Raw genomic sequence first — 114,151 nt, 5'->3', positions numbered from 1 at the left:
GTGAAGCTGGGGGAGAACCGGCACAGCGCGGTGCAGACCGACGCCTCGATCAATCCCGGCAACTCGGGTGGCCCGCTGGTCAACGCCCGGGGCGAGGTGGTCGGGGTGAACACCGCGATCGCCACCATCGACGGCAACGGCTCGATCGGGATCGGCTTCGCCATCCCGATCGAGCAGGTGCAGCAGACCGCGGACACCATCATCGGCAAGGGCGGCTGAGCCGTACGGTTGACGACATGGCACCCCTGACCATCCGACCGGGCATCGTCATCCCGGAGGCGGAACTGAACTGGCGGTTCTCCCGGTCCAGCGGCCCGGGCGGGCAGGGCGTGAACACCACCGACTCCCGGGCCGAACTCTCCTTCGACGTGGCGAACACGACGGCGCTGCCGGAGCGGCTCAAGACCCGGGCGCTGGACCGGCTGGCCGGCCGACTCTCGGACGGCGTACTGACGGTGACCGCCTCGGAGCACCGCGCCCAGCTCCGCAACCGGGAGGCGGCGCAGGCCCGGCTCGCCGCGCTGCTGGCCGACGCGATCGCGCCGCCGCCACCGCCGAGACGACCCACCAAGCCGAGTCGCGGGGCCAAGGAGCGCCGGCTCGCCGAGAAGAAGCGCCGCGGCCAGCTCAAGCAGATGCGCCGACCCGACGTGGAGTGACGCCCCCGGTGCATCCGCGGGCTGACGCATCCGCCCGACCGGTCGGTGGAGAGGTCGAGGGTTCGGGACGGTCAGGAGGTCAGGGCGGTCAGGGCCAGCTCGACGTCCTGCTCGGTGGAGTAGAGGTGGAACGAGGCGCGTACCCGACCGGCCCGGACCGCCGCCCGGACGCCGGCCGCCGCCAGCTTCTCCGCCGCGCCCGGTATGTCGACGGTGACGATCGCGCTGTCCCGGGGCGGCTGCCCGAGGCCGGCCAGGAACCGGTTGGCCAGCCCGACGTTGTGCTCCCGGACCGCCGGCAGTCCCACCTCGACGAGGAGTTCCATGGCCGGGGCGGCGCCGACGAAGCAGAACCAGGCCGGGGAGAGGTCGAACCGGCGGGCGCCCTCGGCCAGCCGCAGCGGCGGGCCGTAGTAGGAGGCGTGCGGGTCGGAGCCGGCGTACCAGTTCGCGGCCAGCGGGGTGAGCCGGTCCCGGATCCGGGGAGCGAGGTAGCCGAAGGCGGCCCCGCGGGGTGCCATCAGCCACTTGTACGCCCCGACGACGACCACGTCCGCCCGGCTCGCGTCGAACGGCAGCCAGCCGCAGCCCTGGGTGGCGTCGACCACCACCAGCGCGTCGTGCGCCTCGGCGGCGGCCACGATCTCGTCGTACCGGGCGACGCTGCCGTCGGCCGACTGGACCAGGCTGAACGCGACGAGGTCGGTGTCGGCGTCGACCGCCTCGGCGAGCCGGTCCGTCGGCACGGTGCGGACCCGCACCCCGCGCTCGGTGTGCACCAGCCAGGGAAAGAGGTTGGAGGTGAACTCCACCTCCGGCACCAGCACGGTGGCTCCGGCGGGCAGCGCGGCCCCGACCGGGGCGAGAAGTTGGGAGACGGTCGCCCCGACGGTCACGTCCGGGACGGGTACCCCGACCAGCCGGGCGAAGGCGGTCCGGGCCCGGCCGGTGGCGGTGTCCCAGCCCTCCCACGACGTACGCCCGGTCCGCCAGTCGGCGAGGGCGGCCTGCAGCGCATCCCAGGCCGGATCCGGCGGAAGCCCGTAGCTGGCGGTGTTCAGCCAGCCCGGCTCCGGTTTCCACAGTTCCCGCACCTTAGCTAGATCCACTCCACCAGCGTAGTACCCCGGGCCAGGGCGTCCGTAACGACGGTTACCTGATACGGGTAGCGACGCTAAGGGAGGGGTGTTATCGTCGTTTACGTGGACGTGAGAACGCGGATACTGCACGCCGCGGCGGACCTCCTGGCCCGCTCGCCGGAAGCCGACGTGCTGACCCGGGCGGTCTGCGAGGCCGCCGGAGTGGGCGCCCCGGTCCTCTACCGGCAGTTCGGTGACAAGGAAGGATTGCTCGCGGCCGTGGTCGACTTCGGCTTCGAGCAGTACCTGGCCGGCAAGCGGAGCGCCGTCCCCTCCGACGACCCGGTCCGGGACCTCCGCGACGGCTGGGACAACCACGTCGCGTTCGCGCTGGAGAAGCCGAACTTCTACCGGCTGATGTACTCGTCCGGGCTCTCCACCCCGCCCGCCGCCGCGACCGAGGCGCACCAACTGCTGCTCGGCGTGCTCGAACGCTGCGCGCGGGTGGGCCGGCTCCGGACCAGTCCACAGCTCGCCGCCCAGATGGTGATGCCGGCGGCGGTCGGGGTCGCGCTGCTGCTGATCAACCGCCCGACGGTCTACACCGAGGCCGCCCAGGTGTCGTCCCGGGTACGCGAGGCGATCGTCACCGCCGTCGTCACCCCCGGCACCTCCACCGCACCGGAGCGGGGCGCCGGACCGGAGGCGGAGGTCGCGGTGGCCGCCGCGAAGCTCGGCGCGCTGCTGCCGGCGCTGCCGGACAGTCCACTCTCACCGGCCGAGTCCGGCCTGCTGCGGGAGTGGTTGACCCGACTGGCCGACCGGCCCGCCACCGGCTGACCCGGGCCGACCGGACGACGCCGACCCGCACGCAACCAGAAACCGTGAGCAGAGCAAGGAGAACGCCGTGTCCCTCCCGTCCGTACCCACCAGTACCCCGAACGCGCGTACCGCCGTGGTCACCGGCGGCTCGCGCGGCATCGGCCGCCGGGTCGTCGCCCGGCTCGCCGCAGACGGCTTCGCCGTCGTGGTCGGCTACCTCGGCAACCGGGCCGAGGCGGAGGCCGCGGTCAAGGAGGTCGAGGCGGCCGACGGCCGGGCGGTCGCCGTACGGGCCGACGTCGCCGACGAGCACGAGGTCGCCGAGCTCTTCGACGTCGCCGAGCGGACCTTCGGCGGCATCGACGTGGTCGTGAACGCGGCCGGCCGGATGCCGTTGGCGCCGCTCGCCGAACTCGACCTGGCCGACCTGGACGACCTGCACCGGACCAACATCCGGGGCACCTTCGTCGTCGACCAGCAGGCGGTACGCCGGCTCCGCCCCGGCGGTGCGCTGGTCAACCTCTCCTCCTCGGTCGTCGGTCTCGCCTTCCCGAACTACAGCGCCTACGCCGCGAGCAAGGGCGCGATCGAGGCGATGACCATGGTGCTGGCCCGGGAGATGCGCGGCCGGGACGTGACCGTCAACGCCGTCGCACCCGGACCGACCGCCACCGACCTGTTCCTGCAAGCCAACAGCGAGGAGCGGGTCGCCCACCTGGCGGCGCAGCCGCCGCTGGAGCGGCTCGGCACCCCCGACGACATCGCCGAGGTGGTCGCCTTCCTGGCCAGCCCGGCCGGGCACTGGATCAACGGGCAGGTGCTGCGGGCCAACGGCGGGATCATCTGATCTCGACCAGCGCCCGGCACCCCCGACCGCCGCCGGCCTCGCGGTGACCGCCGTGGGGCCGGCCGGCGACGCCGCTGGTCGCGGTCAGCCGGGCCCGGCGGTCGCCAGCGCGGTGAGCAGCCGTGCCCGGAGCGGGGCGGCCCGCTCGGCGAACCGGCGCTGCGCCGCGGCATACTCCGCCCGGCCCTCCGGGGTCTCCACCCGGACCGGTGGGTAGCCCAGCGCCGCCAGGTCGTACGGACTGGCCCGCATGTCCAGGGCACGGATCTCCCGGGCCAGCGCGAACGCGTCGGCGACCAGCTCGCTCGGCACCAGCGGGGAGAGCTTGTACGCCCACTTGTAAAGATCCATATTGGCGTGCAGGCAGCCGGGCTGCTCGTTGTCGTGCTGCGTCTGACGGGTCGGGGCGAGCAGGTTCAGCGGTCGGGCCGGCGCGGTGAAGAACCGGTACGCGTCGAAGTGGCTGCACCGGATCCGGTTGTCCTCCACCACCCGGGCGGTCTGCTCGGGCGACAGCCGCAGCGGCCAGGCGTTGTGCCGTACCTCCGCCTGGGTCTGCCGGTAGACCATCGCCCACTCGTGCATCCCGAAGCAGCCGAACTGACCGGGCCGGCCCGCGGTACGGGTCAGCAGGGTGCGGATCCACCCGACCGAGTCACCCCGGCGCCCGCGTACCGCCTCGGTGTCGAGGGCGAGGCCGCCGTCCCCGGCGCGGTAGTCCCGGCCGAACTCGGTGGGGTCGGCGTCCCGGAGCAACATCCCGGCGCCCGGATGCCAGCGGCGCAACTGCGCCGGCCGGTGCGAGTAGTAGGTGAAGAGGAAGTCCTCCACCGGATGCCGGATCCCACTGCCGCGCCGGGCGAGGTGCGGCACCAGCCACTCGTCCACCCGCCGCTCGTGGGCCGCCCGCCGGGCGCGCCAGTCCGCCGCGTCGAGCACGGTCGTACGGGCGAGGGCGGCGGTCACCGCTCCAGGGTACGGCGCCGGCCGGCCGCCCTACCCGGGTCCGGCACCGGGTCGGTCGACCCCACCGACGCGGCGCGGCTCTCCCGGCGCGGCCTTCTGGCGTGGCGGGCTCTCCTAGCGCGGTACGTCGATGCTGACCCCGGCGGAGAAGACGGCGCTGCGCAGCTCGATCCGGGTCGGTTCGACCCCGCCGGTCGGAGCGAACACCAGCGGCGTGATCATGCGTTGTCCGGCCGGCACCGGCTCCGCGAACGGGTCCTTCCCGGCGTTGGCGATCTGCGTCGCCGGCACGTCCGCGCCCACCCAGTCCCCGTTCGGCAGGTACGCCCGTTGCAGGGTGCCGTGCCACTGCTGGCTCTTGTCGGTCAGGTTGCGAACCCCGAGGATCGCCTGGCAGCCGCCCGCAGCCGGCGGGCAGGTCAGCCGGTAGACGGTGAACTCGAAGGCGCTCTCCCGCAGGCTCGTACCGACCGAGCCGGCCACGGTCCGGCCCACCCATGCCCCGCTGGACGGCTGCCGGTTGGCGCTGAGCGCGCTCACCTGGCTCGACCCGGTCCACGCGGTGAGCGCGGCCAGGGCGGCCGCCAGCAGGGCTGCGGAGCTGACCGCGGCCCACGCCGGCGGCCTGGGTCGGCGTCGGCGTGGCCGGTAGGTGGCGGCCGGGTGCGCTGCGGGACGGGCCCGGCCGACCGCCGGGCGGAGTTCCTCGTCGGTCGGCTCCGCCGGCTCCGGTACGGGCTCCTCGGTCGGCTCGTCGTTCTCGGTCGGCGCTGCCGCCCGCGGCGGTACCGGTGCCTGGCCGACGTACCGGGCCCCACCGGCGATGCCGACCAGGCCGGGCTGCTCGTCGCTCCCCGGTTGGTCGGCCGCCACCAGCCCGCCGTCCCGGAGCAGCCCGCCGTCGTCGAGTACCGCGTCATCGTCGGCCGGTCGTCGCTGCTCCAGCGCGGCGCCGCCGATCCTGGGGTGGCCGGTGGCCCGCCGTACGCTCTCCGGCACCGGGATCTTGTGCTCCCCGCGTACCCGGGCTCGGGCCCGGGCGATCGGGTTGCCGGACCGGCGGACCGGCCGGGCCGACGCCGCTGCCCGCCGCTCGGCGGCGCGTCGCTGCGCCGCCGCCCGCTTGGCGGCACGTCTGGCCGCCCGCCGGTCCCTGCCCGCCACAGGCGTGGTGTTGGCCTGGTCGGCGGCGCGCCGCCGACGCAGTCGCCGCCACCACAGTGCACCGCCGGCCGCCACGAGCAGCACCAGCACGGCGAGCGCGGTACCCAGCAGGGCGCCCCGGCGCCACCAGGGTGGGGAGGCGACCGCCTCTGCCTGGGTCCGCGCCGGGTCGTCCGGGCCGGCGGCGGCCCGTGCCCGGTTCCAGGTCGCGGTCGCGCAGTCGTACGGCGTGTTGCCGCCCGCGACGAAGGCGCACGCCGGTGCGGTCACGTCGGACCCGCCGGCCGGCGGCGCCAGCGTGGTGCTGAGCACCGCGGTGGCGCGGGCGCCGATCTGGACCTGCCAGACCACCTCGGTACCGGACCTCCCCGGCACGGTGCCGACCCCGCCGCCCTGGCTGATCGTTGCGGGGGTGGCGCCGGGCGGCAACTCCTGCCGGACCGTCGTCCTCACCATGCCGTCGGTGGCGTTCTGCACCCGGATGTCGTACCTGGGCGCCGGATCGCCGGACGTGGTCATCGCGACGGTGATCAGCGGGTCGGTCGGCCGGACGGGCGCGCCGGCGGTCTGGCTCGGGGCGCGGGGCGGGATGGCGGCCTGGCTCGGGGCGCCGGGCGCGGCGACGGCCAGCAGGCAACCCGCGATCACCGCTCCCACCGCACGTAGTCGGATCGATGCAGGCATCACGAAGTCTCCTCCCGCCCAGACGCTAAGCCGGACGGGTGGCCGGCCGGCGGGGAAGGATCGAACCCCCGCCGCTGGTCGTGCCGCTGCGGTAGGGTGCCGCCACCCCGACCACCCCACCCGCACGCGGCGCCGGCCCGGTCTCAGCGTCGGGATAGATTGGCGGCGTGCGCATCGCTCGTTTCGCTCATGCAAAGGGAATGTCGTTCGGCGTGGTCGAGGGTGACCCGGAGGGCGGCCCCCAGGGGCTGACGGTGGCCGAGATCGAGGGCCACCCGTTCGGCGAGATCCGGTTCACCACCGCCCGCTGGGCGCTGGCGGACGTCCGGCTGCTCTCGCCCATTCTGCCGAGCAAGGTGGTGTGTGTCGGGCGCAACTACGTCGAGCACGCCGCCGAACTCGGCAACGAGGTACCGGCCGAGCCGCTGCTCTTCCTCAAGCCGTCGACCTCGGTGGTCGGCCCCCGGGACGCGATCCGGTTGCCGGCCCAGTCCAAGCAGGTCGAGCACGAGGCCGAGCTCGCGGTGGTGATCGGGCCACCCGGTGCCCGCCGGGCCGACCGGGCGGCCGCCGCCCGGGCCGTCTTCGGCTACACCTGCGCCAACGACGTGACCGCGCGGGACCTGCAGCGCGCGGACGGCCAGTGGACCAGGGCCAAGGGCTTCGACTCGTTCTGCCCGCTCGGCCCGTGGATTTCGACCGGCATCGACGTCGGCGACGTCGAGCTGCGCTGCGAGGTGGGCCGGGGCGTGGACGAGATGGAGGTACGCCAGCTCGGCCGGACCAGGGACATGGTCTTCGACGTTCCGACCCTGGTGTCCTACATCTCCCACGTGATGACCCTGCTCCCGGGCGACGTGGTGCTGACCGGCACTCCGGCGGGGGTTAGTCCGATCGTCGACGGGGATACCGTCACGGTCCGCATCGGCGGAATCGGCGAACTGTCGAACCCGGTGGTGGCCCTCGACTGAGGGTGGGTCGGCGGCGGCGTGCCGCGTCGCCGGGTACCGACCCGATTTGGTCTCGACCACCGGGTCCGGTAAAGTTCGCTTTCGGTGCGACGAGCACCGATGGGGTATGGGGTAATTGGCAGCCCGACTGATTCTGGTTCAGTTAGTCTAGGTTCGAGTCCTGGTACCCCAGCCACCGAAACCCGAAAGGGTGCCGGTAGCTGGTCTCTGGTAGAGTTCAGCAGCGGTTGACCGCAAGGTCAACAATGGAAAGTCCTGGCCCCGTCGTCTAGCGGCCTAGGACGCCGCCCTCTCAAGGCGGTAGCGCCGGTTCGAATCCGGTCGGGGCTACGGTCGACGGCCCGCATCACTTCGCTGGTGCGGGCCGTTCCTGTTCGTACGCCTCGGGACGCGCCCATCCCCGAGCTGGCGTCCCTGCGTCCGAGCCGGCGCCCCGCGTTCGGGCGGGTGGTCGGACCGGTCCCGGTGTCGAGCATCGCACACCACGCGGGCCCTGGTAACCGAAACGAACCAGTCGACCCTCATTCCGAGCGGGTGTCGGCGAGGCGCCGTGTGGGACAAGCTCAGCCTCCCCGGGGCTGGCGCCTACGCCGGGCCGGGGAGGGGCCGGTCACAGGCCGCTCAGCCGTTGGCCGGCCCGGACCACGGCCATCGCGTGCCGGTCGCCGGGGCGCCGGCCGAGCCGTTCGATCGGCCCCGAGATGCTGATCGCGGCGATCACCCGACCGGTCCGGTCCCGGATCGGTGACGAGACGCTCGCCACCCCGGCCTCGCGCTCGGCGACGCTCTGCGCCCAGCCCCGGCGGCGTACCTCGGCCAGGGTGCGGCCGGTGAACTTGCACCGGGGAAGCAGTGGCATGACCGCCTCGGGCGGCTCCCAGGCCAGCAGGATCTGCGCGGCCGAACCGGCGGTCATCGGTAGTACCGAACCGACCGGCACCGTGTCACGCAGCCCGCTGGCCCGCTCGGCGGCGGCCACGCAGATCCGCTCGTCGGCGCGGCGCAGGTAGAGTTGGGCGCTCTCGCCGGTCGCGTCCCGGAGCGCCGACAGCAGCGGCTCGGCCGCGGTCAGCAGCACGTCGGGGGCGGCGTTCGCCAACTCACCGAGGCGCGGCCCGGGGCGCCAGCGTCCGTGGGTGTCCCGGACCAGCATCCGGTGGATCTCCAGGGCCTGGGCCAGGCGATGGGCCGTGGCCCGGGGCAGCTTGGTGCGATCGACGAGTTCGGCCAGGCTGGCGCCGTCTACGCAGGCGGCCAGGATGACCACCGCCTTGTCGAGAACGCCGACACCGCTCATACTGTGTCCCACAAGCCGAAACCTACCTCCCAGAATTTAGGATGTCCAGATGGTGGGAGTCACTCCAGAGCCGTCCTCGCCCAGGACCTTGGCCGAGAAGGTCTGGGATGCTCACGTGGTGCGATCCGCTGACGGTGAGCCGGATCTGCTCTATATCGACCTACACCTGCTCCATGAGGTGACCAGCCCGCAGGCCTTCGACGGGCTGCGGATGGCGAACCGCAAGGTCCGTCGGCCCGATCTCACGCTCGCGACCGAGGACCACAACACCCCGACCGGCTACGACGACCCGTCGTTCCGGTCCCGGCGAGGTGACCTGCTCACCATCGCCGACCCGACCTCGCGGACCCAGATCGAGACGCTGCGCCGCAACTGCGCGGAGTTCGGCGTCAAGCTGCACCCGCTCGGCGACGAGAACCAGGGCATCGTGCACGTGATCGGGCCGCAGCTCGGGCTGACCCAGCCGGGGCTGACCATCGTCTGCGGCGACTCGCACACGGCCACCCACGGCGCGTTCGGTGCGCTGGCCTTCGGAATCGGGACCAGTGAGGTCGAACACGTCCTGGCGACCCAGACCCTGCCGCAGATCCGCCCGAAGACCATGGCGGTGACCGTGACCGGCGAGCTGGCCCCCGGGGTCACCGCCAAGGATCTGGTGCTGGCGCTGATCGCCCAGGTCGGCACCGGTGGCGGTCGTGGCCACATCGTGGAGTACCGGGGCGAGGCGATCAGCCGACTCTCCATGGAGGGCCGGATGACCATCGCCAACATGTCCATCGAGTGGGGCGCCAAGGCCGGGATGATCGCGCCGGACGAGACCACCTTCGCCTACCTCAAGGGGCGGCCGAACGCCCCGCAGGGGGCGGACTGGGACGCCGCCGTCGAACACTGGCGGAGCCTGCCGACCGACCCGGGCGCGAGCTTCGACAGCGAGGTCGTGCTGGACGCCAGCCGGATCAGTCCGTTCGTCACCTGGGGCACCAATCCCGGGCAGGGCACCGCGCTCGACGCTGCCGTGCCGGACCCGGAGGACTTCGTCACCGACGCCGAGCAGACGGCCGCCCGGCGGGCCCTGGAGTACATGGACCTCAAGCCCGGCACCCGGCTCCGGGACGTACCGGTGGACGTGGTCTTCGTCGGCTCCTGCACCAACGGCCGCTTGGAGGACCTCCGGGCCGCCGCCGACGTGCTGCGCGGGCACCGGGTGGCCGACGGGGTACGGATGCTCGTCGTGCCCGGGTCGGCGGCGGTCCGCGAGGCGGCCGAGCGGGAGGGGCTGGACCAGGTCTTCACCTCTGCCGGCGCCGAGTGGCGGTTCGCCGGCTGCTCGATGTGCCTCGGCATGAACCCGGACACCCTCAAGCCGGGCCAGCGCTCGGCCTCGACCTCCAACCGCAACTTCGAGGGCCGGCAGGGCCGGGGTGGGCGTACCCACCTGGTCTCGCCACCGGTCGCCGCCGCCACCGCCGTGGTCGGCCGACTGGCCGCGCCGGCCGACCTGTGAAGGGCTGACCCGAGATGGAAAAGTTCACCGTGCACACCGGTACGGCGGTCCCGCTGCGCCGGTCCAACGTGGATACCGATCAGATCATCCCCGCGGTGTACCTCAAGCGGGTGACCCGGACGGGCTTCGCCGACGGCCTCTTCAGCGCCTGGCGGGAGGACCCGGCATTCGTACTCAACGATTCTTCATATTCCGAGGCGTCGATTCTGGTGGCCGGCCCCGAGTTCGGCACGGGCTCCTCCCGGGAGCACGCCGTGTGGGCGCTGCGCGACTGGGGGTTCCGGTCCGTCATCGCCCCCCGGTTCGGGGACATCTTCCGGGGGAACGCGCTCAAGGAAGGTCTCCTGCCGGTCGAGCTTGAATTGAAGGCCGTCGAGGCTTTGTGGGAGTTGGCGGAGTCCGACCCGACCGCCCCGATCACGGTCGACCTGACCGCCCGAGAGGTCCGGGCCGGGGACGACACCTGGTCCTTCCCGATGGACGACTTCAGCCGCTGGCGGCTGATGGAGGGCTTGGACGACATTGGACTGACCCTCCGGCACGAGGCGGACATCACCGAGTACGAGGGCCGGAGATCACCCTTCCGGCCCGTGGTCGCATAGGTCGAACCGCCGACCGCACAGTCGATTTCGCCCCCGCCGGTTCGTCCGGCGGGGGCGAATCCGTTGCGACACAATGGGTTTTTTCGAGCAGATGTTTGTGTCCCGGTGGCACAGGGCATACCGTGCGCGCAGAATGGCTCGCGTTGAGTCCAGTTGCACATTGGGAGGGAAGTCGTGAACAAGGCCGAGCTCATCGAGGCTCTCGCCGCTCGTCTGGGAGACCGGAAGACGGCGACGTCGGCGCTCGACGCGGTCCTCGCCGAGGTCCAGGCGGCGGTCACCAAGGGCGATCGGGTGGCCATCACCGGGTTCGGGGTGTTCGAAAAGCGCGTGCGCGGTGCTCGAACAGCCCGCAACCCCCGTACCGGTGAATCGGTGAAGGTGAAGAAGACATCGGTTCCGGCCTTCCGGCCGGGCGCCGGGTTCAAGGAGATGGTGGCGAGCGGCAAGGCCCCGAAGAACACCGTGGCGGCGAAGAAGGCCACCACGGGTACGACGGCCAAGTCGACCACCGCGAAGAAGACGACGACCAAGAAGGCGGCACCCGCCAAGGCGACCGCCACCAAGGCGGCGGCGAAGAAGACGGCACCGGCGAAGAAGGCCACCGGCGTCAAGAAGGCCACCACGGCCAAGAAGACGACGACGGCGAAGAAGACGGCGGCAGCCAAGAGCACGTCCACCCGCGCCACGGCGAGCAAGAAGGCCACCACGGCCAAGAAGGCTCCGGCCAAGAAGGCTCCGGCCAAGAAGGCCGCCAAGCGCTGATCCGGGTACGGTCAGGGCGCCTCCGGCTCGTCCGGGGGCGCCCTTCACGTTGCCCCGGACGGGAATCCCGACAGGTCCCCGAACGGAAGCCCCCCGAACGGGGCGTTAACCCCGCTCAGCGGCCCCTGGACGGCCTGAAGGCCCGGCTCGGACCCGACGGGGGCCCCGGGGCGGTCGTCCCGGCAGAATCCAGCGGAGCGGGAGACGGTCCCGGCGCGAGTCACGCGGTCAGGGTCCGGTTCACGCGGTCAGGGTCTGGGTCACGCGGTCACGACCCGGGTCACGCGGTCAGGTCCGGGTCACGCGGTCAGGGTCCGGGTCGGGGGCCACGTTCTCCCGACCGCTGACGGGTCGCCTCAGGGTGCGACGGCGGGCAACCGGTCCGCGCCGTCGAGCCGGCTCGCGGCGACCGGCCGGTCGCCGCTGAAGGCGAGCAGCCAGCCGGTGCCCTTCCCGGTCCGGAAATCCCGCGCCGACGCGGGAAGGACGACCGCCGGTCCGTTCGCATCGCTCCGGGCGGACGATGCGGCGGCCAGCCGGGTCAGCGCCTGCGGGATCACCTTGCCCTGGCTACAGACCACCGCCGGTTCCCCGGCCCGGGCCAGTTCGAACAGGGCTCCGGCGGCGGCCAGCGCGTTCTCCTCGGCGTCCTGCCCCGGCCTCGGCTCGTCATACGCGGAATCCACCTCGACCGGCAGGTCCAGCAGCTCGGCGAGGGGTTGCAGCGTCTGCACGCAGCGCCGGGGCGCCGCCGAACGCAGGCGTACCGGGCGGATCAGCGCGAGCAGTCCGGCCAACTCCCGGGCCTGGGCCAGACCCGAGTCGTCCAGCGGGCGGGCGGTGTCCGGACCGGACCAGGTGCCCCGGCTGCCCGCCGGTGCGTGCCGGACCAGTCCGAGCACCACGCTCACCGGGGGCAGGGCGGCGAACTCCGCCAGCACCCCGACGTCGTGCGGATAGCTGACCAGTCGGGCGGCCTCGGGCGGTGGCAGCCAGCGGACGTCGTCGACCTCGGTGTCCGGCTGGAAACCGCCGCTGCCGACCGCCCGCATGGACCAGAACTCGACCGTCTTCGGCGTACCGTCGCGCATCCGGTAGTGCACCGGCGAGAGCCGTACCTGAGGCACGGCGCGTACGTCCGCCTCCTCGGCCACCTCCCGCACCGCGGCGGTCAGCGGATGTTCCCCCGGATCCAGCTTGCCCTTTGGCAGCGACCAGTCGTCGTAGCGGGGACGGTGCACCACGCACACCCGGACGCCGTCCTCGCCGTGGCGCCAGACCACGCCACCGGCCGCCCGGACCGGCGTCACCCCAGCCATGCCGTCCGCCGTCTTCCACTCGCCCGGCGCCACGCGTCCGGGAAGGCAGCCCGGGCGGCGCGGACGGCGGCCCGTTCCCGTTCCACCAACCGGCCGGCGGTGACCGCGACGGCGTGGTCGCCCTTCGTCTGTTCCGCGATCGAGAGCCAGGTCTGCGCGGCGACCACCGCGTCCTGGTGCTCGCCGAGCAGGTCCTGCACCTTCGCCAGCGCCTTGGCCAGTTTCGCCGCGTCGCCGCCGAGCACCCCGGCGACGGCGTCGACGGCGTACCAGGCCCGCTTGCCGTTGACGCGTACCGCGTGCCACCGCTCGTCCGGGAGGTCGGGGTCGAGGTCGGCTGCGCCGTCGGTCTCGTCGTCGCCGTCGGTCAGCCGGTGCCAGGGTCGGGCGACCAGCCGGGGCAGCACCTCGGCGGCGGGTCGGTCGGCCCGGGCGGTCAGCTGCGGCGCCCGGGCGGCGTCGACCAGCGCCTCGACCAGGGCGTGGTAGCGCGCCGAGCCCAGCGCCTCGTCGACGGCGGTGAGCGCCGCGGCGTGCCGGTCGGCGAGTACCGTGTCGATCCGTCGCACCGCCGCCGGGTCGAGCGGACTGAGCGGGTCGGCCCCCGCCGTCCGGGACAGCCGGGCGGACAGCACTTCCGCGTCGCGGGCCTGCCCCAGCACCCCCGCCAGCCACTTCAGCTCGTCCCGCAGCGGCCTGGCCCACGCCGTGCGGACCAGCGGCCGGAAGGTCCGCAGGTCGCTGCGGAGTCGTCGGCAGCCGACCCGCATCTGGTGTACGGCAGTGTCGTCGTCGCCCACCGGCGCCCGCAACCGGACCAGCGGATCGTGCGCGAGCAGCCGGTTGACGTTCCGGCGGACCGCCACGGCCACCACGTCACCGGCGCTGGGCCGCTCCGGCAGCTCACCCGGCGGCACCAGGTCGGGCGGGGCCTCGGCCGTCGCACCGAGGGCCCGGACGTGCTTCGGGGTGAAGTCACCGGCCCGGGCGCCGGCCCCGGTCAGCGCCGACTCCACCGCGTCGAGCAGTTCCCGTCCGCCGTCCCTGCGCTCCACCTCGATCTCGCGGAACGTCGACCGGACCCGCTTGCCGTCGCGTACCTGCACCGAGTCGTCGGCGAGTTCCGCCAGTACCCGGTCGGCACGGTCGCGCAGCTCGTACGCCCGCCGGACGGTGCGGACCACCGTGGCCGGTCGGAGTTCCACGCCCCGGGTGTACACGGTGACCAGCGCCACCAGGTCGGCCGGAACGCTCTTCGGCCGGCCCGCCCGGGAGATCTCGTGCCGCAGGCCGGGACCGCCGGCCGGGAGCTTGACCGTCCAGGGCAGCTCGTCGCCCCTGCGGTGCCGCAACGACACCCCGGACCGGGCCAGCCGCAGGTCGTTGGTGTCGAGGTAGGTCGCGGTGAGCGTCACCGGAGGCAGTTCGACCACCCGTACGCCGTCCGGCACGACTCCGGTGAGGTCGGGCAGGGCGAACTCCGGGTCGACGTCGTACTTCCGCTCCTCCTCCAGCATCGGCCAAGCCTAGTCCGGAATGTCGGCTCGGCCGACGGCCCGCCGCCGACGGCGGGTCACCGGGCGGGTCACTTGGCGCCGGTGACCCGGCGCAGCAGCGACTCCTGGAGGTTCACCAGCCGTGCGCCCGGAGTGCCCGCGTGCCTGGTCCAGCAGCCGTCCCCGGCCAGCTCGAACGCCGAGACCTCCGGGCTCATCGCGGTGGTCAGCAACGCGTCCAGGTCGGCCCGGGCGGCCGGGTCGGTCACCTGGACCAGCGCCTCCACCCGGCGGTCCAGGTTGCGGTGCATCAGGTCGGCCGACCCGATCCAGAACTCGACGCCGCCGTCCGATCCGGCGGCTGAGCCGCCATCGGGTCCGGCGGCCGAGCCGCCGTCTGCGGTGACCCCGCTGCCGAACCGGAACACCCGGGAGTGTTCCAGGAAGCGGCCGAGGATCGAGCGCACCCGGATGTGCTCCGACAGCCCCGGCACACCCGGTCGCAGCGTGCACATTCCCCGGATCAGCAGGTCGACACGCACCCCGGCCCGGGACGCCCGGTAGAGCGCGTCCACGATCGCCTCGTCGACCAGCGCGTTCACCTTGAACTGGACCAGGGCCGGCAGGCCCGCCCGGGCCCGGTCGATCTCGCCCTCGATCCGCTCGATCAGGCCGCGCCGGATGCCCTGCGGCGCCACCAGCAGCCGCCGGTACGACGTCTGCCGGCTGTACCCGGTCAGCACGTTGAACAGGTCGGTGAGGTCGGCCCCGATCTCCGGGTCGGCGGTGAGCATGCCGAAGTCCTCGTAGAGCCGGGCGGTCTTCGGGTGGTAGTTGCCGGTGCCGATGTGGCAGTACCGCCGGATCCGGTTGCCCTCCTGCCGGACCACCAGCGCGGTCTTGCAGTGCGTCTTGAGCCCGACCAGGCCGTAGACCACGTGGCAGCCGGCCCGTTCCAGCACCCGGGCCCAGCCGATGTTGGCCACCTCGTCGAACCGGGCCTTGATCTCCACCAGCACCACCACCTGTTTGCCGGCGGCGGCGGCGTCGATCAGCGCGTCGACGATCGGGGAGTCCCCGCTGGTGCGGTAGAGGGTCTGCTTGATGGCCAGCACGTTCGGGTCGGCGGCGGCCTGCTCGATGAACCGCTGCACGCTGGTCGAGAAGGAGTGGTACGGATGGTGCACCAGGATGTCGCCGTCGCGCAGTGTGGCGAAGACGCTGCGCGGCACCTCACCCTCAGCGAGCCGGGGATGGGTGGCCGGCACGAACGGCGGATCCTTCAGCTCGGGCCGGTTGGACTCGTTGTAGACCTGCCAGAGCGCGGTCAGGTCGAGCAGCCCCGGCACCAGCAGCACGTCCTGGCTGTCCATGTCCAGTTCCCTGACCAGCAGGTCGAGGACGCGGTCGGAGACGGAGGCGGCCACCTCCAGGCGTACCGGCGGGCCGAAGCGGCGCCGGGCGAGTTCCCGCTCCAGGGCCTGCAGCAGGTCCTCGTCCCGGTCCTCGTCGACCTCCACCTCGGCGTTGCGGGTGACCCGGAACAGGTGGCACTCCACCACCTGCATGCCGGAGAAGAGCTGGTCGAGGTGGGCCGCGATCAGGTCCTCCAACGGCAGGAACCGCTGACCTGGCACGTCCCGCTCGACCCGGACGAACCTGGGTACGTTGTTCGGCACCTTCACCCGGGCGAAGAGTTCCGAGCCGCCGTCGGAGTCACGCACCACCACCGCCAGGTTGAGCGACCGGCTGGAGATGTACGGAAACGGGTGCGCCGGGTCGACGGCGAGCGGGGTGAGCACCGGAAAAATCTGCTCCCGGAAATACCTGCGCAGCCGCTGCCGCTCCGGTGTGGGCAGGTCGTCCCAGTGCAGCAGCGCGATGTTCTCGGTGGCCAGCTTCGGCATCACCTCCTCGACGAAGCACGCCGACTGCCGGGCGACCAGTTCGGCGGCGCGTTCGGAGACCAGTTCGAGCTGGGTGCTCAGCGGCATCTGGTCGCCGCCCCGGACCGGCAGCCCGGCCTGTAGCCGCCGCTTCAGCCCGGCGACCCGGACCATGTAGAACTCGTCCAGGTTGTTGGCGAAGATGGCGAGGAACTTGGCCCGCTCCAGCAGCGGGGTGTCCGGGTCCTCGGCCAGGGCCAGCACCCGGGCGTTGAAATCCAGCCAGGACAGCTCCCGGTTGAGGAACCGGTCCGGCGGCAGCGGCGCGTCCGGTTCCCCCGCCGGCTCGCGCGCGGCGCGCCCCGGCGGTCCGGACCGGCTCGGCTGTCGGGATTCGCCCGTGCCGTCCGTTGTCGCCGTCGACCGTGCGTCTGCGGGTGTCGACCGTGCGTCTGCCGGCGTCGACCGTGCGTCAGGGCCGGATGGGGGCTGGTGTGCGGGGCGGGTGCGTGGGGACGGCGGCGGGCTCACCACCCCATCATTCCCCGGCGGCGGTGAACCGAAAATGAACTTTGACCGAGCGGATCAGGGGAAGGTCGGCAGTGTGATCCGGACCAGCCGCCCGGCGTCGTCGTGCTCCAGCCGGACCCGCTGGCCCAGCCGGAGCAGCCGCAGGCCGGAGGCGTCGAACGCGGTCGCCGGAAACGTGACCCGGGAGCCGTCGTCCAGCAGCAGCGTGCCGGTCCGGGTCTCCGGGTCGTAGTCGGCCACCGTGCCCTGCATGCCCAGCACCGTACACCGGACGGCGGGGCGGTGGGGCGGGCCGAGGGCGACGGCACGGTACCGCCACGCAGGTCGTGGCTGTGCGCTCGGCAGTGCCCGTGACCCGGTCCCTGTCCGCCGGCGCCGACCGTCGGCTCACCGCGGCCGCGTGCTCGGCAGGCCGGCGCCGACCGTCGGGTCACCGTGGCCGCGTGCTCGGCAGGCCGGCGCCGACCGTCGGGTCACCGCCGCGGTGTGCCGGCCGAGTCCGAGCGCGACCGCGGCACGCAGGTCGGCCGGGGTGTCGACGTCGCGGCGCAGCGTCGGCCAGGCGCCGGTCAGCGGGCGGGCACCGGAGGCCGTGTGCGCCGCCGCCGAGCCCGGGCCGAACCGGGGATCCAGGTCGGCCCCCGGTGCGGCGGTGAGCAGCACCGTTCCGGTGCCGGGGGCGTCCGCGACGAACCGGCGTACGTCGGGCGGCCCGGCCGCGGCCCGCAGCGCCTCGGCCAGCTCGGCCGGGCGCAGTGCCGGCAGGTCGGCGGTGAGCGCCGCCACCGGGCCACCGGAGGCCGCTGCCGCGCCCCGGGTGAACGCGGGGTTCAGCCCGGCGGCCGGCGGCTCCGCCACGATCCGGGCGCCGAGCCGGCCCAGGGCCCGGGTGGCCTCCGGGTCGTTGGTCACCACCAGCAGTTCCCGGACGGCCGGGCAGCCGAGTACGGCCTCGGCGGTGTCCTCGGCCAGGGCGAGGGCGAGCAGCTCGTGCGGTACGCCGTCGAGCGCACCGCGCAGCCGGCTCTTCGCCGACCCGAGGCGCTTGACCGGCACCACCACGGTCCAGTTCCGCTCCGCCACGTGGCAATCCTGCCAGTTGGCCGTCGTCGACCCTGCGAGTGGCATACCCGCCATCGGGATACCCCTGGCTGGCCGTAGCCAGGACGAGCAGGCATGATTTCGGCTGCGGGCGGCGGCACCCCCGGGCCCGGGTCGGTGACGGGCCGGACGGGGTGGGCACCGGCGGTGTCACCTCGCCACCCGAGCCAGGACGCCCACACGGCGCCCCGGCCGGGCCGCGCCAGGGTCGGACGACGAGGAGGCACAGTGACACGGCGCAGGCTGGGATTCTGGCGACGGTTCGCCGTCTCGGTGGTCAAGCCGGTGCTGACCGTCTGGACACGGCGCGACTGGCGCGGCATGGCGCACATCCCGTCGTCCGGTGGCGTGATCATCGTGCCGAACCACCTCTCCCACTTCGACCCGCTCGTCTCGGCGCACTTCATCTACGACTCCGGCCGCTGGCCCAGCTACCTGGGCAAGGCGAGCGTCTTCAAGGTGCCGGTGCTCGGCAGGATCCTGCTGAAGTGCCACCAGATCCCGGTGGAGCGCGGCACCGTCGACGCGGCCAGGTCGCTGGAGGCCCTGGACCGGGCGATCCGCTCCGGCGCCGCTGTGGTGATCTATCCCGAGGGCACCACCACCCGCGAGCCCGAGCTGTGGCCGATGCGTGGCAAGACCGGCGCCGCCCGGCTCGCCCTGGCCACCGGCGCCCCGGTGGTGCCGGTGGTGATGTGGGGACCACAGCGGATCTTCGACCCGCGGACGAAGAAGGTCAGCCTCCGGCCGCGTACCCCGGTGACGGTGGTCGCCGGTCCGCCGGTGGACCTGAGCCGTTGGGCCGACGCGGCGCCGAGCAAGGCCGTACTGGACGAGATGACCGACGCCATCATGCTGCGGCTGCGTGACATGCTGGCCGAGATCCGGGGCGGGACGCCACCACCGCTCTGGTCGGCGCAGCCGAACCGGCGTACCGAGGAATCGGCATGAGAAGCCACGTGGCGGTGCTCGGCGCCGGCTCCTGGGGTACGGCCTTCGCCAAGGTGCTCGCCGACGCGGGCCGGAACGTGGTGGTCTGGGCCCGCCGACCGGCGGTGGCCGAGGCGATCCGGAACACCCGGACCAACCCCGACTACCTGCCTCGGCTGCGGCTGCCGGCGGCGGTACGCCCCACCGTCGACGCCGCCGAGGCGATCACCGGCGCCGACCTGGTGGTGCTGGCGGTGCCCTCGCAGACGCTGCGCGGCAACCTGGCCGAGTGGGCCCGGCACCTGGAACCCGACTCGTCGTTGGTCTCGCTGATGAAGGGGATCGAGCTCGGCACCACCAAGCGGATGAGCGAGGTGATCGTGGAGGCCGCCGGGGTGGCGGCGGACCGGGTCGTGGTGGTCTCCGGCCCCAACCTGGCCGCCGAGATCGCCGCCGAGCAGCCCGCCGCGACCGTGGTCGCCTGCACCGACACCGACCGGGCGACCCTGGTGCAGGCGTCGGTCAACACGCCGTACCTGCGGCCGTACACCAACGACGACGTGATCGGCTGCGAGCTGGGCGGCGCGGTCAAGAACGTGATCGCGTTGGCGTACGGCATCACCACCGCGATGGGGCTGGGTGACAACACCCGGGCCACCCTGATCACCCGGGGGTTGGCCGAGACCGCCCGGCTCGGGGTGGCGCTCGGCGCCGACCCGCTCACCTTCGCCGGGCTGGCCGGCCTCGGCGACCTGGTAGCCACCTGCTCATCGCCGCTGTCCCGCAACCGCACCTTCGGCGAGCGCCTGGGCCGGGGCGAAACCCTGGAGCAGGCACAGGCGGCGACCCGGCAGACCGCCGAAGGGGTGAAGAGCTGCCTGGCGATCCGGGACCTGTCCCGGGCACGCGGGGTGGAGATGCCGATCACCGAGCAGGTCGAGCGGGTCTGTCACGAGCGTGCCGACCCGCACGCCGCGATGGCCGCCCTGATGAGCCGCAAGCCGAAACCGGAGTGACCCGCAAGCCGAGACCGGAGTGACCCGAACCGAGCCGCGGAAGGACACGATGCCCGACCAGTCGAACTACGGCGACGGCACCCGCAGCGTGCACGCCGGCCTACCGGAGCCGACGCCGGGGGAGCCGTTCCTGCCCGGGCCGGTCTTCGCCGGCCCCTACCATCTCGACCCGGCGATCGGCCCGGAGGCGACCCCGAACGGGTACGGCCGGCCGGACAACCCGACCCGGCGCGGGCTGGAGGCGGCCATCGGTGAGCTGGAAGGCGGTGACTGTCTCGCCTTCGCCAGCGGGCAGGCCGCGATCACCGCCGTACTCCTTGCGGTGCTCCGGCCCGGCGATACCGTACTGCTGCCGGCCGACGGGTACTTCACGGTGCGGGCGTTCGCCGCCGAGACGCTGCGCGGGATCGGCGTACGCGTCGAGTTCGTGCCGACCGCCGGCCCGTACCCGGCGTTCGACGGCGTACGTCTGGTGCTGGTCGAGACGCCGGCCAACCCGGGCCTGGACGTCTGCGACATCGCCGAGCTGGCGGCCGGGGCGCGAGCCGCCGGTGCGCTGCTGGCGGTCGACAACACCACCGCGACACCGCTCGGCCAGCGACCGCTGGAACTCGGCGCCGACCTCGTGGTCGCGTCCGGCACCAAGGCGCTGACCGGGCACTCCGACCTGCTGCTCGGGTACGTCGCCAGCCGGAACGCCGAGCTGCTGGAGACGATCCGGGGCTGGCGGACCAGCACCGGCTCGATTCCCGGTGCCTTCGACGCGTGGCTGGCACACCGGTCGCTGGCCACGCTGGACCTGCGGTTGGCCCGGCAGAGCGCGAACGCGGCGGCGGTGGCGGCGGCGCTGCGGGCCCGCTCCGACGTCTCCGGCGTACGTTGGCCAGGGCTCGCCGACGACCCGGCGTACCCGATCGCCAGCCGGCAGTTGCGGCGGGTGCCGGGGATCGTCGCCGTCGACCTCGGCGACGCCGACCGGGTGACCCGGTTCCTGACCGCCAGTCGGCTGGTCTTCGCGGCGACCTCCTTCGGCGGCCTGCACACCAGCGCCGACCGGCGGGCTCAGTGGGGCGACGACGTCTCCGCCGGATTCGTGCGACTCTCCTGCGGGGTCGAGGACGCCGCCGACCTGGTCGCCGACCTGACCGCTGCGCTCGACGCGGCCGGTTGACCGCTGGGTCCGGCGTGGCCGGTTGACCGCTGCGCTCGACGTGGCCGGTTGACCGCTGCGCTCGACGCGGCCGGTTGACCGCTGGCTCGATGCGGTCGGCTGCACGTGGCGCTCGCCTCGCCGGCCGCGCCGGCGCGAGCCGGAACCGGGGTACGCTGCGGCGACTCGTTCCGGTATGCGGACAATGCTGCGGATCATGCCGGGCCTGGTCACGACCGGCCTGCTGGCAGCCGGATGCACCGGGCCGGGGCCGGCCATCGCGACCGCGACGCCTACGCCGACCGCGACGCCCACCGCCGGGTCGCCGGGGACGGTACCGGTGTCGGGCGGTGCCCGGACGGTCCTCTCCTGTGCGCACGTGGTCGATCGGGTCGACGCGCCACCGGACGGCTGGCCGGCGCTGGCCGGCGCGGTGGCGATGACGCCGCACCGGCTGGAGCCGTCCCCGACCGGCGACGCCGGGCCGGCCCGGCTCTTCGCCAAGACCGGCCTGGCGGTCCGGGCGGACTCCCGCGTCGACCTGGCGGTGCGGGCGAACCAGGTCGGCCGGCTCTGGATCGGCTGGGGGAGTCCGGCGCGGCCCGACCGGGCGCTGCACTTCCCGGGTTGCCCCGGCGAGTCCGGCTGGCTGGTCTTTGCCGGTGGCGTCTGGCTCGACGTGCCCGCCTGTGTGCCGGTGACCGTCCGGTCGGCCGGACGCGAGGAGCGGGTCCGGATGCGGGTCGGCGCAGACTGTCCGGAGTGACCGTGGCGGACCGCCGCCCGGGCCGGAATCGGCGATTATCCTCGGGATGGCAGGTGGCTGTGCAGCGTCCACCCGCACCGGGAGGCACACCATGGCGACTTCGGAAGTACCGGTCGTGGTCGGGCTCGACAACGGCGGTAACAGCAACAACGCCACCGTGCTGGACGTTACCGGGCGGTTCCTGGTCGACGAGCTGGTCGAGATCCCGTGCCGGGTGCTGGAGGGCCCGGAGGCGGCGGTCGAGGCGCTGGCGGCGTCGATGGCGCAGGTGCTGGCGCTCACCGGCATCCGGCCCGAGCGGGTCCGGGCCGTCGGGCTGGACACCCCGGGGCCGGCCAGCGCCACCGGGGTCATCTCGTCGCGGGGCTCGACGAACTTCTCCCAGCCGGCCTGGCGCGGCTACGACATCCGTGGTGCCCTTGAACGCAGGCTCGGCCTGCCGGTCGCCTACCACAACGACGGCAACGCGGCCGCGCTCTACGCTCACCACTCCTACTTCGGCACCGACGCGCCCCAGCGGTCGTCGGTCTCCGCCATCGTCGGCACCGGTCTCGGCGGTGGTGTGGTCGTCCGGGGGCAGGTGGTCACCGGCACGGCCGGGATGGCCGGCGAACTCGGGCACGTACACATCCCGATGTTCGGCCTGCTCGCCGAGGGGCAGCCGACGCCGGTCTGCAACTGCGGGTTCGTCGGGGACGTGGAGAGCGTCGCCTCGCTGACCGGCATCCGGCGCAACCTGCTGCCGTACTGGCTGGGCCGGTACGCCGGGCACCCGCTCGCCGAGCTCGACCCGGTGAGCGCCGCCAGGCAGGTCCGGTCGTACGGGGTGGACGGCGACCCGATGGCGCTGCGGATCTTCGAGCAGCAGGCGATGGCCCTGGGTCGGCTCTTCACCATCGTCGCCAACTTCACCGACCCGGACGGGTACTTCGTCGGCGGTGGCGTGGTGGAGGCGACTCCGGAGTTTCGGGACTGGTTCCTGGCCACCGTCCGGGAGCACACCACGCTCCGGGCCGAGCAGGCGGAGCGGGCCCGGTTCGCGTTGGTGCCGGATCTCGACATGGCCGGGGCCCGTGGTGCCGCCATCGCCGCGCTCAAACTGCTGGACGGGCCGGCCAGCCCGGTCGTCCGCGGCGATGAGAACGCACGGCCGGACCCCGCGTCCTAGGGTTCGGCTCGGGGCTGGGCGGGTGGAGCAGGCCGGGCCGGCCGTGTCGATGGTGCCGGCGGTACGGCCGGCGGTAGGGATGGCCCGACCCTGACCGACTCAGGGTCGCGGAACCCCGGGACCGGTCCGGGATCTTGCCGGATACGCGGTGGCGGCGGGGCGACGACGCTGGTCACATGATGTCCAGACCCCTACCTCAGCCGTGGACCGCCCGACCGTTGACCCTGGTCGCGGCGCTCGGCCTGTGCCTGACGGCGGCCCTGGGCGTCGCGGCGCACCTCGCCCCCGACCCCGGGATGAGTCCGCTCTCGCTCACCATCAGCGACTACGCGGTGTCGAACAACGGTTGGCCGATGAACCTGGCGATCCTGGTCCTCGGCGTCACCTCGCTGGCGGTACCACTGGCGTTGCGGGCCGCCCGGGTCGGAGTGGGACGTCTCGCCGAGGCGCTGCTGCTGGTCTGGTGCCTGGGGTTGATCGCCTCGGCGCTGGTACCGACCGACCCGATCGGGCAGGTCGAGCTGAGTACCCAGGGCTACGTGCACCGGTACGTCTCGGTCGCCGCCTTCGTCGCACTGCCGGTCGCGACGCTGCTGGCGATCCGCCGGCTCGCCGCCGACGTGCGCTGGCGGGACGCCGTACGCAGGTTGCGGGCGCTGGCGTTGACCAGCGTGCTCGGGCTGCTGGCGCTCTACTACGTCGCGTTCCCCGGCGGTCGGGTGATGATGGGCCTGGTCGAACGGATCCTGGTGCTGGTCGAGTTGGCGCTGCTCGCCGTCCTGGTGACCCGGCTGCACCGGGTGGCCGGCAGCCGGTCCCCCGGCGGTGCCGGCCCGGGAGGAGCCCCGCTCCGGCGTCCCGATCGGCTCGAGGTCGGCTTCGCGTCGGTAGCGATGGTCCCCGACCAGCGATGCGCCCTGACCCGCCACGCCCCCTGCCCGCCGACCCGGACCGGCGGAACAGGGGGCGTGGGGCACCGGAGCTGGGCGGGCCGAGCATTGCCGGGGGACGCAGCTCGGTGACCGCCGACCTCCACCCTGGTCAGGGGAGAACGGGGGAGGTGGGCAGCGCGGTGGTGAATGCGGTCCAGGCGGCCGGTGCGAAGATCAGTACCGGGCCGGTGGCGTCCTTGGAGTCGCGTACGGCCACGACGTCGTCGGCGGCCCCGGCGAGCAGGGCGAACTCGACGCAGGCGCCCTGGTCGCCGCTGCGGCTGCTCTTGCGCCAGGGGGCCCGGCCGAGCAGATGGTCGGTCGTCTCCGGTGACATGTCACAGTCCTTTCAGGAGGCGGTTGATGGTGTCGCGGCTTTCCGCGGGACTCAACGCGACGGCCCGCAGGTGTTCCATGATCTTCGCGCAGGTGCGCAGGTCGTGCGGCCGGTCCAGGATCAGCTGACCGGCGACGGTCTCCACCGAGGCGAGCGTCGGGTCCTCCGGGTCGGCGAACTCGAGGATGTGCAGCGAACCACGGGTGCCTCGGTGGTAGCCCGCCTTGAGCGGGATGACCTGGATGGTCACGTTCGGCAGCTCGGACATCTTGAGCAGGCTCTTCAACTGTGCCGCCATCACGGCCTCGCCGCCGACCGGCCGGAGCAGGGCGCCCTCGTCGACGATGGCGTCGAAGATCGGCGGGTCGGCCTCCTTCAGCCGTTCCTGCCGGCCGATCCGGATCTGCACCCGCTGCTCCACCTCCTCGTCTCCGAGGGTGTGCGGGCCGCCGCGCATGATCGCCCGGATGTACTCCGTGGTCTGGAGCAGACCCGGCACGACCGACGGCTCGAAGTTCGCGATCGCCGTGGCCTCGGCCTCGACCGCGATGAAGTCGATGGTGCGGCGGTCCAGGATGTACGAGTAGGAGACCCACCAGCCCGGCTTCCGGGCCTCCTTGGCGAGTTGCACCATGTCCTCGAGTTCGCTCTCCGGCCGCTTGTAGAGGGTGAGCAGGGCGCGTACCGAGGCCGGGCTGACCATCGTCTGCGCGTTCTCGTAGCGGGAGAGCGTGCTACGGGTGCTGTTGATCTCGTCGGCGGCCTGTTCGAGGGTGAGCCCGGCCGCCTCGCGGGCATGGCGTAGGGCTATGCCGAGGCGGCGGGCGCGGAACGACTTCGGAGCCATGCATCGATCCTGTCACATGGAACCGGGAATGCGTGCATGAGAGAAGGTACGTGAGAGTTGCATTCACGCGTTCACAACTGGCAATCTGTCATCACGTCCTCACCGCCGGTGGTCGTGTCGACGGTGGCTGTGGGTGACCGAAGGGGAATGAGGCGCACGGCGATCGGACCTTCCCGTACCCGATCGCCGTGTTCCTCCCGCCAACAAGCGGGACCTGGAGGTGACAGTTAGCGCTTCCCATGGCTGTCAGCCGGGGATTCCTGGCTCGGACCGCACGAGACCGCCGTCCTGGGAGGAGGAGGTGATCGCGTGTCTTACGTCGTCGGCGCCAGCACGCTCACGTGCTGCCGTGGCGAGGATCGTCCTCGCGGCGTTCGGGTCGCGGCAGCTCGCGGCGTTCGGGTCGCGGCAGGCGGTGTGTCCGCAGGCGTGGCAGCGGAAGACCATCGCGATCGCGGCCTCGGCGGTCTTGCGGCCCAGCCGGTGGGTGTACCGCACCGTCTCGTCCCCGCCTCGCGGCGTCTCAGCCGCATCCGACAGTTTTGCCCGCGGTGGAGCCGACGCCATGGCGAACACCGGAGGCGGCTCGCCGTGGCATCTGACCGGCACGGACCTCGGAGTGGTCGCGGGCGGCGAAGCCACCCGGGATGGCGGCCGGGACGGTCAAGGTGACCCGGTACCTCGTGGTGCTCACCGACGTGCGGCCATTGACCAAGGAGGGCCGGGACGAGCGGATCGAGCCGGAGCGGCGCCGCCAGGTCGTCGGCGCCACCAGCCGGGAGGCCGCCGACCGGATCGCCACCGCCTTCGCGGCGCTCGGCATGGTGCGGGCGGGACGACAGCGGGTCAAGGTACTCGCGGTCGGCCGCCGACGATCCCCCGGCGGCTGAGCCGCCACCGAGCCGCGGGTCAGCCGTCCGGAGCCACGGGTCAGCCGTCCGAGGTGCCGGTCAGCCGTCCGAGCCACGGGTCAGCCGTCCGAGGCGCCGGTCACCGCCCGAGCCACGGGTCAGCCGTCCGAGGTGAGGCGGCGGAGCCGGAACCAACAGCGCCGGACCAGCAGCGCGACCTCGACGGCCGCCCGGCTGCGCCACCGGACGATCAGGGTAAGCAGCGGTACGACCACCGCCGCCGTGCCGACGACCACGACCGGGACCGGCGGGTGGGGGCCGAGCGTGAAGAGCAGCATGCCCAGCAGCAGCGCGACGAGCCGCAGCGGCGCGGTGACGAAGGAGAACCGGTAGCGGTTGGCCAGGATCAGCGCGCGGATTGGGGCCGTCAGCCGGTTGAACCGCCAGCGCAGCAGCGCGAGGACGGCAGCCGCGCCGGCCAGTGCCACCAGCACCCCGCCGGCCGCAGCGAGCGGTCGGGACCCGATCGCCTCCTGCGACGTCCCGACCAGGAAGGCGACGACCAGGAGCAGGGCGCAGCCGAGATCGGTCAGCAGCCAGAGCGCCCGCCGGGCATTGTCGGTGGCGGCCCGGATCGCGACCGGATCGGTGGGTACCGTCCGGAGCATCCCGGCCATGGCTGGCGAGGCGCGTACCGCCCGTCCCCGATCACTGTCCAGGGTGGCCAGTCCGTGCAACGCCTGCGGGTCGTCGGGGGCGAGCCGCAGCGCCTCCAGGTACGCCGCCCGCGCCCGACCGAACTCGGCCATCCGGCGCTGCACCTTCCCCTCGGCGACGTGCGCCGAGACACTCTCGGGGTCGAGTTCCCTGGCCCGCCGGGTCGCGCCCAGCGCGGCGAGGACCGTCCGGGTACCGCGACCGCGTAGCAGCGCCTCGGCCCGGGCGAGTTCGTTGCGGGCGTCGTCCGGATCGAGGGTACGGGCCAGCTCGGCGGCGGCGAGTGCCTCGGGAATCCGGCCCAGCTGGCGCAGCGCCAGGGAGCGGTTGCGCTGCACCCATGGACTGTCCGGGGTGGCCTGGGCCGCCAGGTCGAGCACGGTCAGCATGTCCGTCCAGCGGCGTTCCTGCTGGTAGCAGTAGCCGAGTACCTGCAGGGCCTGGCTGTCGTTCGGGTCGGCCCGCAGCGCCTCGGCGATCAGCGGATAGGCGGCCCTGACCCGGCCGACCTGGGCGAGTTGCAACGCCCGCACCAGAGGCGAGTTGCCGGCCGCCACACCCCGGTCGGCTCCGGCGGCGGCCATCAGAGCATCTTTCGCCGCTTCAGATAGCCGACCAGGTCGTCGTACACGCCGCCCTCGTTGGCGAACATCGCCACGTTGCGGGCGGTGGCGAACCACGGCTTGGTGGATGGGCGCACGTCCTTCAGCGCCCGGTCGAAGTCGCGCTGCTCGATCATCCGTACCTCGCCGCGCCGGATCGAGTCGGCCATCGCGTACTCGGCGGCCGACTCGCACAGGTGCGCCAGGTCGGCGCCGGAGAAGTCGTCGGTGGCGGCGACGATCCGGCGTACGTCGATGTTGGCGATCGGGCGGTCCCGCAGGTGGTACTCCAGGATCGAGGTACGGGCCGGCGCGTCCGGCGGGAGTACCAGGACCACCCGGTCGAGGCGGCCGGGCCGGCGTAGCGCGGGGTCCACGTCCCAGGGCGTGTTGGTGGCGGCCAGTACGAAGACGCCCTCGTTGTTGCCCTCCACCCCGTCGAGTTCGGCGAGCAGCTGGTTGCCGATCGTCCGCATCCCGCTGGAGGTCACCTTGGAGCGCTTGTGCCCGAGCGCGTCGACCTCGTCGAGGAAGAGGACGCAGGGCGCGCTGCGTCGGGCCGTCTGGAACAGCTCGTGCAGGTTGCGCTCGGAGTTGCCGATCCACATGTCCAGCACGTCCACGATGGAGAGCGAGATGAACTTGGCCCCCATCTCGCCGGCGATCGCCTTGGCCAGGAACGTCTTGCCGCAACCGGGCGGGCCGTAGAGCATCAGGCCGCCGCGCAGGCTCTTGCCGTACAGCTTGCGTAGTTCCGGGTTGCGCAGTGGGCCGAGGAACGCCAGCTCCAGCCGCTCCTTGACCTCGGTCATCCCGCCGACGTCGCCGAGCCGGATGGTGGAGACCTCGACGTCGAACATCCGGTCGGCGTCCCCGGTCACCGGCTCGGGCTGGTCACCGGCGGGTGAGAAGCGCGGCGGCACCACGTCGGCGAGTTCCCGCTCGTAGGCCGCGAGCGGATCGTCACCCTGCTGGCTCGGCCCGTCCGGCTGGCCCGGCCCGCCCGGTTGCGGTGGCCCGCCCGGTTGCGGTGGCTCCGGTGTGGCTCCGGTGCCGCCTGCCGGGACGGCGGCGGCCTTCGGGCCGGTCGCCGGGGCTGACGCCGACGTATCGGGCGCGGGTGCACCGGTGGCGGTCGAGGATGCGCCGACGCCCAGGGCTCGCTGCATCAGGGCCTGTGCCTGCGGGTCGGCCGGATTGCGGGCGAGTGCCTGCCCGACGTGCGCGATCGCCTCGGCGGGGCGTCCGGCGTCGAGGAGCAGCCCGGCGAGGTGCAGTCGCAGCGGCACGTCCGCCGGGTTCGCGTTCAGCGCCGCGGTCAGGCTGTCGATGATCGAATCGGAACTCACAAGACGAGCAGCCTAGACGGCGCGGCACGCTGACGACACCCGCAACTCCGGTCCCGGCGACCCCTCTGGTTTCGGTACGCCACCGGTTACCCCTTGTGCTCGGCGTGCTCACTCCGGTAGAGGTTTCCCGGGCCTGAAAAGGGGTGTGGACCCGGGAGGTGGCCACGCAGAGTAGGGTCACCCGGTGAGCGCACGAGGAGCGACGGCAGCGCGCCACTGGGCCTCCCGCTGGGCGGGCGCCGTGGACCAGGATGAAATGCTGGCACGGTTCCGACCGGGGCCCGGCACTGATCCCGTTAGGTCCGACCGTCGGCGACGCCGGTCCGGGTGCGGTGGCTCGCCGACCCGGCCTGCATCACCGACCGGATCGGCTGGACCGGCCGGATCGGCTGGACCGGCCGCGGCGACCCCGAACGCCCCGGAGTGGGTGCCGACCGGCGACGGCGTCGACCGGCGGTGACGCAACAAGCAGCGGCGACACTACGAGCAGCAGCGACACTACGAGCAGCGGCGACACAACGAGCAGCAGCGACACAACGAGCAGCAGCGACGAGAACGACCAGCGGTGACGCTAACGAGCAGCGGTGACGCGAACGAAAGGTGACCGGAGTGACCACCCCAGGCAAGACCCGCGTGGCCGTCGTCTTCGGCGGGCGGAGTACGGAACACGCGATCTCCTGCGTCAGCGCCGGCAGCATCCTCGGCGCGCTCGACCCGGACGAGTACGACGTGATCCCGGTGGGCATCACCAGGGCCGGTCAGTGGGTGCTGACCGACGGTGACCCGGCCCAGTTCGCCATCACCGAGCGGCGGCTGCCGGAGATCACCGCCGCCGCAGGATCCACCGTGGTGTTGCCGGCCGACCCGACCGGCGATGGTCTGATGGTGCTGGATCCGGCACAGGGGCCGCAGGCGCTCGCCGGAGTCGACGTCGTCTTCCCGGCGCTGCACGGCGCGTACGGTGAGGACGGCACCATCCAGGGGCTGCTGGAGATGGCCGGCGTCCCGTACGTCGGTGCCAACGTCTTCGCCTCGGCGGCGGCGATGGACAAGGAGTTCACCAAGAAGCTGGCGGTCGCCGAGGGCATCCCGGTGGGGCCGTACGCGGTGCTGCGCAGCGGGGTCAGCCTGACCGAGGAGGACAGGGATCGGCTCGGGCTGCCGGTCTTCGTCAAGCCCTCCCGGGCGGGTTCGTCGGTCGGGATCAGCAAGGTCTCCGACTGGGCGGATCTCGACGACGCCGTCGCGCTGGCCCGGCAGGTCGACCCGAAGGTGCTGGTCGAGGCCGCGATCGTCGGCCGGGAAATCGAGTGCGGGGTGCTGGAGGCCGAAGCGGGTGGCGGCCCGGAGGCGTCACTGCTGGCCGAGATCCGGGTGGTCGAGCACGACTTCTACGACTTCGAGGCGAAGTACCTCGACGCCAGCGACTACGACATCCCGGCCGACCTGCCGGACCGGGTCACCCGGCAGGTGCAGGAGTACGCCTGCCGCACGTTCACCGCGCTGGACTGCGCCGGACTGGCCCGGGTCGACTTCTTCGTCACCCCTGAACTGGACGTCTATCTCAACGAGATCAACACGATGCCGGGGTTCACACCCACCTCGATGTTCCCGCAGATGTGGGCGGCGACCGGCTTGGAGTATCCCAAGCTGGTGAGCCGGCTGATCCGGACCGCGCTGCGTCGAGGCACCGGCCTGCATTGACAGACGTTCGTTCGCTGGCCGTCCGGGGGCGGTCGGCCCGCTCGGAATCTGCGCGGCGCCGGTGGGATGGTGGTCAGTTCTCGCAGCCGGTCGGCACGTTCGGCACCGACGGCACGGAGGCGACCAGGGAGTCCGACACCGGTGCCGCCCACTGCACCGTCTGCTCCTGCCCGGCCGGCACGCTGAGCCGGACCGGTACCTCGCGGTCCACGGTGGTCAGTACCAGGTCGCCGTCGCGGTGTTCGGTGAGCCAGCAGACGTTGTTGACCATCCACAGGTCGGGCACGTCCGGGATGGGCGGCTCGGCCACGCCGCAGGCCAGGGTGACGGCCGGGTCGCCGAATGCGGCGTTCTGCTCCGGGCCGGCGGTGACCGGCCGCTGGCCGGCACCGCGCAGGGTGGCGGGCAACCGGGACAGCAGCGCCCGGCAGACCGTGGCCGGCCGTTCGGCCAGGACCGGGGCGGCCATCTGCACCGGCGTGGTCACCTGCGGCGCGGCGGCGGTCGGCGTCGAGGCGGGCCGCTCTACCGAGCCCGGCCGGAGCTGGCCGAAGATCAGCACCGCGACGAGGGCGGTCAGCGGCAGGGCGACCACCGTCGCCCAGATCGCCGCCTGCCGGGTGGTCCGGTCCGCCCGGGGCTTGGCCGGCCGGTCCGCCGGATCGATCGCCGCCTCCGGTTTCCTCTGCTGCCCGTCCGGCCGGTCGGGCGTCGTGCTCCGTGCCATCTACAACCGGACCACGGAACAGGTCAGCGTGCGGGTGATCCCGGGCACCAACTGCACCTTACTGACGATCATCTTGCCCAGCTCGTCGACGGTGTGCGCCTCGGTGAGCACGACGACGTCGTACGGCCCGGTGACGGCGTCGACCCGGACCACTCCGGGAATATCCGAGATGTGCGCGGCCACGTCACGTGCCCTTCCGACCTCAGTCTGGATGAGGATGTACGCCTGGACCACGACCCGCCTCCCGTCCGCCGCAGTGCGGCTCGACCGTGAAAATACCGTACGGAGCAGGTCGGATCCCGATCGGTGGTCGGAGGAGGCACGATGAGCGATCGAATCGGTCGGTCCGGTGCGGGTGCGGTGCCGGGTCCGGAGGCATCCGGGGACAGGTGGCCGGCGCCGACGACCGACCCGGCCGGGCCGGCTGTCGAGCGTGCCGGGAGGTCGGTGTGAGCGTCGCACGGGCCGGTGAGTTCGGCCTGATCGCCCGGGTCACCGCCCGGCTGGGCGCCGGGCACGCCACGCTGCTCGGACCGGGCGACGACGCGGCGGTGGTGCACGCCCCCGACGGCCGGGTGGTCGCCTCCACGGACGTACTGGTCGAGGGGCGGCACTTCCGCCGAGACTGGGCGACCGCGGTGGACATCGGGCATCGGGCCGCCGCGGCGAACCTGGCCGACGTGGCCGCGATGGGCGCGGTGCCGACCGCGCTGCTCGTCGCGCTCTGCATGCCGCCCGACCTGGAGGCGCGGTGGGCGGAGGAGTTGGCCGACGGTCTGGCGGCGGAGGCGGCCCGGGTCGGGGCGAGTGTGGTCGGCGGGGACATGTCGGCCAGTCCCACCCTGACCATCGCGGTGACCGCCCTCGGCGACCTGGGCGGGCAGCCCCCGGTGGTACGCAGCGGGGCGCGGGCCGGCGACGTCGTCGCGCTCGCCGGTCGGCTCGGCTACGCCGCCGCCGGCTACACCGTGCTGTCGCGGGGGTTCCGCACCCCGAAGGTACTGGTCGAGGCGTACCGGCGGCCGGAGGTGCCGTACGGGGCAGGGCCGTCGGCGGCCCGGTTCGGCGCCACGGCCATGATCGACGTCTCGGACGGGTTGCTGGCCGATCTGGGGCACGTGGCGACGGCCAGCCGGGTCGGCATCGACCTGCTCGGCGGCGCCTTCGAGGTGCCGGAGCAGATGCGGGACGCCGCGCACGCGCTCGGGGTGGATCCGCTGGCCTGGGTACTCGGCGGTGGTGACGACCACGCGCTGGTGGCGACGTTCCCGGAGGACCTGCCGCTGCCGGGCGGCTTCCGGCTGATCGGTCACGTGGTGCACGGTGCCGGGGTGACCGTCGACGGGCGGGCCTACAAGGGGTCGAGTGGTTGGGACCACTTCCGCTGACCAGGGACATCAGGAGGGTCTTCGTGCCCGGGGCCGATCCGTACGGTGCGGGCCGGGGTCGTACCCTTCACCGGGTGAGTGAGCTTGACATCCGCGTCGTCCCCTACGACTCCCCCGTCGCGCAGCGGTTGGTCGTCTCCGCGATGGCGGATCTGGTCCAGCGGTACGGCGGTGACGAGGGCGACGAGACCCCGGTGGCGGCGAGCGAGTTCGAGCCGCCGGTCGGGGCGTTCCTGGTGGCGTACCTGGACGGAGTCCCGGTCGGCTGCGCCGGGTGGCGTACCCACGGCGGCACCGTCGATGTCGCCGAACTCAAGCGGCTGTACGTCTCTCCGGCGGTTCGCGGTCGCGGCGTGGCCCGGCGGGTGCTCTGGGCGATCGAGGGCTCGGCCCGGGAGTACGGGCGCCGCCGGCTGATCCTGGAGTGCGGCGACCGGCAGCCCGAGGCGATCGCCCTCTACCAGGGCAGCGGCTACGAGCGGATCCCGGACTTCGGCTACTACCGGGACGAGCCGGGGGTGCTCTCGTTCGGCCGCTCGCTCTGACCCGGCCCGTCCGGTCGGCACCCGTCAGCGGGCGGTGTGGCGGGTGCGATTGCGGGTGCGGACAGCGATAGCCGCCGGAGGGATCCTCCGACGGCTATCCGTGCTTGCGGTTGCCCGGGCTCAGGGCTCTCGGTTGCCCGGGCTCAGGCGCGGGCGACCTTGCCGGCCTTGATGCACGAGGTGCAGACCTTGAGCTTGCGGGTCGTGCCGCCACCCGCCGGGGTACGCACCGACTGGATGTTCGGGTTCCAGCGACGGTTGGTCCGCCGGTGCGAGTGGGACACGTTGTGGCCGAAGCCCGGCCCCTTGCCACAGATGTCGCACACGCTAGCCACGGGATACTCCTGGGATTGATCGTCGTCAGGTTGCCGGCAGGGTGCTGGCCGGGCAACCTGGCCAGGGTACCCGATGGCCGGCCCCCCGGGCGAATCGGCTCCGCCGGTCCTGACCGGTCGGATGCCACTCCCGCGCTGCCGGATGCCACGTCGCCGGCCGCCACACTGCCGGCCGCCACGCCGACGCGCTGCCGGATGCCGGGTCGCCGCGCCGACCGCCGGCGGTGACCGTCGGCGGTGCCAGCGGGGCGTCAGAGTACGCCAGTAGGCTTCTTGCCGTGCCGGAGACCCTCGACGCCGCTGCCCTGCACCGGTGGTGTGCCGGCGGATTGGCCGCGCTCAAGCGGCACCAAGACGAGATCAACCAGCTCAACGTCTATCCGGTCCCCGACGGCGACACCGGCACCAACCTGGTGCTCACGATGACCTCCGCCGAGCAGGCGCTCCGGCTGGACCGGGACGACCCGGGCGCACCGGGACGGCCGGCGCACGCCCGGGTGCTCCGGCTGCTGGCCCGGGGCGCACTGCTGGGTGCCCGGGGCAACTCGGGAGTGATCGTCTCGCAGATCCTGCGCGGCCTGGCCGACGCGCTCGGCGACATCCCGGCGGTCCGGGGTCGGGCGTTCGCCGTGGCACTGCGGGCGGCCGGCGAGGCGGCGTACTCCGCGGTGGCCGAGCCGGTGGAGGGGACGATGCTCAGCGTCGTCACCGCTGCGGCGACCGCGGCCGTACGGGCCGACACCGACGATCTCGCGGCGGTGACCGGGGCCGCCGCGACCGCCGCCGACGAGGCGCTGGCGCGTACCCCGGAGCAGTTGCCGGCGCTGGCCCGGGCCGGCGTCGTCGACGCGGGCGGACGTGGGCTCTGCGTCCTGCTGGACGCGCTGGTCGAGGTGGTCACCGGCGTAGCACCGGACCGGCCGGAGTCCGCGCCGGCACCGCCGCGCCGGCCGCTGGTGGCCGCCCGGGAGACCGGCTCGACCGAGTACGCCTACGAGGTGCAGTTCCTGCTCGACACCGACCCCCCGGCGGTACGCCGGCTCCGGGCCGAACTCGCCCGGCTGGGCGACTCGCTGGTGGTGGTCGGGGACGGCGCGGACCCCATCGGCGTGTCGACCTGGAACGTGCACGTACACGTCAACGACGTCGGGGCGGCGATCGAGGCCGGCGTGCTGGCGGGCCGGCCGTACCAGATCTCGGTCACCCGCTTCGAGGACCAGTTCCCGGCCGCGGCCGCCCCGGCCGAACCGGTCCGGTCGGACGCACCGGAGCGGGCGGTGGTGGTGGCGGCGTCCGGTCCCGGCCTGGCCGCGATCTTCCTGGCCGAGCGGGCAACCGTGCTGGACGGCAACCCGTCGGCCGGAGAGCTGCTCGCGGCGGTCCGGTCGACCGGCGCGTCCCGGGTGGTGGTGCTGCCGAACGATCCGAACACCCTGGGTGTGGCCCGGGTGGCGGCCGACGAGGCGCAGGCGTTCGGGATATCGGTGAGCGTGGTGCCGACCCGCTCCCCGGTGCAGGCGCTGGCCGCGCTCGCGGTCCGGGATCCGGCCCGCCGGTTCGCCGACGACGTGATCGCGATGGCGGAGGCGGCCGGCGCCTGCCGGTACGCCGAGGTCTGCCACGCCTCCCGGGAGGCACTGACGGTCGCCGGCCGCTGCCGTCCGGGTGACGTGCTCGGGCTGGTGGACGGCGAGGTGCACCTGATCGGCGAAGACCTGGTGCACACCTGCGTGGCGCTGCTCGACCGGATGCTCGGCGGCGGCGGCGAACTGGTCACCCTGCTGCTGGGCGCCGACGCCCCGGAGGAGCTGACCGAGGTCCTCCGAACCCACCTGGCCCGGCGCTGGCCCTTCGTGGAGGTGCAGCACTACTCCGGCGGCCAGCCGTTCTATCCGTTGCTGGTGGGAGTCGAATGAGGCTGTCCGGGAAGCCGGCCGAGGGTGCGGGAAAACGTCGGAGGTGGGTGCTGGTGGAGAGCCGGATGACAGCGCTCGTGGGGGATCGATGACGCCGAACCGACCGACCTCGACCGGGCCGGAGCCGACCCTGACCGACATGCGGACGCCGCTGCGCAAGCTGGTCGGCGAGAAGGCGGCGAAGGCCCTTGGCAGCCACCTCGACCTGCACACCGCCGGCGACCTGCTCTACCACTTCCCCCGCCGCTACGACGAGCGGGGCGAGCACACCGACATCCGCTCGCTGGAGGTGGGAGAGCAGGTCACCGTGCTCGGCCAGGTGCAGCGTACGGCGGTCCGGCCGATGCGCCAGCGCCGGGGAAACCTCCTGGAGGTGACCGTCGGGGACGGCTCCGGCGGCGTACTGACGCTCACCTTCTTCGGCAACCAGGTGTGGCGGGAGCGGGACCTGAAACCCGGCCGATGGGGCATGTTCGCCGGCAAGGTCACCGAGTTCCGGGGCAAGCGCCAGCTCAACGGACCGGAGTACGTCCTGCTCGGCGATGGCAGCGGCGGCGAGCCCGGTGCCGGCGGCGAGCTGGGCGACGAGGTCGAGGAGTTCGCCGGGGCGCTGATCCCGGTCTATCCGGCCGCCGCGGCGGTGCCGACCTGGGTGATCGCCCGCTGTGTCCGGGTGGTGCTGGACACCGTGACACCGCCGGAGGACCCGCTGCCGGCGACGCTGCGGGCCACCCGCAACCTGGTCGGGCTGGCCACCGCGCTGCGCGAGATCCACCGACCGGCGAGCAGGGAGGAGCTGTACCGGGCCCGGCACCGGTTGAAGTGGGACGAGGCGTTCGCCCTGCAACTGACCCTGGTGCAGCGCAAGCGCCGGGCGGCGGCCTGGCCGGCCCGACCCCGGCCGCGCCGCGAGGGCGGGCTGCTGACCGCGTTCGACGCCCGGCTGCCGTACGAGCTGACCGCCGGGCAGCGCGCGGTCGGCGAGGAGGTCGCCGCGGACCTGGGTACCGCACATCCGATGCACCGGCTGCTCCAGGGCGAGGTCGGCTCCGGCAAGACCGTCTGCGCGCTGCGCGCGATGCTCCAGGTGGTCGACGCGGGCGGCCAGGCCGCGCTGCTGGCCCCGACCGAGGTACTCGCCGCGCAGCACTACCGGGGCATGCTCGACCTGCTCGGCCCGCTCGGCCGGGCCGGTGAGCTGGACGGTGACCCGGACGGCACCCGGCTGGCCCTGGTCACCGGGTCGCTCGGCGCGGCAGCCCGACGGCGTGCCCTGGAGAGCGTCGCCGCCGGGGAGGCCGGCATCGTGGTCGGCACCCACGCCCTGCTCTACGAGGGCGTCGACTTCGCCGACCTCGGCCTGGTGGTGGTGGACGAGCAGCACCGGTTCGGGGTCGAGCAGCGGGACGCGCTGCGGGCCAAGGCCGAGCAGCCGCCGCACGTGCTGGTGATGACCGCGACACCCATCCCGCGCACCGTGGCGATGACCGTCTACGGCGACCTGGAGATCTCCACCCTCTCCCAGTTGCCGCGCGGCCGGTCGCCGATCGCCTCGCACGTCGTACCGGCGGCGGAGAAGCCGGCGTACCTGGACCGGGCCTGGCGCCGGTTGCGCGAGGAGGTGGCCGCCGGCCACCAGGCGTACGTGGTCTGCCCGCGCATCGGTGACCAGGCGGCGACCGCTGAGGAGGTCGGCGCGGTCGGCGAGGACGGCCGGCGTCCCCCGCTGGCGGTGACCGAGGTGGCACCGCTGCTCGCCGAGGGTCCGCTGCACGGGCTGCGGATCGGCGTACTGCACGGCCGGCTGCCGGCCGACGAGAAGGACTCGGTGATGCGGACCTTCGCCGCCGGTGAGCTCGACGTGCTGGTGGCGACCACGGTGATCGAGGTCGGCGTCGACGTGCCGAACGCCACCGTGATGATCGTGCTCGACGCGGACCGGTTCGGCGTCTCCCAACTGCACCAGTTGCGGGGCCGGGTCGGCCGGGGTTCGGCCGCCGGGCTCTGCCTGCTGGTCACCGAGGCCGTCGAGGGTACGCCGGCCCGGGAGCGGCTCGATGCGGTCGCCTCCACCACCGACGGGTTCCGGCTGGCCGAACTCGACCTGGAGCAGCGCCGGGAGGGAGACGTGCTCGGGGCGACCCAGTCGGGGCGGCGCTCGCACCTGCGGCTGCTCTCGCTGCTCAAGGACGCCACGCTGATCGGGGACGCCCGGGTCGAGGCGATCGCCCTGGTCGAGGAGGATCCGGAGCTGGACCGGCATCCGGCGCTGGCCGCCTCGGTCGCCGCCCTGGTCGACGAGGAGCGCGCGGAGTACCTGGAGAAGGGATGACGCCGCGGCGTACGCCGGAAAGACGCTGAGGGCGCGTCGACCATTTCCGGTCGACGCGCCCTCAGGCGGTTGGTTCAGTTGCTGCGGTCGCTCCCGATCAGGCGGTGAAGGTCACCCGACGGCGGCGAGCCACGAAGTAGAGCACCACACCGGCGACGAGCAGCAGCACGGCACCGGCCGCGATGCCACCGGCAGCGGCACCGGTCAGCGGCAGCTCACCCTCGCCACCGCCACCACCGTTCTCGCAGTCCTCCGGCTTCTCCCAGGCGAGCGGCTTGCCCTCCTGGCCGTCGATGCTGGGCGTGACGGTCAGCCCCTCCTCCGCCGGGAACGAGACGGTCTCGACCTTGCCCGGCTCGACGGTGACGGTCTTCGCCTCGCCCTTGTTCGGGGTCAGCGTCACGGTGAAGGACTTGCCATCCTCCGGGTTGTCGATCTCGAAGAGGAACTCGTCACAGGTCATGGCGTAGCTCAGGGCCGGCTCACCGGGCTCGACGCAGTCCTCGGCCGCCGGCGGGGTGTCCTTGTAGAGGGGCTCCTTCTGGCCCTCCTCGGTCACCGTGATCTTGCCCGCGTTGGCCGCCGGCACCGTTACCGACTTCTCCTCGCCGGCGGCGACGGTGACCTTCTCCTCGAAGCCCTCGGTGCCCTTGACGGTGAACTTGGCGGGCGCGGTCGCGTTAGGACCGTTCTGGAGCCTGACCACGACGCTGCCGTCGCACTCGGAGGCGACGGTGGCAGCCGGGTTCGGGGTGGCCGGGGGCTCCTCCTGCTCCTTCTCACAGGTGCCCGCGAACGTGACCTGGGCGCCGGCCCACTTGTTTTCCTCGTACTTGTTGTCCCACTTCGCCTTCATCCGCATGGCGACACCGGTGGTCTCGCCGGGAAGGCTCTGCTTGAACTCGAGGTTCTTGTTCACCTCGTACGGGTAGTTCTTGCCCTGGGTGACCTCGATGCCCGGGATGGTGAGCTCGGACGAGGTAGCACCGACGAACTTCTGGGCCTCGACCTTGGCGAACTTGAACTTCTGGACTCCGCGCGGGGCGACGCTGCGGACGGTCCAGGTGACGTCCCATTCGCCGGTGGTGGTGTTGCACACACCCGCGACCTTGACCTCGCTGTGATGGGCGCTCGCGGGGGCGGCGACAGCTAGCGCCGCGGTCATGCCGAGGAAGGCGGCCCCGAGGATGGCGAGCGGCCGCCGGAGCGGCAGCTTAGGACGGATCACGCGTACTCCTGAGAGATGAGGGCGTCACGGTACGACGCGGGTGGGAGGCGAGCGGGGGTGCCATGGGGTGGCGCTCTGCCTGCGGGAGTTGCCTCCCCGACGTCGTAGGCCGGCAAGGCGCAGCCGACACAGCGCACGACATTAGCGATTGGCGTGGTACAGGAACACCCTTCAGGGTTCCCTAACGATGATGTTGTCAATTCGAGATTATTGATTTACGGGCGGTAGTGAACCTATTTCACTCGGTGTGCACGCCGTGCCTGTTTGTCCGTTGCCGCTCGTCCGAAGTGCGTCGTGACCCGCCCGAACAGGCACGAACGACGGGTCGCGTAGCGTCGCTGTCATGCAGATGGCGTGCATGCGGGAGGCGTCGGGATGACCCGGATCGTGGCGGGTGTGCTCGGCGGGCGCCGCATCGCCGCCCCGCCCGGCGGGCGGACCCGGCCGACCAGCGACCGGGTCCGGGAGGCGCTGTTCAGCGCGATCGAGTCGGCCACCGAGCTGGCGGGGGCGCGTTTCGTCGACCTCTACGCCGGCTCCGGCGCGGTCGGGCTGGAGGCGCTGTCCCGGGGTGCCGCGCAGGTGTTGCTTGTCGAGTCCGATCCCCGGGCCGCCCGGACCATCCGGGAGAACCTCGGCACGCTGCGGTCGACTCCGGCCAGCCCGGTGGCCGGCACCGCCCGGCTCGTCACCGGCAAGGTCGCCCAGGTGCTCGGTACCCCGCCCGAGGGTGGCCCCTACGACGTGGTCTTCGCCGACCCGCCGTACTCGGTACCGGATTCGGAGCTGGCGGCGGTGCAGGCCGCGCTGCGCGACCAGGGCTGGCTGGCCCCGGAGGCCCTGCTGGTGATCGAGCGGTCCACCCGGACCGGACCGGTCGACTGGGTGCCAGGGATCACCGCGCAGCGCAGCCGCCGCTACGGCGAGACCACTCTTTGGTACGGTCGCCGATCGTGAGACGTGCGGTCTGTCCCGGCTCCTTCGATCCGGTCACCAACGGTCACCTCGACATCATCGGCCGGGCGAGCCGGCTCTTCGACGAGGTGATCGTCGGCGTGCTGATCAACGAGTCGAAGCGCGGGCTGTTCACCGTCGACGAGCGGATCGAGATGCTCCGCGAGGTGACCGGCTCCTACGACAACGTGCGGGTGGAGTCGTTCCAGGGCCTGCTGGTCGACTTCTGCCGGACCCAGCGGGCCGCCGTCGTGGTACGCGGACTGCGCGCGGTCAGCGACTTCGACTACGAGCTGCAGATGGCCCAGATGAACATCGGGCTGGCCGGTGTGGAGACGCTGTTCATGCCCACCAGCCCGCTGCACTCGTTCCTGTCGTCGAGTCTGGTCAAGGACGTGGCGAAGTGGGGCGGCGACGTCTCGCCGCACGTACCCGACGTGGTCCGCGAGCGGCTGCGGGAGCGGCTGCACCGTCCCGGCTCCTGACCGCTCGACGCCTCCGGCCCACCGGTCCGCTCCGGTGGCCGGTCGGCGCCGGTCTGCCGTCCGGTGGTCGCCGCCGAACCGCCGAACCGGTGACCAGCGGCGCTCCCGCTCCAGCTCGGGCCACCTGCGACGCGCCGGTCCCCGGGCGATAGCCGATCGGGTACGGGCCGCACCGCATCATTGGTTGAGCAGTAATCCGGTCCGACGCCCCATCATGTATGTCGACCGAAGTAACGACGGGAGTGAGGTACCGGTGGACCCGCTCGATCGCATAGACGAGATCATCGGCATGGTGGAGACGGCGCGATCCGTCCCGATGTCCCGCAACAACGCCATGGTCGACCGCGCCGAGATGATCGGCGCACTTGAGGAACTGCGCGTCGAGCTGCCTGTCGAACTGCGCCGGGCGGCGGCGCTGCTGGAAGAGCGCGACAAGATCATGGACGCCGGAAAGCGCGAGGCGGACCGGATCATCAGCGAGGGCGAGGCGGAGCACGCCCGGCTGGTCTCGGTCAACGAGATCACCGTCTCCGCCGAGCACGAGGGCGCCCGGATCATCGCGGAGGCCCGGGCCGAGGCCCAGCGGCTCCGCGAGGAGGTCGACGACTACGTCGACACCGCGCTGGCCAACTTCGAGCAGTTCCTGACCCGGGCGCTTGCCTCCATCGAGCGCGGGCGGGACAAGATGCACGCGCTGCGGGAGATCGGCACATTCGGCGGAGAGGAGAACGAGCGTCCCCTGCCGTTCTGAGCGCACTGTCCGGATCGCCGCCCGTCCAGGCAGCGATCCGGAGCGCCGACCGGGCGCGACCGGTACCGTCGAGGCCGGCCGACTCGCCCCGGTTCGACGCTAAGCCCGCTGCTCAGGTAACCTGTTACGTCGGCCTCGCACAGGCCGGAGTCTGACTATGCCCAAACATCTGCCGACCCATCTCAACCCCAGGTCGCCGCTGGTCCTCGACACGAGGGAGCTGCCGCGCCGACCTGGAGTGTTGCGTACGGTCAATCGGACGGTGGCGGCACCGGCGGACCTCGGCGTGGAGCTGATCGGCGTGCCGGAGGGCGCCGACCTGAACCTCGACCTGAGGCTCGAGTCGGTGTCCGAGGGCGTACTCGTCTCGGGGACCGTCACCGGTCCGATCGAGGGCGAGTGTGGCCGTTGCCTGCGCCGGATCACGGACTCGCTGGTCGTCCCGATCCAGGAGCTGTACGCCTACGAGCACAGCACCACGGACGAGACCACCGAAGAGGACGAGGTGGGCCGGATGCAGGGCGACCTGATCGACCTGGAACCGGCACTGCGGGACGCGGTGGTGCTCGCACTGCCGACCAACCCGGTGTGCCGGGAGGACTGCCCAGGACTGTGCCCCGAGTGCGGGGTACATCGGGACGAGCTGCCGGCTGAGCACAGCCACCAGCTGGTCGACCCGCGCTGGGCGGGCCTGTCGCAACTGACCCGTCAAGAGGAGTAGGAAGAACCGTGGCCGTCCCCAAGCGCAAGATGTCGCGCAGCAACACCCGGTCCCGCCGGGCGCAGTGGAAGACCACGGCGGTCGCGACCGTGGCCTGCCCGCAGTGCAAGTCGCCGAAGCTGCCGCACGCGGCCTGCAGCGTCTGTGGCACCTACAACGGCCGCCAGGTCATCGAGGTCTGACCTGCTGGACACCGAGTGACGCCACCGACCTCCGGTCGGACGGCGCACCCGCCCCGGCGATTGCCCGGTGCACCGGCTCCCGCCGCCGACCGCCCCTGGACGGCCGGCGTACCCGTGGAGCCGGGCACCGTGCGGATCGCCGTCGACCTCCTCGGCGGGGACGAAGCTCCCGCCGTCGTGGTTGACGGCGCTCTGCGGGCGTTCCGCGCTGATCCTGACCTTCACCTCCTGCTCGTCGGCCCCGCCGAGGTCGCCGACGGGCTGATCGCCGTGCTCCGCCCCGCCGAGCGGTCCCGGGTCGCCGTGCGGGCGGTCCGGGACGTTGCCGCGATGAACGGAGACCCGGCCGCGACCGTCCGCTCCGACAACACCATCCAGGCCGCGGTGTCGGCCGTGGCCGAGGGTGCGGCCGACGCGGTGGTCTCGGCCGGTGCGACCGGCGCGACCGTCACGGCCGCGGTGCTCGGCTTCGGCCGCTGGCCCGGCGTACGCCGACCGGCGCTGGTCGCCACCCTGCCCGCCCTGGACGGTCCGGTGGTCCTGCTCGACGTCGGCGGCTCCCTGGAGGCCGGGCCGGGCACCCTGGCCCGGCACGCCGTCCTCGGTGCCGCCTACGCGGCGGTCACCCACCGGGTGCCGCAGCCCCGGGTCGGCCTGCTCTCCATCGGTACCGAGCCGGGCAAGGGCGACCGGATCCGCCGGGCCGCCGACCCGGCCCTGGCCGCGCAGGATCTGCCGCCCGGTGCCCGCTACGTGGGTCTGGTCGAGGGTTACGACGTGGCGTTCGGCAACCGCGCCGACGTCGTGGTCACCGACGGGTTCACCGGAAACGTCCTGCTCAAAGGGATCGAGGGCGCGTACGCGATGGCCGGTGGCCCGCCCGCCAGCGGCGGCCCGCCGCGCGCCGCCACCCTGCTCGGGGTCTCCGGCGCGGTGGTGGTCTGCCACGGCGCGGCCCGGGGCGAGGACGTCGCCTCGGGCATCGCACTCGCCGCCCACCTGCACCGCCGCCACACCATCCCGGCGGTGTCCGCGCTGCTCGTCGGGTCCGCGGTGGTCGGTCGGGCCACCGGCACCGGAGTGCCGGCATGAGTGCAGACACGAGCCTGCGCAGGGCCGAACCCCGGTCCCGACCCCGGCCCCGGCACGTCCACCGGTGGGCGGGACAGACGCTGTGGACGAGCGGGGGAGACGCTGTGGGCGAGCGTAGAGAGCGAATCAGCCAGCCGAGCCGCCTGGGTCGTGGCGGTGGCGGGTGAAGCGAGGAGACGGCATGACCAAGGACAAGCGGCGACGGCCGCCGATCACCCACCTGGAGGCGGCGTTCGGGGTCGCTCTCGACCCGGACCTGCTGGAGCGGGCCCTCACGCACCGGTCGTTCGCGTACGAGAACGGCGGCCTGCCGACCAACGAACGGCTGGAGTTCCTCGGCGACTCGGTGCTCGGCGTGGTGATCACCACCGCGTTGTTCCACAACCATCCCGACCTGCCCGAGGGGCAGCTGGCGAAGCTGCGGGCCAGCGTGGTCAACATGCGGGCGCTGGCCGATGTCGCCCGGCGGCTCGGCCCGGCCGGACTCGGGCCGTACCTGCTGTTGGGCAAGGGCGAGGAGAGCACCGGGGGGCGGGACAAGGCGAGCATTCTCGCCGACACCCTGGAGGCGCTGCTCGGCGCGATCTACCTCCAGTACGGCCTGGACACCGTCGCCATCGTCATCCACCGGCTGTTCGACCCGCTGATGGCGGAGTCGGCCGGACGGGGGGCCGCGCTGGACTGGAAGACCAGCCTCCAGGAGCTGACCGCCGCGCTGGGACTCGGCGTCCCCGAGTACCGGATCGACGAGGCCGGGCCCGACCACGCCAAGACCTTCACCGCCTGGGTGGTGGTGGCCGGCCGGAAGTACGGCGGTGCCGACGGCCGCAGCAAGAAGGAGGCGGAGCAGCGGGCCGCCGAGGCGGCCTGGCGGACCCTCTCCGAGCAGCAGAACGAGCCGGCCGCCCCCGTCGTCGACCCGGTCGCCGCCACCGCACCCGACGGCACCGTCCCGGCACCCGACGGCACCGTCCCGGCACCCGACGGCACCGTCCCGGCACCCGACGGCACCGTCCCGGCACCCGACGGCACCGTCCCGGCACCCGACGGCACCGTCCCGGCGGCCGGCGGTACCGTTCCGGCAGTCGACGGGAGGGTTCCGGCGCCCGACGGAGCTGTCCCGGCGGCCGACGGTACCGGGCCGGCGCCGGATGGCCGCGTCCCGGCCAGCCCCGGCACGGTCGGCGACGCCGGCTCGAACTGAATGAAGGTGGTCCATGCCTGAGCTGCCCGAGGTGGAGACTGTCCGCGAGGGGCTGTCGCGCTGGGTGACGAACCGGCGGATCGCGGCGGTCGAGGTACGCCACCCGCGCGCCGTACGCCGGCACCTGCCCGGCGCCGCGCACTTCGCCGCGGTACTCGCCGGACGGACGATCCTGGGCGCCCGCCGTCGCGGGAAGTACCTGTGGTTGCCGCTGGACAGCGGTGACGCGATCCTCGGGCACCTGGGGATGTCCGGGCAACTGCTGGTCCGGCCGACCGAGGCGGCCGACGAGATCCACCTGCGGATCCGGTTCACCTTCGACGACGGCGGTACCGACCTCCGCTTCGTCGACCAGCGCACCTTCGGCGGCCTGGCGGTCTCCGAGGGCGGCGCGACCCTGCCGGCCGAGATCGCACACATCGCCCGCGACCCGATGGATCCGGAGTTCTCCGACGCCGACTTCGTGGCCGCGATCCGGCGGCGGCGTACCGAGGTCAAGCGGGCGCTGCTCGACCAGACCCTGATCTCCGGGGTCGGCAACATCTACGCCGACGAGGCGCTGTGGCGGTCCCGCCTGCACGGCGCCCGCCCGACGGAGGCGCTCACCGGCCCGGCGGTCACCCGCCTGCTCGGCCATGTCCGGGACGTGCTCGCCGAGGCGGTCCGGGAGGGTGGCACCAGCTTCGACGCGCTCTATGTCAACGTCAACGGCGAGAGCGGCTACTTCGACCGCGAACTGAACGTGTACGGCCGGGAGGGCATGCCCTGCCGGCGCTGCGGCACGCCGATCCGCCGTGAGGCGTTCATGAACAGGTCCTCGTTCAGCTGCCCGCGCTGCCAGCCCCGGCCCCGGGCCGCCCGCCCGTGATCCGGCGGGCCGGTCGGTGTGCCGACCGGCCCGCCAGTGGAGGGTCAGCTCAGGGTTCCAACCGGACGTGGAACGCCTGGTTGCCGCCGACGCCGCTGAGGTGGTCCGCCGGGCGTCAGGGCGGACCGACCACACCGGCTGTGGCCCCGCCTGCTCGGCGCCACCTTGGCGGGTCGGGACGGCCTGGCCTGCCGGATGGTGCGGGAACTGGGAGCGGACCCGTCGGCGGTGGCCACGGCGGCGACAGCTGCGGGTGGATCCGGCCACCCGTGAGCTACCCGGCCGGCGATGTCAGTGCGGGCAGATGTCGCGGCGCGGGCCGAGGTTCCGGTCCTTGCCGATCGAGCTGAACCCGTACCCGAGGGCGGTGCGGCAGTAGTCGGCGGTCGAACCCTCGTACTCGACATGGAACACCGGTTTGCCGGCGTCAACGAACGGGAGGAGCCGGTCGCAGGACTTCCGCCGGAAACACTCCTCGTTGACCGCGAAGTCGAAGTACGGCTCCAGCGCCAACACCTGGTCGAGGTCGTTGACCAGGCCGGGAGAGAGGCCGACCTGGCGGATCAGCGCGGCGACCGCCCGGTTGAACCGGAACTGGTCGTCGAAGGTCAGCGGGAACCCGGTCTCGGCGGTGTAGCCGTCCATCCCGAACGGAAGTACGGCAACGAATCCCTTTCCCCGGCAGACCCGGAACCGGTCGGCGAGGACCGGTTCGAGGCTCGACCACTGCCGGATGTCCAACCATCGCCCGGCCGGGGCGCCGTCCGGCTGGCCGGGCACCCGGGCCGGCCGGCCGAGGATCTCGGCCGGGAACCGCTGCTCGTCTGGGCGGACCCTGTGGAGAATTCCGACCTCGACGGTACACATCAACCGCCGTCCGTCGGCGCGCAGCCGGCGGGACTCCTCCAGGGTGGTACGAAAGACGTCGAGCGCGTACACCTGGGCGTCGACGGTGGGGTCGAGGGCGCCGCTGAGCTGCCACTGCCAGGTCGAGGCCACCCCGCCCGGCCACGGCGGCACCGAGGCGGACCGGTTCGGCAGGAGCCGGCAGCCGGAGGTCGCCGCCACCAGGCCGAGGACGACGAGCAGGTGCACCGCACGGCGTATCCGACCGCTCCTTGCCCCGGCGCCGACCGGTCCCGGTGGCCGCCGTCCTGGGCGGAGCCGCCACCGGATCGGGCCGTCACGGCCCGGCACGTCAACGAGCTGCGGTGGTCACCAGCCGCGCACCCCCTTCGAACTGGCCAACGAGCCAGTTCGCGTGGCGGGCACGGTCGGTCAGGCGACCGCGCCGAACATCTGGGTCCAGTAGAGCCGGCCGTCAGACCCGGTGGCCACCCCCACCCCCATCGCCCTGGCGTCGCAGTTGAGGATGTTGGCCCGGTGCCCCGAGCTGTTCATCCAGCCGTCCATCACGGCGGCAGCGTTCTCATAGCCCATGGCGACGTTCTCCCCGATCGGCCGGTCGTAGCCGGCCCGGCGGGCACGTTCCACGAAGTCGCTGCCGTCGCTGCCGGTGTGCGACATGTTGGTGTGCTCACCCTGGTCCTGGCTGTGCAGCTGGGCCGCCTCGGCCAGGTCGCTGTTCACCACCACCGCGGCGCAGCCGTTGGCGGCGCGTTCCCGGTTGACGATCGCGAGCACCTGCGTCTGCTGACTGCTTCCCGCCGTGCCAGCGGCGGATCCCGATCCCGCCCGCGTACGCCGCGCGGCCGGGCTGGTCGTCCGGGGTGGCTTCGGTGCGGTGGTGGTGGCCCTGGGCCTCCGGGGCGGCGGGGTGGCGCTCGGCGTCGGGGTGCTGGCCCGCTCGGGGGTCGCGGTCGGCTCCGGCGTCGCCGGTTCCGTGGCCTCCTCGGGACCGGCCGCCTCGACCGCCGGCCGGCCGCCCCGGTCACCGGCCGGTGCGTCGGCGAGGCTCGGTGGCAGCAGGGCGGCACCGACGCCGAAGGCGCCGAGCAGCGCGGTCACCGCGATGCCCAGGCCGACCGGGCCGCGCAGCGGGGTCGGCCGACGGTGCCGGCCGGAGCTGCCCCGGCCGGAGCCGCCCCTGTCCGAGCCCGCCCGGCCCGAGGCCCCGCCGCCCGCCCTGCCGCCCGGTCCGTGGTCGTCGGAACGTATCCGGCGCCCCCGGCCGCCGTCGGCATCCCGGCCGAGGTCGAACGCGCCGAGGTCCGCCGGCTCGTCCGCCCACCGGGCGGCGGCCTGCTGCCGCCGCCCAATCGGCTCGTCGACCGGGCCGAGGCCGGCCCGGCGCCAGCGTTCGGCGACCTCGTCCACCCAGCCCGGCTCCGGATGCTGGTCCGGCCAGCCGGGTTCGGGACGTTGGTCCGGCCAGTCAAGGTCAGGGCGCTGGTCCGACCAGTCAAGGTCGGGACGTTGGTCCGACCAGTCAAGGTCGGGGCGCTGGTCCGACCAGTCAAGGTCGGGGCGCTGATCCGGCCAGTCCGGCTCGGAATGCTGATCCGACCAGTCCGGGTCGGGGTGGAGGCGCGGGTCCGCCGGGCCTGAGGGCTGGGACGAACGGGACGGATCATCCCGATCGGCGGCGCGGGCGGCCGGGTGGGCGGCACCGTTGTCGGCCCGGTCGGGCCAGTCGTCGCCGTCCCCCCAGCCGGGCTGCTCGGTCCACCCCTGCACGCTGCGCCTCCGTTTGCTGTCGGATCTCGGTTATCGCCTGCTCGCCGACCGTGCGGACGCTACGCGGGGCCACCGGCCGGGGCAACGCGGCTAAGGAAGATATAAGGGGGGACCCGCCGGCGGGATCGTGGCTGGCCAGGGGCGATGCGGATGCGGACATCGACGCTGGATAGACTCCTGTGGTCCGGACCGCGACCTGGTTCGTGCCTGCGCGCAAGCCCTCGCCCCGGCGGGTGGTTGACAGCACAGGTGGCCTGTGCCCGGTGGAACTTGACTCAGCCGGGACATCGGCACACTATGTAAGTGTCGCCAGTCGCGCCCGACCATGCCCGCGTTTTGCCCTGCGGGCGGGTAGTCGCGTACGAGTTGGGCGCGCGTTGGCCGGCCTTTCCGGCAGCGCATTACAAGGAGACGATATGGCGAAGGCCCTCTACGGCCACGTTGGTGCGGCGCCCGACCGGCGCCTTCTCGACGAGGTCACCCGACTGCGTGCCAGGGTTCAGGCACTGGAGTTCGAGACGACGCGGTTGCGTGCCGAGAACGATCGGCTCGCGGCGGCGGTCGCCGAGGCAGACGACCTGCTGCGGCTGGCCGAGCCCGCGCTGACCTGAGCTCCGGGCGTCGGGCAACCGGCGCCCTGCCTGACAACTGAATCGCACCCAGAAAAAGCGCGCCGACACACCTGTGGCGGCGCGCAGTTCTGTTCCGGGGTACGCGCACAGTTCTGTTCCGGGGGTACGCCTGCCTGTTCCGGGGTTCGGCTACTTTCAGATGGTCTCCACTGACCCGATACGCTGCTCGGTGCGTGCCGCGTCGCGCGGGACGACCGGCTCCGGGTTACCCTGCGGGTTGACCAGGCTCCCACGGCCGGGAGCAGAATCTCCGCCGAGCCGGGTGCGGCCGCGCGGCTGACGACCAGGTCGCCGGCGGTGCCGGACCGGGAGCGGGACGGACCGGGAAGCGCTGAGCCTGCCCGGCGGTCGCGCCGGACGAGGATCGGGAACGTGTATCTCAAGAGCCTGACGGTGAAGGGCTTCAAGTCCTTCGCCTCCAGCACGACCTTCAAGCTGGAGCCGGGGATCACCTGCGTGGTGGGCCCGAACGGCTCGGGCAAGTCCAACGTCGTCGACGCGATCGCCTGGGTGCTCGGCGAGCACAGCGCGAAGGCGCTGCGCGGCGGCAAGATGGAGGACGTGATCTTCGCCGGCACCGCCGGCCGGGCACCGCTGGGCCGGGCCGAGGTCACCCTGACGATCGACAACACCGACGGTGCGCTGCCGATCGACTACACCGAGGTGTCGATCACCCGCCGGATGTTCCGGTCCGGCGAGAGCGAGTACGAGATCAACGGCGACTCCTGCCGGCTCCTCGACATCCAGGAACTCCTCTCCGACTCCGGCATCGGCCGGGAGATGCACGTCATCGTCGGGCAGGGCCAGCTCGACGCCGTACTGCACGCGAAGCCGGAGGACCGGCGGGCCTTCATCGAGGAGGCGGCGGGCGTACTCAAGCATCGCAAGCGCAAGGAGAAGGCCCTGCGCAAGCTCGACGCGATGCAGGTCAACCTGAACCGGCTGACCGACCTCACCGCCGAGCTGCGCCGCCAGCTCAAGCCGCTGGGCCGGCAGGCCGAGGTGGCCCGCCGCGCCCAGGGGATCCAGGCCGACCTGCGCGACGCCCGGCTGCGGCTGCTCGCCGACGACCTGGCCACGCTCCGCTCGACCCTGGACAAGGAGATCGCCGACGAGGCGGCCCTGCGGCAGCGCCGCGAGCAGGTGGAACGGGAGCACGCCGAGGTGCAGTCCCGGCTCGCCGAGCTGGAGGAGGCGCTCGCTTCCGACGCCCCGCTGCTCGCCCGGGCCCAGGACACCTGGTACAAGCTCTCCGCGCTCACCGAGCGGTTCCGCTCCACCGAGCAGTTGGCCCGGGAGCGGCTGCGGCACCTGAGCACCACCCCGGACGACGAGCGCCCCGGCCGGGACCCCGAGCGGCTAGAGGCCGAGGCCGAGGAGGTCCGGGCGCAGGAGGAGGAGCTGCGCGCCGCCCTCACCGAGGACCAGATCCGGCTTGCCGAGGCGGTGGAGAGCCGCCAGCAGCTCGAACGCCAGCTCGCCGAGGCCGAACGCGCGCTGGTGACGGCCGCGAAGGCGATCGCCGACCGGCGGGAGGGGCTGGCCAAGCTGACCGGGCAGGTCAACTCGGCGCGGGCGCGTACCGGGTCGGCGGCGGAGGAGATCGAACGGCTCGCCGCCGCGCACGCCGACGCGCAACTGCGGGCCGAGCAGACCCAGAACGAGCTGGACGCCGTCGCCGAGCAGTCCTCGGAGGCGGATCGGGACAACGCCGAACTGGACGCCCGGCACGCCGAGGCGGTCGCCGCGCAGGAGGAGGCGGCGGCCCGGGTGCGTACCCTCTCCGACGCCGAACGGGCCGCGGAGAAGGACGCGGCGACCTGGAAGGCCCGGGAAGAGGCGCTGGCGATGGGGCTGCGTCGCAAGGACGGCGCGGGTGCGCTGCTGGGGCGCGCCGATCAGGTGCCGGGGCTGCTGGGCAGCCTGGCCGGGATGCTGACCGTCGCGCCCGGGCACGAGGCGGCGCTCGCCGCCGCGCTCGGCTCGCTGGCCGACTCGGTCGCGGTCGCCGGGGTGGACGAGGCGGCCGAGGCGATGCGGTGGCTCAAGATCCAGGACGCCGGTCGGGCCGAGCTGCTGGTCGGCGGGCAGGCCGGGCCGGGCATGATCGGCTCGCCGGAGGCGCTCCGCCCCGCCCTGCCGACCGGTGCGCGCTGGGCGCCGGACCTGGTCGGCTGCCCCGACGAGGTACGCCCGGCGGTGCACCGGGCGCTGCGCGACGTCGTACTCGTCGACACCCTCCAGGACGCGACCAAGCTCGTCGCCGGCAGCCCCGAACTGCGCGCGGTGACCGCCGACGGTGACGTGGTCGGCGGGTACGCGGCGGCCGGCGGCTCGGCCAAGGCGCCGAGCTTCCTGGAGGTGCAGGCCGCGGTTGAGGAGGCCCGGGCCAACCGGGTGACCGCCGAGCAGACCATAGCCGAACTGCGGGAACAGCTCGGCGAGGCCCGCGACGAGGTGGCGGAGCGCAAGCGGGAGGTGGCCGCCGCCGCGGCGGTGAAGCGGGACGCGGAGGGGCAGCGCAACGCCGCCGCCCGCCGACTGGCCGAGCTGGGCGCGGCGGCCCGGTCCGCCAGGGCCGAGATGGAGCGGTTGGCCGAGTCGCGGGACCGCGCCGAGCAGGCCCGGGAGCGGGATCTCGCCGGCCTGGCCGAGTTGGAGGAGCGGCTCCGGCTCGCCGAGGCCACCCCGGTCGACGCCGACCCGTCCACCGAGGAGCGGGACGAACTGGCGGCGTACCTGCCGCAGGCCCGGCAGAACGAGATGGAGGTCCGGCTCGCGGTGCGTACCGCCGAGGAGCGGGTCGCCTCGATCGCCGGTCGGGCCGATTCGCTGGCCCGGCAGGCCGCCGCCGAGCGGGCCGCCCGGGAGCGGGCCGCCGCCCGGCGGGCCGCCCGGGCCCGGGGCGCCGGCATCGCCCGGGCCGTCGAGTTCGGCGCCCGGGGGGCGCTGACCCGGCTCGCGGTGTCGCTGGCCGCGGCCGAGCGGACCCGGGACGAGGTGGCGGCGGCCCGGTCTGCCCGGGAGGCCGAACTCCAGGAGGTACGCGGCGCGGCCAAGCGGCTCGGTGCCGACCTGGAGCGGCTGACCAGCGCGGTACACCGGGACGAGGTGGCCCGGGCCGAGCAGCGGCTGCGGATCGAGCAGCTGGAGGCGAAGGCGGCCGAGGACTTCGGGCTGGACGTGGAGACGCTGGTCGCCGAGTACGGCCCGCAGCGGCCGGTCCCGCCCAGCCAGGCCGAGATCCTGGCTGCCGAGAAGGACGACCGGCCGGCGCCGGAGCCGGTGCCGTTCGAGCGGCCGGTGCAGGAGAAGCGGGCCGCCAAGGCGGAACGCGAGCTGGCCCTGCTCGGCAAGGTCAACCCGCTCGCCCTGGAGGAGTTCGCCGCCCTGGAGGAGCGCTACAAGTTCCTCTCCGAGCAGCTCGAGGACCTCAAGGCGACCCGTCGGGACCTGCTCACCGTGGTCAAGGACGTCGACGACCGGATCCTGGAGGTATTCGCCAGCGCGTACCAGGACACCGCCCGGGAGTTCGAACAGGTCTTCACCGTGCTTTTCCCCGGTGGCGAGGGGCGGTTGGTGCTCACCGACCCGGAGGACCTGCTCACCACCGGCGTCGAAGTCGAAGCCCGCCCGCCGGGCAAGAAGATCAAGCGGCTGTCGCTGCTCTCCGGCGGGGAGCGGTCGCTGACCGCCGTCGCCATGCTGGTGGCGATCTTCCGGGCCCGACCCAGCCCGTTCTACATCATGGACGAGGTCGAGGCGGCGCTGGACGACGTCAATCTGGGCCGGCTGATCACCCTGATGGCCCAGTTGCGGGAGAAGAGCCAGCTCATCGTCGTCACCCACCAGAAGCGGACGATGGAGGTCGCCGACGCCCTGTACGGCGTGACGATGCGCAGCGGGGTGACCCAGGTGATCAGCCAGCGGCTCGGCGACGAGGAGGACTGAATGGCCCGGCGGGAACGCCCGACCGCCCTGCTGGTGGATCTCGACGGGGTGCTGCGACGGTGGGATCCGGCCGCCAGCGCCGCGGTCGAGCGCCGGTACGGGCTGCCGGCCGGTGCGCTCTACGACACCGCGATGCGCTGGTCACTGCTGCAACCGGCGGTGACCGGGCAGCTCAGCCACGCCGACTGGCTGGCCGGGATCGCCGAGGCGCTCGCCGAGCCGGCCGGCGGGCCGGACCGGGCGCGGGCGGCGGTGCGGGAGTGGCAGGCCGACCGGGGGACGGTGGACCCGGACGTACTCGGCTTCGTCCGCCAGGTACGGGCCGCCGGGATGCGGGTCGGGCTGGCCAGCAACGCCACCGACCTGCTCGATTCCGACCTGGCGCTGCTCAACCTGACCGACGAGGTGGACGTGGTGGTCAACTCCTCGAAGCTGGGCGTGGCCAAGCCGTCCAGGGAGTACTTCGAGCAGGCCTGCCTGGCCGTCGGTGTCCCGCCGGCCCAGGTGCTCTTCGTCGACGACTCGGACCGTTCGGTCCGGGGTGCCCGGGTGGCCGGGCTGTCGGCGTACCGGTGGAGCGGGCCGGCGGACCTGCGTTACCTGCGCGCCGCGCTGGCTCGGTGAGCGGCCCTGGCGGGCGGGCACACCCCCGGTGGCGGCTGCCCGGTATCGTCGTCCGCTGTGGCCTCGCCTAAGCGTCCTGTGCTTGTGCTCGTCGGTGTCGCCCTCGCCCTGATCCTGGTGGTCGGCCTGGCCACGATCGTCGGGCTGACGATCCGACACAATGCGCGGTACGGGACCGTCCTGGACCAGCAGGCGACATCCGCCACAGTGGAGCCTGGGGACCGTCTCTCGATCCGGGTCCCGGACCGGGGCGCCTCGGTCGGCGACAACTGGAGCGCCACCGCCGAGCCGGCTGACGTGTTGGCACTGGTCGAGGACGAGCTGATCTTCGACAGCTTGACGGACCGGATCTTCGGACCGGCGGACGGAGGCGGCGGTGGGAACCGCTACTTCCTCTTCGACGCCCGGCGCTTCGGACAGGTCACCGTCACTCTCACGAACTGCTTCCAGGGCTGCGCGACCGAGCGGACCAGGGCGGCGTCGGAGACGGTCACCTGGACAGTGACGGTCTCCTGAGTCTCACCGGGCCTCCCGGCGGCGGGCCGCCACCACCAGGGCGACGTTCTCCAGCCAGCGGGCCACCGTCTCGTCATGGTCGGGCCCGCGCTCCGATACCTCGACGCTGTTCGCGGCGGTCAGCCAGGTCGCGGCGAGCGCTGCCTGCTCCGGGTTCGGCAGCGGCTCCGGCAGAGTACCGGCGTAGTCGGCGCCACCCCGCCGGACCACCTCGGCCAGGAAGGTCAGCGACCGGGGCTGGGTGCCGAGCCGGTCCGCCGCCAGCCCGGCGGCTACGGTCGCCTCCCCGCCCGGCGCCCGGCCGACCTGCAGCCGGGCCGCCAACTCCGCAGGTACGTCGATGTGCCGCAGTTCGTCCTCGTCAGTCCTCGGGTAGGTCAACGCAGCACTCCTCACCTGGGCAGCCGGACGCTGGTGAACTCGATCGGTACTCCCTTGCCGATGGAGCCGAGCCGACCGTCGACAAAGTCGTCCTCATCGACCCAGACGGTGTAGCCCCACGGGTTGTAGACCTGGAGCTTGTCGCCCTCGTGGCCGATGACCAGCATCTGATGCCCGCCACTGTCGTCGTGGCTGGAGAAGGGCACAGCGTGACCCTCGTCCACCGCCCGCTCGATCTCCGGCAGCACCGCGCGGCGCTCGTCGCTGTTGTCCACGTCCCGGTTCTCGTAGTCCGCGCCGGTGCGCGCGCCGATTTCCTGGTCGGCGATGGTCGCCGACTGGTCGTTGGTCATCCCGTCGCTGCCCAGCAGCGGCAGGTCCTGGAGCCAGGAGCGCTCGCCGTCATATGTCCGGACCTGCTCGTCCCGGAGCCGCTCGGCGAACGCGGCACCGTTGTCGTACGCCGGGTCGCCCGGGTGGCCGCCGGTGGTGAGCTGCAGGGCGTAGAGCGGGTCCACGGCGGCCCGGGCGGTGACAGTGGAGGAGGCGACACAGGTCGGGTACTGCCCCTGGGTCCACTCCGCGCCGTCGAACGTCGTGGGCTGGTGCCCAGCGGTCAGGCTGCCCGCGCCCAGCGGGTTGAGATGTTCTCGCAGCCAGGCCGGGTCGGCGCCGTACGGGCTGATCAGCCGGTTGAAGTCGGTGATCCTGCTGATGTCGTAGCCGGCGGCCAGGGCGCGCATCAGGTAGGCCCGGTGCTCCGGGCTGCCCGCCGAGGCGAGCAGTTGCGCCATCCGGACCCGGTCCGGCTGGCTCATCGCGGCGAGGCGGTCGGCCGACCGGTCGGCCATCGCGGCGGAGAGGATGGCCGAATCGACGCCCTCGCCGGTGCTGCCGGCGTCGACCAGGAGCAGTTCGTCCAGGGCGGACAGTGGCGAGTCGGCCAACCGCCGCAACCGGGCCTGTGACGCGAGGTCGTGGAAGGCACTGCTCGCCTCGCGGGATGCCTCCGCGACACCGGTGTGCGCCCCGACCCGCTCCGCCATCCCGCCCTTGGCCAACTGGTGCGCCCGGTGCATCGTGTCACCGTCGTAGTTGAGCGGGTCGATGAAGGGGCCGGCTGTGATCTCCTCGGTCAGCTCGTACGCCTCGCGCAGCGGAGCCAGGGCGGCGCTGTCCCGCGACTTCCCGCCCTCGACGGCGGCGGCCAGTCCGCGCAGGCCCTGCGCGACCTTGCCCAGCACCTCGACGCCGCGCTCGAGTCCGCGTTCGGCGGCGGCGAGCGCCTGCCCGGCCGCGACATGGGTGTCGCCGGCCCAGATCGCGGGCAGCTTCTGCCGCCGCAGTCGGCCGACCGCCAGCAGCGCGGCGTCGAGGCGTTGCTCCGCCCTGGCGTAGTCGGTGGCGAGTTCGTCCAGGGTGGACGGCGTGCCGCCCGGTCCGGCCACCTGCAGGGCGTCCCGGATCGAGTAGTGCAACGCGCCCGCGTTCCAGAGGCCGTTCTGGTCGGCGATGTCGCGCTGGAGGTCCTTGAGCCGGGGCAGTGGCGTGTTGTCGTCGCCCATCACCGCACCCCGTCCAGCCGGGTCTGGGCGTTCCCGTCGGAACGGTCGTAGTTGTCGGCCGCCTGCTCCATCGCCCCGGCGAGCTGGCGCAGCGCCTCGGCGAGGACATCCAGCTCATTGCGCCACGCCTTGGCGACGCTCTGATAGCCGTCGTGACTGCCGTACTCGTCGAAGGCGAAGCTCAGCACCGTGCGGCGTTCGGCGTTCCCGGTGGCCTTCACCGCCTCGCCGACCACGTCCGCCGCCTCGTCGCGGAGTTGTTTCGCCGCCGTTCGCAATGCGGCGGTGTCCACCCGTACCATCTGCCCGCCCTCCCTCGGTCTGCCCGGCACCTTATTGGCCCAGGCCGATCTTTGGAGTCCCCGCGGGTCGTCGCTGTGGAAAACTCTGGTGTCGGGGTCGACCTACTCGCCGGTCGTACCGTCGAGGCGTTCCCGGATCAGGTCGGCGTGGCCGTTGTGTCGCGCGTACTCCTCGATCATGTGCAGGTAGACCCAGCGCAGGCTGATGTCGTTATCGCGCCGGCTGACGAAGGTGTCGTCCAGCGAGCGGCCGGCGACCGCCTGACGGGCCAGCTCGATCTCCGCCCGCAGGGTGCCGAGATCGGCTGCCGGGTCAGCCCCGTCGAGGTCATCGAAGTCGCGGTCCGGCTGGGCCTCCGTGGCGTACAGCGGCGGTACGTCCAGCCGGGCGAACTGTTGGCGGAACCAGTACCGCTCGACGAAGGCGCAGTGCCGGACCAGGCCGAGCAGGGTCAGCTTGGAGGGTTCGACACTGGCGGTACGGAGCTGTTCGGCGGTCAGCCCGGCGCACTGGGTCAGTAGCGTCTGGCGGTGGAAGTCGAGCCAGCCTTCCAGCATGGTGCGCTCGTCGGCGACGAGGGGTGCGCGCTGCCGGTCGACGTCGGGGGCGGTCCAGGTCATCGGAAAATGATCGCATGCCCGCCCACCCCACGCCGCCGCCACCAGCAGCGCCCGTGGCCCGACATCCGTGGCCCGGCGCCATGATTCTTGGAGAACTGTGGTTCGCACGGCGCCACAGTTCTCCAAGAATCATGGGCGGCATTCTCTTGCGGGTTGCGGGTAGCCGGCGTTGGGTGGTTTGTGGTATTTCTTTTTGCGGGCTGGTAAGGCGGGTCCGGTCCGACCCGCAGATGAGGCCCGGTGGCCGGGACAGCGCCCGGAAACCTTTACCTGTCGGCTTCACAGCCAAGCCGTTGTTAGTCGCTCGGTGACGTCCGTCGCGCACGTCACCACGCTTCCCTGCGCCCAGACGCGGGAGCAACGGTTCCCGGGCGCCCGTCGACAGGAGACAACCAATGCACTCATCGCACCCGAGCAAGGTCTCGACACTGCGCGGCCAACTCCTCGGCCAGCAGTTGCGCGCATTGCGCGAGGAGATCGGACTGTCCCTGGAGGAGGCGGCCAGCTATCTCAACCGGGACCGGTCGGCGCTCGGCCGGTTCGAACGGGCCGAGTGGCCGTTCCCGCGCCCTGACGTGCGGCTGCTGCTCGACTTCTACGGCGTGGTCGACAAGGAGGTCCGGGATCACTTCATCCGGCTCAGCGAGGAGGTCGGCCGCCGCCACGAGTGGGAGACCGAATTCGAGGACGCGATCTACGACAAGTCCTTCGTCGACCTCCCCTGGCTGGAGGAGCACGCCGAGGCCATCCGGACGTTTGACGCAACCTACGTGCCTGGCCTGCTCCAGACCCCGGGCTACGCTGGTGCGATTCTCCGTGAGGTGGAGCGTGACCAGCCGAGCGCCGAGCGGATTGATCGGTGGGTCGCGATGCGACTGGCTCGGCAGGGTGTGTTGACCGGCGTCAAGCCGACCCGGTTGACGTGCATTCTCACCGAGGCGGTGCTCAGGGCCCGGATCGGCGGCGACCAGGTGATGCGGGGGCAACTCGACCATCTGGTCCAGTTGGGCCGACAGCGGCACATCGAGTTGCGAGTGCTGCCGCTCGCTCTTGGCGGTGGGGCGGGAGCGTATGGCCCGTTCCAGCTTTTCGAGCTGGTCAAGCCGTTCCCACCAGTGGCCTATGTGGAACACCTCGGCGGCCGGCTCTTCCTGGAATGGCCCAGATCAACCCGCTTCGTCCAAGCGTACGATCGGCTACGAGAGACCGCACTCACACCGAGTGAGTCGACAGAGCTGATGACGGCGATCGCGGAGGAGATCTGATGGACGACCTGACCGGCGTGAAGTGGCACATCAGCAGCCGCAGCAGCGGTGCCGGCGGCAACTGTGTCGAGGCGGGGCCGTTGGCCGACGGGAGCGGTCGGGTGGCGGTGCGGCACAGTAAGGCGCCGGATGGTGCGGTGATCGTCTACACCCGAGCGGAGTGGGACGCCTTCCTGGCGGGTGCGAAGGACGGCGAGTTCGACTTCTGACCGGACCAGCCCTCGTCGGCTGGCGGCTACGGCGGTCAGCCGGTGAGGGTACGCCGGGCGATCGTGTGCAGGGTCCCGTCCCGCACGGTGCCCTCGATGGTCACCTCGGCGGTGCGGCCCTCGTGCCGGAGCGTGCTGACGGCGTTGCCGAAGTACGGGCCGTCCAGCTTGCGCCAGCGCACCGGCGGCCGCTTGACCCCTGCCGTCCGGGCCAGCGCCCGGGCCGCCACCGACGGGCCGCGCCACCAGCCGAGCCGGAGCAGCGGTCGCATCGGCCCGGGGATCTGGTTGTGGATCGGCGAGCAGGTCAACTGGTGCACCGGGGTGGTGACCGCCTCGCCAGGGAACCGGGCCCGGGCCACGTACGAGTGGTGCACGTCGCCGGAGAGCACGCTGATCGACGCCGGTGGCGGGTACGCCGGTCCGGTACCCACCCGGTCGCCCGGCTGCCCGGTCGATCCGCTGCCGAGCCGGACGAAGACCTGGGCGAGCGCGTCGAACGACCGACGGAACGCCGCCCAGTGTTCCAGGTCGAACGCCCGGCGCAGCCGTTCGGCGAACGCCGCCACCCGGGGCCGTCCGGAGTCGGCCAGCCGCTCGTTCCAGGACTCCAGGTGGTGGATGCCGGGCGGCAGCAGCCAGGGCAGTGACGAACCGACCACCAGGTGGTCGTACTCGCCGTGCACCTGGTCGGTGAACCAGGCCCACTCGGTCGGCGGCAGCATCGCCCGGTGTGTCGGGTCGAGCACCCGGCTGCACCGGTTGTCCAGCACCACCAGGCGGGTACGGCCGATGTCGAGCGAGTAGCTCCACTGGTAGCGGCCGGGGACGGCGGCCTGGGCCGGTGACTCGCCCCGGCCCAGCGCGGCGTCGAAGCCGGTCGCCTCGGCGTCGACCCGCGCGCCGAACTCGCGCAGTACCGACGTGGCGTCCTCGGCGGCGACGACCTTGGCGTAGACCGGGTCGGTGGCGATCTCGTCCGGTTCGAGGTTGCCCAGGTGCTGGTAGACCCAGTACGACGCGAGCCCGCTGGAGATCCGCTCCGACCACCAGGGCTGGCGGTGCGTCTCGGTGCGCCACGGGGTCGAGGTGTTCCAGTCGTCGATGATCTCGTGGTCGTCGAAGATCATCACGCTCGGCACGGTGGAGAGGAGCCAGCGGATCTCCGGATCCCGCCACGACTCCAGGTACAGCTTGGTGTACTCGTCGAAGCTGACCACCTGGTCGACCGGGGCGTCGGCACTCCGGCCGCGGCGGCGGCGCAGCAGCTTGCGTACCGTCGGAGAGGTCTCGTCGGCGTAGACCTGGTCCCCGAGGAGCACGAGCAGGTCCGGCCAGCCGTCGGCGGCGTCCGCGGCCCCGCCGGGCCCGCCCGCCCCACCGCCGCCGACCGACGCCAACAACCGCCGGGAGTACGCGTCGAGCGCGTCCGGCGGCAGCCTCCGCGCGGTGGCGTGCTGGGTGGTCTCCCGGCAGGAGCCGAAGACCAGCCGGGCCCCGAGGTCGCCGGCCGGACGGGTCCGGATCACGCTCGGCGGGAACCTGGTCCCGGGCTCCGGCCAGACCTGCTCGCCGTCCAGGAAGACCCGGTAGGGCGCGGCGGTGCCCGCGGCAAGCCCGGTCACCACGACCAGCGCGTAGTGGTGGTCGAAGGCGGTGAAGGTGGCCGCCTCGCCGGCCGCGCCGTCCGGGGTCTCGACCCGGACCAGGGCCGGGCCGCTGGTCTCCACCCAGACGGTGGCGGAGGTGCCGACCACCCGGCGCAGGACCGGGCCGATCAGGAGCCGGGCGGTGGGCATGCGACGACCTCCGAGCGAGGTGAGGGGATGGCGGACGGAATCCTCCTACCCGGGTGCCTGCGGTGCGTACCGGGGTTTTCGCGGCGAGCCTACTCGGCTGTAACACCCCGGCACAGGTGCGGCGGCCGCGCCAAGCCGCCCGACGTCTGACAGGATCGCCCATATGGACAACCTCGTCGTCATGCTGGTCGTGGCCGGCGTGCTGGTGCTCCTCCTGGTGGGCCTGGCGATCGGTCTGGTGGTGACCCGCAGGGGTGGTCGGGCCGCCCCGCCGCTGCCGCCGATCCCGCCCGCGCCGCCGGTACCACCGGTGCCACCCACCCCCACGGCGGCACCGCCGACGGACGTGCTGACCCCGCCCGCCGAGGCGCCACCGGCCCCGACCGAGGTCGAGGTGCCACCGGCGCCCACCGAGGTCGAGGCGCCGGTGGTGGTGGAGCGGCCGGAGCCGACCGCCGGGCGGCTGGTCCGGTTACGGGCCCGGCTCTCCCGGTCGCAGAACGTCTTCGGCAAGGGCCTGCTCAGCCTGCTCGCCCGGGACCACCTCGACGAGGAGGTCTGGGAGGAGATCGAGGACAGCCTGATCGGCGCGGACGTCGGGGTCGAGGCGACCCGGGAGATCGTCGACCGGCTGCGGGAGCGGACGGCGGTGCTCGGCACCCGTACCGCGACCGAGCTGCGGGCGCTGCTCGCCGACGAGCTGGTGGGGGTACTGGACCCGACGCTGGACCGGTCGCTGCGGGCGACCCGGGACGGCGACACCCCGGCGGTGCTGCTGGTGGTCGGGGTGAACGGCGCCGGCAAGACCACCACCTGCGGCAAGGTGGCCCGGGTGCTGATCGCCGACGGCCGTACGGTGCTGCTCGGTGCGGCCGACACGTTCCGGGCCGCCGCCGCCGAGCAGCTCACCACCTGGGCCGGCCGGGTCGGCGCCGAGGTGGTCCGGGGTCCGGAGGGGGCGGACCCGGCCAGCGTCGCCTTCGACGCGGTGCAGCGGGGCATCGAGGTCTCCGTCGACACCGTGCTGATCGACACCGCCGGCCGGCTGCAGAACAAGGTCGGCCTGATGGACGAGCTGGGCAAGATCAAGCGGGTGGTCTCCCGGCACGGCCCGGTGGACGAGACGCTGCTGGTGCTGGACGCCACCACCGGACAGAACGGCCTGGAGCAGGCCCGGGTCTTCACCGAGGTGGTGGACGTCACCGGGGTGGTGTTGACCAAGCTCGACGGCACCGCCAAGGGCGGCATCGTGATCGCCGTACAGCGCAAACTCGGCATTCCGGTGAAGCTGGTGGGGCTGGGAGAGGGGCCGGACGACCTGGCGCCCTTCGATCCGGCGCAGTTCGTCGACGCGCTCCTCGGCACCGAGCCGCTTGGCGTGGACGCGTAATCTCGGGGGACTGATCGCAAACCCCGCCCCGTTCCCGGGCGCGGGCCTGGTGACGCTGTTCCAGCGCCGCTCCTTCAGGAGAGACGTACGTGACTTCGCAGGAGATCCCGCTGCATGGCGGGAACGTCAGCACCGTCGTGCGGGTGGGCGACACGGTCCGGCGCAACGCCGGCCCGTGGACCCCTTCGGTGCACGCCCTGCTCCGGCACCTGGAATACGTCGGATTCACCGGTTCGCCCCGGGCGCTCGGGATGGACTCGCGCAACCGCGAGGTGCTGTCGTATCTGGAGGGGGAGTGCGGGGAGTATCCGCTCGCCCCGCACTGGGTCACCGACGAGGCGCTGGTCACCGTCGCCACCATGCTGCGGATGTTCCACGACGCGCAATATGGTTTCCAGCCGCCGCCGAACGCGGTCTGGCGGTCGTTCGGGCCACCGCCGCCGGACACCGAGGTGATCTGCCACCACGACGCCGCCCCGCACAACGTGATCTGGCGGCCGGACGGCACCCTGGCGCTGATCGACTTCGACCTCGCCTCACCCGGCGCCCGGATCTACGACGTGGCGTACGCCGCCTGGACCTGGGTGCCGCTCTTCTCCGACCGGGACTCCTACACCCTCGGCTGGCAGCGGCCCAACCGCCCGCGCCGGCTGCGGCTCTTCGCCGACGCGTACGGGCTGATTCCCCGGGACCGGCACCGGCTGGTGCGCACCATCCGGAAGCGCATCGTGGACCACGTCGAGGGGATCCGCCGGATGGCCGCGGCCGGCGATCCGGCGTTCGTCCGAATCGTGCACAAGGGCCACCTTCGCCGCCCGATGCGTGACCTGCGGCTGCTCGACTACGAACGGCACACCCTGGAGTACGCGCTCCGGTAGCCCGTGGTGAGAACTTCTTCACACGTTGGAAACAACCCGTGACGGCTCGGAAACCGGGCGGGCACCACGCGTGAAACCTCCGGCCAGGAAGCTTCCGCGCAACCGGCGTACGGGCGATGCCGCCTTTCGTGGGCCGGGAGGGAGGGTAACCAAACTTTAGGAGGCCAGCGTGCCTGAAGCACCGACGATCGACACCGGCAACACCGTGTGGCTGCTGGTGTCGACTGCGCTCGTGCTGCTCATGACGCCCGGTCTGGCGCTGTTCTACGGCGGCCTGAACCGGTCCAAGGGCGTGCTCAACATGATGATGATGAGCTTCTCCGCGATCGGGCTCATCTCTGTTCTGTGGTGGTTCTACGGTTTCAGCGTGGCGTTCGGCACGGACGTGAACGGGTTCTGGGGCGACCCGGCGCAGTACCTCGGCACCAGGACGTTCCTGGCCGAGACGGACCTGTGGGGCGCGACCGCCGAGAACCCCAGCGGCATCGGCGTCCCGCTCTACGTCTTCATGGCGTTCCAGATGGTCTTCGCGGTGATCACCGTCGCGCTGATCAGCGGCGCCATCTCCGACCGGGCCAGGTTCGCCGGCTGGCTGCTCTTCGCCTTCGGCTGGGCGACCCTGGTCTACTTCCCGGTGGCGCACTGGGTGTGGGGCGGCGGCATCATCGGCGGTGACATCCACGCCCTCGACTTCGCCGGTGGCACCGCGGTGCACATCAACGCCGGCGCCGCCGCGCTCGGCGTGGCGCTGGTACTCGGCAGGCGGCTCGGCTGGCCCCGGGAGGTCATGAAGCCGCACAACATCCCGCTGGTGGCCCTCGGCGCCGGGCTGCTCTGGTTCGGTTGGTTCGGCTTCAACGCCGGTTCGGAGCTGACCGTCGACTCCGTCGCCGGCCTGGCCTTCATCAACACCCAGCTCGCCACCGCCGCCGCCGTACTCGGCTGGATCGTCGTCGAGTGGATCAAGGGTGGCAGGCCGACCCTGGTCGGCGCCTCCTCCGGCGCGATCGCCGGCCTGGTCGCGATCACCCCGGCCTGCGGGTTCATCGCCCCCTGGGCGGCGGTGCTCCTCGGCCTGGTCGCCGGTGCGGTCTGCGCGCTCGCGGTCGCCCTGAAGTACCGGCTCGGCTACGACGACTCCCTCGACGTGGTCGGCGTGCACTTCGTCGGCGGCTGGATCGGCTCGCTCTGGCTCGGCCTCTTCGCCACCAACGGCGTCAACAGCGCGATCACCGACGCGGTGGGCGCCTCCGACGGCCTCTTCTACGGCGGCGGGGCGACGCAGCTCGGCCGGCAGGCCCTGGCCGGCCTGATCGTCACCGTCTGGTCCTTCGGCATCGCCTGGCTGCTGGCCTTCGTGATCCAGAAGACCATCGGCTTCCGGGTCTCCGAGGAGGCCGAGATCGACAGCATCGACCTCGCGGAGCACGCGGAGAGCGGGTACGACCTCTCCACGGCCTCCGGCAGCGGCGGCGGTGCGTTCGCCATGGCCGGAATCGGCACGCCGAACAGCAGCACCCCGGCGGCCGAGCCCGCCGCCCCGGTCAGCGAGAAGGTCGCCGGCTAACGTTTCTGCGATGGAGGGGTTGGACATGAAGCTGGTGACTGCGGTCATCAAGCCGTACCAGCTGGACGCGGTCAAGGAGGCGCTGCACGCCCTGGGCGTGGCCGGCCTGACCGTCAGCGAGGTCCAGGGGTACGGACGGCAGAAGGGTCACACCGAGGTGTACCGGGGTGCCGAGTACACGGTCGAGTTCCTGCCGAAGATCAGGGTCGAGGTGCTGACCGACGAGATCGACGTCGACAAGGTGGTCGACGCGGTGGTCACCGCCGCCCGTACCGGCAAGATCGGTGACGGGAAGGTCTGGGTGACCGGGGTCGAGGACGTCATCCGGGTCCGTACCGGTGAGCGCGGCCTCGACGCGCTCTAGGGAGATCGCCGACGATGACCGGGGGATCCGCGCCGCCGACCGCCGGTCGGGTCGCGCCGGGACCCCTGGTCGTCCCCGGCATCGGCGCCGCCGCCCGCGACCGGCGGGCGGCGGCGCTGGACGGGTGGCTCACCGGACTGCTCGCGGCCGGGCTGCGCCGCGCCGGACGGGCGCGGCCCGAACGCACCGGTGCGGACCCGACGAGCGAGCACCCGCAGGGGGCGACCGCCGGACGGCGGGGCGGCGCCGGCCCGACCTCGGCCGAGGGGATCTCCCTGGTCGCCGTCGGTGGGCTCGGCCGGCGGCAGTGCGCGCCGCACGGCGACCTGGACCTGGTCCTGCTGCACTCCGGGACGCCCGGCGTGGACGAGCTGGCCGCCGCGATCTGGTACCCGGTCTGGGACGCCCGACTCGGCCTGGACCACTCGGTGCGGACGGTCACCGAGGCGCTCTCCGTCGCACGCGACGACGTCAAGGTCGCGCTCGGCCTGCTGGACGCCCGGCACGTCGCCGGAGACCGGGACCTCTCCGCCCGGCTGATCGGCGCCGCCGCCGACCAGTGGCGGCGGACCGCCGTACGCGTGCTGCCGGCGCTGCGCGAGGTCACCGCGGCCCGCTGGCAGGCCCACGGCGAGCTGGCCTTCCTGCTGGAGGGCGACCTGAAGGAGGCGGCCGGCGGCCTGCGGGACGTGGCGCTGCTCCGGGCCATCGCCTTCGCCGGGATCAGCGACACGCTCCGCCCGGCGGTCCGGGCCGCGCACCTGCGGATGCTGGACACCCGGGACGCCCTGCACACCTCGGTCGGCCGCCGCGTCGACCGGTTGCTCGCCCAGGAGCGGGCCGCCGTGGCCGGCCTGCTCGGGCTGCGCCCGCCCCGCCGCGGCACCCTCGCCCCCGCCCCCCGACAGCTTCCCCCGGACGGTGTCGAGCCGGCCGACGGCATCGCCGGGTCCGCCGGCGGCACCCCCGGGCCCGCCGACGGCGTCGCCGAGCTGGGCGACGCACTGCTGCGCCAGGTCGCCGGGGACGCCCGGACCATCAGCCACGCCCTGGACGACGCCTGGCGGGCCGCCGACCGGCTCCGCTCGGGGCGACGCCGGGGCGCCGACGGCCGGCCGCGGCGCCGCCCGGTCGCCCGGGACGTGGTCGAGCAGGACGGCGAACTGGTACTCGCCCGGACCGCCATCGGGGCCCGCCCCGACCCGAGCCTGTCGCTGCGGGTCGCCGCCGCCGCGGCCAGCGCCGGGCTGCCGATCGCCCGGGCCACCTGCGAGTGGCTCGCCGCGTACTGCCCGCCGCTGCCGACACCCTGGCCACCGGCGGCCCGGACCGCACTGATCACCCTGCTCGGTGCCGGTCCCGGGCTGGTCGGGACGTGGGAGACCTGTGACCGGTACGGGCTGGTCGACGGCTGGCTGCCGGAGTGGCCCCGGATGCGCAGCCTGCCGCAGCACAACCCGGTGCACCGCTACACGCTCGACCGGCACCTGGTGCAGGCCGCCGCCGAGGCGACCGGGTACGCCCGCGAGGTCGACCGGCCGGACCTGCTGCTGCTCGCCGCCCTCCTGCACGACGTCGGGAAGGGTCTCGGAGGTGACCACAGTGTCGTCGGGGCGCCGATCGCGGCCCGGATCGCGGCCCGGGTCGGACTGCCACCGGCCGAGGTCGCCCTGATCGAGAAGCTGGTCCGGCTGCACCTGCTGCTGCCCGAGGTGGCGACCCGACGGGACCTTGCCGACCCGGTCACCATCGCGGGGGTGGCCGAGGCGGTGCGGGACACCGGCACACTGAGCCTGCTGCACGCGCTGGCCCGGGCCGACGCGGTGGCGACGGGGCCGGCCGCCTGGTCGGACTGGAAGGCCCGGCTGGTCGGCGAACTGGTCCGCCGGGTGCACACCCGACTCGACAGCGGCCGGCTTCCCGAGCCGCCGACCCCGGACCCGGCGTTGGTGGCGGGGCCGCTGCCGGCCGTACACCTGGAGGGGGACCGGGTGGCGGTGGCCGCGGCGGACCGGCGGGGACTGCTCGCCGCGGTGGCCGGCTGTCTTGCGCTGCACCGGCTGGAGGTGCTCGCCGCCGACGCCAGCATGGTCGAGGAGACCGCCCTGGTCGAGTTCCTGGTCCAGCCCCGCTACGGCACTCCGGCGGACCCGGTGGCGCTCGCCGCGGACCTGCGCCGGGCGGTTGCCGGCGACGTCTCGGTGACCCAGCGGCTGCGCGGACGCGCGCTGGCTGCCCGGGGCGGCGGCTCGCCACCCCGGGTGGTCTGGCACCGGGCCGCCGCCACCGACGCGGTGGTGCTGGAGCTGCGGGCCGCCGACGCGGGCGGGCTGCTCTACCGGGTCACCAGCGCCCTGGACGAGGCCGGCGCCCAGGTGCGGGCGGCCCGGATCTCCACCCTCGGCGGTGACGTCGTCGACGCCTTCTACCTGGTCGGAAGCTGGCCGGACGAGGCCGAGCGGAAACGGGTCGAGGCCGCCGTGCTGGCCGCCGCCGGGTAGCTGCCTACCGGTGGCGGCGTCGAGGTCGCCCCGGTAGCCGTCGAGGAACGGCCCTGGCTGGCAGCCCGAGCGTGCTCAGCACGTGCGGTGCCGGCCGATGCGACTACGTCAGCGGACGTAGTCGGGGCGCCGCTCGCGGGCGGATGGCGGCGAGGGCCCGACGCGGGATCGTCAGGGGTATGACGGAACATCCATCCAGCCCGGCCGGCGGACCGGGTGCCGGGCAGCCGCACCCGGTCGAGGCCCGCGGCCTCACCAAGCGGTACGGCCGGCTCACCGCCGTCGACGCACTCGACCTCACCGTACGCAGTGGTGAGGTGTACGGGTTCCTCGGCCCGAACGGTGCCGGCAAGACCAGTACGCTGCGGATGCTGCTCGGCCTCGTCCGGCCCACCGCCGGCACCGTCCGGCTGTTCGGCCGCCCACCCAGCGCACCCGGCCAACTGGCCCGGGTCGGGGCGCTGATCGAGGGACCGACGTTCTATCCGTACCTGTCGGGTAGGGAGAACCTCCGGGTGCTGGCCCGGTACGCCGGCAACCCACCCGGGCGGATTCGTACCGTACTGGAGATGGTCGGCCTGGCCGACCGGGCCGGTGACCGGTACGTCGGCTACTCGCTCGGGATGAAGCAGCGGCTCGGTGTGGCCGCCGCCCTGTTGAAAGATCCCCGGCTGCTGATCCTGGACGAGCCGACCAACGGGCTCGACCCGGCCGGGATGGTCGACATGCGGGCGCTGATCCGTCGCCTGGCGGCCGGAGGCTGCACCGTACTGCTCTCCAGTCATCTGCTCGGCGAGGTGCAGCAGATCTGCGATCGGGTCGGGGTGATCTCCGGCGGCCGGCTGGTCGCCGAGAGCGGCGTCGCCGAGTTGCGCGGCGCGACCGGTCTGCGGATCGTCGCGGATCCGCTCGCCGCCGCCGCCGAGCGGAGCCGGGCGCTGCTCGGGCCGGAGCGGGTCCGGGAGGTCGACGGTGGGCTGGACCTCGCGGTCGAGCCGGACCGGGCGGCGTGGCTCAACGCCGAGCTGGTCGGCGCCGGAGTCGCGGTACGCGAACTGCGCCCGCTGGAGCGGGACCTGGAGCAGGTGTTCTTCGAACTCACCGAGGCGGGGATGACGCATGTGGCCTAGCTTTGCGGCGGAATCGGTCAAGATGGTCCGTCGACCGGGGACCTGGCTGCTGCTCGCCGTCGCGGTGGTGCTCAGCGTCGTCTTCACCTACCTGGCGCCGTACGCCGCCTACCTCGACGGCTCCGGTGGTGTGCTCAGCGACCGGACGCTCGACCAGATGCTGCCGGAGCGGCTGGTCGGCAACTCGATCAGCGGCCTGCCGGTCTTTCTCGGCGCGATCTGCCTGATTCTGGCGGTGTTGACCGTCGGCGGCGAGTACGCCTGGGGCACCTGGAAGACCCTGCTCACCTCCGGACCGTCGCGGCTGGCGGTGTACCTGGGCAAACTGCTCGTGCTGGCCGCTGCCACGCTGGTGCTTGTGCTGGTGCTCTTCGCGGTCGGCGCGGTGTCCAGTGCGCTGATCGCGGTCACCGAGTCGCAGCCGCTGCACTGGCCCACCCTCGGTGACCTCGGTGTGGGGATCGGCGCTGGCTGGCTGATCGGCATGGTCTGGGCCGGGTTCGGTGTGCTGCTGGCGGTGCTGCTGCGCGGGGTGGCCCTGCCGATCGGTCTCGGCCTGGTCTGGCTGCTCGCCGTGCAGAACCTGCTGGCCGCCGTCGCCGCGCCGATCCTGGACTGGGTGGCGGAGATGCAGAAGGGACTGCCCGGCCCGAACGCGGGATCGTTGGCGGCGGCGTTGGGCGCCACCGCCGACACGCCCGGGATCGGCGCGGTCGTCGGCGCTGGCCAGGCATCAGTCACGCTCGCCGGATACCTGCTCGGGTTCATCCTGCTGGCCGGCGTCCTGCTGGGCCGCCGCGACATCCTCTGAGCATGTGGGACCCTCTGGGAAGATGATGATCCGGGGTCGGGACACGGACGGCGGGCCGCGACCGGTGGACGGGCCGCGCAGCCTCTCCGCCGACGTCGCACTCGCGTTGGGTCTGCTGGTCTTCGGCTATTTCGGGACGATCGCAGCGGCGGACAACTACCCGGGTGCCACCTGGCCGGACGCTCCGGCGTTCATCCTGATCGCGGTGGCGGCGCTGGCGCTGTCCGTGCGGCGGCGGTGGCCGCTGGTCACGCTCGCGCTGTCCACCGTGGCGACCTCGGCGTACCTGGTGGCCAACTACCCGTACGGGCCGATCCTGGTCTCGTTCTTCGTCGCGGTGTACACGGTCGCCCGTCACCTGCCGATCCGTCGGGCGGTGCTCGGCTGCGCCGCGGCCCTGGCGGCGCTGCTGGTGCACGTCTTCGTGTCCCTGCACGAGCCGGTGGGGCTGCCCGGCCTGCTGCCCGGGTCGGCGTGGGTCGTCGTGCCGTTCGCGGTCGGGGTCACAGTGCGCAACAACCGGGAGGCCGCTGCCCGGGACCGGATCGCCCAGGCCCGCAGGCTGGCCGACGACGAGCGGCTGCGGATCGCCCAGGAGGTACACGACGTGGTCGGGCACGGACTCGCGGCGATCAACATGCAGGCCGAGATCGCCCTGCACCTGCTGGCGAAGCGTCCGGAGCAGGCCGAGACGGCGCTGACCGCGATCAGCCGGACCAGCCGGCAGGCGCTGGACGAGCTGCGGGTCACCCTCTCGATCGTCCGCCGGGACGCCGCCGTCGAGCGCGCCCCGGTGCCCGGGCTGGACCAGGTGGCGGCGCTGGCCGCCCGGCTGCGCCAGACCGGGCTGGCGGTCACCCTGGAGGTGACCGGGGAGCGCCGGGCGCTGCCGGTGGTGGTCGACCTGGCCGCGTACCGGGTGGTGCAGGAGTCGTTGACCAACGTGTTGCGGCACGCTGGCGCCGCCACGGCGACGGTCCGGATCGGCTACCTGCCGGACGGGGTGACGGTCGAGGTGCTCGACACCGGGCACGGCGGGGCGGGGGCGGCCGCGCCGGGGGACGGCCACGGGTTGACCGGGATGCGCGAGCGGGTCGACGCGCTCGGCGGTGTCCTGGAGGTCGGGCCGCGTCCCGGCGGCGGGTTCCGGGTCTTCGCCTGGCTCCCGTCCGGGCAGGCCGGATGAGGGCGGCGGGCCGGACGAGGGCGGCGGGCCGGATGAGGGGGAGCGGCGATGACCGATGAGCAGAGCGGGATGGCCGGGCGCAGCGAACCGATCGGGGTGCTGATCGCGGACGACCAGGACCTGGTGCGGCTGGGGTTGCGCGCCCTGGTGGAGAGCGAGGCCGACCTGCGGCTGGTCGGTGAGGCGGCCGACGGGCTGGACGCGCTGGCGGTGGCCCGGCGGGAGCGCCCGGACGTGGTGCTGATGGACGTCCGGATGCCGGGGATCGACGGCATCGAGGCGACCCGGCGAATCGTCGCCGACCCGGAGCTGGCCGGTACCCGGGTGGTGGTGCTGACCACCTTCGAACTCGACTCGTACGTCTTCGAGGCGCTCCGGCACGGCGCCAGCGGCTTTCTCACCAAGGACACCAGGCCGGCCGAGCTGCTCCGGGCGATCCGGCTGGTGGCCGGCGGCGAGGCGCTGCTCTCCCCGTCGGTGACCCGGCGGGTGGTCCGGGAGTTCGCCACCCGGCCGTCCCGGGTGCTCCGGCCGCACCCCCGGCTGGACACCCTGACCGAGCGGGAACGGCAGGTCGTAGGGCTGGTCGGCGAGGGGCTGAGCAACGACGAGATCGGCAGCCGGTTGCTGGTCAGCCCGGCGACGGCACGTACCCACGTCAGCCGGGCGATGGTCAAGTTGGGCGCCCGGGACCGGGCCCAGCTGGTGGTGTACGCCTACCAGTCCGGCCTGGTCCAGCCCTGACCGGGCGGTGCCGGAAGAATGACCGGGGCGGGCGAGGGGCGGCGGCGCTTCGGGCTCGCCGAGGCCGGGGCGGGCCGGCCCCGGCTGGGGCGGGGCGGAGGCGGCGGGGGACGTGGGCCGCTACCCTTGCGGTGGCCGGGCACCCGTGTCGCGGTCACGCCATGCTCGGGTAAATACGACAAACGGGATGCTGCGCCGTGTTTGACACTTTGAGTGACCGCCTGTCCGGGATCTTCACCAAGCTGCGTGGCAAGGGTCGCCTCACCGACGCCGACATCGACGCCACCGCCCGGGAGATCCGACTGGCGCTGCTGGAGGCCGACGTTGCCCTGCCGGTGGTCAAGTCCTTCATCGGCAGCGTGAAGGAGCGGGCCCGGGGCGCCGAGGTGTCCCAGGCGCTCAACCCGGCCCAGCAGGTAATCAAGATCGTGCACGAGGAACTCGTCGCCGTGCTCGGCGGCGAGAACCGCCGGTTGCAGTTCGCCAAACAGCCGCCGACCGTGATCATGCTCGCCGGCCTGCAGGGTTCGGGTAAGACCACCCTGGCCGGCAAGCTGGCCGGCTGGCTGAAGGGGCAGGGGCACCAGCCGCTGCTGGTCGCCGCCGACCTCCAGCGGCCGAACGCGGTCAACCAGTTGCAGGTGCTCGGCGGCAGGGCCGGGGTCGAGGTCTTCGCGCCGGAGCCCGGCAACGGGGTCGGCGACCCGGTCCAGGTCGCCAAGGCGTCGATCGAGCACGCCCGGCGGGCCGCCCGGGACATCGTCATCGTCGACACCGCCGGCCGGCTCGGTATCGACGCCGAGATGATGGCGCAGGCCGCCGCGATCCGGGACGCGGTCGACCCGGACGAAATCGTCTTCGTGATCGATGCGATGGTCGGTCAGGACGCGGTACGCACCGCCGAGGCGTTCCGGGACGGCGTCGGGATCACCGGCGTGGTCCTCTCCAAGCTCGACGGTGACGCACGCGGTGGTGCCGCGCTCTCCGTACGGCAGGTCACCGGCCAGCCGATCCTCTTCGCCTCCACCGGCGAGAAGCTCACCGACTTCGACGTCTTCCACCCGGACCGGATGGCCAGCCGGATCCTCGGCATGGGAGACGTGCTCACGCTGATCGAGCAGGCCGAGCAGGCCTTCGATGCCGATCAGAAAGAGAAGATGACCGCCAAGCTGATGGGCGGCGAGCAGTTCACCCTGGAGGACTTCCTCGACCAGCTCATCGCGGTACGCCGGATGGGCCCGATCGCCAACGTCCTGGCCATGATGCCCGGGATGGGGCAGATGAAGGACCAGTTGGCCGAGGTCGACGACAGGCATTTCGACAAGGTCACCGCGATCATCCGATCGATGACGCCCGGCGAGCGGACCAACCCGAAGATCATCAACGGCTCGCGTCGGGCCCGGATCGCGAACGGCTCCGGCGTCACCGTGATGGACGTGAACCAGCTGCTCAACCGCTTCTCCGAGGCGCAGAAGATGATGAAGCAGATGGGCGGCATGATGGGGCTGCCCGGCGGCCGGCGCAAGGCGACCAAGTCGCCGAAGAACAAGCGCAAGGGCACCAAGGGCGGCGGCCGGCCCCGGGCCGGCGGTCCGGTCGGCGGCTTCCCGGGCGGCATGCCACAGTTGCCGCCGGGGCTGGACCCGACCGCGCTCCAGGGCGGCCAGGGCCTGCCGCCCGGCTTCAAGCCGCCGAAGATCGACTTCAACAAGCTCGGCAAGCGTCCGAAGGAGAAGTGACCGCGGGGACGGACAGTATGTCCGTCGTCGGGGACGGCGGGCGATAGCCTGATCGCATAAGGTGACGGCGTCACCGGGAAGGAGTGGTCATGACCGCGGCGCCGATGCTGCCGGAGCGGCAGGAGTGGACGGTTGACGACCTCGGCGAGCTGCCGAAGGACCTTCCGTACGAACTGATCAACGGAAGGTTGATCGTGCCGTCCCCCACCCATCTGCACCAGGACCTCTGTGTTCGTATCCTGCTCGCACTTGAGGCGAACTGCCCGCCGGAGTACGTGGTCAGCATCGACCTGTCGATGCGGGTCGACCGGCGCAACGAACCCCGACCCGACGTGGTGGCGCTGCGCCCCGAACACGTCACCCGCAGCCCGGTCCCGGTGCGGGACGCCATCCTCGCGGTCGAGGTGATCTCCCCCGACTCCACCTTCCGAGACATGTACGACAAGGCGCGGGTCTACGGCCATGCCGGGGTGCCGACCTACTGGGTGGTCGACCCGCTGCACGAGCGGATGACGCTCACCGAGTTCGTGCTCGGCCCGACCGGTGAATACGAGCCGGCGGTGCACACCGACGACGTCTTCAACACCGAGCGCCCCTGGAAGGTGACCGTCGACCTGCCGGCCCTGACCACCCGCTGGGCCGGGCTGCGCGGCCGCGCCGAGTCGTAGGGCTCGGCCGGGTGGGGCCGGTCGCCGGGACGTGATCCGCACCGGGCCGGGCCGGGGGTGCGGCGGGTGGGTCGACCCCGATCGGGTAGGAATGTGCGCATGGCGCTGCACGTGCGAGGGGTCGTGCTCCCGGACGACGAGGTCCGCGACCTGTGGCTGGTCGGTGACCGGGTCACCTTCACCCCGGTGCCCGGGGCGGTGACGGTGGCCGATCGCGGGTTCGTGCTGCCCGGTCTGGTCGACGCGCACTGCCACCCGGGCATCGCCCCGGGTTCGGTGCCGATCACCTCTCTCGACCAGGCCCGGGAGCTGGCCCGGATCGACCGGGACGCCGGAGTGCTGGCGATCCGGGACGCCGGCTCGCCGTTTCCCTACCCGGAGCTGGAGGACGAGCCGGACCTGCCGCGACTGGCCCGCGCCGGGCGGCACGTCGCGCCGCCGAAGCGGTATCTGCGGGGCATCGCGGTCGAGGTCGAGCCAGTCGACGTTCCGGCGGCGGTGACCGAGCAGGCCCGGGCCGGCAACGGCTGGGTCAAGCTGGTCGGCGACTGGATCGACCGCAACGTCGGCGACCTGGCGCCCTCCTGGGAGCCGGAGACCGTGGTCGCCGCGGTGGCCGCCGCGCATGCGGCCGGCGCCCGGGCGGCGGTGCACACCTTCTCCGAGGCCGCGGTCGAGGTGATGGTCCGGGCCGGGGTCGACTCGGTCGAACACGGTACCGGCATCAGCCTGGACCTCGTCGACGAGATGGCCCGGCGCGGCACCGCGCTGGTGCCGACGATGATCAACATCGACACCTTCGGCGGGATCGCCGAGCGGGCCGCCGTGAAGTTCCCCGGGTACGCCACGCACATGCTCGCGCTCCGGGACAACTTCCCGGCGGTGGTCGGTGCGGCGTACGAGGCAGGGGTGCCGATCTACGTCGGCACGGACGCGGGCGGCGGGATCGACCACGGGCTGGCCGCCGAGGAGATGCTGCTGCTGCACGAGCGGGCCGGGATGTCCGCGATCGACGTGCTCGCCGCCGCCTCCTGGCGGGCCCGGGACTGGCTCGGCTTCCCGGGCCTGGTCGAGGGCGGCCTCGCCGACCTGGTGGTGTATCCCACCGACCCCCGGACCGACCTGCGGGTGGTGCGCGCACCGCAGCACATCGTGCTGCGCGGCCGGGTGGTGCGCTGATCCGGCCCGTGCGGGCCGCGCCCGGCGAATGTGCCATTAGGCGGGGGCCCTGCTACGACAGAAAACGACAACGCGGGGCCCTTTCTTTCACCCGGGCCGGGCGCGGCGGCTCCGGCGTCGGCGCATAGGATGTGCCCTCATGGCACGCGTGCTCACTCCCCGTGCGGAGGACTTTCCCCGCTGGTACCAGGACCTGATCGCCAAGGCGCAGCTCGCCGACAACGGCCCGGTGCGGGGGACGATGGTCATCCGACCGGCCGGCTACGCCATCTGGGAGCGCATGCAGGCCGAGATGGACGCCCGGATCAAGCTGGCCGGCGCGGAGAACGCGTACTTCCCGCTCTTCATCCCGGAAAGCTACCTGCGCCGGGAGGCGCAGCACGTCGAGGGCTTCTCGCCGGAGTTGGCGGTGGTCACCCACGGTGGCGGCAAGCAGCTCGCCGAGCCGGTCGTGGTCCGGCCGACCAGCGAGACCGTGATCGGCGAGTTCATGGCGAAGTGGATCGACTCCTACCGTGACCTCCCGCTGCTGCTCAACCAGTGGGCCAACGTGGTGCGCTGGGAGCTGCGCCCCCGGGTCTTCCTGCGGACCAGCGAGTTTCTCTGGCAGGAGGGGCACACCGCGCACGCCGACGAGGCCGACGCGCGGGCGTACGCCCGGAAGATCCTGCACGAGGTCTACGAGGACTTCATGGTCGGGGTGCTCGGCATCCCGGTGCTGGTCGGGCTGAAGACCGCCCGGGAGCGGTTCGCCGGTGCCACCCACACCTACACCCTCGAAGGCATGATGGGCGACGGCAAGGCGCTCCAGATGGGCACCTCGCACGAGCTGGGGCAGAACTTCGCCCGCGCCTTCGACATCACCTACACCTCGGCCGAGCGCAGCGTCGAGCACGCCTGGACCACCTCCTGGGGCAGCTCGACCCGGATGCTCGGTGGCCTGATCATGTGCCACGGCGACGACAACGGGCTGCGGGTGCCGCCGAGGCTGGCGCCGGTGCAGGCGTACGTGATGGTGGTTAAGGCGGGCGAGGGGGTCGTCGAGGCCGCCGCCAAGCTCTGCGACGCGCTGCGTGACGCCGGGGTCCGGGTCGCCCTCGACGACCGGGTCGACACCCCGTTCGGCCGCCGGGCCGTCGACGCCGAGCTGAAGGGCTATCCGGTACGCGTCGAGCTCGGTCCCCGCGACCTGGCCGCCGGCAACGCGGTGCTGGTCCGCCGGACCAGCGGCGCCAAGACTCCGGTCCCGGTGGCGGACGTGGTCTCCGGGGTGCTCGCCGCGCTCGCCGCCGACCAGCAGGCGCTCTACGACGAGGCGCTGGCCCGGCGCGAGGCACACACCGTCTCGGTGGAGTCGCTGGCCGACGCGATCGAGGCGTCCGCCACCGGCTGGGCCCGGGTGCCGTGGTCCGCGGTCGGTGCCGAGGGGGAGGGGACGGCGAACGCCCAGGGGGTGACCGTGCGCTGCCTGCGCCGGGCCGACGGTTCGGTGCCGGACTCGGAGGACGAGCCGGAGCTGACCGCCATCCTGGCCCGCTCCTACTGACCCGCCGGACCCGACCGGATGCCCTTGCCCTCGTCGCCCCACTGCGCCCCGATGCGCTTCTCGCCGGGCCGCGTCATCGTGCACCGCAACGTGCGGCGGGGCCGGCTCGGGTGGGTCCGGCCGGCCCGGGTGGTCAGCGACGACGACCGCGGCCTGCTGCTCTGGATCGCCCGGGGCACCCAGGTGGCCAGCGAGGTCACCGCGGACGGCCGTGGCATGCGGGCGATGCCGTTCACCGAGTGGGTGGCCTCGACGTACCGGCTGGGGGTCAGCACCTGGGCCGGACCACCGGTGCTGAAGTTCCTGCCGGCCGGTGCGGCGCACTCGGTCTGGTTCTTCCGGGACGCGGCGGACGGGTTCGCCAACTGGTACGTCAACCTGGAGGAGCACGGCGTCCGCTGGGACGACGGCGACCTGGCCGGGGTCGACATGGTGGACCAGGATCTCGACGTGGTGGTCTGGCCGGACCACACCTGGGAGTGGAAGGACGAGGAGGAGTTCGCCGAGCGGCTCGCCGTCCCGGAGCACTACTGGGTGCCGGATGCGGCGGCGGTACGGGCCGAGGGGGAGCGGGTGATCAAGATTGCCGAGTCGGCCCGGTTCCCGTTCGACGGCACCTGGTGCGACTTCGTTCCCGACCCGGCCTGGACCCCGCCGCAGCTGCCGCCCGGCTGGGACCGCCCACCGGTGCGGTGAACCGTCCGAGCGCTGGCCCGAGCGGCGGCGCGGGCGGGTCGGCGCGGGCCGGTCGCCCCGGATCGCGCGGCGTGCCAGGCCGGCGCGGTGAACTCAGCCGGCCGTCGGCGTCGCGTGGGTGCAGCCGGCCGTCGGCGTCGCGTGGGTGCAGCCGGCCGTCGGCGTGGCGCGGGTTCAGCCGGCCGTCGGCGTCGCGGTGAGGGGGCGTGGCAGGTTGGGCTGGTGGGCGGCGGTGTAGGGGCGACACGACGCCCGGATGACCAGCTCGGTGGGTAGCCGGATGTGCGTGTCGCGCTCGACGCCACCGATCAGGTCGATGAGCAGGCGCAGCGCCTCCGCGCCCATCCGCTGTAACGGTTGCATGATCGTAGTCAACGGCGGGTTGACCAGCGCCGACTCCGGTACGTTGTCGAAGCCGATCACTGAGAGGTCGTCGGGTACCCGCAGACCCATGCTCCGGGCGACGTCGAGGGTGGAGATCGCGGAGAGGTCGTTTCCGGCGAAGACCGCGGTCGGCCGGTCGGGGAGTGCGAGCAGCTCGGCGGCGGTGCCGGCGGCGCTGTCAATCCGGAACCCGCCGACCCGCACCAGCCGCTCGTCCACCGGGACGTCGGCGTCGGCCATCGCCTTGCGGAACCCGGCCTCGCGCAGGCGGGCCGACTCGAGGTCGGAGCGTCCGCTGATGTGCCCGATCCGCCGGTGACCGAGCGAGAGCAGGTAGTTGGTCGCGAGTACGGCACCGGCGAAGTTGTCGGAGTCGACGGTGGGCAGGCCGGAGGGGCCGGTGTGCGGGTCGACGGCCACGACGTGGAAACCCTGGTTGGTCTCGACCACGGTCGGCGTGACGATCACGGCCCCGTCGATGAGCGTTCCGGAGAGCCGGGCCAGGGACCGCCGCTCCCAGCCGATGGAGGTGCGGTTGCCGTCCCCGCCGGAGTAGGCCAGCAGTTGGTAGCCCGTGCCGGCGACCTCCCGGGACGCCCCCTTCAGCAGTTCGGTCGAGAACGGTTCGAACTCGGCGACGAGGATGCCCAGTACGTTCGTGCGGTGACTGCGCAGGCTCTGCGCGCCTAGGCTGGCCTCGTACCCCAGCTGATGGATGACCTGCTGGACGCGTTCCACGGTCGCCTGCGCCACCCCGTAACGGCCATTTACCACCTTGGATACAGTCGCGACGGAGACGCCGGCCGCACGGGCCACGTCCGACATCTTGACACGCTGCGGAAACGCCACGTCGACGATGATAGAGGGCTGGGAGCGCCCCACGACAGGGGAGTCGAAAACGTTATCGACAACGGTTGACACCGCGATACGTGGCTGTAAAACTCGCCGTTCAGGTGAGTACCGCGACTAACTAGTCGAGGAGACATTCGATGGCGATGAAAGGCCGCGCGGGCACCGTCCTTGCGCTGCTTACGACCAGCGCACTCCTTGCTGCCGGATGTAGCGGCGGCGAGAGCGAGGCGCCCGCTGAGGAAGAGCTCTACAAGAACCCGGTGACCCTGACCTGGTGGCACAACGCATCGCAGGACGGGCCTGGCAAGACTTACTGGGAGAAGGTCGCCAAGGACTTCTCCGCGCTCCACCCGACCGTCACGATCGAGATCGAGGCGATCGAGACCAACCAGCTCCAGCGCACCCGGCTCCCCGCCGCGCTGCTGACCACCGACCCGCCAGACATCTTCCAGGCGTGGGGCGGCGGCGAGATGCGTGAGCAGGTGGAGGCCGACTACCTCAAGGACATCACCGAGTCGGCCAAGGCCGAGATCGAGAACATCGGCAGCGCGGCCGAGATCTGGGCGGTCGACGGCAAGCAGTACGGTTTGCCGTACCGGATGGGCATCGAGGGCATCTGGTACAACAAGGACATGTTCGAGAAGGCGGGTATCACCGCCCCTCCGACCACGTTCGAGGAGCTCAACGACGCGGTAACCAAGCTCAAGGCGATCAACGTCGTCCCGATCGCCCTCGGCGCCGGTGACAAGTGGCCGGCCGCGCACTGGTGGTACAACTTCGCCCTGCGTGCCTGCTCGGTCGACACCCTGAAGAAGGCCTCCAACGAAACCGTCTTCGACGACCCGTGCTTCGTCAAGGCCGGCCAGGACCTGAAGGCCTTCATCGACACCAACCCGTTCCAGCCGAACTTCATCGCCACCCCGGGCCAGAACGACCCGACCAGCGCCAACGGCATGCTCGCCAACGGCAAGGCCGCGATGGAGCTGATGGGCGACTGGAACAAGGGCACCCTGGAGACCGTCGCCGAGGACAAGGCGGCGCTGGCCAAGTTCCTTGGCTGGTTCCCCGTACCGGCGATCTCCGGTTCCGCCGGTGACCCGAAGGCGGCCCTCGGCGGTGGTGACGGGTTCGCCTGCGCCAAGAACGCCCCGGCCGAGTGCGTCGAGTTCCTCAAGTACATCGTGAGCCCCGAGGTGCAGAAGGGCTACGCCGAGACCGGCACCGGCCTGCCTGTCGCCAAGGGTGCGGAGGGTGGCGTCGCTGACCCCGCCCTCAAGTCCATCCTGGAGGCCACCACCAGCGCGACCTACGTGCAGCTCTGGTTGGACACGGCCTTCGGTAGCACCGTCGGCAACGCGATGAACGACGCGATCGTCGCCATCTTCGCGGGCAGCGGCTCGCCCGAGAAGGTTGTCGAGGCAATGAAGGCGGCCGCACGGAAGTGACCTCCATCAACTCAACCCTGAACCCCGCCGGCGGCGCGTCCGCGCCGCCGGCGGGTGTCCGGCCCGGCCGGAGGCGAGCGTCCTCCCGCGGGGCCGGGAACCGACGCAAGTGGTACGAGATCATCGGGCTCACCACACCAGCGGTGATCGTCTACGTGATGTTCGTACTGGTGCCGATGGGCTTCGCGGTCTACTACAGCCTCTTCCGCTGGCGCGGGGTCGGACCGCCCACCGATTTCGTCGGCCTTGACAACTACGTCTTGGCCTTCCAGGACCCGATCTTCCTCGACGCGCTGCGCAACAACGCGATCATCGTGGTCGGATCCCTGGTGATCCAGGGTCCCATCGCGCTGGGCGTGGCCCTGCTGCTCAACCGTCGCTTTCGCGGGCGCACCATCTTCCGGCTGCTGGTCTTCGTGCCCTACGTGCTCGCCGAGGTCACCGTCGGCATCATGTGGAAGCTGATCCTGACCGACGGCGGGACGGCCGACGCGCTGCTGCGGTCGCTGGGGCTGGGCAACCTGGTGCAGGCGTGGCTCGCCGACCTCGACATCGTCATCTGGACGCTGCTTGCCATCCTCACCTGGAAGTACGTCGGTTTCGCCATCATCCTCCTGCTCGCCGGCCTGTCGAACGTGCCGCACGAGTTGACCGAGGCCGCCGCGATCGACGGCGCGAGCTGGTGGCAGGTCCAGCGGCACATCACGCTCCCGCTGCTCGGCCCGACGATCCGGATCTGGATGTTCCTGTCGATGATCGGTTCGTTGCAGGTCTTCGACGTGATCTGGGTTACCTCGGTGTCCTCGGTGCGGTCGCTCGGCGCGTCGGCCACCATGGCGACGTACATGGTGGACAACGGCTTCTTCGCCCGACTGTGGGGCTACGGCAACGCGGTGGCCGTGATCCTGTTCGCCATCTCCTTCGTCGCGGCGTTGCTGTTCCAGCGCTTCCTCCTCCGTCGCGACATCCAGGGCGCCATCACCACCAGAAGGGTGAACTGACCGTGGCCGCGAACGCTGTCCTGCCCCCACCGTCCAAGCGCCGGCCGGTGTCCTGGGGCAATCCGCTCACCTATGCGCTGGCACTCGCGGTCGCGGCCGTGTCGATCGCGCCGGTCGTCTACGTGATCGTCGGCGGTTTCCGCACCACCCCGCAGATCGTGGCGAACCCGGCGGGGCTGCCCGACCCGTGGGTGTTCGACAACTACGCCAGGGTGCTGACCCAGAGCGACTTCTGGGGGCAGGCGTTCAACAGCGCCGTGATCGCCCTGGGTACGACGCTCGGCGTCGTGGTGCTCGGTGTCTGCGCCGCCTACGTGCTCGCCCGGTACGCCTTCCGGGGGCGCGAGGCGCTCTACACCTTCTTCACGCTCGGCCTGCTCTTCCCGGCCGGCGCGGCGATCCTGCCGCTCTACCTCATGCTGCGCGACCTGAACCTGATCAACTCCTACTTCGCGGTGATCCTGCCGCAGGTCGCGTTCGCGTTGCCGCTCACGATCGTGATCCTGCGTCCCTTCCTGGCCGCCATCCCGCGTGAGCTGGAGGACGCCGCCGCGATCGACGGCACGGGGCGGCTCGGCTTCCTCTGGTTGATCGTGCTGCCGCTGTCGCGGCCCGCGCTCGTCACGGTGGGGATTCTCGCCTTCGTGACGAGTTGGAACGCGTTCCTCCTGCCGCTGCTCGTGCTCGGCGACGTCAGTCTGCACACCCTGCCACTCGGTGTGCAGAACTTCTCAAGCCAGTACACCTCCGACACGGCGGGAATTCTCGCCTTCACCTCGCTGGCGATGCTGCCGGCACTGCTTTTCTTCACCTTCGCCGAGAAGCAGATCGTCGGTGGCCTCCAGGGCGCGGTCAAGGGCTGACCGGAGGCGTACGGGCGGGCACGGAAGAGCCGCAGTCCGATCGAGGTCCGCGAGGCGCGCCCCGGGTGGGCGAAGTTATTCATGATCGACAGATCGTGGTCACCCGGAGCGGGTCTCGTCGGCGTTTTCGCCGGCCGGTGTGAGGTTCCCGGGCCCGGTCTGGCACAATAGGTCGCTGGTATCCGGCGCGCGTCCGGCGCCCTCTAACCCGGGCGTGTCGCCAGTCCATCGAGCAGTCCCCGGCTCAACCCCACTGTGCCGGTCGGCTCTCACCCGCGCACCGCCCGAGTCCGGGACGGTGAGAATCGCAACAGGAGCGAACACACTGTGGCCGTAAAGATCCGGCTCCTGCGGATGGGTAAGATCCGCAACCCGCAGTACCGCATTGTCGTCGCCGACTCGCGCACCAAGCGCGACGGCCGGGCGATCGAGTTCGTCGGGATCTACCAGCCGAAGGAGGACCCTTCGGTGATCCAGGTCAAGTCGGAGCGCGTGCAGTACTGGCTCTCTGTCGGCGCCCAGCCGAGTGAGGCCGTCCAGCGCCTGCTGGAGAAGACCGGCGACTGGCAGAAGTTCAAGGGCCTGCCGGCCCCGCCGCCGCTGCTGGTGGCGCCGGAGCGGGTCGACCGCACGGCGGCCTACGAGGCCGAGGCGAAGGCCGCGGCCGGGCTGACCGAGTCGGCGAAGCCGGCGAAGAAGGCGGCCAAGGCGGCGCCCGCGGAGGCCAAGGCGGCGCCCGCGGAGGCCAAGGCGGCGCCCGCGGAGGCCAAGGCGGCGCCCGCCGAGGCTCCTCGGACCGAGGCCCCCAACACCGAGGAGCAGGCCGGTGCCGTCTCCGGCGAGCAGGGCTGACGTGGCGCTCCGGCCGGCGCTCGAACACCTGGTCAAGGGCATCGTCGACCACCCGGACGACGTACGGGTCCGGATGGTCGACTCCCGGCGCGGCAAGCGCCTGGAGGTGCGGGTGCACCCGGAGGACCTGGGTACGGTGATCGGCCGCTCCGGCCGTACCGCGAAGGCGCTGCGCCAGGTGATCGGGTCGATCGGCGGTCGTGGGGTACGCGTCGACATCGTCGACTCGTACTGATCCGCGGGACCCCGATGCTCCTGATCGTCGGCCGGATCGGCCGTCCGCACGGCATCCGTGGTGAGGTGACCGTGGAGGTGCGGACCGACGATCCCGAGGCACGGTTCGCCGCCGGGGCGGTGCTGCGTACCGGCCCGGCGGCGGCAGCCGGCGGCGGCCCGGCGGCGCCGCCTCCGGTGACCGAGCACGGCGAGCTGGTCCGGGTGCCGGAGCGGCTCACCGTCGAGGCCACCCGGTGGCACCAGGGCAGGCTGCTGGTCACCTTCGACGGGGTTTACGACCGTGACGTCGCCGAGGCGCTGCGTGGCACCCTGCTCTGGGTGGAGAGCGCGGAGCTGCCGCCGCCGGCCGACCCGGACGAGTTCAACGATCACCAGTTGATCGGTCTCGCCGTGGTCACCCCGGCCGGTGAGGCGCTCGGCGAGGTGGCCCGGATCGACCACGCCCCCGCCTCCGACCTGCTCGTGCTCCGCCGCCCCGAGGGGGGCAGCGCGCTGATCCCGTTCGTCAAGGCGATCGTCCCGGAGGTGGACCTGGCCGCCGGCCGGGTGGTGGTGGACGCCCCGCCCGGCCTGCTGGACCTCTGAGCCGGGGATTTCTGGTAGGAAGGGCCCCTTCCTACACGAGAAGCGATAAGAGGGGGCCCTTCCTCCCATGCGTGTCGACGTGGTGTCGATCTTTCCGGAGTATCTCGCTCCGCTGGGGCTCTCGCTGATCGGGCGGGCCCGGGCGACCGGCGTACTCGACATCGCCGTGCACGATCTGCGGACCTGGACCCACGACGTGCACCGTACGGTCGACGACACCCCGTACGGTGGCGGGCCCGGCATGGTGATGCGGCCCGAGCCCTGGGGCGAGGCGCTGGACGCCCTGGTGCCGAACGCCCAGGAGTCCGGTGCCCGCCTGGTGGTGCCCAGCCCGGCCGGGATCCGGTTCAGCCAGCCGATGGCGCAGCAGCTGGCCGCCGAGTCGCACCTCGTCTTCGCCTGCGGCCGGTACGAGGGGATCGACCAGCGGGTCCTCGAACACGCCGGCACCCGGATGCCGGTGACCGAGGTCTCGCTCGGCGACTACGTGCTCTTCGGCGGCGAGGTCGCGGTCCTGGTGATCATGGAGGCGGTGACCCGCCTGCTGCCCGGGGTACTCGGCAACGCCGACTCGCTCACCGAGGAGTCGCACGCGCACGGGCTGCTGGAGGCGCCGGTCTACACCAAGCCGCCGAGTTGGCGTGGGCAGGACGTACCGGAGATCCTGCGCTCGGGTGACCACGGCCGGATCGCCCGGTGGCGGCGGGACCAGGCGTTGGTCCGGACGGCCCGGCGCCGACCCGACATGCTCGCCGCGCTGCCGGCGGCGCAGCTGGACAAACAGGACGTAGCCGCCCTGGCGCAGGCCGGATTTCAGCCTCCGGCCGACGATATGGCAAAGTAGGGGGGTTGCCGCAGTCGCCCGTGCCGCGGACGGCTGCGAGGATCTCCGCCGGGGTCGTCGTGCCAGACTCCGCCGTGGAGATCAGAATCACCCATCCGCGCACCGACGACCGGTGCGCCGTGAGTCATCAAGGATGCAGCGATGAACACCCTGGACGCCCTCGACGCCCAGTCGCAGCGGACCGACGTGCCCGACTTCCGGGCCGGTGACACCGTCAAGGTGCACGCCCGAGTCATCGAGGGCAGCCGGTCCCGGGTCCAGATCTTCGAGGGTGTCGTCATCCGGCGCCACGGAGGGGGCCTGCGGGAGACCTTCACCGTACGCAAGATCAGCTTTGGCGTCGGGGTGGAGCGGACGTACCCGGTCAACAGCCCGGGTATCGACCGGATCGAGGTGGTCGTTCGCGGTGACGTGCGCCGGGCCAAGCTCTACTACCTCCGTGAGCTGCGCGGCAAGAAGGCCAAGATCAAGGAGCGGCGCGAGAAGCGGGTCGGCTGACCCCCGGCGGACCGCGCGGACGACGATCGCGGGGTGCCGACCGCGGCCAACGCCGACTACGCTGGCCGCACGGGCAGACGCGAGCCCCGGCGACCCCAGCGACTGCCGGGGTCGCCCGTCACCCCCCGCGCTTCCGCTCGCGGTGCCCGTCACTCAGGCACTGGGTGATGGCGCGGTATATCGGGACCGGGGAGTTGCGTGGTGCGTAGGTTGGACGACGAGAACGATGTCGAACCTTGGCGTCGCCGGCCCCGACGATCCCGCCGCACCCGCAAGCAGATGCCACTGTGGCAGGAGCTTCCGTTACTGCTGATCGTGGCGTTCTGCCTCGCGGTCCTGATCCGGACCTTCCTGCTCCAGGCGTTCTTCATCCCCTCGGGGTCCATGGAGGACACTCTGTTGATCGGTGACCGGGTCCTGGTCAACAAGATCGTGTACGACGTGCGCGACCCGGCCCGCGGCGAGATCGTGGTGTTCCGGGGTACGGCCGCCTGGGCTCCCGAGGTTCGCGAGGAGGTCGACCCGGGGTTCGTGGCCAAGCTGGGCCGCACCGTCGGCGACCTGGTCGGGGTGAGCCGGCCCGGCGAGAAGGACTTCATCAAGCGGGTGGTGGGGCTGCCCGGCGACAGGGTTCAGTGCTGTGACGACCAGGGCCGGGTCACCGTCAACGGAGTCCCGATCGACGAGCCCTACGTGCTGGAGAACTCCCCACTGGACGTTCCGCCCAACCGCCAGGAGTGCCGGTCGCGGCGGTTCGACGAGGTGGTGGTCCCGGCGGGCCAGATCTTCGTGATGGGTGACCACCGGCTGGTGTCGCAGGATGCGCGGTGCCAGGGGCCGGTGCCGATCGAGAACGTGATCGGCCGGGCCTTCGTGGTCGTCTGGCCGTTCGGCCACTGGAGTTCGTTGTCGGTGCCGGACACCTTCGACGACCTACCGAGACCGACCGCGGCCTCCGCACCCGGGGGGCCGCCGCCCTCCGAGACTCCGCAGCACCGCTCAGACACGGGAGAAACCGCCATTGCGATACCAATCTTGGGCTCTCTGCTCGTCACCGCGCGTTCCCGGCGCTCTCGCGGGACCCGGCATCGTAGGCTCCACCCGTGATTGACGAGCAGACGGACAAGCCCAAGCCCCGCAGTTCGTTCTGGCGCGAGCTGCCCATCCTGGTGGGCGTGGCGATCCTGGTCGCGGTACTGGTCCGGGCGTTCGTCCTGCAGACCTTCTACATCCCGTCACCGTCGATGGAGCACACCCTCGACATCTACGACCGGGTGCTCGTCAACAAGCTGGTCTACGACTTCCGGTCGCCGCACCGGGGCGAGGTCATCGTCTTCAAGGCACCCACCCAGTGGACCGGCAACCCGAAGGGTGAGGACTTCATCAAGCGGGTGATCGGGGTCGGCGGGGACCGGGTCGTCTGCTGCGACCCGCAGGACCGACTCATGATCAACGGGCAGTCGCTGGACGAGCCGTACATCTTCACCGAGAACGGGGTCCGGGATCCGGCGGCCGACGAGGAGTTCGACATCACCGTGCCGGAGGGGCGGCTCTGGGTGATGGGCGACCACCGCTCCGCTTCCGGGGACTCGCTGGAGCACTGGCAGCAGAGCCGCAAGGACATCCAGTTGGCGACGATTCCGGAGGAGTCGGTGGTGGGGCGGGCCTTCACCGTCTTCTGGCCGGTCGGCCGGGCCACCTTGCTCTCCGTACCCGATTCCTACGGCGCGATCCCGGATTCGCAGGGCTGACCGGCGCCCCCCCCGCGGGTGCGCGGCCCACGGCGGGTCGGGCGTCGGCGCGGCTAGGCTGACCGGGTGACCGTGTTCACCGCCCGGCAGGCCGCCCGGGTTCTCCTGGTCGACGCCGGCGGCCGGGTGTTGCTGTTCCACGGCTGTGATCCGGCCCGACCCCTCCACCGCTACTGGTTCACCCCGGGCGGGGGTCTGGACCCGGACGAGACGCCGGCGGCCGGTGCCGCCCGGGAACTCGCCGAGGAGACGGGGCTGCGGCTACGTCCGGCCGAGTTCGGCGAGCCGATCTGGCAGGAGATCACCGAGTTCAGTTTCGATGGCCGGTGGTACCGCCAGGAACAGCACTTCTTCGTCGTCCGGGTTTCGGCCTGGGTGGTGGACACGGCCGGGTTCGACGCGGTCGAGCGGGAGACGATCGATCTTCACCGATGGTGGTCGATCGACGAGCTGGACCGGGCCACGGAACGGATCTATCCGACCGACCTGCCCGAGCTGCTGCGCCGGGCTCTGGAAAGCGAGTAGCGGTGCTGAACCCACCCCGTACGGTGATCCGCCGCGAGGGCGGCATCTACGCCATGGAACGGGCACTGCGACGACGCGGCTTCCCGCACGTCGCCGGGGCCGACGAGGCCGGCCGGGGAGCCTGCGCCGGTCCGCTCGTGGCCGCCGCGGCGGTGCTGCCGGACGGCCGGCGCGGTGAGATCGAAGGACTGGCCGACTCGAAGCTGCTCACCCCGGCCACCCGGGAGCGGATCTACGCCGAGGTGGTGGCCCGGGCGCTGGCGTACGCCGTGGTGGTCATCCCGGCCGCGGAGGTGGACACCCGGGGGCTGCACGTCTGCAACCTGGCGGCGATGCGCCGGGCGTTGGCCTCCCTGACCCTCGTACCGGACTACGTGCTGACCGACGGGTTCGGGGTGGACGGGCTCGGCGTGCCGGGGCTGGCCGTCTGGAAGGGCGACCAGGTCGCCGCCTGCGTGGCGGCGGCGAGCGTACTTGCCAAGGTCACCCGGGACCGGATCATGGTGGAGCTGGACGAGCGGCACCCCGGATACGGCTTCGCCGAGCACAAGGGATACATCACCGCCGAGCACAGCGCCGCACTGGAGCGTCACGGTCCGTGCCTGGAACATCGCTTTTCGTACGTCAATGTCGCGACCGTCTCCGGTCGAATCGGTCGGCCGCCCCGCTCCCGGCGCCCCGCGCAGCTCGGTGAGATCGAGTCGATGGCGCAAGGGGGCCGGGCAGGGAGTACCGTCGGCGTGGCGTTGGGCGAGCGGCCTCGGCCGTCAGCGTTGGTGGGGGAAGATGTGGCCATGGAAGGCGGAGTGGGATGAGCGCGGAAGATCTCGAGAAGTACGAGACCGAGATGGAGCTGCAGCTCTATCGGGAGTACCGCGACATCGTTCGTCAGTTCTCCTACGTCGTGGAGACCGAGCGGCGGTTCTATCTGGCGAACCAGGTCGACCTGCACGTCCGCAACTCCGACGGTGAGGTCTACTTCGAGGTGGAGATGCACGACGCCTGGGTTTGGGATATGTATCGGCCAGCGCGATTCGTGAAAAATGTCCGAGTAATGACCTTCAAGGATGTCAACGTCGAAGAACTTGAAAAGCCGGACATCTCCCTTCCCGCTGATTCTGGATTCGGCGGCTGATCATCAGCGGTCACGACCGCCACGCCAAACTAGATCAACTTCGGTGGCCGGGTTCTAGCGGTCGTCGGTGACCACCACCTCCACCCGCTGGACCAGATTGTTCGCGAACCCGCCCCGGTTCCACGGCTGCTCGATCGGCTGGGTACGCCCGCGCGTCGGTGGCCCGCGCGCCGAGCGTGTACCGGCCCGGGGTCGCCGCCCACTCGTACCGCCAGCGGCGCCATGCCCAGCGTTGGTCGACGACCGGTCCGTCCGGAACGGGCTGCGGCGCCGGTCGCCCCGCCGATCCCGGCTCCGAACCGTCGCCCCGCCGCGGCACGACGGTGACCGGATCGAGGGTGGCGGGAGCCCAGCTGACGCCCCCGTCCGTGGTCACCTCGACGGCGGTCACCGGAGCGTATCCGGACCAGGCCCGGCCATCCAGGACGCACGGCCCGGGACGTACCACCCGGGTCCGGGACATGAAGTCCGGAAAGCCGGGCGGTTGAACCAACGCCCGGGGCTCGATCCGGGTCACCGGAGTTCCCGGGTCTTCGGCGGAGGTGCGGAACCGGTAGGCCACCGCGTTCTGGTAGCCGTCGAACTCCCGGTCCAGCACGGTGATCCTGGTCAGCCATTTGACGTGCGCCATGCCGTACCAGCCCGGCACCACAAGGCGCAGCGGTGCGCCGTGCTGGGGGAGCAGCGGGGAGCCGTTCATCTCGTACGCCAGCAGCACCTCCTCGCGCAGCGCATCGGAGACCGGTAGCCCACGCTGGTAGTCCTGCTCGACGCCGCGTTCCACACCGTGGTCGGCACCGGTGAAGACCACGTCGACCGCGTCCGCCGCGAGCCCCGCCTCACGCAGCAGCGGGGCCAGCGGCGTGCCGGTCCATTCGGCGGTGCCGACCGCCTCGGTGAGCCACGGCTGGCTGACCGGCCGGGGCGTCAGCAGGGCCCGACCGTTGCCGGCACACTCCAGGGTGACCCGCCGGGTGACCCTGGGCCGCTCGCGCAGGGCGGCGAGGTCGAGGGTCAGCGGGCGGTCGACCCGGCCGTCGACGACCAACAGGTGCCGATCCGCGTCCAGATCCGGGATGTCGTAGTGGATGAGCAGGTAGTGCAGGCCAGCCGGGGTGACGTCGTAACGGAGCGCCTCCAGCGGCAGCGCGTGGTTACGCGCGGCGAGGGCGAGTTCGTCGGCGCCGATACCCTCGTCGGGATCGGCCACCCGGGACGGCCGGCTGACGTCGTCCACATTGGTCACCGCTGCTCCCTTCGCGCTCATCTCCGCTCCCTTCGCCGCCCGGTGACGGACAGGCCCGCCTCCGGCCGTCCAGCCTAGGGGAGTGCCCTGACCGGATACCGAGCCGGCCCAGGTCACAGCCGGCCGGCCGAGCCTCGACAGGGCCGGCGGCCATGCCGGTTCCGTCCTGCCGCCCGTCCTGCCGCCCGTCCTGCCGCCCGTCCTGCCGCCCGGGTTTGTCGTCCGGTTTCGTGCCCGGGTTGGGCCGGCGGACATAGCAGATCATCGGGGTTTGCGGACGTTTTCCACAGCGGTGGTACTTGTGCACAGGACAGGGCCCGAGGCATTGCCGAGCCCGGCGGGTGTCGTGACACTGCACGACCATGACGAGTAGATGGCGCGGCGGGGGACCGGCGATCCTGCTTCCGATGTTGCTGCTGGTTCTGACGCTGCCATCGGCCCGGTCGGACGCCGCGCTCGACGAGACCGGGCAGGCCGTCGAGGCGGCGGAGATGCGAGAGCCCGGAGGATTCCGGTGGCCGCTGGACGGGGTACCGCGGATCGTCCGCCGGTTCGACCCGCCGCCGCAGCCGTGGGCGGCCGGGCACCGGGGTGTCGACCTGGCCGCCCTGCCCGGCGCCACGGTCCGGGCGGCCGGGCCGGGAGTGGTGTTCTTCGCCGGGATGGTGGCCGGCCGGCCACTGGTCAGCGTCGCCCATGCCAACGGACTACGCACCACCTACGAGCCGGTGCGGCCCGTGCTGTCGGCCGGGGATCCGGTTCGGGCGGGAGATTCTCTCGGTGTGCTCCTGCCGGGCCATCCCGGCTGCCGGGTCGCCGGATCAGCCTGCCTGCACTGGGGCCTGCGCCGGGGTGACGACTACCTCGATCCGCTGCTCCTGCTGGGCCTCGGCCGGGTCCGCCTGCTGCCGGTCGTGGCCAGCCGTCCGGCCGGAGCCGCCGGTCGGGTGCCGCTGCCCCGGACGCGCCGACGGTGCGCACGCCGGCGTCCGTGCTCCCGCCGAAATGCGGCGTCCGTGCGCGCGCTGCCGATCCGATGTCAGTGACGGCGTCCGGGTGCCGGCGTCCGCGGTGCCAACGTCCGGGTGCCGGCGTTCGGTGGGCCGTCCCGTGGTGGCGTCCGGCTTGTCGGTCAGGAGAGCGTCGCGAGCAGCGCGGGTAGGCCCTCGGCGAGGCGGTCGTACTCGTCCGCCCGGTTGTAGATCTGGCCGGACAGCCGCAACCAGCCTCGGTCCTGCCAGGGGTTGACGTTGACCTCCACGCCGAGTTCGTCGCCGATCCGCTGCCGCAGCGCTGTCGCGTCGGGAAAGGTGGTCGCGACGCCGGGCGGCAGGGGAAGGATCCGCATCGACACCGTCGGCCCGCCGGGGGCGATCAGCTCGGCCGGCGCGATCCCGAGAGCCCGGCCGACCACCCACTGCCCGTACCCGGCCAGTTCCGCGTTGTGTGCCCGCACCCGGTCCAGCCCTACCGTACGAAGGGTGAACACGCCCACCGGGGCGGCGAGCCAGGGGGTGTAGTCGAGCGTCGCCTGCCATTCCACCCGGCCGGGAAAGCCGGCCTCCTCCTGCCAGGAGACGGCCAACGGCTCGATCCGTGACCGCCAGCGGGGCGCCACCACCAGCACGGCGCTTCCCCTCGGGGCGTACGCCCACTTGTGCAGGTTGCCGACCCAGAAGTCGGCGCCGATGCTCTGTACCGGTGTCGACAGCATTCCGGGCGCGTGCGCCCCGTCGACCAGTACCGGGACGTCGCGCTCCCGGGCCACCGCGGCGATCGCCGCCGCCGGAAAGAGCCGGGCGGTGGCGGAGGTGAGGTGGTCGACGATGAGCAGTCTGGTGCGGCCAGGGCGGATCCCGGCCCGGACGATCTCGACGATCTCCTCGTCGGTGGCGGTCAGCGGCACGGCCAGGGTGCGCCGGACCGCGCCAGTGCGGCGAGCCTCGCGATCGATGGAGAGGGTGAAGGAGCCGTATCCGTGGTCGGTGTCGACCACCTCGTCGCCGGGCTGCAAGCCGAGCGACTGGAGCACGATGGCGGCTCCGAGGGTGACGTTGCCGACCAGGGCCGTCCCGTCCGGGTCGGCGCCGAGGAACTCGGCCAGGTGTCGACGGGCGTGCGTGATCCGCTCGACGAGTCCCCGGGTGAAGAAGCGCATCGGGTTCGCCTCGGTCTCGTCGCGGAGCCGCTGCTGAGCGCGTTGGACGCTGATCGGGACCGCCCCGTACGAGCCGTGGTTGAGGTGGGCGAGGCTGGGATCCAGCGAGAACAGCAGTCGGGCGCCGGGGATCGGCACGGGCGGAGGCGGCCCGGCGGTGCTCATCCGGTGATCGTAGCCCGGTCCCGGGCCGCTCGTGGACAGCTGGGAATCAGGCCCGGGGATGTGCCTGGCGGTACGCCGCCCGCAGCCGTTCCACCGAGACATGGGTGTAGATCTGTGTGCTCGACAACGTGGCGTGTCCGAGAAGCTCCTGCACCGTACGCAGGTCGGCACCCCCCTCCAGCAGATGGGTGGCGGCCGAGTGGCGCAGCCCGTGCGGGCTGATCCGGGGCAGACCTGTCACGCGGGCGTAGTCGGCGACGATCCGGCGTACCACGGTGGGCTGTAGCCGCCCGCCGCGTACGCCGAGCAACAGCGCCGAGCCGCTGGCCGGTCCGGTCAGGCGCGGCCGGCCGGCCCGCAGCCAGTCGTCGAGCGCCCGCTGCGCCGGCAGCCCGTACGGCACGGTGCGTTCCTTGGCACCCTTGCCCAGGACCCGGACCACCCGCCGGGCCGGGTCGACGTCCCCGAGATCCAGACCGCACAGTTCGCTGACCCGGATGCCGGTGGCGTAGAGGAGTTCGAGCGCCACCCGATCGCGCAGCGCTTCCGGTGAGGTGGCTTCGCCGGGGGCCTCCACGAGTTCGCTCGCCTGGTCGGCCCGGAGCACGGCCGGCAGCTCGCGGTGCGCCCGTGGACTGGCCAACTGTGCGCCCACGTCGGCGTCCAGCAGCCGGGCCCGGTGTGCCCAGGCGGTGAAGGTACGGGCGGAGGCGGCGCGGCGGGCCAGCGAGGCCCGGGCGGCCCCGAGGGTACGCAGCTTGGCCAGCCAACTCCGCAGCACGGTGATGTCCAGATCCCGCGGCTCGGCGCAGCCCATCCGGCCGGCGTGGTCGAGCAGCGAGACGACATCCGCGACGTAGGCCCGGACGGTGTGCGTCGACCGGTTCTCGACCGAGGCGAGGTGCTGGGCGAAGTCGTCGACGCTCTCCCGGAAGGGCGGTGTCAACGCCTCGTGCCGGCTGCGGGTACTGCGACCGGGCTGGCTGCGGGTACTGCGACTGGGCTGGCTCATCACCCGTGACGGTGGACCTCCAGCATCGACCACGTCAAGCTGGCCCGCCGTCGTCGCCCGCTCGCAGCCATCTTCACCGTACGGGCTGGTGCGACGGGCCGTGGCTGGGTCGGGTCGCCGCCGGAGCGAGTACGTACCCCTCGTCGCGGCGGACCACCAGGCGCAGCTGTTCCAGCAGGGAGAGCTTGCGCAGGGCGGTACGCAGGTCCAGGCCGGTCCGGGCGGCGAGGATGTCCGGGCCGATCGGGCCGCGTCGGGGGACCGACTCCAGGATCAACGCCGCCTCGTCGTCGAGCGCATCCTGTGGCCGGTCGGGGCCACGAACCGGCGGGGCGAGGTCGGCACCGATGCGTCCCACCTCCTCAAGCACGTGCGGCACGCCGGTGACCAGTCGCACCTCGGGATATTCCCGGAGCAGTTCGTGCGCCCCGACCGACATGGCGGAGGTGACCGGCCCGGGCACCACCATCGACGGTCGCCCCATCGCGATCGCCCGGCGCAGCGTCTGGGTGGCACCGCTGCGGGCCGCCGCCTCGACGACCAGGGTGCCGGCGGTCGCGGCGGCGATCACCCGGTTGCGGATGAGGAACCGGGGCCGCAGCGGCTCTGCCCCGGGAGGCCATTCGCTGACCAGCAGGCCGACATCGGCGATCCGGTCGAAGAGGGCGGTGTTGCCCACCGGATAGGGCCGGTCCAGCCCGCAGGCGAGTACCGCCACGGTCACGCCACCGGCGTTCAGGGCGCCCCGGTGCGCTGCCGCGTCGATGCCGAACGCACCGCCGGAGACGACGGTCCAGTCGCGTTCGGCCAGACCGAAGGCGATCTCGGTGCCGACGTGCAGCCCGTACGGGGTTGCGGCCCGGGATCCGACCACCGCCACCGATCGTTGCAACGCCGGCCCGAGTGGCCAGGCACCGCGCACCCAGAAGCAGAGCGGCGGTGCCGTCTCCTGGTCGACCCTGCGGCCGGCACCGGGCAGGGGCAGCCGGTCGAGACTCGGCAGCCGGGTAGGCCATTCCGGGTCGGTGGGAGTCACCACGCGCGCGCCGAGCCGCTCGGTCTGCTCGGCGGCGGCGAGCGCGACCTGCCACGGGTCTCCGGCGACCAACCGGGACTCGACCGTTGCCCGCAAGCGGTGGTCCGGAACCTCTCCGGTGAGCAGTCGGCGTAACGCCCCGGCCGCTCCGAACTGCTGTACCAGCCGGAACACCGCCCGGGTGCCGGGCTCGAAGAGCCAGGTCAGGGCGATGCGAGCCAGGCGATCTTCCTCCATTGCCACCCGCGCGTCGAGATCCTGGGCCGAGGTGACCGGGGGCGGGGCATCCATCTGGTCGTCCGGCCCCGGATCGGACCGGGACGGGTCGGTGGACGGGCCGGGGGTTGACAAAGCGGGGCGGGCTGGTCCGGTCATGCGATGCTCCCGGTGCGGAGTTGGGTCGCTTCGTGCACGTCATCGGCGTCGGGGCGTTGCCGACCGTCGAGGTCGGCGATGCTCCAGGCCACCCGGATCACCCGGTCGAAGCCCCGGGCGGAGAGCGCGCCGCTGTCGAGCAGCCGGCGCAGCGCGTACGTGTCGTTCGCCGGTAACCGCCACCGGGGGTGGCGCAGTTGCGGCCCCGGCACCTCGGCGTTGACCCGCCAACCACCGGCGGCCCAACGGTCAGCGGCGGCGGCGCGGGCCCTGCCGACCCGTTCGGCGACCACGGCGGACGATTCGACGGTCTGCTCGGCGGCCATCAGTTCCGCCGCGCGCAGCGGGCTCACCGTGACCTGTACGTCCAGTCTGTCCAGCAGCGGGCCGGAAAGCCGGCCGAGGTAGCGGCGGCGTGCCAACGGCGGGCACTCGCACGAGATGTCCCCGGAGGGTTTCGCGCACGGGCACGGGTTCGCCGCCACCACCAGTTGCACCCGGGCGGGATATTCGGTGCCGCCCCGGGCCCGGGTCAGTACGATCCGGCCGCTCTCCAACGGTTGGCGCAGCGCCTCCAGGGCGCCTCGGGCATATTCGGGGGCCTCGTCGAGAAAGAGCACCCCACGATGGGCCAACGACACTGCGCCGGGCCGGGCCAGCCCCGACCCACCACCCACCAGCGAGGCGATCGTCGCCGTGTGGTGCGGGGCCTGGAACGGCGGTCGGCGCAGCAGCCGCCCGTCCGGAGGCAGCAGCCCGGCGATCGAGTGCAATGCGGTCACTTCCAGTGCCGCCTCGTCGTCCAGCTCGGGAAGGATCGAGGGCAGGCGCTCGGCCAGCATGGTCTTGCCGGCGCCGGGCGGGCCGAACAGGGCCAGATGATGACCGCCGGCCGCGGCGATCTCCAACGCGCGTCGGCCGAGCAGCTGTCCGGCGACGTCGGCGAGATCCGGGCCGGGTCGGGGCGGCACCGCGGGCGCGGTCGGCGGATCGAGCAGCGGCGTGCCGTCCCGGACGAAGCTCACCAACCGGTGCAGGGTGTCGACCGCCCGGACCCGTACTCCTGGTACGACCGACGCCTCTGCGGCGTTCGCCAGGGGTACGACCACCCGGGTGATGCCGGCTCGGGCGGCGGCCGCGACCATCGGTAGCACGCCCCGGACCGGTCGAACCGTGCCGTCGAGTCCCAACTCGCCGAGCACGGCTACCTCGTCCAGCGGGGCGAGGGGCAGTTCGCCCGAGCCGCCGAGCAGCGCCGCCGCGATGGCGAGGTCGAACGCCGAACCGTGCTTGGGTAGCGTCGCCGGCAGGAGGTTGACCGTGATCCGGCGGTTCGGCCAGCGCTGACCGGAGTTGACGATCGCGGCGCGCACCCGATCTCGGGCCTCGTTGAGTGCGGTGTCGGGCAGTCCGGAGAGCACGACGGTGGGCAGGCCGGTGGACAGGTCGGCCTCGACCTCGACGACGTGCCCGGCCACGCCGACCAGTCCCACACAGAGCACCTTGGCATAACTCATCGATCGGACCCGGGAAAGCGGTCTCGCGGCATCGGCATGTGCTCGACCCTGCCCGGAACGGCCCCGGTGGGCGGGCCCGACAGAGTGGCCTGTGGACAACCGGGGGTCCTGTGGATGTCCGGACGATCAAGCTGCGACTGTGCTATGTGGCCGCCGTCGACGCTAGGTGGCCGCCGTCGGACGGTCACCCCTGATGGCGGCCGCTCTCCGACCGGGTGGTCGGTCGGCAGGCCCGGCTATCCGCCCGGGCCGAGGCGGCTCAGGTCCGCCGTTTTCCGGATGCCCCGGCCCGGTCGAGAAGCTCGTGCAGGAGCGCGACGACCTCGTCCGGGGCGAAGGACATCGCCTGCTCGCCCACCGTGACCTCGAAACTGCACCGTCTCGGGTCGGGGGCGGAGCGTACCCGCGGGAAGAGTTGGACGCCGTGCTCGGCGACCATCTCCGCACCGGCCCGTTCGACGTCCTGGCTCGACGCGGGGAGGTGGACGTGGAAGATCGGTGTCTGGGGCGGATCCGGCCAGGCCAGCGCCGTACCGTCGGTGTTGATCGCGGCGGCGATCGCGATCGCGTGCTCCCGGAACGCCGGCATCCGGGGCAGCAGGTTGTCCAGGCCGGCGAGACCGGTCAGCGCCAGTGGCCAGGCATCGTGGATCGCCCCACCCAGCCGGCTCCGCCACACCGCTGCCTCGGCGAGGGTTTCGGCGTCGGAGGCGAGTACGGCACCCCGGACGCCGAGCAGGGCCTTGTAGAGGGAGGTGTAGACGGTGTCGAACAGGCCGGCGATCTCCGCGAACGGCCGGCGGTAGTAGGTCTGCGCCTCCCAGATCCGGGCGCCGTCCAGATGCGCCGCCGCACCTCGGGCCCGGACAGCCGTGACCTGCTCCCGCAGCTCGTCCCACTCGGGTAGTTGCCCGCCGATGTCCCGCTGCGGCAGCTCCCAGACCACCGCGGCCAGCGGTTCCCCGATCGCCGCCAGAGCGGCGCCGGTCATCAGCCGGTGCCGGTCCCCGACGGGATGGAACCGCAGCCCGTGCACCGCGTGGTAGCCCCGCTGCTCCCAGACGTCCAGGTGGCTCTGCGGATGTGCGGCGAACGCGTGCCGGCCGCGACGCTCGGCATGGATCCGCAGCGCCACCTGCTGCGCCATCGTGCCGGTCGGGAAGAAGAGCGCCGACTCCGTGCCGAACAGGTCGGCGATCCGCCGCTCGAGCCGGGCGACCGGGGCGTCGGGGCCGCCCGGTGGGGTGTCGTCGTCGACCTGGTCGAGCATCTGCCGCAGCACCGCCCGGGGCATCCGGCGGATCGGTGCGTGCAGGAACAGGGACCGTCGGATCGACGCGGCGGGGCCGGCGTGCGGGTGGGACTCGGGTGGGGGCATGGAGCGAGTCTCGCCTTGTTGCCAATATCTTGCAATAAGGAGATCGTCGTACTCAGAACGCCGCCCGCAGGTGCTCGACGCGGGCGGGTCCGCTGCGCGCCGGGTACACCTCGACGACGTCGAACCGGATCTGCTCCGGATGCACCCCGCTGGTCCGCAGCCACTCGGCGGCCAACCGGCGCACCCGGCGTGACTTCCTGCCCACCACCGCCTCGGCGGGCGTGCCGAACGTGTCGCCCCGTCGGGTCTTGACCTCGCAGAAGGCGAGGACGTCGCCGTCCCAGGCGATGATGTCGATCTCGCCGTGGCCACACCGCCAGTTGCGGGCCACCACCCGCAGCCCCGCCTCGACCAGGTGCCGTACCGCGCATCGTTCGCCGTACGCGCCGATCGCCTGTCTCGCCGCTGTCATGACCGGACCCTGGCTCCCGCGGGCAACCGGGACAACCCGGAGGTGCCCGGGCTGTGGATATCCGAGGGTCCTGTGGATGGTCGGACGATCAAGCCCCTTGGCTGCTATGTCCTGGTGAGGACGGGAGCGGGCGAAACGAGATCGCCAGGGGTGCCATCGAGCGGCGGAGTAACGCGGCCCGCCAGCGCCGGCCCCGGCCCGCCAACCGCATCGGCAGACGTCAGCGGCGACCGGCCGGCGGGCATCCCGCCGTCGACCGGCGGCGGACCGGCCGACTGGCGGACACCCCGGCAGGCCACATACGGTGCGTGGCCGTGGAGCAGCAACGCAACTTTCCGGAAGAGCAGACCTCCGGCTGGCGGGCCGACGACCATGGCTACCCCGACCAGCGCTGGCACGGCCTCGGCGAGGACCGTTACGCCGACGACGAACAGCCGGCAGCGCCGCCCCAGCGCGGTGGTCCGGCACCGGACGGCCGCTACGACCGATCCTTCGACGCCAGCACCGACCGGTACGCCGATCCAGCCCGGTACGGGGCATCGTCGCGTCCCACCGGTCCGGAACCGTACGCGGCGCCGGACCCGCGCGGCGGGAACCCACTGGACGGCGGCGGATACCCCGGCTTCGTACCGACGGGTGCCGCTGATCCCGCCCGGCCATCCCTGGACGTCCCGTTGCCGAGCTTCGGCGCCACCCCGACCGGCACCGGATCGGGGTATCCGCCCAGCCCCTGGGCTGCGGATCCGTCCGGACAGCAGGCCGGCGCCACGGCACCCGGTGCGGCCGACGTCACCGGTCGGCACGATGCCGGCCCGTCCGGCCCGGACCAGGGTTGGGGCGGCGGCCGGCATGGCGCCGGGCCGGCCGGCCCGGCGCGGCCGGCTGGCGAGGTCGCCGATCCGGGAGGGCCGCCCAGGAGCGCCGACCATGGCCCCTCGCCGTTGACCGGCTACCCGATCGTCCAGCCGAGCCGCAGCGCCGATCCCGTCGCGTCGGTTCGCAGCAGCGCCGATCCCGTCCAGCCCGTCCGTGGCGCCGATCCGGTCCAGTCCGTCAGTGGCGGCGCTCCCGCCCAGTCCGTCGGTGGCGGCGCTCCCGCCCAGTCCGTCGGTGGCGGCGCTCCCGCCCAGTCCGTCGGTGGCGGCGCCCATGCCCAGTCCGGTGGTGGCGGTGAGGGCTGGCGGTCGGGCCCCGGCGGTGATCCCGCCCTCTCCGGCAGTGGTCATGAGGGCGGGCAACCGGGTCGTGGCGCCGACCAGACCGGCGTGCTGGACCAGCCGACGAACCTGGTGCCGCAGATCGACCCGCGTGCCGGCGTGGGTGGCGTACCGGGCGGTGCCGACCCGGGCCAGCGCGCCGAGGCGATCGACCCGGCGGGGCCGTACCGGTCGAGCACCGCCGGCGCCCCCGGCCAGCCGGCACCGGGGCTGCCCGGCGGACTCGGCCTCCCGCCCGGCGACGGCGTGTACCGGACCCGTCGGCCGGCACTGGCCGTGATCCTGGTGCTTCTCGTGGTGATTTTCGAGGTGCCGGCGGTACGCCTGCTTCTCGACGGAGCACTCGGTGATCCGGTCCTGCCGTCAGCGCTGCTCTCCGGGACCTTCCTGGTGCTGGGACTGCCGATTTTCGCCGTCGGCCTGTACGGTCTCGCCACCAGCGCCGCCGTCCTGGCCGATCCGGCTCGCGGATGGCTTCGCCCGCCGACCGGCTATCTCAGTATCGGCCTGGTGCTCTTCGTGGCGGCGGCGCTCGCGGCCGGCTGACGCCCGCCCGGCGGTGGGACGCGGAACGGGCGGGGCGTCGAAGGGGCGGGACGCGGAACGGGCGGAACGTCGAAGGGGCGGGACGCGGAACGGGTGCGACGCGGACTCGGCGTCGAGGCGGCTGGCCGCATCGCCCGGACCAGGGGTGACGACCGGGGCATTCGGGGACAGCGTGCCCGGATGAGGCCGCCCACCTGGGCATCCGCCGGTCAGGTTGACCGGATCTGGCGGTGAGCGATGGCGGGTGGGGGTTTGTGCGCTGGTGGGCGCGGCGGGGCGTACACTTGGCGATTGGCGACCGCCTCGCGCGGTCGACCTCGCGTGCCCTCTCCACGGTTCGTCCGTGGGGCGACGGCCCCCTGGTCCCGATTTCCCATCGGGTCCGCCATGGCCGGCGATCAGGCACCAGGACGCCAGGCCGCCGGCCCGGCGTGACAACCAGGGACAACCGAGGAGTACCCCACCATGGCCGTCGTGACCATGCGTCAGCTGCTGGAGAGCGGTGTCCACTTCGGGCACCAGACCCGGCGCTGGAACCCGAAGATGAAGCGCTTCATCTTCACCGAGCGTAACGGCATCTACATCATCGACCTGCGGCAGACTCTCGACTACATCGAGAAGGCGTACGACTTCGTGCGCGGGACCGTCGCCGAGGGCGGCAGCATCCTCTTCGTGGGTACCAAGAAGCAGGCCCAGGAGGCGATCGCCGAGCAGGCGACCCGGGTCGGCCAGCCGTACGTGAACCACCGCTGGCTGGGTGGCATGCTTACCAACTTCCAGACGGTCTACAAGCGGCTGCAGCGGATGAAGGAGCTGGAGGCTCTCGGCGACCTGTCGGGCACCGCGCAGGGCTACACCAAGAAGGAGACCCTGCAGCTCTCCCGCGAGAAGGACAAGCTGTCGCGCACCCTCGGTGGTCTGCGGGACATGCAGAAGGTCCCGGCCGCGATCTGGGTGGTCGACACCAAGAAGGAGCACATCGCCGTCGACGAGGCCCGTAAGCTGGGCATTCCGGTCATCGCCGTCCTCGACACCAACTGCGACCCGGACGAGGTCGACTTCCCGATCCCGGGCAACGACGACGCGATCCGCTCCGCCGAGCTGCTGACCAAGGTGATCGCGGCGGCCGTCGGTGACGGGCTGATCGCCCGTTCCGGCAAGCGCCGGGGGACCGACGAGAAGCCCGAGCCGGGTGTGGTCGGCGCTGGCGAGCCGCTCGCCGAGTGGGAGCGCGAGCTGATCGAGGACAACGAGAAGAAGGCGTCCGGCGAGGCGGAGCGGAAGGCCGGCGAGCCGGCGGGCGTCGCCGCCGCCGAGTGATCTTCGTGTCGGGAACCGCCGGCTGATCGTCGCAGCCGGCGGGTCCCGAACCGCTACGAGTCACGGCGCGGATACGTACCGATCGGGGTAGTCCGCAGAAGCACCACGAATCAGCCGCGTTACACACCGAAGAGAGAGTCATGTCCAACTTCACCGCCGCGGACGTCAAGAAGCTCCGGGACCTCACCGGCGCCGGCATGATGGACTGCAAGAAGGCCCTCACCGAGGCCGAGGGCGACTTCGACAAGGCCGTCGAGATTCTGCGCGTCAAGGGCGTCAAGGACGTCGGCAAGCGGGCCGGCCGGACGGCCGCCAATGGCCTGGTGGCGCACTCCGGCAAGGCGCTGCTCGAACTCAACTGCGAAACGGACTTCGTCGCCAAGAACGCCGACTTCATCGCGTTCGCCCAGCTCCTGGTGGAGCACGGCGCGCAGGCCGGGGTCGCCGACGCCGAGGCGCTGCTCGGCAGCACGCTGCCCGACGGCCGGACCGTCGCCGACGCCGTGCAGGAGCAGTCGGCCAAGATCGGTGAGAAGCTGGTGCTCAACCGCTTCGCCGTCCTGGACGGGACCGTCGCGGTGTACCTGCACCGCAAGGCGCAGGACCTGCCGCCGCAGGTCGGCGTGCTGGTGGAGTACAGCGGCAAGGCCGACGAGGCGGGCGACGCCGACGCGCGCGCCGTCGCTATGCAGATCGCCGCGATGCGTCCCAAGTACCTGACCCGGGACGAGGTGCCGGCCGAGACCGTCGCCTCCGAGCGGCACATCGCCGAGCAGACCGCCCGGGAGGAGGGCAAGCCCGAGGCCGCCCTGGCGAAGATCGTCGAGGGTCGGGTGAACGCCTTCTTCAAGGACTACGTCCTGACCGAGCAGGCCTCGGTCGCCGACAACAAGAAGTCGGTCAAGCAGGTGCTGGCCGAGGCCGGCATCGAGGTGACCCGGTTCGTCCGCTTCGAGGTGGGTCAGGCCTGAGTCGTTACCGTGGGCCCGGGTCGCCGTGACCGGACCTGCGGTGGGAGTCGACACGGACGGGAGGCCGCAGGTGTACGTGACGGACACCGCGGCCTCCTCGTCACGTAGGGTCAGCAGCGGCAGGATGGCTGAACTGGGCGCCGGCGTACCGGTGTGGGAAGGCGGGTCGGATGACGCAGGTTGTGAGTGACCGGACCCTGGCGGCGGACGACCCGACGGCACCGCCTCCCGGGCGGCCCCGCCGGGTGGTACTCAAACTCTCCGGTGAGGTTTTCGGCGGTGGGGCGATCGGCGTCGATCCGGACGTCGTCCAGGCCATCGCGCGGCAGATCGCAACCGTGGTACGCCGGGGCGTGCAGGTCTCGGTGGTGGTCGGCGGCGGGAACTTCTTCCGTGGCGCGGAGTTGCAGAAGCGTGGCATGGACCGGGCCCGGGCCGACTACATGGGCATGCTCGGTACCGTGATGAACTGCCTCGCCCTCCAGGACTTCCTGGAGAAGGAGGAGATCGAGACCCGGGTGCAGAGTGCGATCACGATGGCCCAGGTCGCCGAGCCGTACATCCCGCTGCGCGCCATCCGGCACCTGGAGAAGGGCCGAGTGGTGATCTTCGGCGCGGGTGCCGGGATGCCGTACTTCTCCACCGACACCGTCGCGGCGCAGCGGGCGCTGGAGATCCGCGCCGACGTGGTACTGATGAGCAAGAACGGGGTGGACGGCGTCTATACCGCCGATCCGCGTACCGACCCCGGTGCCAGCAAGCTTGACAAGATCACCTTCTCCGAGGTGCTGCGTCGCGGTCTCCGGGTCGCCGACGCCGCCGCGTTCAGTCTGTGCGAGGAGAATGGCCTACCGATGCTGGTGTTCGGCGCGGAGGGCGACGACACCATCATCCGAGCGGTAGCCGGCGAGCCGATCGGTACGTTGATCACGACGTGAGTCGGGCAGGTTCCCGGGCCGGCGGTGGGGGCCCGGGTGGAGATTTCGGGAGCAGTAGCCAGCAGAGGGAGGCGAAGGAGCAGGTGATCGACGACACCCTCCTCGAGGCCGAGGAGAAGATGGAGCGCGCGGTCGAGCACGCCAAGGAGGAGTTTGGCGCAATCCGTACCGGGCGGGCCACTCCGGCGATGTTCTCCAAGATCATAATCGACTACTACGGCAGCCCCACCCCGCTGACCCAGATGGCCTCGGTCGGGGTGCCCGAGCCGCGGATGGCGATCATCAAGCCGTACGACGCGTCGCAGCTGCACGCCATGGAGAAGGCGATCCGCGACTCCGACCTCGGCGTGAACCCGAACAACGAGGGCACCCAGCTGCGCATCCTGCTGCCGCAGATGACCGAGGAACGGCGCCGGGACATGATCAAGGTGGCCCGGCACAAGGGCGAGGAAGCCAAGGTGGCGATCCGGAACGTCCGTCGGCGTGCCAAGGAGGAACTCGACCGCATCGTCAAGGACGGCGAGGCGGGCGAGGACGACGGGCGGCGTGCCGAGAAGGAGCTGGACGACCTCACCCACAGGTACGTCTCGCACGTGGACGAGTTGGTGAAACACAAGGAAACCGAGTTGCTCGAGGTCTGATGTCCCACGTCGACCCCTACGGCGGTACCGCGGAGCCGCGTGGCCGGCAGCGGCCGGAGCAACCACGTGGCCCCGAATGGTCCCGTGGCCCGGGGCAGCAGGACGGACCGTCGGGCCGACAGCGAGCGGCCGGCGACGACGACACCTGGGCTCGGGCGCGGCACGGCGGTGCCGCGCCCGACCCCTATGCGGTCGCGCCCGACCCCTATTCGGCACCGACGGACGCGTACCCGGCCGTGCCGAACGGCTATCCGGGTGCGGCGGAGACCCATCCCGCGGTGCCCCAGGGCAGTCCGGGGGCGGTCGACGGCTACCCCGGGGCCGGTCGGCGGGCGGGCGGGCCAGCCGGGCAGCGCGCCGACCGGCTGGCCGAGGGCGTACCGGACCCGTCGCTGGCCGAGGGCGTCGGTCCGGCCGGTCGGCCGGGCAGGCGCGGGAGTTGGCACGGCAGACCGGATCCGACGGTGGAGCGGCCGCCTCCCGGGCCGGCTGGTGGACCGGCGCGTTCCGAGGCCGGCCGGGCGACCTACCGCGACAGGCCCGACCGGCCCGATTGGCTCGACCTGTCCGACCGGCCTGACAGGCCGGACGAGGCCTGGGTCGGCGCCGAGCCGGCGGCGGACGCCCCGACCAACCCGGTCGGCTGGCCGTTGGTCGATCCGGTTCCGCAACCGGATCCCGAACCTGCACCCGAACCCGTGCCGCCGGTCCGAGCCGGCCGAGGGCGGCGTAGGGCGACCCGGTCCGGCAAGCCTGCCGGGCAGTCCCGGGCGGGCCGGAACCTGCCGGCCGCGATCGGTGTGGGGCTGGCGCTCGGTGCGGCGATCGTCGTGCCGCTCTTCCTGTTCCGGCCGGCGTTCCTGCTCGTGGTGGCGCTCGCGGTCAGCGTCGGCATCTGGGAGATGACCCGTGCGGTACGCCCCGCCGGGATGCGACCGCCGCTCGTGCCGCTGGTCGCCGGTGGGCTGCTGATGGTCGGACTCGCCTGGTGGGCCGGCCCCGACGCGCTCAGCCTCGGGCTGCTGGTGACCGTACTCGCCACCATGGTCTGGCGACTCGGGGACGGGCCGGCCGGCTACCAGCGGGACATGACCGCCGCCGCTCTCATCGCGGTCTACGTGCCGTTCCTCGGCGGGTTCGCGGCGCTGCTCGCCGCCGAGCCGGCCGACGGTGACCTGCGGATACTTGCCACCCTGGTCGCGGTGGTCCTCTCCGACACCGGTGGCTACGCCGCCGGAGTCGCCTTCGGCAAGCATCCGATGGCTCCCTCGGTGAGCCCGAAGAAGTCCTGGGAGGGCTTCGCCGGCTCGGTGCTGGCGGCCGCGGTGGGCAGCTCCCTGCTCCTGGCGTACCTGCTCGACGTGCAGCTGTGGTGGGGTGCCCTCTTCGGGGTGGCGGTCTCGGTCGCGGCCGTCCTGGGCGATCTCGCCGAATCCATGATCAAGCGGGACCTGAAGGTCAAGGACATGAGCAACCTGCTACCGGGGCACGGTGGACTGATGGACCGGCTGGACTCGATCCTCTTCGCGGTGCCCACCGCCTACCTGCTGCTGGCGATCTTCGCTCCGGCCGGTTGAGAGGTGAGATGAGCCTGCACATCCGCGCGCCGAGGGCCTGGTCAGGGGTTCGGCACCTCCGGCCAGGTGCGTTGTCGCGCGGACGTGGGAGACTGGACAGGCCATGACGAGCCTGCCCTTGATCCAGATTGCGCCGGACGATCCGACCCGGTCCCCGTCGCGTCGCGCGGCGATGCCGCCCCGACACCTCGCCGACCTCGATCTGCCCGGCCGGCAGGCGGCCGTCGCCGAGCTGGGGGAGCCCGCGTTCCGGGCCCGGCAGATCTCCACGCACTACTTCGGGCGGCTTGTCCGTGACCCGGCGCGGATGACCGACCTGCCCGCCGCGGTACGGGACCGGATCGCGGCCGACCTGCTGCCGAACCTGCTCACCCCGGTACGCGAGGTCGCCACCGACGATGGCGCGACCCGCAAGGCGTTGTGGCGGTTGCACGACGGCTCGCTGGTGGAGAGCGTGCTGATGGGTTACCCGGACCGGGTCACCGTCTGCATCTCCAGCCAGGCCGGCTGCGGCATGGCCTGTCCGTTCTGCGCCACCGGCCAGGCCGGGCTGACCCGCAACCTCTCCACCGCCGAGATCGTGGACCAGGCCGTGCAGCTCGCCGGGGTGGCCGCGTCCGGCGTGATCGCCGGGGCACCGTCCCGGCTGTCCCACGTGGTCTTCATGGGCATGGGCGAGCCGCTCGCCAACTACGCGCGGGTGGTTGCCGCCGTCCGGCGGTTGACCGAGCCCGCACCGGAGGGGCTCGGCCTCTCACAGCGGCACATCACCGTCTCCACGGTCGGCCTGGTCCCCGCGATGCGGCGGCTGGCCGAGGAGGGACTCTCGGTGACTCTTGCGTTGTCGCTGCATGCGCCCGATGATGAGCTGCGCGACGAACTGGTTCCGGTTAACCAGCGGTGGAAGGTTGCCGAGGTGCTGGACGCCGCATGGCACTACGCGGAGCGCACAGGGCGTCGGGTGTCCATTGAATACGCGATGATCAGAGATGTGAACGACCAGCCATGGCGGGCCGACCTTCTCGGTCGGCTGCTGGCCGGCCGACTGACCCACGTCAACCTGATCCCGCTCAACCCGACTCCGGGAAGCCGATGGGACGCGAGCCCCAAGCCGGTGGAGCGGGAGTTCGTCCGGCGGCTCCGGGCGGCCGGTGTCTCGACGACCGTCCGGGACACCCGGGGGCGCGAGATCGACGGGGCGTGCGGCCAGCTGGCCGCCGCGGCGGTGACGCAGTGAGCGACCGGGTCGACAGGCTTAGTAGTGCCGATTGCGGCGCCGACGCGCGTGGCGGGGCGGCGGCGTGAGCGAGCGAAGCGAGCGAGCGAACCAGGAGACATAGTGGCGAGTCAGGGTCAGCGTTTCCGGCGCAAGGCGCTCCGGCGGGGCTACAAGGTCGATGAGGTGGACACGTTCCTGGATCGTGTCGAGGCCACGCTCGCCGGTGAGTCGCTGGGCGCGCCCGTTGCCGCCCAGGAGGTGCACGACGTCGTCTTCCGGGTGCGCTTCGGCGGATACGACGAGTGGCAGGTGGACCTGCACCTCGACCGGGTGGAGCGGCAGATCGCCGAGCTGGAGGAGCGCGGCGGCGGTCGGGGCGGCGGCCCGCGGCTGACCGACCGAGGAGCCCCGGACCGGATGGGCCCGCCCGACCGGATGGGCCCGCCGATGCGTGACGACCGAGGGCTCCCGCCCGGCCAGCTTCCGCCGCGGCCGATGCCGGCCCAGGCAGGCCCGCCCAACGATCCCTACGGTCAGTACGACGAGCCGACCGGCACCTTCAGCGGCGGCTTCGGCGGCCAGCGGGGTGGGTTTGATCCGCAGCGTGCCGGGGCGGAGCCGCCGTCGCGTGGTGGTTTCGATCCTCAGCGGGGTGGGTTTGATCCGCAGCGTGCCGGGATGGAGCCGCCGTCGCGTGGTGGTTTCGATCCTCAGCGGGGTGGGTTTGATCCGCAGCGTGCCGGGGCGGAGCCGCCGTCGCGTGGTGGTTTCGATCCTCAGCGGGGTGGTCCGCCGGAGCCTCAGCGTGGTGGGTTCGACCCGCAGCGGGGTGGGTTCGACCCGCAGCGCGGCCCGGGGGCAGCACTTCCTCCGCGCGCACCCGGCGGCCCGGCTGCTCCGGGTGGTCCCCCCGGCGGCTTCGGGCCGGACGAGCGCTTCGACGGTTTCGACACGGGTCGGCCCGGCCGGGCCGACATGACGGCCGAGATTCGGATGCCGGACCGGGACCAACGTGGTCCGGGGCGCGGCATGGGCGATGCCCTACCGCCGATGCCGGGGCCGGCCGGCGGGCCGCCGATGGGAGGGCCACCGGCGGGCGGCCCGGGGCTCGGCGGTCCGCCGATGATGGGTCCGCCCGGTAGCGACATGGCCCGGATCGATCACATCCGGCGCTCTTTCCAGGTACGCCGGTTCGGCAGCGGCTACGACCCGGACCAGGTCGACCGGTTGTTCGAGGGGATCCTCGGCAGCATGGCGGGGCGGGGCCCGATGCCGGTCAACCCGGCCGACCTCGACACCACCCGGTTCGGGCTGGTGCCGGGCGGCTATTTCGAGGCCGAGGTCGACGCCGCGCTCAAGGAGGTCAAGGACCTGCTACTGGGCCAGTGATCCGCCTCGGCGGCCAGTCGCGCATCCGGCCGGGGTCAGGAACGCAGGCCGTTGCGGCGCAGGATCGCGTCGCCGACGACGGCTAGGACCAGGGCGGCGGCGATCGCTCCGAGCCAGATCTTCGCGATGCCGCTGACCTCGTTGTTGTTGAACATCATCGACACCAGCACCGCCGCGGAGAGGATCGCGCCGATCCGGCCCGCCCTGCGGTGTCCCGGCTTGCGTTGGTCGGGTGACGTCACCGGCTCGCTTCCAGCCACTTTCCGGTCCTTCCTCACGATCGGATGCTGGTAAGTCTGGCATGTGCCGCCGGGGACACGGCGCACGGGCCGGCCCTTCCGGCACGCTTCGGCTCCCGCCGCGAGGCTCCGGCGCGATCGGGTGGCGCAACCCGGCGTCGCGGGTAGACCGGTACGGGGCCTCCGGTAGCGTTTGGGCGTAGGCCTTCGATCGCCGGTGGCGAGGGATGGGATTGTCGATGTCTAGGGGGACTGTGCGGTGCGTTTGACCGGTACGGGACACGCGAGTATGCGGATCGACACCGGTGCGGGCAGCATCCTGTGCGACCCGTGGGTCAACCCTGCCTACTTCGCCTCATGGTTCCCTTTCCCGGACAATTCACAGCTTGACTGGGAGACCCTCGGCGACGTCGACTACCTCTACGTCTCCCACCTGCACCGGGACCACTTCGACGCGGCGCACCTCAAGCGTTTCGTCTCGAAGAAGGCCACCGTCCTGCTGCCGGAGTACCCGACCTCGGAGCTGGAGGACGAGCTGCGGGAGCTGGGCTTCACCAGCTTCCTGCGGACGAAGAGCGACGAGGTCGTGGAGCTGGACGGCGGCCTGAAAGTGATGATCCAGGCGCTGACCAGTCCCACCGACGGCCCGATCGGTGACTCCTCGCTCTGGGTGGAGTACGACGGCGTACGCCTGTTGAACCAGAACGACGCCCGCCCCACCGACCTCGGGGTCTTCGCCGAGCTGGGGCACGTGCACGCGCACCTGCTCCAGTTCTCCGGCGCGATCTGGTACCCGATGGTCTACGAGCTGCCCAGCGCCGCGAAGACCGCGTTCGGCAAGCAGAAGCGGGACCGACAGATGGACCGGACCATCCGCTACATCGACGACCTCAAGGCGTCCTGGGTGTTCCCGATCGCCGGTCCGCCGTGCTTCCTCGACGACGAGCTGTGGCAGTTCAACGACATCCACGGCGACGAGGGGAACATCTTCCCCGACCAGCAGGTCTTCCTCGACCACTACACCGGGCTCGGCTACGACAACGGGGTGATCCTGCTCCCCGGCACCGTCTCCGAGATCGGTACGGACAGCGTGCACACCACCCACCCGGTGCCGGACGTGCGGGAGTTCTTCGCGGGTAAGGAAGAGCACCTGCGGGCGTACCAGGAACGGTCCCGGCCGGTGATCGAGGCGGCGAAGGCGTCCTGGCGGCACCCCGAGATCGACGTTCTGGCCGAGATGAAGCGCCGGATCGAGCCGCTGCTGGACGAGTCGATCTACCTCGCCAAGGGTGTCGGCGGGCCGGTCCGGTTCGACCTGGTGGGCTACGACGGGGAGAGCGTCGAGTCGATCCTGGTGGACTTCCCGGGCAAGGAGGTCCGGCCGTACGCGGACGAGAAGGTGCGCTACCGGTTCCGTACCGAGCGGGCGCTGATCGAGCATCTGCTGCACATCGAGGAGGTGGACTGGGTCAACTCGCTCTTCCTCTCCTGCCGGTTCTCGGCGGCCCGGATCGGCCAGTACAACGAGTTCGTCTACGCCTTCTTCAAGTGCCTCTCCGAGGAGCGCCTCCAGTACGCCGAGGGCTGGTACGACGAGCACGAGCGGGCCACCGACGCCGAGGATGTCACCATCGGCGACTGGGTGGTGCAGCGGCGCTGCCCGCACCTGAAGGCGGACCTGACCCGGTTCGGCATCGTCGAGGACGGCCAGCTCACCTGTCAGTTGCACGGTTGGCGGTTCGACCTGGCCAGTGGGCGCTGCCTGACCAGCGTCGGGCACTCGATCCGGGCGCACCGGGTCGACGACTGAGCCAGGTGTTGGCAGGGGGCCCTCTACAACGGAAAGCGCCCAGTGCGGGCGCCCTTCCTTACAGCCGGCCGAGGTCGGTGAGGATGCGGCGGGCCGCGTTGTGCCCGGCCGCGCCGATCACGCTGCCGGCGGGGTGGCATCCCGCGCTGCCGGCGTAGAGCCCGTCGATCCCGGTGGCGTAGGGCATCCGGTCGGTGAACGAGACGGTGTTGTCGACGTGGTGGATGTGCCCACCGGTGATCCCGAAGTGCGCCTCGATGCCGGGTGGGGTCAGCGGCACCGCGTCGGCGACCAGTGCACTGGTGCCGGGGGCGTACCGGTCGCAGATCTCCAGTAGCCGGGTCACGTATCCGGGTAGCAACTCGTCCCAGGAACCGTCGGTCGGGGCGTACGGGACGGACTGCACGAAGAGCGCCGACGAGTGGTGCCCGGCCGGGTCGCGCAGCGACGGGTCGACGGTGGTGTGCAGGTACCACTCGATGGTCGGCTCGTCCGGCAGCCGTCCGGCCCGCACGTCCGCCCACATGCCGCGCAGCGCCGCCATCGGCGAGCCGGTCGAGCCAGCCGTCGAGCCGGTCGAGCCAGCTGACGGGCCGGTCGAGCCAGCTGACGGGCCGGTCGACAAGGCCGACGAGCCGGTCGAGCCAGCCGAGCCGGCCGGGGCGGGCAGGAGCGCTGCCGAGCCGGGCAGGAGGTGGATGGTGGCGCCGAACGGGCTCGGCGCACCCTCGGGCAGGCAGGCGAAGTCCGGCAGCCCGGCGAGCGCCAGGTTGACCTTGAGGGTGCTGCCGGTGCGCCGGACCGCCGCCATCCGCTCGGTGAGCGCGGCCGGCAGCGCGCCGTCGGGCACCAGCGCCATCAGCCGGTACGGATCGCCGGCGCCGAGCACCACCCCGGCGGCGACGCTCCGGCCGTCGTCGAGCACGACACCGCTGGCCGCGCCGCCGTCCAGGGTGATCGCGGCGACCGGGGTACCGCCGAACAGCTTCGCCCCGGCGGCCCGGGCGGCGTCGGCGAGGGTCTGGCTGACGGTGCCCATGCCACCGGCCACGATCATCCAGGTGCCGCCCGCGCCGGGCAGCCGGCACATGTTGTGGGCCAGGAAGTTGTGGCCGGTGCCCGGGTCGTCCGGTCCGGCGTTCAGCCCGGAGAGGCCGTCGGTGACCGCGTACATCGAGACCAGCAGCTCGGAGCGGAAGTCGAACCGGGCGAGGTAGTCGGCGACCGAGCCCCGTACCAGGTCTTCGAAGACCTGGCGCAGCGCGGGCCGGATGTAGCGGTCGGCGGTCTCCGGCACCGGCAGCGGCTCGGCCAGCCAGGCCGGCGCGAGGTCGTCGCGGAGCGCGGCGAGTTCGGCCTGCATCGCGTCGTCGGCCGCCACGTCGGCCCGGGAGAAGAACCGTTCCATCTGCTGCCGGGTCGTCTCCCGGTCGGCGCCGAACAGCAGGTACGGCGAGCCGGGGCCGCCCGGGGTGGGCAGGAAGTAGTGCGGGTCCCGGCGCAGCACCGGCAGCTTCACGTCGAGCAGCCGGATCAGCTCCGGCGGCATCAGGCCGAGCAGGTACGAGCCGGTGGAGTGCCGCAGCTCGGGCACCTTCGGAAACGGGTTCTCGGTGCGGGCGGCTCCGCCGAGTGTCTCGGCGGCCTCCAGCACCACCACGTCGAGGCCGGCCCGGGCCAGCAGGATCGCGGACACCAGGCCGTTGTGGCCGGCACCGACGATCACGACGTCGGCGCTGCGGGGTAGCTCGGCGGTCATGCTCCGGAAGCCTAGTTCGGCCGGGCAGCCCCGGGTGCGGGCTTGGCCGGTGTCGGTGTGCGGGTTCCAGGGCGGGGAAGTACCGCGGTGGGCATGGTGAACGATGTTCACCGGAGAGGCACTGCTACGGCCGAGACCTCGGCGGCTGACAGGGAGCGGCGATGTTCGGGTGGTGGGGTGGGACGATGGTCCGGCTCCGGTGGGCGGTGCTCGCCGCCGGCCTGGTGCTGGTCGCGGTCGGGGCGACCTGGGGGACCGGGGTGTTCGGTTCGCTGACCGGCGGCGGCTTCGAGGACCCTGGCAGCGAGTCGGTCCGTACCGACCGGCGGATCACCGCCGAACTCGGCAACCAGGGCGCGGACCTGCTGGTGCTCTACTCCAGCCCGGAGCGCACCGTCGATCAGCCGGCGTTCCGGGACCCGGTCACCGGTACCCTCGACCGGCTCCGCCAGCATCCCGAGGTCGCCAGCGTGACGAGTTGGTACGAGACCCGGGCGCCGGCCCTGCTCGCCGCGGACCGGCACGCCACCTACGCGGCGGTGCGGTTGCGGGCGACCGACCCGGACAGGCAGTCGGAGGTGTACCGGCAACTGCGGCCGACCCTGAGCGCACCCGGGGTCAGCACCGAGGTCGGCGGTACCGTCGCCTTCCTGGTCGAGGCGAACGAGCAGACCACCGAGGACATCACCCGGGCGGAGATGTTCTCCCTGCCGATCCTGCTGGTGCTGCTCATCCTGATCTTCCGTGGGCTGGTCGCCGCCGCGACGCCGTTGCTGGTCGGCGGGCTGGCCATCCTCGGCGGCTTCGTCGCCGTCCGGCTGCTCGGCATGGTCACCGACGTCTCCGTCTTCGCCATCAACATCATCACGTTGATCGGCCTCGGCATGGCCGTCGACTACGCGCTCTTCATCGTCAGCCGGTTCCGGGAGGAACTCGCCGCCGGCCGTCCGAGCACCGAGGCGATCCGGCGCACCATGGGCACCGCCGGCCGGACGGTGATGGTCTCCGGGCTCACCATCGCGACCGCGCTGGCCAGCCTGCTGATCTTCCCGCAGTCGTTCCTCCGCTCCATGGGGTTCGGCGGGATCGCCGCCGTCCTGGTCGCGATGCTCGCCTCGTTGACCGTACTGCCGGCCCTGCTCGCGGTGCTCGGGTCGCGGATCAACGCGCTCGCCGTACGCCTGCCGTGGCGGCGCCGGCCGGACGGTGCCGACCGGGTCGGCACGGCGGGTGTCGGCGGTTCCGGTGCCTGGGCCCGGCTGGCCCGCAGCGTGATGCGCCGACCGGTGCGCTACCTGCTCGGCGTGCTCGCGGTGCTGGTCGTCCTCGCCGCCCCCTCCGTACGGATGGAGGCCGGCGGCTTCGACGAGCGGGTGCTGCCGGCCGACGCGGTGCCCCGGATGGTGGCCGAGCGGATCGAGTCCGACTTCCCGGGCGGCAGCGTCGGCCCGGTCGAGGTGCTCGTCTCCGGTGCGTCGGCGGCGCAGGCGCAGCGGTTCGCCGACGAGGTGCGCCGGGTCCCCGGGGTGACCGGGGTGCAGGTGACCGCTAACAGGGGCGAGCACACCCTGCTGTCGGTGACCTATCCCGGCGAGCCGACCGGCCCGGTGGCGGAGCGGGTGGTCCGGCTCGTCCGGGACCTCCCGGCACCGGCCGGCGCGGAGGTACTCGTCGGTGGCCGGCCCGCCTTCGACGTGGACCTGCTGGAGAGCCTCACCTCGCGGCTGCCGTTGATGGCCCTGATCATGGCGTCTGCAACCCTGGTGCTGCTCTTCCTCGCCTTCGGGTCGGTGCTGCTGCCGATCAAGGCGGTGTTGATGAACCTGGTCTCGATCGGCGCGTCGTTCGGCGTGGTGGTCTGGATCTTCCAGGATGGACATTTCGCCGGCTGGCTCGACTTCACCCCGACCGGATTCATCGAACCGAGCAATCCGATCCTGATGCTGGCGGTGCTCTTCGGGCTCGCCACCGACTACGAGGTCTTCCTGCTCTCCCGGGTGCGTGAGGAGTGGGACGCCACCGGCGACAACACCGCCTCGGTGGCGGCCGGTCTCCAGCACACCGGGCGGATCATCACCGCCGCCGCGCTGCTGCTGATCGTCGTGGTCGCCGGGTTCGCCACCGGTGGCGTGGTCTTCGTCAAGCTGATCGGGGTCGGGATGATCGTGGCGATCGTGGTCGACGCGACCCTGGTGCGGGCGCTGCTGGTGCCGGCCACGATGCGGCTGCTGGGGCGGTGGAACTGGTGGGCGCCGGGTCCGCTGGCCCGGGTCTACCGCCGGTACGGCATCCGCGAGTCGTGGCCGGCTCCGCCGGCGGGCCCGACCGAGGAACTCGGCTCCACCCGGACGGCCACGACCGGCCCGACCGCCTGACAACGCCGGGCCCCGATCGCAACTCCGGCCGGAGCCCTCGGCCGAAACCCCGGTCGAAACTACCGGTCGGCGTCCGAAAGTACCGGTTGAAAAACCTCGAGGTTTCTGCCAGCCTGAAAGCCATCGATAAGTGTGAACGCTCACATGATCTTTCCAGTCGCTGGAGGCGCCTCACGGGAGACCACCATCAGGCCCAGTCACCTGCCAGGTGAGCACGTCCACCACCTGGAGAACCCAGCGCCCGCTGCCACTTCCGGCGGGCGATCGGGGCTATTTCATCGCAACCTCCTACCTGGTCAGGTAGTCAGAGTCGCCTCGCCTCCGGCCGGACCCCTGACGTGCCGACCGGGCGGACTCAGCATCGTCGCCGCCATCTGAGCGGGACCTCCCACCCGAACAGCGACAGCGATTCCCCTATCCCCATCGCTGGAGGAAACAGCATGATTTTCCGGACTCATCCCCTTACCCGAGCCCGACAACGAACACTCCTCCTTTCCGGAACCGCCGCGATAGTTGCGGCCCTCGTGGTGGCGTTGCTGCCCAATCTCGCCCAGGCCGCCGAGACGACCCTCGGGGCCGCCGCGGCCCAGTCCGGCCGGTACTTCGGCGCCGCCGTCGCCGGTGGAAGGCTCGGCGACAGCGCGTACACCTCGATCCTGAACCGCGAGTTCAACAGCGTCACCGCCGAGAACGAAATGAAGATCGACGCGACCGAGCCGCAGCAGAACAACTTCACCTTCGGCAACGCCGACCGGATCGTCAACCACGCCCTCAGCCGTGGTTGGCAGGTGCGCGGTCACACCCTGGCCTGGCACTCGCAGCAGCCGGACTGGATGCGGAGCATGGAGGGCACCGCACTACGACAGGCGATGCTGAACCACGTCACCCGGGTGGCCAGCTACTACCGGGGCAAGGTAGTGGCCTGGGACGTGGTGAACGAGGCGTTCGACGACGGCAACAGCGGCGCCCGCCGCAACTCCAACCTGCAGCGCACCGGCAACGACTGGATCGAGGCCGCGTTCCGGGCCGCCGACGCGGCGGACCCGAACGCGAAGCTCTGCTACAACGACTACAACACCGACAACTGGACCTGGGCCAAGACCCAGGCCGTCTACAACATGGTGCGCGACTTCAAGCAGCGTGGCGTGCCGATCGACTGCGTCGGCTTCCAGTCGCACTTCAACGCCAACTCGCCGTACAACAGCAACTACCGCACCACGCTGTCCAGCTTCGCCGCGCTCGGCGTGGACGTGCAGATCACCGAGCTGGACATCGAGGGCTCCGGCACCACCCAGGCCAACACCTACCGCAACGTGGTCAACGACTGCCTCGCGGTTCCCCGCTGCAACGGCATCACCGTGTGGGGTGTGCGGGACTGCGACTCGTGGCGCTCCAGCGGCACCCCGCTGCTCTTCGACTGCAACGGCAACAAGAAGGCCGCGTACAACTCCACCCTGGAGGCGTTGAACAGCGCCACCCCCGTACCGACCACACCGGGGCCGACTCCCAGCACGCCTGGGCCGACCCCCACCACACCGGCACCGTCGGGACCGATCGATCCGAGCGCGTGGTACGAGGTGTTGAACCGCAACAGCGGCAAGGCGTTGGACGTGTGTGGCGTGTCGACGGCCGACAACGCCTGCATCCAGCAGTACGCCCGCTCCGGCGGGGAGAACCAGCAGTGGCAGTTCGTCGACTCCGGTGACGGCTACTACCTGGTGCGGGCACGGCACTCGGGCAAGGTGCTGGACGTCTCCAACTACTCGACCGCGGATGGCGCCGCGATCGTGCAGTACGCCGAGCACGGTGGGACGAACCAGCAGTTCCGGGCGGTCGACGCCGGTGGCTACATCCGGCTGATCGGACGGGCCAGTGGTAAGGCGGTGGAGGTGCAGAACGCGTCCACCGCGGACAGTGCCCGCGTCGTGCAGTACACCGACCACGGCGGGACGAACCAGCAGTGGCAGTTGGTCCGGGTCGGCGCGCCGCCCGCCACCACCCCGCCGGGGCCGACACCGACGGCCAGCACCACGCCGACGCCGACACAGGGCGCCTACTGCCCCCTTCCGTCGTCGTACCGGTGGTCGTCGACGGGTGCGTTGGCGCAGCCGAGGTCGGGTTGGGTGTCGTTGAAGGACTTCACCTACGCGCCGTACAACGGGCAGCATCTGGTGTACGCGACGACGCA

At 72.3% G+C, this 114,151-nt stretch carries 107 protein-coding genes, 2 tRNA genes and 1 pseudogene (1 of these 110 cut by a window edge); 75 read left to right on the top strand and 35 right to left on the bottom strand.

From position 1 onward, the window contains the following. Together ABNF97_RS13700 and arfB are read left to right on the top strand one after the other, a co-directional pair. A protein-coding gene (locus ABNF97_RS13700; protein WP_130464392.1) for a trypsin-like peptidase domain-containing protein crosses the window boundary here: on the top strand, positions 1–219 show its final stretch. Its footprint begins 657 nt before the window's first position; only the last 219 of its 876 coding nucleotides appear in the window; its start codon lies beyond the left edge, outside the window; its stop codon occupies positions 217–219. Positions 220–236: 17 nt separating this feature from the next. Next, a complete protein-coding gene (arfB, locus tag ABNF97_RS13695; RefSeq protein WP_130464391.1) occupies positions 237–659 on the top strand; it encodes an alternative ribosome rescue aminoacyl-tRNA hydrolase ArfB in 423 nt (140 codons plus the stop codon). Between the two features lie 71 nt (positions 660–730). On the opposite strand, the gene ABNF97_RS13690 is transcribed toward arfB, so the two are convergent. Next, the gene (locus ABNF97_RS13690; RefSeq protein WP_130464390.1) at positions 731–1,768 is read right to left on the bottom strand and encodes an aminotransferase class V-fold PLP-dependent enzyme; all 1,038 of its coding nucleotides are present in this window, start codon (positions 1,766–1,768) and stop codon (positions 731–733) included. A 93-nt stretch (positions 1,769–1,861) separates the two neighbouring features. On the opposite strand from ABNF97_RS13690, the gene ABNF97_RS13685 reads away from it, so the two are divergent. Continuing rightward, positions 1,862–2,578: a TetR/AcrR family transcriptional regulator gene (locus ABNF97_RS13685; protein ID WP_349338745.1), complete on the top strand. Its 717-nt coding sequence runs from the start codon at positions 1,862–1,864 to the stop codon at positions 2,576–2,578. A gap of 67 nt (positions 2,579–2,645) precedes the next feature. Continuing rightward, complete coding sequence (locus ABNF97_RS13680) at positions 2,646–3,407, top strand: SDR family oxidoreductase (RefSeq protein WP_349338744.1); 762 nt, start codon at positions 2,646–2,648, stop codon at positions 3,405–3,407. Between the two features lie 84 nt (positions 3,408–3,491). On the opposite strand, the gene ABNF97_RS13675 is transcribed toward ABNF97_RS13680, so the two are convergent. Then, positions 3,492–4,373, bottom strand: a complete 882-nt coding sequence (locus ABNF97_RS13675) for a 3-methyladenine DNA glycosylase (RefSeq protein ID WP_349338743.1) — start codon at positions 4,371–4,373, stop codon at positions 3,492–3,494. A gap of 114 nt (positions 4,374–4,487) precedes the next feature. After that, complete coding sequence (locus tag ABNF97_RS13670) at positions 4,488–6,221, bottom strand: hypothetical protein (RefSeq protein WP_349338742.1); 1,734 nt, start codon at positions 6,219–6,221, stop codon at positions 4,488–4,490. Between the two features lie 167 nt (positions 6,222–6,388). Here ABNF97_RS13670 and ABNF97_RS13665 point away from each other — a divergent pair, with 167 nt between their 5' ends. The 3 genes from ABNF97_RS13665 to ABNF97_RS13655 all read left to right on the top strand — a co-directional run bounded on the left by ABNF97_RS13665 (position 6,389) and on the right by ABNF97_RS13655 (position 7,522). Continuing rightward, the gene (locus ABNF97_RS13665; protein ID WP_130464385.1) at positions 6,389–7,192 is read left to right on the top strand and encodes a fumarylacetoacetate hydrolase family protein; all 804 of its coding nucleotides are present in this window, start codon (positions 6,389–6,391) and stop codon (positions 7,190–7,192) included. Between the two features lie 100 nt (positions 7,193–7,292). After that, positions 7,293–7,367 (top strand) — tRNA-Gln (locus ABNF97_RS13660). Between the two features lie 82 nt (positions 7,368–7,449). Further along, positions 7,450–7,522, top strand: a tRNA-Glu gene (locus tag ABNF97_RS13655). A 280-nt stretch (positions 7,523–7,802) separates the two neighbouring features. Here the strand turns inward: ABNF97_RS13655 and ABNF97_RS13650 are convergent. After that, entirely contained in the window at positions 7,803–8,489 is a 687-nt protein-coding gene (locus tag ABNF97_RS13650) for an IclR family transcriptional regulator domain-containing protein (protein WP_130464384.1), read from the bottom strand. 49 nt (positions 8,490–8,538) lie between these two features. Between ABNF97_RS13650 and leuC the strand changes: the two genes are divergently transcribed. From leuC to ABNF97_RS13635, 3 genes are all read left to right on the top strand, one after another. Next, entirely contained in the window at positions 8,539–9,993 is a 1,455-nt protein-coding gene (gene leuC, locus ABNF97_RS13645) for a 3-isopropylmalate dehydratase large subunit (RefSeq protein ID WP_349338741.1), read from the top strand. Positions 9,994–10,007: 14 nt separating this feature from the next. Then, entirely contained in the window at positions 10,008–10,595 is a 588-nt protein-coding gene (leuD, locus tag ABNF97_RS13640; RefSeq protein WP_130464382.1) for a 3-isopropylmalate dehydratase small subunit, read from the top strand. A gap of 174 nt (positions 10,596–10,769) precedes the next feature. Continuing rightward, the gene (locus tag ABNF97_RS13635) at positions 10,770–11,360 is read left to right on the top strand and encodes an HU family DNA-binding protein (protein ID WP_349338740.1); all 591 of its coding nucleotides are present in this window, start codon (positions 10,770–10,772) and stop codon (positions 11,358–11,360) included. A gap of 356 nt (positions 11,361–11,716) precedes the next feature. Here the strand turns inward: ABNF97_RS13635 and ABNF97_RS13630 are convergent, their stop codons facing one another. The 5 genes from ABNF97_RS13630 to cofC form a co-directional block, all read right to left on the bottom strand. Then, positions 11,717–12,679, bottom strand: a complete 963-nt coding sequence (locus tag ABNF97_RS13630; protein ID WP_349338739.1) for an NUDIX hydrolase — start codon at positions 12,677–12,679, stop codon at positions 11,717–11,719. Continuing rightward, positions 12,667–14,196, bottom strand: coding sequence for a CYTH and CHAD domain-containing protein (locus ABNF97_RS13625; protein WP_349338738.1), 1,530 nt, complete (start codon positions 14,194–14,196; stop codon positions 12,667–12,669). The genes ABNF97_RS13630 and ABNF97_RS13625 overlap by 13 nt, the downstream gene beginning before the upstream one ends. Before the next feature lie 68 nt (positions 14,197–14,264). After that, on the bottom strand, positions 14,265–16,595 hold the full coding sequence (locus ABNF97_RS13620) for an RNA degradosome polyphosphate kinase (protein ID WP_486484793.1): 2,331 nt from the start codon (positions 16,593–16,595) through the stop codon (positions 14,265–14,267). A 51-nt stretch (positions 16,596–16,646) separates the two neighbouring features. Further along, entirely contained in the window at positions 16,647–16,844 is a 198-nt protein-coding gene (locus ABNF97_RS13615; protein WP_207230610.1) for a cold-shock protein, read from the bottom strand. Between the two features lie 135 nt (positions 16,845–16,979). Beyond that, positions 16,980–17,675 (bottom strand): 2-phospho-L-lactate guanylyltransferase, encoded by a 696-nt coding sequence (gene cofC, locus ABNF97_RS13610; protein ID WP_349338737.1) that lies wholly within the window; start codon positions 17,673–17,675, stop codon positions 16,980–16,982. Positions 17,676–17,921: 246 nt separating this feature from the next. On the opposite strand from cofC, the gene ABNF97_RS13605 reads away from it, so the two are divergent. From ABNF97_RS13605 to ABNF97_RS13580, 6 genes are all read left to right on the top strand, one after another. Continuing rightward, complete coding sequence (locus ABNF97_RS13605) at positions 17,922–18,644, top strand: 1-acyl-sn-glycerol-3-phosphate acyltransferase (protein WP_130464375.1); 723 nt, start codon at positions 17,922–17,924, stop codon at positions 18,642–18,644. Further along, positions 18,641–19,639 (top strand): NAD(P)H-dependent glycerol-3-phosphate dehydrogenase, encoded by a 999-nt coding sequence (locus ABNF97_RS13600; protein WP_130464374.1) that lies wholly within the window; start codon positions 18,641–18,643, stop codon positions 19,637–19,639. The genes ABNF97_RS13605 and ABNF97_RS13600 overlap by 4 nt, the downstream gene beginning before the upstream one ends. Before the next feature lie 49 nt (positions 19,640–19,688). Next, positions 19,689–20,810, top strand: coding sequence for a cystathionine gamma-lyase (locus ABNF97_RS13595; RefSeq protein ID WP_130464373.1), 1,122 nt, complete (start codon positions 19,689–19,691; stop codon positions 20,808–20,810). A 175-nt stretch (positions 20,811–20,985) separates the two neighbouring features. After that, the gene (locus ABNF97_RS13590) at positions 20,986–21,555 is read left to right on the top strand and encodes a hypothetical protein (protein WP_349338736.1); all 570 of its coding nucleotides are present in this window, start codon (positions 20,986–20,988) and stop codon (positions 21,553–21,555) included. Between the two features lie 91 nt (positions 21,556–21,646). Next, on the top strand, positions 21,647–22,723 hold the full coding sequence (locus ABNF97_RS13585) for an ROK family protein (RefSeq protein WP_130464371.1): 1,077 nt from the start codon (positions 21,647–21,649) through the stop codon (positions 22,721–22,723). 176 nt (positions 22,724–22,899) lie between these two features. Continuing rightward, entirely contained in the window at positions 22,900–23,745 is an 846-nt protein-coding gene (locus tag ABNF97_RS13580) for a DUF998 domain-containing protein (RefSeq protein WP_130464370.1), read from the top strand. A 19-nt stretch (positions 23,746–23,764) separates the two neighbouring features. Here ABNF97_RS13580 and ABNF97_RS13575 read toward each other — a convergent pair whose 3' ends face one another. From ABNF97_RS13575 to ABNF97_RS13565, 3 genes are all read right to left on the bottom strand, one after another. After that, positions 23,765–23,992 carry a DUF397 domain-containing protein gene (locus ABNF97_RS13575; RefSeq protein WP_130464369.1) on the bottom strand — a complete coding sequence of 76 codons (228 nt, stop codon included), beginning with the start codon at positions 23,990–23,992 and terminating at the stop codon, positions 23,765–23,767. A 1-nt stretch (position 23,993) separates the two neighbouring features. Further along, positions 23,994–24,839, bottom strand: coding sequence for a Scr1 family TA system antitoxin-like transcriptional regulator (locus ABNF97_RS13570; protein WP_130464368.1), 846 nt, complete (start codon positions 24,837–24,839; stop codon positions 23,994–23,996). 246 nt (positions 24,840–25,085) lie between these two features. Continuing rightward, positions 25,086–25,337 carry a hypothetical protein gene (locus tag ABNF97_RS13565; RefSeq protein WP_349338735.1) on the bottom strand — a complete coding sequence of 84 codons (252 nt, stop codon included), beginning with the start codon at positions 25,335–25,337 and terminating at the stop codon, positions 25,086–25,088. Between the two features lie 149 nt (positions 25,338–25,486). Here ABNF97_RS13565 and ABNF97_RS13560 point away from each other — a divergent pair, with 149 nt between their 5' ends. Next, positions 25,487–25,729: a hypothetical protein gene (locus ABNF97_RS13560; RefSeq protein WP_207230609.1), complete on the top strand. Its 243-nt coding sequence runs from the start codon at positions 25,487–25,489 to the stop codon at positions 25,727–25,729. A gap of 119 nt (positions 25,730–25,848) precedes the next feature. On the opposite strand, the gene ABNF97_RS13555 is transcribed toward ABNF97_RS13560, so the two are convergent. Together ABNF97_RS13555 and ABNF97_RS13550 are read right to left on the bottom strand one after the other, a co-directional pair. Next, positions 25,849–26,991 carry a tetratricopeptide repeat protein gene (locus ABNF97_RS13555; RefSeq protein WP_349338734.1) on the bottom strand — a complete coding sequence of 381 codons (1,143 nt, stop codon included), beginning with the start codon at positions 26,989–26,991 and terminating at the stop codon, positions 25,849–25,851. Next, complete coding sequence (locus tag ABNF97_RS13550; protein ID WP_349338733.1) at positions 26,991–28,358, bottom strand: ATP-binding protein; 1,368 nt, start codon at positions 28,356–28,358, stop codon at positions 26,991–26,993. Before ABNF97_RS13550 ends, ABNF97_RS13555 begins: the two co-directional genes overlap by 1 nt. Before the next feature lie 609 nt (positions 28,359–28,967). Here ABNF97_RS13550 and ABNF97_RS13545 point away from each other — a divergent pair. Next, on the top strand, positions 28,968–30,062 hold the full coding sequence (locus ABNF97_RS13545; protein ID WP_130464363.1) for a D-alanine--D-alanine ligase: 1,095 nt from the start codon (positions 28,968–28,970) through the stop codon (positions 30,060–30,062). 73 nt (positions 30,063–30,135) lie between these two features. Here the strand turns inward: ABNF97_RS13545 and ABNF97_RS13540 are convergent, their stop codons facing one another. Next, complete coding sequence (locus ABNF97_RS13540; RefSeq protein ID WP_130464362.1) at positions 30,136–30,789, bottom strand: DUF3515 family protein; 654 nt, start codon at positions 30,787–30,789, stop codon at positions 30,136–30,138. After that, a complete protein-coding gene (locus ABNF97_RS13535; RefSeq protein WP_101370271.1) occupies positions 30,790–31,023 on the bottom strand; it encodes an Lrp/AsnC ligand binding domain-containing protein in 234 nt (77 codons plus the stop codon). A gap of 215 nt (positions 31,024–31,238) precedes the next feature. Here ABNF97_RS13535 and ABNF97_RS13530 point away from each other — a divergent pair, with 215 nt between their 5' ends. After that, positions 31,239–32,177: a thiamine-phosphate kinase gene (locus ABNF97_RS13530; RefSeq protein WP_130464361.1), complete on the top strand. Its 939-nt coding sequence runs from the start codon at positions 31,239–31,241 to the stop codon at positions 32,175–32,177. Positions 32,178–32,251: 74 nt separating this feature from the next. Continuing rightward, complete coding sequence (locus tag ABNF97_RS13525; protein WP_349338732.1) at positions 32,252–32,722, top strand: GNAT family N-acetyltransferase; 471 nt, start codon at positions 32,252–32,254, stop codon at positions 32,720–32,722. 143 nt (positions 32,723–32,865) lie between these two features. Here ABNF97_RS13525 and rpmB read toward each other — a convergent pair whose 3' ends face one another. After that, a complete protein-coding gene (gene rpmB, locus ABNF97_RS13520) occupies positions 32,866–33,057 on the bottom strand; it encodes a 50S ribosomal protein L28 (RefSeq protein WP_101370273.1) in 192 nt (63 codons plus the stop codon). A 278-nt stretch (positions 33,058–33,335) separates the two neighbouring features. Here rpmB and ABNF97_RS13515 point away from each other — a divergent pair, with 278 nt between their 5' ends. Both ABNF97_RS13515 and recG read left to right on the top strand, forming a co-directional pair. Beyond that, entirely contained in the window at positions 33,336–34,973 is a 1,638-nt protein-coding gene (locus ABNF97_RS13515; RefSeq protein ID WP_349338731.1) for a DAK2 domain-containing protein, read from the top strand. 139 nt (positions 34,974–35,112) lie between these two features. After that, positions 35,113–37,305 (top strand): ATP-dependent DNA helicase RecG, encoded by a 2,193-nt coding sequence (gene recG, locus ABNF97_RS13510; protein WP_349338810.1) that lies wholly within the window; start codon positions 35,113–35,115, stop codon positions 37,303–37,305. Positions 37,306–37,402: 97 nt separating this feature from the next. Here recG and ABNF97_RS13505 read toward each other — a convergent pair whose 3' ends face one another. Beyond that, positions 37,403–38,533: a cell wall anchor protein gene (locus ABNF97_RS13505; RefSeq protein ID WP_349338730.1), complete on the bottom strand. Its 1,131-nt coding sequence runs from the start codon at positions 38,531–38,533 to the stop codon at positions 37,403–37,405. Between the two features lie 375 nt (positions 38,534–38,908). On the opposite strand from ABNF97_RS13505, the gene rsmD reads away from it, so the two are divergent. The 8 genes and pseudogenes from rsmD to mutM all read left to right on the top strand — a co-directional run bounded on the left by rsmD (position 38,909) and on the right by mutM (position 44,790). Beyond that, entirely contained in the window at positions 38,909–39,490 is a 582-nt protein-coding gene (gene rsmD, locus ABNF97_RS13500) for a 16S rRNA (guanine(966)-N(2))-methyltransferase RsmD (RefSeq protein ID WP_130464358.1), read from the top strand. Next, positions 39,487–39,972: a pantetheine-phosphate adenylyltransferase gene (coaD, locus tag ABNF97_RS13495; RefSeq protein WP_130464357.1), complete on the top strand. Its 486-nt coding sequence runs from the start codon at positions 39,487–39,489 to the stop codon at positions 39,970–39,972. Before rsmD ends, coaD begins: the two co-directional genes overlap by 4 nt. Before the next feature lie 253 nt (positions 39,973–40,225). Further along, the gene (locus ABNF97_RS13490; RefSeq protein WP_130464356.1) at positions 40,226–40,723 is read left to right on the top strand and encodes an ATP synthase subunit B family protein; all 498 of its coding nucleotides are present in this window, start codon (positions 40,226–40,228) and stop codon (positions 40,721–40,723) included. Between the two features lie 157 nt (positions 40,724–40,880). After that, positions 40,881–41,444: a YceD family protein gene (locus ABNF97_RS13485; RefSeq protein WP_130464355.1), complete on the top strand. Its 564-nt coding sequence runs from the start codon at positions 40,881–40,883 to the stop codon at positions 41,442–41,444. Between the two features lie 8 nt (positions 41,445–41,452). Then, complete coding sequence (gene rpmF / locus ABNF97_RS13480) at positions 41,453–41,626, top strand: 50S ribosomal protein L32 (protein ID WP_089254967.1); 174 nt, start codon at positions 41,453–41,455, stop codon at positions 41,624–41,626. Between the two features lie 114 nt (positions 41,627–41,740). Then, a complete protein-coding gene (locus ABNF97_RS13475; protein WP_349338809.1) occupies positions 41,741–42,718 on the top strand; it encodes a phosphate acyltransferase PlsX in 978 nt (325 codons plus the stop codon). A 181-nt stretch (positions 42,719–42,899) separates the two neighbouring features. Further along, positions 42,900–43,622, top strand: a pseudogene (gene rnc, locus ABNF97_RS13470) (ribonuclease III); the annotation flags it as partial. Positions 43,623–43,935: 313 nt separating this feature from the next. After that, entirely contained in the window at positions 43,936–44,790 is an 855-nt protein-coding gene (gene mutM / locus ABNF97_RS13465; RefSeq protein WP_349338729.1) for a bifunctional DNA-formamidopyrimidine glycosylase/DNA-(apurinic or apyrimidinic site) lyase, read from the top strand. Between the two features lie 291 nt (positions 44,791–45,081). Here the strand turns inward: mutM and ABNF97_RS13460 are convergent, their stop codons facing one another. Both ABNF97_RS13460 and ABNF97_RS13455 read right to left on the bottom strand, forming a co-directional pair. Further along, positions 45,082–45,885 carry an endo alpha-1,4 polygalactosaminidase gene (locus ABNF97_RS13460; protein WP_349338728.1) on the bottom strand — a complete coding sequence of 268 codons (804 nt, stop codon included), beginning with the start codon at positions 45,883–45,885 and terminating at the stop codon, positions 45,082–45,084. 183 nt (positions 45,886–46,068) lie between these two features. Beyond that, the gene (locus ABNF97_RS13455) at positions 46,069–47,427 is read right to left on the bottom strand and encodes a CAP domain-containing protein (RefSeq protein ID WP_349338727.1); all 1,359 of its coding nucleotides are present in this window, start codon (positions 47,425–47,427) and stop codon (positions 46,069–46,071) included. A 416-nt stretch (positions 47,428–47,843) separates the two neighbouring features. On the opposite strand from ABNF97_RS13455, the gene ABNF97_RS13450 reads away from it, so the two are divergent. From ABNF97_RS13450 to ABNF97_RS13435, 4 genes are all read left to right on the top strand, one after another. Then, a complete protein-coding gene (locus ABNF97_RS13450) occupies positions 47,844–48,038 on the top strand; it encodes a hypothetical protein (protein WP_101370286.1) in 195 nt (64 codons plus the stop codon). A gap of 393 nt (positions 48,039–48,431) precedes the next feature. Next, positions 48,432–52,010: a chromosome segregation protein SMC gene (gene smc, locus ABNF97_RS13445; RefSeq protein ID WP_130464352.1), complete on the top strand. Its 3,579-nt coding sequence runs from the start codon at positions 48,432–48,434 to the stop codon at positions 52,008–52,010. Then, on the top strand, positions 52,011–52,634 hold the full coding sequence (locus tag ABNF97_RS13440) for an HAD-IA family hydrolase (protein ID WP_130464351.1): 624 nt from the start codon (positions 52,011–52,013) through the stop codon (positions 52,632–52,634). A gap of 84 nt (positions 52,635–52,718) precedes the next feature. Continuing rightward, complete coding sequence (locus ABNF97_RS13435) at positions 52,719–53,150, top strand: protease inhibitor I42 family protein (RefSeq protein ID WP_165436835.1); 432 nt, start codon at positions 52,719–52,721, stop codon at positions 53,148–53,150. Between the two features lie 3 nt (positions 53,151–53,153). Here the strand turns inward: ABNF97_RS13435 and ABNF97_RS13430 are convergent, their stop codons facing one another. The 4 genes from ABNF97_RS13430 to ABNF97_RS13415 all read right to left on the bottom strand — a co-directional run bounded on the left by ABNF97_RS13430 (position 53,154) and on the right by ABNF97_RS13415 (position 56,019). Then, positions 53,154–53,531, bottom strand: a complete 378-nt coding sequence (locus ABNF97_RS13430; protein ID WP_349338726.1) for a hypothetical protein — start codon at positions 53,529–53,531, stop codon at positions 53,154–53,156. Between the two features lie 11 nt (positions 53,532–53,542). Continuing rightward, on the bottom strand, positions 53,543–55,096 hold the full coding sequence (locus tag ABNF97_RS13425; protein ID WP_349338725.1) for a hypothetical protein: 1,554 nt from the start codon (positions 55,094–55,096) through the stop codon (positions 53,543–53,545). Then, entirely contained in the window at positions 55,096–55,398 is a 303-nt protein-coding gene (locus tag ABNF97_RS13420; RefSeq protein ID WP_349338724.1) for a type VII secretion target, read from the bottom strand. Before ABNF97_RS13420 ends, ABNF97_RS13425 begins: the two co-directional genes overlap by 1 nt. Before the next feature lie 102 nt (positions 55,399–55,500). Then, positions 55,501–56,019 carry a DinB family protein gene (locus tag ABNF97_RS13415; protein ID WP_349338723.1) on the bottom strand — a complete coding sequence of 173 codons (519 nt, stop codon included), beginning with the start codon at positions 56,017–56,019 and terminating at the stop codon, positions 55,501–55,503. 395 nt (positions 56,020–56,414) lie between these two features. Here ABNF97_RS13415 and ABNF97_RS13410 point away from each other — a divergent pair, with 395 nt between their 5' ends. Together ABNF97_RS13410 and ABNF97_RS13405 are read left to right on the top strand one after the other, a co-directional pair. Beyond that, positions 56,415–57,284, top strand: a complete 870-nt coding sequence (locus ABNF97_RS13410) for a Scr1 family TA system antitoxin-like transcriptional regulator (RefSeq protein ID WP_130464345.1) — start codon at positions 56,415–56,417, stop codon at positions 57,282–57,284. Then, positions 57,284–57,493: a DUF397 domain-containing protein gene (locus ABNF97_RS13405; protein WP_349338722.1), complete on the top strand. Its 210-nt coding sequence runs from the start codon at positions 57,284–57,286 to the stop codon at positions 57,491–57,493. The genes ABNF97_RS13410 and ABNF97_RS13405 overlap by 1 nt, the downstream gene beginning before the upstream one ends. A gap of 35 nt (positions 57,494–57,528) precedes the next feature. On the opposite strand, the gene ABNF97_RS13400 is transcribed toward ABNF97_RS13405, so the two are convergent. Then, positions 57,529–59,292 carry an alkaline phosphatase D family protein gene (locus ABNF97_RS13400; protein WP_349338721.1) on the bottom strand — a complete coding sequence of 588 codons (1,764 nt, stop codon included), beginning with the start codon at positions 59,290–59,292 and terminating at the stop codon, positions 57,529–57,531. Between the two features lie 163 nt (positions 59,293–59,455). Here ABNF97_RS13400 and ftsY point away from each other — a divergent pair, with 163 nt between their 5' ends. The 14 genes from ftsY to ABNF97_RS13330 all read left to right on the top strand — a co-directional run bounded on the left by ftsY (position 59,456) and on the right by ABNF97_RS13330 (position 75,691). Next, positions 59,456–60,682 carry a signal recognition particle-docking protein FtsY gene (gene ftsY, locus ABNF97_RS13395; protein WP_130464342.1) on the top strand — a complete coding sequence of 409 codons (1,227 nt, stop codon included), beginning with the start codon at positions 59,456–59,458 and terminating at the stop codon, positions 60,680–60,682. 89 nt (positions 60,683–60,771) lie between these two features. Then, positions 60,772–61,560, top strand: a complete 789-nt coding sequence (locus ABNF97_RS13390) for an aminoglycoside phosphotransferase family protein (RefSeq protein WP_101370291.1) — start codon at positions 60,772–60,774, stop codon at positions 61,558–61,560. 169 nt (positions 61,561–61,729) lie between these two features. Next, a complete protein-coding gene (locus tag ABNF97_RS13385) occupies positions 61,730–63,127 on the top strand; it encodes an ammonium transporter (RefSeq protein WP_130464341.1) in 1,398 nt (465 codons plus the stop codon). 25 nt (positions 63,128–63,152) lie between these two features. After that, entirely contained in the window at positions 63,153–63,491 is a 339-nt protein-coding gene (locus ABNF97_RS13380) for a P-II family nitrogen regulator (protein ID WP_196205300.1), read from the top strand. Positions 63,492–63,505: 14 nt separating this feature from the next. Continuing rightward, positions 63,506–65,992 carry a [protein-PII] uridylyltransferase gene (locus ABNF97_RS13375; protein ID WP_349338720.1) on the top strand — a complete coding sequence of 829 codons (2,487 nt, stop codon included), beginning with the start codon at positions 63,506–63,508 and terminating at the stop codon, positions 65,990–65,992. A gap of 179 nt (positions 65,993–66,171) precedes the next feature. Continuing rightward, the gene (locus tag ABNF97_RS13370; RefSeq protein WP_349338719.1) at positions 66,172–67,122 is read left to right on the top strand and encodes an ABC transporter ATP-binding protein; all 951 of its coding nucleotides are present in this window, start codon (positions 66,172–66,174) and stop codon (positions 67,120–67,122) included. Further along, positions 67,112–67,933 (top strand): DUF2705 family protein, encoded by an 822-nt coding sequence (locus ABNF97_RS13365; RefSeq protein WP_130464339.1) that lies wholly within the window; start codon positions 67,112–67,114, stop codon positions 67,931–67,933. The genes ABNF97_RS13370 and ABNF97_RS13365 overlap by 11 nt, the downstream gene beginning before the upstream one ends. Positions 67,934–67,955: 22 nt before the next feature. Then, positions 67,956–69,119 carry a sensor histidine kinase gene (locus tag ABNF97_RS13360; RefSeq protein WP_349338718.1) on the top strand — a complete coding sequence of 388 codons (1,164 nt, stop codon included), beginning with the start codon at positions 67,956–67,958 and terminating at the stop codon, positions 69,117–69,119. Between the two features lie 48 nt (positions 69,120–69,167). Next, on the top strand, positions 69,168–69,863 hold the full coding sequence (locus tag ABNF97_RS13355; protein WP_349338717.1) for a response regulator transcription factor: 696 nt from the start codon (positions 69,168–69,170) through the stop codon (positions 69,861–69,863). Between the two features lie 197 nt (positions 69,864–70,060). Beyond that, entirely contained in the window at positions 70,061–71,602 is a 1,542-nt protein-coding gene (ffh, locus tag ABNF97_RS13350; protein ID WP_130464338.1) for a signal recognition particle protein, read from the top strand. 89 nt (positions 71,603–71,691) lie between these two features. Next, complete coding sequence (locus ABNF97_RS13345) at positions 71,692–72,270, top strand: Uma2 family endonuclease (RefSeq protein ID WP_349338716.1); 579 nt, start codon at positions 71,692–71,694, stop codon at positions 72,268–72,270. A 99-nt stretch (positions 72,271–72,369) separates the two neighbouring features. Beyond that, complete coding sequence (locus ABNF97_RS13340; RefSeq protein WP_349338715.1) at positions 72,370–73,449, top strand: amidohydrolase family protein; 1,080 nt, start codon at positions 72,370–72,372, stop codon at positions 73,447–73,449. 139 nt (positions 73,450–73,588) lie between these two features. Further along, a complete protein-coding gene (proS, locus tag ABNF97_RS13335; RefSeq protein ID WP_349338714.1) occupies positions 73,589–74,995 on the top strand; it encodes a proline--tRNA ligase in 1,407 nt (468 codons plus the stop codon). 51 nt (positions 74,996–75,046) lie between these two features. Then, positions 75,047–75,691: a DUF402 domain-containing protein gene (locus ABNF97_RS13330; RefSeq protein WP_130464334.1), complete on the top strand. Its 645-nt coding sequence runs from the start codon at positions 75,047–75,049 to the stop codon at positions 75,689–75,691. Between the two features lie 174 nt (positions 75,692–75,865). On the opposite strand, the gene ABNF97_RS13325 is transcribed toward ABNF97_RS13330, so the two are convergent. Next, positions 75,866–76,924, bottom strand: a complete 1,059-nt coding sequence (locus tag ABNF97_RS13325; RefSeq protein ID WP_349338713.1) for a LacI family DNA-binding transcriptional regulator — start codon at positions 76,922–76,924, stop codon at positions 75,866–75,868. 140 nt (positions 76,925–77,064) lie between these two features. Between ABNF97_RS13325 and ABNF97_RS13320 the strand changes: the two genes are divergently transcribed. The 13 genes from ABNF97_RS13320 (at position 77,065) to ABNF97_RS13260 (ending at position 86,663) form a co-directional block, all read left to right on the top strand. Further along, positions 77,065–78,372, top strand: coding sequence for an extracellular solute-binding protein (locus tag ABNF97_RS13320; RefSeq protein ID WP_130464333.1), 1,308 nt, complete (start codon positions 77,065–77,067; stop codon positions 78,370–78,372). Positions 78,373–78,515: 143 nt separating this feature from the next. Continuing rightward, on the top strand, positions 78,516–79,373 hold the full coding sequence (locus tag ABNF97_RS13315; RefSeq protein WP_349338712.1) for a carbohydrate ABC transporter permease: 858 nt from the start codon (positions 78,516–78,518) through the stop codon (positions 79,371–79,373). Beyond that, positions 79,370–80,236, top strand: a complete 867-nt coding sequence (locus tag ABNF97_RS13310; protein WP_130466217.1) for an ABC transporter permease subunit — start codon at positions 79,370–79,372, stop codon at positions 80,234–80,236. Before ABNF97_RS13315 ends, ABNF97_RS13310 begins: the two co-directional genes overlap by 4 nt. 327 nt (positions 80,237–80,563) lie before the next feature. Continuing rightward, positions 80,564–81,088: a 30S ribosomal protein S16 gene (gene rpsP / locus ABNF97_RS13305; protein WP_349338711.1), complete on the top strand. Its 525-nt coding sequence runs from the start codon at positions 80,564–80,566 to the stop codon at positions 81,086–81,088. Beyond that, on the top strand, positions 81,063–81,323 hold the full coding sequence (locus ABNF97_RS13300; protein ID WP_130464330.1) for an RNA-binding protein: 261 nt from the start codon (positions 81,063–81,065) through the stop codon (positions 81,321–81,323). The genes rpsP and ABNF97_RS13300 overlap by 26 nt, the downstream gene beginning before the upstream one ends. 14 nt (positions 81,324–81,337) lie before the next feature. After that, positions 81,338–81,910, top strand: coding sequence for a ribosome maturation factor RimM (gene rimM, locus ABNF97_RS13295; RefSeq protein WP_349338710.1), 573 nt, complete (start codon positions 81,338–81,340; stop codon positions 81,908–81,910). Between the two features lie 67 nt (positions 81,911–81,977). Next, entirely contained in the window at positions 81,978–82,754 is a 777-nt protein-coding gene (trmD, locus tag ABNF97_RS13290) for a tRNA (guanosine(37)-N1)-methyltransferase TrmD (RefSeq protein WP_349338709.1), read from the top strand. 141 nt (positions 82,755–82,895) lie between these two features. After that, positions 82,896–83,252: a 50S ribosomal protein L19 gene (rplS, locus tag ABNF97_RS13285; protein ID WP_130464327.1), complete on the top strand. Its 357-nt coding sequence runs from the start codon at positions 82,896–82,898 to the stop codon at positions 83,250–83,252. Positions 83,253–83,450: 198 nt separating this feature from the next. Continuing rightward, positions 83,451–84,359, top strand: coding sequence for a signal peptidase I (gene lepB, locus ABNF97_RS13280; protein WP_349338708.1), 909 nt, complete (start codon positions 83,451–83,453; stop codon positions 84,357–84,359). Then, positions 84,356–85,003, top strand: a complete 648-nt coding sequence (gene lepB, locus ABNF97_RS13275; RefSeq protein ID WP_130464325.1) for a signal peptidase I — start codon at positions 84,356–84,358, stop codon at positions 85,001–85,003. The genes lepB (ABNF97_RS13280) and lepB (ABNF97_RS13275) overlap by 4 nt, the downstream gene beginning before the upstream one ends. Positions 85,004–85,069: 66 nt before the next feature. After that, positions 85,070–85,528, top strand: coding sequence for an NUDIX domain-containing protein (locus ABNF97_RS13270; protein ID WP_130464324.1), 459 nt, complete (start codon positions 85,070–85,072; stop codon positions 85,526–85,528). Positions 85,529–85,530: 2 nt separating this feature from the next. Next, positions 85,531–86,343 (top strand): ribonuclease HII, encoded by an 813-nt coding sequence (locus tag ABNF97_RS13265; protein WP_130464323.1) that lies wholly within the window; start codon positions 85,531–85,533, stop codon positions 86,341–86,343. Next, complete coding sequence (locus tag ABNF97_RS13260) at positions 86,340–86,663, top strand: DUF2469 domain-containing protein (RefSeq protein ID WP_007075222.1); 324 nt, start codon at positions 86,340–86,342, stop codon at positions 86,661–86,663. Before ABNF97_RS13265 ends, ABNF97_RS13260 begins: the two co-directional genes overlap by 4 nt. A 34-nt stretch (positions 86,664–86,697) precedes the next feature. Here the strand turns inward: ABNF97_RS13260 and ABNF97_RS13255 are convergent, their stop codons facing one another. Beyond that, positions 86,698–87,930, bottom strand: a complete 1,233-nt coding sequence (locus ABNF97_RS13255; RefSeq protein ID WP_349338707.1) for a sulfite oxidase — start codon at positions 87,928–87,930, stop codon at positions 86,698–86,700. 341 nt (positions 87,931–88,271) lie between these two features. Between ABNF97_RS13255 and ABNF97_RS13250 the strand changes: the two genes are divergently transcribed. Then, on the top strand, positions 88,272–88,955 hold the full coding sequence (locus ABNF97_RS13250) for a murein hydrolase activator EnvC family protein (RefSeq protein WP_130464322.1): 684 nt from the start codon (positions 88,272–88,274) through the stop codon (positions 88,953–88,955). Between the two features lie 86 nt (positions 88,956–89,041). Here ABNF97_RS13250 and ABNF97_RS13245 read toward each other — a convergent pair whose 3' ends face one another. The 6 genes from ABNF97_RS13245 to ABNF97_RS13220 all read right to left on the bottom strand — a co-directional run bounded on the left by ABNF97_RS13245 (position 89,042) and on the right by ABNF97_RS13220 (position 95,962). Then, positions 89,042–90,232: an aminotransferase class V-fold PLP-dependent enzyme gene (locus ABNF97_RS13245; protein ID WP_349338705.1), complete on the bottom strand. Its 1,191-nt coding sequence runs from the start codon at positions 90,230–90,232 to the stop codon at positions 89,042–89,044. A 46-nt stretch (positions 90,233–90,278) separates the two neighbouring features. Then, the gene (locus ABNF97_RS13240) at positions 90,279–91,244 is read right to left on the bottom strand and encodes a tyrosine recombinase XerC (protein WP_349338704.1); all 966 of its coding nucleotides are present in this window, start codon (positions 91,242–91,244) and stop codon (positions 90,279–90,281) included. Between the two features lie 73 nt (positions 91,245–91,317). Beyond that, the gene (locus ABNF97_RS13235) at positions 91,318–92,571 is read right to left on the bottom strand and encodes a DNA-processing protein DprA (protein ID WP_130466216.1); all 1,254 of its coding nucleotides are present in this window, start codon (positions 92,569–92,571) and stop codon (positions 91,318–91,320) included. A gap of 80 nt (positions 92,572–92,651) precedes the next feature. Continuing rightward, positions 92,652–94,172, bottom strand: coding sequence for a YifB family Mg chelatase-like AAA ATPase (locus ABNF97_RS13230; RefSeq protein WP_349338703.1), 1,521 nt, complete (start codon positions 94,170–94,172; stop codon positions 92,652–92,654). A gap of 259 nt (positions 94,173–94,431) precedes the next feature. After that, the gene (locus tag ABNF97_RS13225) at positions 94,432–95,550 is read right to left on the bottom strand and encodes a beta-eliminating lyase-related protein (RefSeq protein ID WP_130464318.1); all 1,119 of its coding nucleotides are present in this window, start codon (positions 95,548–95,550) and stop codon (positions 94,432–94,434) included. Between the two features lie 52 nt (positions 95,551–95,602). Further along, positions 95,603–95,962: a YraN family protein gene (locus tag ABNF97_RS13220; RefSeq protein WP_130464317.1), complete on the bottom strand. Its 360-nt coding sequence runs from the start codon at positions 95,960–95,962 to the stop codon at positions 95,603–95,605. Between the two features lie 314 nt (positions 95,963–96,276). Here ABNF97_RS13220 and ABNF97_RS13215 point away from each other — a divergent pair, with 314 nt between their 5' ends. From ABNF97_RS13215 to ABNF97_RS13180, 8 genes are all read left to right on the top strand, one after another. Further along, on the top strand, positions 96,277–97,725 hold the full coding sequence (locus ABNF97_RS13215; RefSeq protein WP_349338702.1) for a hypothetical protein: 1,449 nt from the start codon (positions 96,277–96,279) through the stop codon (positions 97,723–97,725). A 465-nt stretch (positions 97,726–98,190) separates the two neighbouring features. After that, positions 98,191–99,045, top strand: coding sequence for a 30S ribosomal protein S2 (gene rpsB / locus ABNF97_RS13210; RefSeq protein WP_130464315.1), 855 nt, complete (start codon positions 98,191–98,193; stop codon positions 99,043–99,045). Between the two features lie 140 nt (positions 99,046–99,185). Then, on the top strand, positions 99,186–100,016 hold the full coding sequence (gene tsf / locus ABNF97_RS13205) for a translation elongation factor Ts (protein WP_130464314.1): 831 nt from the start codon (positions 99,186–99,188) through the stop codon (positions 100,014–100,016). A 170-nt stretch (positions 100,017–100,186) separates the two neighbouring features. Then, positions 100,187–100,954, top strand: coding sequence for a UMP kinase (pyrH, locus tag ABNF97_RS13200; RefSeq protein ID WP_130464313.1), 768 nt, complete (start codon positions 100,187–100,189; stop codon positions 100,952–100,954). Positions 100,955–101,037: 83 nt separating this feature from the next. Then, entirely contained in the window at positions 101,038–101,595 is a 558-nt protein-coding gene (frr, locus tag ABNF97_RS13195; protein WP_130464312.1) for a ribosome recycling factor, read from the top strand. Beyond that, positions 101,595–103,172 carry a phosphatidate cytidylyltransferase gene (locus ABNF97_RS13190; protein WP_502930482.1) on the top strand — a complete coding sequence of 526 codons (1,578 nt, stop codon included), beginning with the start codon at positions 101,595–101,597 and terminating at the stop codon, positions 103,170–103,172. The genes frr and ABNF97_RS13190 overlap by 1 nt, the downstream gene beginning before the upstream one ends. A 103-nt stretch (positions 103,173–103,275) precedes the next feature. Beyond that, complete coding sequence (rlmN, locus tag ABNF97_RS13185; protein WP_349338701.1) at positions 103,276–104,409, top strand: dual-specificity RNA methyltransferase RlmN; 1,134 nt, start codon at positions 103,276–103,278, stop codon at positions 104,407–104,409. A gap of 102 nt (positions 104,410–104,511) precedes the next feature. Continuing rightward, complete coding sequence (locus tag ABNF97_RS13180) at positions 104,512–105,780, top strand: DivIVA domain-containing protein (protein WP_349338700.1); 1,269 nt, start codon at positions 104,512–104,514, stop codon at positions 105,778–105,780. Positions 105,781–105,815: 35 nt separating this feature from the next. Here ABNF97_RS13180 and ABNF97_RS13175 read toward each other — a convergent pair whose 3' ends face one another. Beyond that, on the bottom strand, positions 105,816–106,040 hold the full coding sequence (locus ABNF97_RS13175) for a hypothetical protein (RefSeq protein ID WP_130464309.1): 225 nt from the start codon (positions 106,038–106,040) through the stop codon (positions 105,816–105,818). Positions 106,041–106,278: 238 nt separating this feature from the next. Between ABNF97_RS13175 and ABNF97_RS13170 the strand changes: the two genes are divergently transcribed. Continuing rightward, positions 106,279–107,829: a Rieske 2Fe-2S domain-containing protein gene (locus ABNF97_RS13170; RefSeq protein WP_130464308.1), complete on the top strand. Its 1,551-nt coding sequence runs from the start codon at positions 106,279–106,281 to the stop codon at positions 107,827–107,829. Positions 107,830–107,887: 58 nt separating this feature from the next. Here ABNF97_RS13170 and ABNF97_RS13165 read toward each other — a convergent pair whose 3' ends face one another. Further along, entirely contained in the window at positions 107,888–109,588 is a 1,701-nt protein-coding gene (locus tag ABNF97_RS13165) for a phytoene desaturase family protein (protein ID WP_349338699.1), read from the bottom strand. A 161-nt stretch (positions 109,589–109,749) separates the two neighbouring features. On the opposite strand from ABNF97_RS13165, the gene ABNF97_RS13160 reads away from it, so the two are divergent. Both ABNF97_RS13160 and ABNF97_RS13155 read left to right on the top strand, forming a co-directional pair. Continuing rightward, complete coding sequence (locus ABNF97_RS13160; RefSeq protein ID WP_349338698.1) at positions 109,750–111,963, top strand: MMPL family transporter; 2,214 nt, start codon at positions 109,750–109,752, stop codon at positions 111,961–111,963. A 533-nt stretch (positions 111,964–112,496) separates the two neighbouring features. Continuing rightward, on the top strand, positions 112,497–114,151 hold a 1,655-nt coding region (locus ABNF97_RS13155; RefSeq protein WP_349338807.1), incomplete at its 3' end, for a glycoside hydrolase family 10 protein.

It is taken from the genome of Plantactinospora sp. B6F1 (assembly GCF_040120695.1).
GTDB lineage: Bacteria > Actinomycetota > Actinomycetes > Mycobacteriales > Micromonosporaceae > Plantactinospora.
This window is presented reverse-complemented; position numbering and strand designations above follow the sequence as displayed.

What these genes read in the sequence shown, in the direction of transcription:
- arfB (WP_130464391.1), top strand. Translation starts at nt 237, where the DNA reads ATGGCACCCCTGACCATCCGACCGGGCATCGTCATCCCGGAGGCGGAA.
- ABNF97_RS13670 (WP_349338742.1), bottom strand. Translation starts at nt 6,221, where the DNA reads ATGCCTGCATCGATCCGACTACGTGCGGTGGGAGCGGTGATCGCGGGT.
- ABNF97_RS13650 (WP_130464384.1), bottom strand. Translation starts at nt 8,489, where the DNA reads ATGAGCGGTGTCGGCGTTCTCGACAAGGCGGTGGTCATCCTGGCCGCC.
- leuC (WP_349338741.1), top strand. Translation starts at nt 8,539, where the DNA reads ATGGTGGGAGTCACTCCAGAGCCGTCCTCGCCCAGGACCTTGGCCGAG.
- leuD (WP_130464382.1), top strand. Translation starts at nt 10,008, where the DNA reads ATGGAAAAGTTCACCGTGCACACCGGTACGGCGGTCCCGCTGCGCCGG.
- ABNF97_RS13630 (WP_349338739.1), bottom strand. Translation starts at nt 12,679, where the DNA reads ATGGCTGGGGTGACGCCGGTCCGGGCGGCCGGTGGCGTGGTCTGGCGC.
- ABNF97_RS13625 (WP_349338738.1), bottom strand. Translation starts at nt 14,196, where the DNA reads ATGCTGGAGGAGGAGCGGAAGTACGACGTCGACCCGGAGTTCGCCCTG.
- ABNF97_RS13615 (WP_207230610.1), bottom strand. Translation starts at nt 16,844, where the DNA reads ATGCAGGGCACGGTGGCCGACTACGACCCGGAGACCCGGACCGGCACG.
- ABNF97_RS13600 (WP_130464374.1), top strand. Translation starts at nt 18,641, where the DNA reads ATGAGAAGCCACGTGGCGGTGCTCGGCGCCGGCTCCTGGGGTACGGCC.
- ABNF97_RS13595 (WP_130464373.1), top strand. Translation starts at nt 19,689, where the DNA reads ATGCCCGACCAGTCGAACTACGGCGACGGCACCCGCAGCGTGCACGCC.
- ABNF97_RS13590 (WP_349338736.1), top strand. Translation starts at nt 20,986, where the DNA reads ATGCGGACAATGCTGCGGATCATGCCGGGCCTGGTCACGACCGGCCTG.
- ABNF97_RS13585 (WP_130464371.1), top strand. Translation starts at nt 21,647, where the DNA reads ATGGCGACTTCGGAAGTACCGGTCGTGGTCGGGCTCGACAACGGCGGT.
- ABNF97_RS13580 (WP_130464370.1), top strand. Translation starts at nt 22,900, where the DNA reads ATGATGTCCAGACCCCTACCTCAGCCGTGGACCGCCCGACCGTTGACC.
- ABNF97_RS13575 (WP_130464369.1), bottom strand. Translation starts at nt 23,992, where the DNA reads ATGTCACCGGAGACGACCGACCATCTGCTCGGCCGGGCCCCCTGGCGC.
- ABNF97_RS13570 (WP_130464368.1), bottom strand. Translation starts at nt 24,839, where the DNA reads ATGGCTCCGAAGTCGTTCCGCGCCCGCCGCCTCGGCATAGCCCTACGC.
- ABNF97_RS13560 (WP_207230609.1), top strand. Translation starts at nt 25,487, where the DNA reads ATGGCGGCCGGGACGGTCAAGGTGACCCGGTACCTCGTGGTGCTCACC.
- ABNF97_RS13555 (WP_349338734.1), bottom strand. Translation starts at nt 26,991, where the DNA reads ATGGCCGCCGCCGGAGCCGACCGGGGTGTGGCGGCCGGCAACTCGCCT.
- ABNF97_RS13540 (WP_130464362.1), bottom strand. Translation starts at nt 30,789, where the DNA reads ATGGCACGGAGCACGACGCCCGACCGGCCGGACGGGCAGCAGAGGAAA.
- recG (WP_349338810.1), top strand. Translation starts at nt 35,113, where the DNA reads ATGCGGACGCCGCTGCGCAAGCTGGTCGGCGAGAAGGCGGCGAAGGCC.
- rsmD (WP_130464358.1), top strand. Translation starts at nt 38,909, where the DNA reads ATGACCCGGATCGTGGCGGGTGTGCTCGGCGGGCGCCGCATCGCCGCC.
- ABNF97_RS13485 (WP_130464355.1), top strand. Translation starts at nt 40,881, where the DNA reads ATGCCCAAACATCTGCCGACCCATCTCAACCCCAGGTCGCCGCTGGTC.
- mutM (WP_349338729.1), top strand. Translation starts at nt 43,936, where the DNA reads ATGCCTGAGCTGCCCGAGGTGGAGACTGTCCGCGAGGGGCTGTCGCGC.
- ABNF97_RS13450 (WP_101370286.1), top strand. Translation starts at nt 47,844, where the DNA reads ATGGCGAAGGCCCTCTACGGCCACGTTGGTGCGGCGCCCGACCGGCGC.
- ABNF97_RS13440 (WP_130464351.1), top strand. Translation starts at nt 52,011, where the DNA reads ATGGCCCGGCGGGAACGCCCGACCGCCCTGCTGGTGGATCTCGACGGG.
- ABNF97_RS13425 (WP_349338725.1), bottom strand. Translation starts at nt 55,096, where the DNA reads ATGGGCGACGACAACACGCCACTGCCCCGGCTCAAGGACCTCCAGCGC.
- ABNF97_RS13420 (WP_349338724.1), bottom strand. Translation starts at nt 55,398, where the DNA reads ATGGTACGGGTGGACACCGCCGCATTGCGAACGGCGGCGAAACAACTC.
- ABNF97_RS13415 (WP_349338723.1), bottom strand. Translation starts at nt 56,019, where the DNA reads ATGACCTGGACCGCCCCCGACGTCGACCGGCAGCGCGCACCCCTCGTC.
- ABNF97_RS13410 (WP_130464345.1), top strand. Translation starts at nt 56,415, where the DNA reads ATGCACTCATCGCACCCGAGCAAGGTCTCGACACTGCGCGGCCAACTC.
- ABNF97_RS13405 (WP_349338722.1), top strand. Translation starts at nt 57,284, where the DNA reads ATGGACGACCTGACCGGCGTGAAGTGGCACATCAGCAGCCGCAGCAGC.
- ABNF97_RS13400 (WP_349338721.1), bottom strand. Translation starts at nt 59,292, where the DNA reads ATGCCCACCGCCCGGCTCCTGATCGGCCCGGTCCTGCGCCGGGTGGTC.
- ftsY (WP_130464342.1), top strand. Translation starts at nt 59,456, where the DNA reads ATGGACAACCTCGTCGTCATGCTGGTCGTGGCCGGCGTGCTGGTGCTC.
- ABNF97_RS13380 (WP_196205300.1), top strand. Translation starts at nt 63,153, where the DNA reads ATGAAGCTGGTGACTGCGGTCATCAAGCCGTACCAGCTGGACGCGGTC.
- ABNF97_RS13375 (WP_349338720.1), top strand. Translation starts at nt 63,506, where the DNA reads ATGACCGGGGGATCCGCGCCGCCGACCGCCGGTCGGGTCGCGCCGGGA.
- ABNF97_RS13370 (WP_349338719.1), top strand. Translation starts at nt 66,172, where the DNA reads ATGACGGAACATCCATCCAGCCCGGCCGGCGGACCGGGTGCCGGGCAG.
- ABNF97_RS13365 (WP_130464339.1), top strand. Translation starts at nt 67,112, where the DNA reads ATGTGGCCTAGCTTTGCGGCGGAATCGGTCAAGATGGTCCGTCGACCG.
- ABNF97_RS13360 (WP_349338718.1), top strand. Translation starts at nt 67,956, where the DNA reads ATGATGATCCGGGGTCGGGACACGGACGGCGGGCCGCGACCGGTGGAC.
- ABNF97_RS13355 (WP_349338717.1), top strand. Translation starts at nt 69,168, where the DNA reads ATGACCGATGAGCAGAGCGGGATGGCCGGGCGCAGCGAACCGATCGGG.
- ABNF97_RS13345 (WP_349338716.1), top strand. Translation starts at nt 71,692, where the DNA reads ATGACCGCGGCGCCGATGCTGCCGGAGCGGCAGGAGTGGACGGTTGAC.
- ABNF97_RS13340 (WP_349338715.1), top strand. Translation starts at nt 72,370, where the DNA reads ATGGCGCTGCACGTGCGAGGGGTCGTGCTCCCGGACGACGAGGTCCGC.
- proS (WP_349338714.1), top strand. Translation starts at nt 73,589, where the DNA reads ATGGCACGCGTGCTCACTCCCCGTGCGGAGGACTTTCCCCGCTGGTAC.
- ABNF97_RS13330 (WP_130464334.1), top strand. Translation starts at nt 75,047, where the DNA reads ATGCGCTTCTCGCCGGGCCGCGTCATCGTGCACCGCAACGTGCGGCGG.
- ABNF97_RS13320 (WP_130464333.1), top strand. Translation starts at nt 77,065, where the DNA reads ATGGCGATGAAAGGCCGCGCGGGCACCGTCCTTGCGCTGCTTACGACC.
- rimM (WP_349338710.1), top strand. Translation starts at nt 81,338, where the DNA reads ATGCTCCTGATCGTCGGCCGGATCGGCCGTCCGCACGGCATCCGTGGT.
- trmD (WP_349338709.1), top strand. Translation starts at nt 81,978, where the DNA reads ATGCGTGTCGACGTGGTGTCGATCTTTCCGGAGTATCTCGCTCCGCTG.
- rplS (WP_130464327.1), top strand. Translation starts at nt 82,896, where the DNA reads ATGAACACCCTGGACGCCCTCGACGCCCAGTCGCAGCGGACCGACGTG.
- ABNF97_RS13260 (WP_007075222.1), top strand. Translation starts at nt 86,340, where the DNA reads ATGAGCGCGGAAGATCTCGAGAAGTACGAGACCGAGATGGAGCTGCAG.
- ABNF97_RS13255 (WP_349338707.1), bottom strand. Translation starts at nt 87,930, where the DNA reads ATGAGCGCGAAGGGAGCAGCGGTGACCAATGTGGACGACGTCAGCCGG.
- ABNF97_RS13250 (WP_130464322.1), top strand. Translation starts at nt 88,272, where the DNA reads ATGACGAGTAGATGGCGCGGCGGGGGACCGGCGATCCTGCTTCCGATG.
- ABNF97_RS13245 (WP_349338705.1), bottom strand. Translation starts at nt 90,232, where the DNA reads ATGAGCACCGCCGGGCCGCCTCCGCCCGTGCCGATCCCCGGCGCCCGA.
- ABNF97_RS13240 (WP_349338704.1), bottom strand. Translation starts at nt 91,244, where the DNA reads ATGAGCCAGCCCAGTCGCAGTACCCGCAGCCAGCCCGGTCGCAGTACC.
- ABNF97_RS13235 (WP_130466216.1), bottom strand. Translation starts at nt 92,571, where the DNA reads ATGGATGCCCCGCCCCCGGTCACCTCGGCCCAGGATCTCGACGCGCGG.
- ABNF97_RS13230 (WP_349338703.1), bottom strand. Translation starts at nt 94,172, where the DNA reads ATGAGTTATGCCAAGGTGCTCTGTGTGGGACTGGTCGGCGTGGCCGGG.
- ABNF97_RS13225 (WP_130464318.1), bottom strand. Translation starts at nt 95,550, where the DNA reads ATGCCCCCACCCGAGTCCCACCCGCACGCCGGCCCCGCCGCGTCGATC.
- ABNF97_RS13220 (WP_130464317.1), bottom strand. Translation starts at nt 95,962, where the DNA reads ATGACAGCGGCGAGACAGGCGATCGGCGCGTACGGCGAACGATGCGCG.
- rpsB (WP_130464315.1), top strand. Translation starts at nt 98,191, where the DNA reads ATGGCCGTCGTGACCATGCGTCAGCTGCTGGAGAGCGGTGTCCACTTC.
- tsf (WP_130464314.1), top strand. Translation starts at nt 99,186, where the DNA reads ATGTCCAACTTCACCGCCGCGGACGTCAAGAAGCTCCGGGACCTCACC.
- pyrH (WP_130464313.1), top strand. Translation starts at nt 100,187, where the DNA reads ATGACGCAGGTTGTGAGTGACCGGACCCTGGCGGCGGACGACCCGACG.
- ABNF97_RS13190 (WP_502930482.1), top strand. Translation starts at nt 101,595, where the DNA reads ATGTCCCACGTCGACCCCTACGGCGGTACCGCGGAGCCGCGTGGCCGG.
- rlmN (WP_349338701.1), top strand. Translation starts at nt 103,276, where the DNA reads ATGACGAGCCTGCCCTTGATCCAGATTGCGCCGGACGATCCGACCCGG.
- ABNF97_RS13165 (WP_349338699.1), bottom strand. Translation starts at nt 109,588, where the DNA reads ATGACCGCCGAGCTACCCCGCAGCGCCGACGTCGTGATCGTCGGTGCC.
- ABNF97_RS13160 (WP_349338698.1), top strand. Translation starts at nt 109,750, where the DNA reads ATGTTCGGGTGGTGGGGTGGGACGATGGTCCGGCTCCGGTGGGCGGTG.